Annotated in this window: 93 protein-coding genes, 1 tRNA gene and 4 pseudogenes; 49 read left to right on the top strand and 49 right to left on the bottom strand. The window is 67.4% G+C overall.

Going from position 1 to position 104,499, the window contains the following annotated elements; translation table 11 throughout:
- Positions 1-208: 208 nt before the first annotated feature.
- The 6 genes from M1M07_RS11390 to M1M07_RS11365 all read right to left on the bottom strand — a co-directional run bounded on the left by M1M07_RS11390 (position 209) and on the right by M1M07_RS11365 (position 6,297).
- Positions 209-670 carry an Rrf2 family transcriptional regulator gene (locus tag M1M07_RS11390; protein WP_248674234.1) on the bottom strand — a complete coding sequence of 154 codons (462 nt, stop codon included), beginning with the start codon at positions 668-670 and terminating at the stop codon, positions 209-211.
- A 440-nt stretch (positions 671-1,110) separates the two neighbouring features.
- Positions 1,111-2,490: an MFS transporter gene (locus M1M07_RS11385; protein ID WP_248674233.1), complete on the bottom strand. Its 1,380-nt coding sequence runs from the start codon at positions 2,488-2,490 to the stop codon at positions 1,111-1,113.
- A gap of 54 nt (positions 2,491-2,544) precedes the next feature.
- The gene (locus M1M07_RS11380) at positions 2,545-3,555 is read right to left on the bottom strand and encodes a 2Fe-2S iron-sulfur cluster-binding protein (protein WP_248674232.1); all 1,011 of its coding nucleotides are present in this window, start codon (positions 3,553-3,555) and stop codon (positions 2,545-2,547) included.
- Positions 3,552-4,568: a PdxA family protein gene (locus M1M07_RS11375; protein WP_248674231.1), complete on the bottom strand. Its 1,017-nt coding sequence runs from the start codon at positions 4,566-4,568 to the stop codon at positions 3,552-3,554. Before M1M07_RS11375 ends, M1M07_RS11380 begins: the two co-directional genes overlap by 4 nt.
- Positions 4,565-5,035 carry an aromatic-ring-hydroxylating dioxygenase subunit beta gene (locus tag M1M07_RS11370; protein ID WP_197251146.1) on the bottom strand — a complete coding sequence of 157 codons (471 nt, stop codon included), beginning with the start codon at positions 5,033-5,035 and terminating at the stop codon, positions 4,565-4,567. The genes M1M07_RS11375 and M1M07_RS11370 overlap by 4 nt, the downstream gene beginning before the upstream one ends.
- The gene (locus M1M07_RS11365) at positions 5,032-6,297 is read right to left on the bottom strand and encodes an aromatic ring-hydroxylating dioxygenase subunit alpha (protein ID WP_197251147.1); all 1,266 of its coding nucleotides are present in this window, start codon (positions 6,295-6,297) and stop codon (positions 5,032-5,034) included. The genes M1M07_RS11370 and M1M07_RS11365 overlap by 4 nt, the downstream gene beginning before the upstream one ends.
- Before the next feature lie 92 nt (positions 6,298-6,389).
- On the opposite strand from M1M07_RS11365, the gene M1M07_RS11360 reads away from it, so the two are divergent.
- Positions 6,390-7,196 carry an IclR family transcriptional regulator C-terminal domain-containing protein gene (locus M1M07_RS11360; protein WP_197251148.1) on the top strand — a complete coding sequence of 269 codons (807 nt, stop codon included), beginning with the start codon at positions 6,390-6,392 and terminating at the stop codon, positions 7,194-7,196.
- A 325-nt stretch (positions 7,197-7,521) separates the two neighbouring features.
- On the opposite strand, the gene M1M07_RS11355 is transcribed toward M1M07_RS11360, so the two are convergent.
- The 4 genes from M1M07_RS11355 to M1M07_RS11340 form a co-directional block, all read right to left on the bottom strand.
- The gene (locus M1M07_RS11355; RefSeq protein WP_197251149.1) at positions 7,522-8,499 is read right to left on the bottom strand and encodes a PDR/VanB family oxidoreductase; all 978 of its coding nucleotides are present in this window, start codon (positions 8,497-8,499) and stop codon (positions 7,522-7,524) included.
- 2 nt (positions 8,500-8,501) lie between these two features.
- Complete coding sequence (locus M1M07_RS11350) at positions 8,502-9,008, bottom strand: hypothetical protein (RefSeq protein WP_248674230.1); 507 nt, start codon at positions 9,006-9,008, stop codon at positions 8,502-8,504.
- On the bottom strand, positions 9,005-10,192 hold the full coding sequence (locus M1M07_RS11345) for a zinc-binding dehydrogenase (RefSeq protein WP_248674229.1): 1,188 nt from the start codon (positions 10,190-10,192) through the stop codon (positions 9,005-9,007). The genes M1M07_RS11350 and M1M07_RS11345 overlap by 4 nt, the downstream gene beginning before the upstream one ends.
- A 62-nt stretch (positions 10,193-10,254) precedes the next feature.
- Positions 10,255-11,538 (bottom strand): aromatic ring-hydroxylating dioxygenase subunit alpha, encoded by a 1,284-nt coding sequence (locus M1M07_RS11340; protein WP_248674228.1) that lies wholly within the window; start codon positions 11,536-11,538, stop codon positions 10,255-10,257.
- 330 nt (positions 11,539-11,868) lie between these two features.
- On the opposite strand from M1M07_RS11340, the gene M1M07_RS11335 reads away from it, so the two are divergent.
- From M1M07_RS11335 to M1M07_RS33015, 4 genes are all read left to right on the top strand, one after another.
- On the top strand, positions 11,869-12,699 hold the full coding sequence (locus tag M1M07_RS11335) for an IclR family transcriptional regulator C-terminal domain-containing protein (protein ID WP_197251152.1): 831 nt from the start codon (positions 11,869-11,871) through the stop codon (positions 12,697-12,699).
- Between the two features lie 265 nt (positions 12,700-12,964).
- The gene (locus M1M07_RS11330) at positions 12,965-14,209 is read left to right on the top strand and encodes a nitrate/nitrite transporter (protein WP_248674227.1); all 1,245 of its coding nucleotides are present in this window, start codon (positions 12,965-12,967) and stop codon (positions 14,207-14,209) included.
- Positions 14,206-15,000, top strand: a complete 795-nt coding sequence (locus M1M07_RS11325) for an IclR family transcriptional regulator C-terminal domain-containing protein (RefSeq protein ID WP_197256356.1) — start codon at positions 14,206-14,208, stop codon at positions 14,998-15,000. Before M1M07_RS11330 ends, M1M07_RS11325 begins: the two co-directional genes overlap by 4 nt.
- 456 nt (positions 15,001-15,456) lie before the next feature.
- On the top strand, positions 15,457-16,641 hold the full coding sequence (locus tag M1M07_RS33015) for a nitrate/nitrite transporter (RefSeq protein ID WP_248674226.1): 1,185 nt from the start codon (positions 15,457-15,459) through the stop codon (positions 16,639-16,641).
- Between the two features lie 530 nt (positions 16,642-17,171).
- On the opposite strand, the pseudogene M1M07_RS11315 reads toward M1M07_RS33015, so the two are convergent.
- From M1M07_RS11315 to M1M07_RS11260, 12 genes and pseudogenes are all read right to left on the bottom strand, one after another.
- Positions 17,172-17,351, bottom strand: a pseudogene (locus M1M07_RS11315) (group II intron reverse transcriptase/maturase); the annotation flags it as partial.
- A 76-nt stretch (positions 17,352-17,427) separates the two neighbouring features.
- Positions 17,428-18,501 (bottom strand): annotated as a pseudogene (gene ltrA / locus M1M07_RS11310) (group II intron reverse transcriptase/maturase); the annotation flags it as partial.
- A gap of 637 nt (positions 18,502-19,138) precedes the next feature.
- Positions 19,139-20,395, bottom strand: coding sequence for a benzoate/H(+) symporter BenE family transporter (locus M1M07_RS11305; protein ID WP_248674225.1), 1,257 nt, complete (start codon positions 20,393-20,395; stop codon positions 19,139-19,141).
- 10 nt (positions 20,396-20,405) lie between these two features.
- Entirely contained in the window at positions 20,406-23,090 is a 2,685-nt protein-coding gene (locus tag M1M07_RS11300) for a helix-turn-helix transcriptional regulator (protein ID WP_248674238.1), read from the bottom strand.
- A gap of 11 nt (positions 23,091-23,101) precedes the next feature.
- On the bottom strand, positions 23,102-24,433 hold the full coding sequence (locus M1M07_RS11295) for an aromatic acid/H+ symport family MFS transporter (RefSeq protein ID WP_197251855.1): 1,332 nt from the start codon (positions 24,431-24,433) through the stop codon (positions 23,102-23,104).
- Positions 24,434-24,538: 105 nt separating this feature from the next.
- On the bottom strand, positions 24,539-25,333 hold the full coding sequence (locus M1M07_RS11290) for a 1,6-dihydroxycyclohexa-2,4-diene-1-carboxylate dehydrogenase (protein ID WP_248674224.1): 795 nt from the start codon (positions 25,331-25,333) through the stop codon (positions 24,539-24,541).
- Positions 25,330-26,946, bottom strand: coding sequence for a benzoate 1,2-dioxygenase electron transfer component BenC (gene benC, locus M1M07_RS11285; protein ID WP_248674223.1), 1,617 nt, complete (start codon positions 26,944-26,946; stop codon positions 25,330-25,332). The genes M1M07_RS11290 and benC overlap by 4 nt, the downstream gene beginning before the upstream one ends.
- A 31-nt stretch (positions 26,947-26,977) precedes the next feature.
- Positions 26,978-27,481, bottom strand: coding sequence for a benzoate 1,2-dioxygenase small subunit (gene benB, locus M1M07_RS11280; RefSeq protein WP_197251856.1), 504 nt, complete (start codon positions 27,479-27,481; stop codon positions 26,978-26,980).
- A 13-nt stretch (positions 27,482-27,494) separates the two neighbouring features.
- Positions 27,495-28,868, bottom strand: coding sequence for a benzoate 1,2-dioxygenase large subunit (benA, locus tag M1M07_RS11275; RefSeq protein ID WP_248674222.1), 1,374 nt, complete (start codon positions 28,866-28,868; stop codon positions 27,495-27,497).
- Between the two features lie 283 nt (positions 28,869-29,151).
- Complete coding sequence (locus tag M1M07_RS11270; protein ID WP_248674221.1) at positions 29,152-29,643, bottom strand: hypothetical protein; 492 nt, start codon at positions 29,641-29,643, stop codon at positions 29,152-29,154.
- Between the two features lie 81 nt (positions 29,644-29,724).
- A complete protein-coding gene (locus tag M1M07_RS11265) occupies positions 29,725-31,341 on the bottom strand; it encodes a 4-hydroxyphenylacetate 3-hydroxylase family protein (RefSeq protein ID WP_248674220.1) in 1,617 nt (538 codons plus the stop codon).
- Between the two features lie 45 nt (positions 31,342-31,386).
- Complete coding sequence (locus tag M1M07_RS11260; RefSeq protein ID WP_248674219.1) at positions 31,387-31,953, bottom strand: flavin reductase family protein; 567 nt, start codon at positions 31,951-31,953, stop codon at positions 31,387-31,389.
- 192 nt (positions 31,954-32,145) lie between these two features.
- Between M1M07_RS11260 and M1M07_RS11255 the strand changes: the two genes are divergently transcribed.
- The 6 genes from M1M07_RS11255 (at position 32,146) to M1M07_RS11230 (ending at position 38,234) form a co-directional block, all read left to right on the top strand.
- The gene (locus M1M07_RS11255; protein ID WP_248674218.1) at positions 32,146-33,081 is read left to right on the top strand and encodes an AraC family transcriptional regulator; all 936 of its coding nucleotides are present in this window, start codon (positions 32,146-32,148) and stop codon (positions 33,079-33,081) included.
- 488 nt (positions 33,082-33,569) lie between these two features.
- Entirely contained in the window at positions 33,570-34,421 is an 852-nt protein-coding gene (catA, locus tag M1M07_RS11250) for a catechol 1,2-dioxygenase (protein WP_248674217.1), read from the top strand.
- Between the two features lie 100 nt (positions 34,422-34,521).
- Complete coding sequence (locus M1M07_RS11245) at positions 34,522-35,649, top strand: muconate/chloromuconate family cycloisomerase (RefSeq protein WP_248674216.1); 1,128 nt, start codon at positions 34,522-34,524, stop codon at positions 35,647-35,649.
- Between the two features lie 50 nt (positions 35,650-35,699).
- Entirely contained in the window at positions 35,700-35,984 is a 285-nt protein-coding gene (gene catC, locus M1M07_RS11240; protein ID WP_197251925.1) for a muconolactone Delta-isomerase, read from the top strand.
- Positions 35,985-36,012: 28 nt separating this feature from the next.
- Positions 36,013-37,167, top strand: coding sequence for an alkaline phosphatase family protein (locus M1M07_RS11235; protein ID WP_248674215.1), 1,155 nt, complete (start codon positions 36,013-36,015; stop codon positions 37,165-37,167).
- 80 nt (positions 37,168-37,247) lie between these two features.
- Positions 37,248-38,234 (top strand): alpha/beta hydrolase, encoded by a 987-nt coding sequence (locus tag M1M07_RS11230; protein WP_248674214.1) that lies wholly within the window; start codon positions 37,248-37,250, stop codon positions 38,232-38,234.
- A gap of 63 nt (positions 38,235-38,297) precedes the next feature.
- Here the strand turns inward: M1M07_RS11230 and M1M07_RS11225 are convergent, their stop codons facing one another.
- On the bottom strand, positions 38,298-39,137 hold the full coding sequence (locus M1M07_RS11225; RefSeq protein WP_248674213.1) for an alpha/beta hydrolase: 840 nt from the start codon (positions 39,135-39,137) through the stop codon (positions 38,298-38,300).
- Positions 39,138-39,318: 181 nt separating this feature from the next.
- Here M1M07_RS11225 and M1M07_RS11220 point away from each other — a divergent pair, with 181 nt between their 5' ends.
- Positions 39,319-40,602 (top strand): MFS transporter, encoded by a 1,284-nt coding sequence (locus M1M07_RS11220; RefSeq protein ID WP_248674237.1) that lies wholly within the window; start codon positions 39,319-39,321, stop codon positions 40,600-40,602.
- Here M1M07_RS11220 and M1M07_RS11215 read toward each other — a convergent pair.
- Entirely contained in the window at positions 40,599-41,483 is an 885-nt protein-coding gene (locus M1M07_RS11215; protein WP_248674212.1) for a LysR family transcriptional regulator, read from the bottom strand. The genes M1M07_RS11220 and M1M07_RS11215 overlap by 4 nt on opposite strands.
- A gap of 135 nt (positions 41,484-41,618) precedes the next feature.
- On the opposite strand from M1M07_RS11215, the gene M1M07_RS11210 reads away from it, so the two are divergent.
- From M1M07_RS11210 to M1M07_RS11175, 8 genes are all read left to right on the top strand, one after another.
- A complete protein-coding gene (locus M1M07_RS11210; protein WP_248674211.1) occupies positions 41,619-42,995 on the top strand; it encodes an NAD(P)/FAD-dependent oxidoreductase in 1,377 nt (458 codons plus the stop codon).
- Between the two features lie 271 nt (positions 42,996-43,266).
- The gene (locus M1M07_RS11205; protein WP_248674210.1) at positions 43,267-43,674 is read left to right on the top strand and encodes a holo-ACP synthase; all 408 of its coding nucleotides are present in this window, start codon (positions 43,267-43,269) and stop codon (positions 43,672-43,674) included.
- Positions 43,675-43,692: 18 nt separating this feature from the next.
- On the top strand, positions 43,693-43,932 hold the full coding sequence (locus M1M07_RS11200) for an acyl carrier protein (protein ID WP_248674209.1): 240 nt from the start codon (positions 43,693-43,695) through the stop codon (positions 43,930-43,932).
- Positions 43,932-45,116 carry an acyl-CoA dehydrogenase family protein gene (locus M1M07_RS11195; protein WP_248674208.1) on the top strand — a complete coding sequence of 395 codons (1,185 nt, stop codon included), beginning with the start codon at positions 43,932-43,934 and terminating at the stop codon, positions 45,114-45,116. The genes M1M07_RS11200 and M1M07_RS11195 overlap by 1 nt, the downstream gene beginning before the upstream one ends.
- A complete protein-coding gene (locus M1M07_RS11190) occupies positions 45,113-46,054 on the top strand; it encodes an amino acid--[acyl-carrier-protein] ligase (RefSeq protein ID WP_248674207.1) in 942 nt (313 codons plus the stop codon). Before M1M07_RS11195 ends, M1M07_RS11190 begins: the two co-directional genes overlap by 4 nt.
- Positions 46,051-47,043, top strand: a complete 993-nt coding sequence (locus tag M1M07_RS11185) for a DUF1839 family protein (RefSeq protein ID WP_248674206.1) — start codon at positions 46,051-46,053, stop codon at positions 47,041-47,043. The genes M1M07_RS11190 and M1M07_RS11185 overlap by 4 nt, the downstream gene beginning before the upstream one ends.
- A complete protein-coding gene (locus M1M07_RS11180) occupies positions 47,043-49,496 on the top strand; it encodes a glycosyl hydrolase (RefSeq protein ID WP_248674205.1) in 2,454 nt (817 codons plus the stop codon). Before M1M07_RS11185 ends, M1M07_RS11180 begins: the two co-directional genes overlap by 1 nt.
- A gap of 47 nt (positions 49,497-49,543) precedes the next feature.
- Positions 49,544-50,581, top strand: coding sequence for an NADP-dependent oxidoreductase (locus tag M1M07_RS11175; RefSeq protein ID WP_248674204.1), 1,038 nt, complete (start codon positions 49,544-49,546; stop codon positions 50,579-50,581).
- Positions 50,582-50,652: 71 nt separating this feature from the next.
- Here the strand turns inward: M1M07_RS11175 and M1M07_RS11170 are convergent, their stop codons facing one another.
- The 3 genes and pseudogenes from M1M07_RS11170 to pcaD form a co-directional block, all read right to left on the bottom strand.
- Entirely contained in the window at positions 50,653-51,864 is a 1,212-nt protein-coding gene (locus tag M1M07_RS11170) for an acetyl-CoA C-acetyltransferase (protein ID WP_248674203.1), read from the bottom strand.
- Between the two features lie 25 nt (positions 51,865-51,889).
- Entirely contained in the window at positions 51,890-52,720 is an 831-nt protein-coding gene (locus M1M07_RS11165; protein ID WP_248674202.1) for an IclR family transcriptional regulator, read from the bottom strand.
- Between the two features lie 81 nt (positions 52,721-52,801).
- Positions 52,802-53,560, bottom strand: a pseudogene (gene pcaD, locus M1M07_RS11160) (3-oxoadipate enol-lactonase); the annotation flags it as partial.
- A 74-nt stretch (positions 53,561-53,634) separates the two neighbouring features.
- Here pcaD and M1M07_RS11155 point away from each other — a divergent pair.
- The 3 genes from M1M07_RS11155 to M1M07_RS11145 all read left to right on the top strand — a co-directional run bounded on the left by M1M07_RS11155 (position 53,635) and on the right by M1M07_RS11145 (position 56,732).
- Positions 53,635-54,381: a CoA transferase subunit A gene (locus M1M07_RS11155; protein ID WP_197251941.1), complete on the top strand. Its 747-nt coding sequence runs from the start codon at positions 53,635-53,637 to the stop codon at positions 54,379-54,381.
- Positions 54,378-55,025 carry a CoA transferase subunit B gene (locus M1M07_RS11150; protein WP_248674201.1) on the top strand — a complete coding sequence of 216 codons (648 nt, stop codon included), beginning with the start codon at positions 54,378-54,380 and terminating at the stop codon, positions 55,023-55,025. The genes M1M07_RS11155 and M1M07_RS11150 overlap by 4 nt, the downstream gene beginning before the upstream one ends.
- Positions 55,026-55,196: 171 nt before the next feature.
- A complete protein-coding gene (locus M1M07_RS11145) occupies positions 55,197-56,732 on the top strand; it encodes an FAD-binding protein (protein ID WP_248674200.1) in 1,536 nt (511 codons plus the stop codon).
- Positions 56,733-56,803: 71 nt separating this feature from the next.
- Here the strand turns inward: M1M07_RS11145 and M1M07_RS11140 are convergent, their stop codons facing one another.
- From M1M07_RS11140 to M1M07_RS11130, 3 genes are all read right to left on the bottom strand, one after another.
- Entirely contained in the window at positions 56,804-57,931 is a 1,128-nt protein-coding gene (locus M1M07_RS11140; protein ID WP_248674199.1) for an AI-2E family transporter, read from the bottom strand.
- A gap of 202 nt (positions 57,932-58,133) precedes the next feature.
- Positions 58,134-58,210, bottom strand: a tRNA-Met gene (locus M1M07_RS11135).
- A gap of 14 nt (positions 58,211-58,224) precedes the next feature.
- Complete coding sequence (locus M1M07_RS11130) at positions 58,225-58,959, bottom strand: FadR/GntR family transcriptional regulator (protein ID WP_248674198.1); 735 nt, start codon at positions 58,957-58,959, stop codon at positions 58,225-58,227.
- A gap of 93 nt (positions 58,960-59,052) precedes the next feature.
- On the opposite strand from M1M07_RS11130, the gene M1M07_RS11125 reads away from it, so the two are divergent.
- From M1M07_RS11125 to M1M07_RS11100, 6 genes are all read left to right on the top strand, one after another.
- Positions 59,053-59,805 carry a (Fe-S)-binding protein gene (locus M1M07_RS11125; RefSeq protein WP_248674197.1) on the top strand — a complete coding sequence of 251 codons (753 nt, stop codon included), beginning with the start codon at positions 59,053-59,055 and terminating at the stop codon, positions 59,803-59,805.
- Positions 59,802-61,313: a LutB/LldF family L-lactate oxidation iron-sulfur protein gene (locus M1M07_RS11120; RefSeq protein ID WP_248674196.1), complete on the top strand. Its 1,512-nt coding sequence runs from the start codon at positions 59,802-59,804 to the stop codon at positions 61,311-61,313. Before M1M07_RS11125 ends, M1M07_RS11120 begins: the two co-directional genes overlap by 4 nt.
- On the top strand, positions 61,310-61,933 hold the full coding sequence (locus M1M07_RS11115) for an LUD domain-containing protein (RefSeq protein WP_248674195.1): 624 nt from the start codon (positions 61,310-61,312) through the stop codon (positions 61,931-61,933). Before M1M07_RS11120 ends, M1M07_RS11115 begins: the two co-directional genes overlap by 4 nt.
- A 117-nt stretch (positions 61,934-62,050) precedes the next feature.
- Positions 62,051-62,968, top strand: a complete 918-nt coding sequence (locus M1M07_RS11110; RefSeq protein WP_248674194.1) for a polyphosphate polymerase domain-containing protein — start codon at positions 62,051-62,053, stop codon at positions 62,966-62,968.
- Between the two features lie 54 nt (positions 62,969-63,022).
- On the top strand, positions 63,023-63,700 hold the full coding sequence (locus tag M1M07_RS11105) for a DUF4956 domain-containing protein (protein WP_248674193.1): 678 nt from the start codon (positions 63,023-63,025) through the stop codon (positions 63,698-63,700).
- Positions 63,700-65,409, top strand: a complete 1,710-nt coding sequence (locus tag M1M07_RS11100) for a CotH kinase family protein (protein WP_248674192.1) — start codon at positions 63,700-63,702, stop codon at positions 65,407-65,409. Before M1M07_RS11105 ends, M1M07_RS11100 begins: the two co-directional genes overlap by 1 nt.
- A gap of 78 nt (positions 65,410-65,487) precedes the next feature.
- Here M1M07_RS11100 and M1M07_RS11095 read toward each other — a convergent pair whose 3' ends face one another.
- The 3 genes from M1M07_RS11095 to M1M07_RS11085 all read right to left on the bottom strand — a co-directional run bounded on the left by M1M07_RS11095 (position 65,488) and on the right by M1M07_RS11085 (position 67,308).
- Entirely contained in the window at positions 65,488-66,108 is a 621-nt protein-coding gene (locus M1M07_RS11095) for an LON peptidase substrate-binding domain-containing protein (protein WP_248674191.1), read from the bottom strand.
- A gap of 7 nt (positions 66,109-66,115) precedes the next feature.
- Positions 66,116-66,589: a DUF309 domain-containing protein gene (locus tag M1M07_RS11090; protein ID WP_248674190.1), complete on the bottom strand. Its 474-nt coding sequence runs from the start codon at positions 66,587-66,589 to the stop codon at positions 66,116-66,118.
- 116 nt (positions 66,590-66,705) lie between these two features.
- Positions 66,706-67,308 carry a TetR/AcrR family transcriptional regulator gene (locus tag M1M07_RS11085; RefSeq protein WP_248674189.1) on the bottom strand — a complete coding sequence of 201 codons (603 nt, stop codon included), beginning with the start codon at positions 67,306-67,308 and terminating at the stop codon, positions 66,706-66,708.
- 101 nt (positions 67,309-67,409) lie between these two features.
- On the opposite strand from M1M07_RS11085, the gene M1M07_RS11080 reads away from it, so the two are divergent.
- The 4 genes from M1M07_RS11080 to fabG all read left to right on the top strand — a co-directional run bounded on the left by M1M07_RS11080 (position 67,410) and on the right by fabG (position 71,505).
- On the top strand, positions 67,410-68,555 hold the full coding sequence (locus tag M1M07_RS11080) for an acyl-CoA dehydrogenase family protein (protein WP_197252933.1): 1,146 nt from the start codon (positions 67,410-67,412) through the stop codon (positions 68,553-68,555).
- 35 nt (positions 68,556-68,590) lie between these two features.
- Positions 68,591-69,808 carry an acetyl-CoA C-acetyltransferase gene (locus M1M07_RS11075; RefSeq protein ID WP_197252934.1) on the top strand — a complete coding sequence of 406 codons (1,218 nt, stop codon included), beginning with the start codon at positions 68,591-68,593 and terminating at the stop codon, positions 69,806-69,808.
- A 147-nt stretch (positions 69,809-69,955) separates the two neighbouring features.
- Positions 69,956-70,717: a 3-oxoacyl-ACP reductase family protein gene (locus M1M07_RS11070; RefSeq protein ID WP_197252935.1), complete on the top strand. Its 762-nt coding sequence runs from the start codon at positions 69,956-69,958 to the stop codon at positions 70,715-70,717.
- A gap of 29 nt (positions 70,718-70,746) precedes the next feature.
- Positions 70,747-71,505, top strand: a complete 759-nt coding sequence (gene fabG, locus M1M07_RS11065) for a 3-oxoacyl-ACP reductase FabG (protein ID WP_197252936.1) — start codon at positions 70,747-70,749, stop codon at positions 71,503-71,505.
- Between the two features lie 63 nt (positions 71,506-71,568).
- Here fabG and M1M07_RS11060 read toward each other — a convergent pair whose 3' ends face one another.
- The 3 genes and pseudogenes from M1M07_RS11060 to M1M07_RS11050 all read right to left on the bottom strand — a co-directional run bounded on the left by M1M07_RS11060 (position 71,569) and on the right by M1M07_RS11050 (position 73,817).
- Complete coding sequence (locus tag M1M07_RS11060; protein WP_197252937.1) at positions 71,569-72,606, bottom strand: beta-ketoacyl-ACP synthase III; 1,038 nt, start codon at positions 72,604-72,606, stop codon at positions 71,569-71,571.
- Positions 72,607-72,725: 119 nt separating this feature from the next.
- Positions 72,726-73,070 (bottom strand): annotated as a pseudogene (locus M1M07_RS11055) (ATP-binding cassette domain-containing protein); the annotation flags it as partial.
- Between the two features lie 66 nt (positions 73,071-73,136).
- On the bottom strand, positions 73,137-73,817 hold the full coding sequence (locus M1M07_RS11050) for a TetR/AcrR family transcriptional regulator (RefSeq protein WP_248674188.1): 681 nt from the start codon (positions 73,815-73,817) through the stop codon (positions 73,137-73,139).
- A gap of 264 nt (positions 73,818-74,081) precedes the next feature.
- Here M1M07_RS11050 and M1M07_RS11045 point away from each other — a divergent pair, with 264 nt between their 5' ends.
- Positions 74,082-74,342, top strand: a complete 261-nt coding sequence (locus M1M07_RS11045; RefSeq protein ID WP_368862562.1) for a hypothetical protein — start codon at positions 74,082-74,084, stop codon at positions 74,340-74,342.
- Between the two features lie 504 nt (positions 74,343-74,846).
- Positions 74,847-75,653, top strand: coding sequence for a hypothetical protein (locus tag M1M07_RS11040; protein ID WP_248674187.1), 807 nt, complete (start codon positions 74,847-74,849; stop codon positions 75,651-75,653).
- A gap of 63 nt (positions 75,654-75,716) precedes the next feature.
- On the opposite strand, the gene rph is transcribed toward M1M07_RS11040, so the two are convergent.
- Positions 75,717-78,341 (bottom strand): rifamycin-inactivating phosphotransferase, encoded by a 2,625-nt coding sequence (gene rph / locus M1M07_RS11035; protein WP_248674186.1) that lies wholly within the window; start codon positions 78,339-78,341, stop codon positions 75,717-75,719.
- A gap of 320 nt (positions 78,342-78,661) precedes the next feature.
- Here rph and M1M07_RS11030 point away from each other — a divergent pair, with 320 nt between their 5' ends.
- The 3 genes from M1M07_RS11030 (at position 78,662) to M1M07_RS11020 (ending at position 82,275) form a co-directional block, all read left to right on the top strand.
- On the top strand, positions 78,662-79,705 hold the full coding sequence (locus M1M07_RS11030) for an LLM class F420-dependent oxidoreductase (protein ID WP_248674185.1): 1,044 nt from the start codon (positions 78,662-78,664) through the stop codon (positions 79,703-79,705).
- A gap of 97 nt (positions 79,706-79,802) precedes the next feature.
- A complete protein-coding gene (locus M1M07_RS11025) occupies positions 79,803-80,519 on the top strand; it encodes a PASTA domain-containing protein (RefSeq protein WP_248674184.1) in 717 nt (238 codons plus the stop codon).
- A gap of 883 nt (positions 80,520-81,402) precedes the next feature.
- Positions 81,403-82,275 carry an SGNH/GDSL hydrolase family protein gene (locus M1M07_RS11020; protein ID WP_248674183.1) on the top strand — a complete coding sequence of 291 codons (873 nt, stop codon included), beginning with the start codon at positions 81,403-81,405 and terminating at the stop codon, positions 82,273-82,275.
- A gap of 12 nt (positions 82,276-82,287) precedes the next feature.
- On the opposite strand, the gene M1M07_RS11015 is transcribed toward M1M07_RS11020, so the two are convergent.
- From M1M07_RS11015 to M1M07_RS11005, 3 genes are all read right to left on the bottom strand, one after another.
- On the bottom strand, positions 82,288-82,794 hold the full coding sequence (locus M1M07_RS11015; RefSeq protein ID WP_248674182.1) for a hypothetical protein: 507 nt from the start codon (positions 82,792-82,794) through the stop codon (positions 82,288-82,290).
- Complete coding sequence (locus M1M07_RS11010) at positions 82,778-83,842, bottom strand: MerR family transcriptional regulator (RefSeq protein WP_248674181.1); 1,065 nt, start codon at positions 83,840-83,842, stop codon at positions 82,778-82,780. Before M1M07_RS11010 ends, M1M07_RS11015 begins: the two co-directional genes overlap by 17 nt.
- Positions 83,843-83,903: 61 nt before the next feature.
- Entirely contained in the window at positions 83,904-84,917 is a 1,014-nt protein-coding gene (locus M1M07_RS11005; protein ID WP_248674180.1) for a hypothetical protein, read from the bottom strand.
- A 96-nt stretch (positions 84,918-85,013) separates the two neighbouring features.
- Between M1M07_RS11005 and M1M07_RS11000 the strand changes: the two genes are divergently transcribed.
- The gene (locus M1M07_RS11000) at positions 85,014-85,595 is read left to right on the top strand and encodes a TetR/AcrR family transcriptional regulator (RefSeq protein WP_248674179.1); all 582 of its coding nucleotides are present in this window, start codon (positions 85,014-85,016) and stop codon (positions 85,593-85,595) included.
- 15 nt (positions 85,596-85,610) lie between these two features.
- Positions 85,611-86,027: a CD225/dispanin family protein gene (locus tag M1M07_RS10995; RefSeq protein ID WP_197251561.1), complete on the top strand. Its 417-nt coding sequence runs from the start codon at positions 85,611-85,613 to the stop codon at positions 86,025-86,027.
- A 172-nt stretch (positions 86,028-86,199) separates the two neighbouring features.
- Here M1M07_RS10995 and M1M07_RS10990 read toward each other — a convergent pair whose 3' ends face one another.
- Both M1M07_RS10990 and M1M07_RS10985 read right to left on the bottom strand, forming a co-directional pair.
- Positions 86,200-86,814, bottom strand: a complete 615-nt coding sequence (locus M1M07_RS10990; RefSeq protein ID WP_248674178.1) for a dihydrofolate reductase family protein — start codon at positions 86,812-86,814, stop codon at positions 86,200-86,202.
- Between the two features lie 102 nt (positions 86,815-86,916).
- Positions 86,917-87,357 carry an SRPBCC family protein gene (locus tag M1M07_RS10985; RefSeq protein WP_197251538.1) on the bottom strand — a complete coding sequence of 147 codons (441 nt, stop codon included), beginning with the start codon at positions 87,355-87,357 and terminating at the stop codon, positions 86,917-86,919.
- Positions 87,358-87,507: 150 nt separating this feature from the next.
- Here M1M07_RS10985 and M1M07_RS10980 point away from each other — a divergent pair, with 150 nt between their 5' ends.
- From M1M07_RS10980 to M1M07_RS10960, 5 genes are all read left to right on the top strand, one after another.
- Positions 87,508-88,635, top strand: coding sequence for an NDMA-dependent alcohol dehydrogenase (locus M1M07_RS10980; RefSeq protein WP_248674177.1), 1,128 nt, complete (start codon positions 87,508-87,510; stop codon positions 88,633-88,635).
- A 51-nt stretch (positions 88,636-88,686) separates the two neighbouring features.
- Entirely contained in the window at positions 88,687-89,313 is a 627-nt protein-coding gene (locus tag M1M07_RS10975; RefSeq protein ID WP_197251539.1) for a TetR/AcrR family transcriptional regulator, read from the top strand.
- A gap of 89 nt (positions 89,314-89,402) precedes the next feature.
- A complete protein-coding gene (locus M1M07_RS10970) occupies positions 89,403-90,620 on the top strand; it encodes an acyl-CoA dehydrogenase family protein (RefSeq protein ID WP_197251540.1) in 1,218 nt (405 codons plus the stop codon).
- Complete coding sequence (locus M1M07_RS10965) at positions 90,617-91,648, top strand: phosphotransferase family protein (RefSeq protein ID WP_197251541.1); 1,032 nt, start codon at positions 90,617-90,619, stop codon at positions 91,646-91,648. Before M1M07_RS10970 ends, M1M07_RS10965 begins: the two co-directional genes overlap by 4 nt.
- 14 nt (positions 91,649-91,662) lie before the next feature.
- A complete protein-coding gene (locus M1M07_RS10960; RefSeq protein WP_248674235.1) occupies positions 91,663-92,400 on the top strand; it encodes an SDR family oxidoreductase in 738 nt (245 codons plus the stop codon).
- A 48-nt stretch (positions 92,401-92,448) separates the two neighbouring features.
- Here M1M07_RS10960 and M1M07_RS10955 read toward each other — a convergent pair whose 3' ends face one another.
- From M1M07_RS10955 to M1M07_RS10940, 4 genes are all read right to left on the bottom strand, one after another.
- On the bottom strand, positions 92,449-93,081 hold the full coding sequence (locus tag M1M07_RS10955) for a ribulose 1,5-bisphosphate carboxylase large subunit (protein WP_197251542.1): 633 nt from the start codon (positions 93,079-93,081) through the stop codon (positions 92,449-92,451).
- A gap of 82 nt (positions 93,082-93,163) precedes the next feature.
- A complete protein-coding gene (locus M1M07_RS10950; RefSeq protein ID WP_197251543.1) occupies positions 93,164-94,579 on the bottom strand; it encodes a pyridoxal-phosphate dependent enzyme in 1,416 nt (471 codons plus the stop codon).
- A gap of 183 nt (positions 94,580-94,762) precedes the next feature.
- Positions 94,763-95,377 (bottom strand): maleylpyruvate isomerase N-terminal domain-containing protein, encoded by a 615-nt coding sequence (locus tag M1M07_RS10945; RefSeq protein WP_248674176.1) that lies wholly within the window; start codon positions 95,375-95,377, stop codon positions 94,763-94,765.
- A gap of 55 nt (positions 95,378-95,432) precedes the next feature.
- On the bottom strand, positions 95,433-96,176 hold the full coding sequence (locus M1M07_RS10940; protein WP_248674175.1) for a GNAT family N-acetyltransferase: 744 nt from the start codon (positions 96,174-96,176) through the stop codon (positions 95,433-95,435).
- Positions 96,177-96,358: 182 nt separating this feature from the next.
- Here M1M07_RS10940 and M1M07_RS10935 point away from each other — a divergent pair, with 182 nt between their 5' ends.
- Genes M1M07_RS10935 through M1M07_RS10920 form a run of 4 tightly spaced genes read left to right on the top strand, consistent with a single transcriptional unit; the run spans position 96,359 to position 98,814 of the window.
- Entirely contained in the window at positions 96,359-96,856 is a 498-nt protein-coding gene (locus tag M1M07_RS10935; RefSeq protein ID WP_248674174.1) for a methylated-DNA--[protein]-cysteine S-methyltransferase, read from the top strand.
- The gene (locus M1M07_RS10930; RefSeq protein WP_248674173.1) at positions 96,843-97,343 is read left to right on the top strand and encodes an RNA polymerase sigma factor; all 501 of its coding nucleotides are present in this window, start codon (positions 96,843-96,845) and stop codon (positions 97,341-97,343) included. Before M1M07_RS10935 ends, M1M07_RS10930 begins: the two co-directional genes overlap by 14 nt.
- Positions 97,340-97,927, top strand: a complete 588-nt coding sequence (locus tag M1M07_RS10925) for a methylated-DNA--[protein]-cysteine S-methyltransferase (protein WP_248674172.1) — start codon at positions 97,340-97,342, stop codon at positions 97,925-97,927. The genes M1M07_RS10930 and M1M07_RS10925 overlap by 4 nt, the downstream gene beginning before the upstream one ends.
- A complete protein-coding gene (locus tag M1M07_RS10920; protein ID WP_248674171.1) occupies positions 97,924-98,814 on the top strand; it encodes an AlkA N-terminal domain-containing protein in 891 nt (296 codons plus the stop codon). Before M1M07_RS10925 ends, M1M07_RS10920 begins: the two co-directional genes overlap by 4 nt.
- Here the strand turns inward: M1M07_RS10920 and M1M07_RS10915 are convergent.
- The 3 genes from M1M07_RS10915 to M1M07_RS10905 all read right to left on the bottom strand — a co-directional run bounded on the left by M1M07_RS10915 (position 98,763) and on the right by M1M07_RS10905 (position 104,145).
- A complete protein-coding gene (locus tag M1M07_RS10915; protein WP_248674170.1) occupies positions 98,763-100,352 on the bottom strand; it encodes a bifunctional 3'-5' exonuclease/DNA polymerase in 1,590 nt (529 codons plus the stop codon). The genes M1M07_RS10920 and M1M07_RS10915 overlap by 52 nt on opposite strands.
- A 44-nt stretch (positions 100,353-100,396) precedes the next feature.
- Positions 100,397-101,803, bottom strand: coding sequence for a selenium-binding family protein (locus tag M1M07_RS10910; protein ID WP_248674169.1), 1,407 nt, complete (start codon positions 101,801-101,803; stop codon positions 100,397-100,399).
- A 110-nt stretch (positions 101,804-101,913) separates the two neighbouring features.
- Complete coding sequence (locus M1M07_RS10905) at positions 101,914-104,145, bottom strand: MMPL family transporter (RefSeq protein ID WP_248674168.1); 2,232 nt, start codon at positions 104,143-104,145, stop codon at positions 101,914-101,916.
- Positions 104,146-104,499 lie beyond the last annotated feature (354 nt).

Raw genomic sequence — 104,499 nt, 5'->3', positions numbered from 1 at the left:
GACAAACACCACTCGCCGAGCCTAGAACCAGCGCCGTTAGTGCGTGAAATCAGACCGATCCCGACGAGAACCAGCAGGTCACAGACGTGAGCCGTCAATCATCCCGAAAACGTGAGCCAACTCGGGTCTTGCTCATGCTGGGCGATGGTCAGGCAGCCGATCTGAAATTGCCGGAGGACAGTTTGGCCTGGCTCGACCTCCAGGTAGGTCAGATCGTGCTCGTGAAGCCCTTGGCCACAGCAGTCACCTGATCAGGAATCTCGCCTCGCACGACATCGGCGAGGGATACCGCGCCGAGAACTGCTTGTATGTTCGCCTCGAGTGCGATCCACACGGTGCTCAAAGCCTGTGCAGCCCCCAGATAGGTGGAATCGGCCGGATTGGTGCCGTGAATATCGGCGAGCGGGCCGTCGATGGCTTCGAGAACATCCGCGATCGTGATCTCCTCGGGCGCGCGCGCGAGGAGGTGACCGCCCTCCGAGCCGCGCACACTCATGATCAGCCCTGCCTGCCTCAACTCGGAGAGGATCTTGATGAGAAACGGCCTGGGGATGTCCTGCCGAGTGGCGATCGCCTCCGAGCTGACCGGCCGGTCGCCGGCATCCGCCAATTCGACAACCGCCCTGATCGCATAGTCGGCCCGAGCAGAGATGCGCACGTCCAGGGACACTATCGCATAGGACGCCCGAGGTCGGATCGGCACTGATCCGGATCCACACCCGCCCTCACCGCAACGAGGCGCAGTGCCCGAAATGCGACACATCGTGCTCACCCCGGCGCCGGAGCGCGATCCCTGCAGATGCTCGTCCGCCGACACCGTCTTCGTGTATCCGTTCGTATGCCTGCAAACTCCACGCAGTGGCATGCGATCGGCAGCGCAGCCACGACGCCTGCTGCCACCCGACGAATTCGCGAGTTCCTGCCATTCGCGATCTCCAACGAGAACCACGGGCAAGGGCCGCCCTTCGAGTTCGTCGACCTGGCGGTGGACGAATCGGAGGCGGCCCTTGCCGGGGCGGGTTGTACCCGCACTCTCACGTGAGGGTGTACGCGGACATCCGATGGCGGAGCAGCCCTGGTTCCGACTCCTCGGCGTGTCGCCGACTCGTACTACTTGTGGGCCAGCGAGTGACTTTCGGCCGACGTGCGGTCGGGGTGTTTGTCGTTGCGGACCCATCGGCCGAGGAGCAGTACCGCGCCGCCGGCTACGAGCATGGGAACCGACATCGCGTAGAAGACTGCGCTGGCGGACCATCCCATCCCGAGGGCCGCTCCGACCGCGATCGGCCCGACGATTCCGCCGATGCGGCCCACACCCAGTGCCCATCCGACTCCGGTGGAACGCATCGATGTCGGATAGAAGACCGCGGACAGCGCGATGAGGCTCTTCTGCCCACCGCTGATGCACACACCCGCAAAGAAGTTGGCTGTCAGAAGGACCCACAGCGGTGCACTCAAGGCGAGACCGGTCAGGGCGACGAATGCGAATCCGACGATGTAGACCGTTCCGAGGGTGAGATACGCACCGAGTCGGTCCATGCAGGGTCCGGTGACAAATGCGGCAGCGATGCCGCCGACAGTCGTGAGGGTGGTCGCGGTGACCACCGTACCCATGTCGTACTCCAGGCTCGTCATGATCGACGGTAGCCAGCTCTGCAGCGCGTAGAACTCCCCGAGATTGATGACGAAGACCAACCACAGCAGCAGGGTTCCCAGGACCCGGTCACGGGTGAACAGGTTCCTCAGTGCAGTGCGCTGTTCGTCGGCCTGCTTCTCGGCCTCGTAGGTGATGTCGGGGGCGGCGGCGAGGCCGGGATCCATCCTGCGGAGGATCGCCTTGATCCTGTTGGGCTCGGCACCTTGTTGGATCATCGAGGTGAGCGAGTCCGGCAGGAAGCGCAGCAACGCCGGGAGCAGCAGGAGCGGTGCTACTGCGCCGACGACGAGCACCGACCGCCAGCCGAAGATCGGGATCAGCCAACCGGAGACCAGCCCTGCGGCGACGAATCCGAGGGAGAAACCGCAGTAGATCGCCAGGACGAAGGTCGCTCGAAGGCGCTTGGGGCTGTATTCGCCCGTCAGTGCGATGGCGCTCGGCGCGGCAGCACCGAGCCCCATTCCGGTGATGAAGCGCAACGCCATCAGTTCGGTGACGTTCTGCGACCAGGCCGCAGCCAACGTGCCGAGCGCGAAAATGACTGTGCTCGTGAGGATCATCCGGCGGTGGCCGAACCGCTCGGACAACGGCGAGAGCGCCAGATAGCCGACCATGAGACCGGCGAGGGCCGCGGAGAAGATGGGCCCGAGCACCTGTTTCGACAGGCCCCACTCCTCGGCGATGTGGGGCGCCATGTAGCTGATGCTCTGGGTATCGAAGCCGTCGATGAACATGACCAACCCACACAGGGCGATCACGATGTACTGGTATCGACTCACCGGCCGCGAATCGATGAAATCCGGCAGTGTCACGCGCGATGGTGCGATGGACATGAGTGCCTCACAGTGTCTGATACCGGGGTTTCCGGATGTGGTCGTGGTAGCGGATCACGCGGTGACAACGGGCTCGCCCGACGGTACGAAGGCGTCGCAATAGAAGTTGTCCGGCGCCAGACCGGCCTCGTGGACAAAATCCTCGCGTGCCGCCGAGGTCATTGCGGGACTTCCGCATGCGTAGACCTCGTGGCTGCTGAGGTTGGCGTAGTCCTCGAGCACGGCTCGATGAACAAGCCCGGTGCGTCCGGTCCAGTCCTCGGCGGGATCGGACAGGACGGGAGTGAAGGAGACCCGATCCGAAGCCGAGGCCCATTTCTCGGGCAACTCGGGAAGGTAGATGTCCGCCTGTCGGCGTGCGCCCCAATAGAGATGCAGCGACCGTTCTCCCCCACGTTTGAGGTGGTCCTCGATGATCGACTTCACCGGGGCGAAGCCGGTGCCGCTGGCGACGAAGATGACGGGCCTGTACGAGTCGGGGTTCAGCGAGAACTCGCCGTAGGGCAGCTCGATCGTCAGCCTGGCTCCCTTCTCGAGCGTGCCGAGCACCTCCTCGGAGAATCGTCCGCCCTGCACCTGACGAATGTGCAGTTGCACTCCGTCGTTCTCGTGCGGCGGATTCGCCATCGAATAGTTCCGGCTGTCCCCGTCGTCGAGAAAAACCTTGAGGTACTGCCCGGCGGCGAATTTCGCACGCACCCCGGTGGGGAGACGCAGCTGCACGACAGCGACATCGGGCGTCGGACGGGTGATTCGATGAACCTTCGCGGTGAATTGCTTACGTACCACCCTGTCTCGTTCGGTGATCCGCTTGGGTGTGATGACGACGTCCGTGATGGGCTGCGCCTGACAGAACAGCACTCCGCTCCGGGGGCCTTGAGCCGTCCCACAGCCGTGCACCTCGAGACTGCCGGCATCGAGCGCACCTTCACAACTCGAACACACGCCTTTACGGCACGAGTACGGGATCGCGTATCCCGCGCGTTCCGCCGCATCGAGCACACTTTCGTCGGGTTCACACGGAAAGGTGATGTCCGATCCCGTGACGGTTACCTGGTAGGTCATGACGTGACTCCTGCGGTTACGTGTGATTGGAGGCGGGTGGCGGTGGCGCCGACCAGCCGCACGGCCGCGACAACGGCGTCCGCATCGGCTGTTCCCATGCCGGCGATGTCGAATCCGGCCCCGTGCCCAACGCTGGAGAACCGCACTCCGGCGCCGATCGTCATCGCGGCCGCACTGCGTCCCGCAAGGAGTTTGACGGGAATATGACCCTGATCGTGGTACATGGCGACGAACGCGTCGAAGCCGGTATCTCCGAGCATGAGGTCGGCCCCGACCGGTCCCGAGGCATCGATCCCTGCGGCGCGCAGCCGCTCCACCGCAGGCGCTGTCACCCGCAGATCCTCGTCGCCGAACAGACCCCCTTCTCCGGCATGCGGATTGATACCGAACACTCCGATACGCGGGGACGGGATGCCCTGTTCCTGAAGGGCCCGCACCAGAGCGTGTGCCGCCCTGTGCACGAGCTCCGGTGTGAGGCGCCCGAGCGCATCCTTCAACGATTCGTGCAATGTTGCGTGCACGATGCGCAGACCGGCGCCGACGAGCATCAGGAACACTTCGTCGGATCGTGCGCCGACGAGTTCGGCCAGCAGACGCGGATATCCGGCGAAGGAGATACCGGCGGCATTGATCGCGGTTTCCGAGTGCGGGCACGCGACGATGCCACGGGCTCCGCCGCCCTGCAGGCAGCGCACCGCCCGTTCGAGGTACGCCACGGTTGCTTGCCCGGCTTCTGCGCTCACCCGGCCCGGGGCGAAAGCGCCGGCCGGCAGCGAGTCGACGGGGAGCACGTCGACCACATCGGCGATGGGTGCGCGGTGGCCGTCGACTGTCTCGCGGACCGTCATGCCGGCCTGGCGGGCGAGCGGTTCGACGACATGCCGATCGCCCACCAGAACCGGATTGAATGCGGGATGTTCCTGTGCTGCCACGACGGCTTTCACCGCGAGTTCGGGGCCGATTCCGTTCGGATCGCCGATCGTGAGCAGGACCCGCGGCGGGGACCCACTCATAGTGGCAGCGCCAGCAGGGTATCGATGTTGGTGCTGTCGCACACCACGACTCGTTCGGCAATCTTCAACTGGCCGTCCACCTCCACGTACCGGTCGACATACCGTCCGCTGGTGAAGATGTCGGATTCGCCGTCACGCATCACCCGCACCACCAGGAAGCTGGTTTCGGCATGGATACCGTCACCGTTCTCGTCCAGGACCAAGGGCTGGCCCAAGATATGACGGTATGTGTGTCGTTCGTAGATGTTGGCCTCGCGCAGTGCCGACACGCGGTCCACGAGCATCCGGCGAGTGTTGGCCCACACCAGTCCTGCAGGCAGGCCTTCGCTGTAGTTCTGTGCGGTGGTAATCCGGTACATGCAGTTCTCGACGAAGAAGTCCGGCCACCGCTCGAGCGGCCCCTCGTCGATGCAGCGGGAATAGTCGGCCTGTACGCGGCCGATTCGCTGGAAGTCGTTCATGCTCATGCCTCTTCCTGTCGGTTCATCGCGGTCCGGTATGCCTTCCAGAAGCCGCGTACCGATGCCTCGGTGACACGGCTCTCGCTGGATTCGGCCAGACTTCCTCCCATTTCGAGCACCGCCGACTGGCTCGCCGCACCTGCGATTCCGCGCTGCACAAAGCCTCCTACGCAGCCGTCCTCCATCGAGATGTAGCCTGCGGGGCCCACGAGGTTGGACTGCTTGAGGCGGATCTCCCGCTGCTCGGGCGTGTCTTCTTCGAAGCCGAGGTACGTCCAGTTCAGTCGGGTTCGCTCGACCCCGGTCGGCAGGATCTGGCGCACAGCCACGGAGTTCTGGATCTGTTGCAACACGAAACCCGGGAAGACGGAGAGGATCTGCAGCGTCGTATCGTCGCCGACCTCGCTGAACCCCTCGAGCAACGTCGGATCGGCCAGTTTGTAGGCACTTTCGGACCGGATGTTCTGATCCGCGTACGCGACGTCCTTCTCGGCGTCTCGGTCGATCGCCGAGTAACTGACGTGGTGGCCGCCGCTCTCGTCGACGATGATCCCGCCGCGCTGCGACAGGCGGTTGAGTTCGAAGGTCGTGAAGAACAGGTGCAGGATGCTGGCGTGGTAGGAGTCCTTGACGTTCTCCACGTACAGCTTCCAGTTGTTGGGAAGGACCTGGGTGAAGCGTCCGATGATCTCGGGCGTGCGCCCACCGAGGACCCGGGCGATCCGACTCGTGATCTCGTCGCCGAGATAATCCTCGATGTCCGGCACGTCGTCGGAGAAACTCCCGAAGACCAGACCGTGGAGGACGGCGATGCGCATCTTGCGCGGTCCGTGTTCCTCCATGCAGAACGAATCAGGCATTCCCCCTTTGCCTTTGATCCCATCCTTGAACGCGACACCGGTCAGATCGCCCTGAAGGTTGTAGCTCCACGCGTGGTAGACGCATGTGAAGTCCTTCGTGTTTCCGCGGTTTTCCAGGGCCAGCAGGGCACCGCGATGGGCACAGCGGTTCTCGAAACCGTAGAGCTCACCGTCGCGGTCACGTGCCACGATGACCGGTGTCTCACCGACGAAGGTCGAGCAGTAGTCTCCCGGGCCGGCCACCTCCGCCTCCAGGCACAGGTAGCTCCAATACGGGCCCTGAAACAACTTGGTCTGCTCGGCGGCGTAGACGTCCTGGTCCTGGAACACCCGATACGGCACCCGGGTGAGGTCGTCGGTCCACTCCACCGGGGTATCGCGGCCTGCGTCGACAACGCTGCTTTCCATAATTTCTCCTCAGTCTGGACAACCAGTCGGGACATCAGAGAATTCGCTCGCCGGGGCTTGACAAGCCCCGTCCTTGTTCGTATAACGAACCAATGAGCAATTCTCGAACAATTAAGCCGGACAACGAAGGAAGTGTCAAGGGTGCTACCCGCGCCCCCGAAGGAATGGCCGGACTGGCGAAGGGACTGGCAGTCATCGAAGCCTTCGACATCCGCCACCCCCAACTGACCGTCACCGAGGCCGCTCAGCGGACGAATACCTCCCGCGCCGCGGCGCGGCGCTGCCTGCTCACCCTCGTCGAGCTCGGTTACCTGACCCACGACAACGGGAACTTCCGGCCCACACCCAGAATGCTTCGGCTCAGCGGCGCCTATCTGGACACCGCGCCCCTGCCGCAACTTGCCCAGCCGCAATTGACCGAGGCCCGCGATGCGTTGGACGAGTCGGTATCGCTCGCAGTTCTCGAAGACGGATGGTCCCTGTTCGTCGCCCGCGCCGAGGCCACACGGATCGTCTCGACCGGAGTCCGTGTCGGCGCCAAACTACCCGCCCACAACTCGGCAACCGGTCGAGTACTACTGGCAGGACTTGCCGACACCCAACTGGACGACTACCTCCGAAAGTGCGACCCCCGGCCGCGCACACCCCGGACGCTGACCGATATCGAGGCCATCAGGGAACGAATCCTGACGGCGAGGGAGAGCGGCGCGGCCTACACCGACGAAGAAATCGAACTCGGCATGCTGTCGATAGCCGTACCTGTCCGGACTGCCCGGGGCGAGACCGTGGCGGCAATGAGTGTCAGTGCGTCCACCGCCAGAACCACCCTCCACGACCTCCAAGACACAGCCGTGCCCGTACTGAACGAATACGCCGAAAGGCTCGGCCGGCTCCTGTGAGATCCACCCTCGCAGCGCACCCGGGCAGCACTGCGCGCGCTCCGCGAGCGCGAACCCCGATCACCGTAGTGCACGCACCCCAACGAATTGGGTCCTGTTGACGGCGTTCGAACGGTGGATGATTTCGGCGCTCGAAACATGAACGGTCGGAGGCAGTTCGATCTCCGACGTTTCCGGTGGTGGTGCGGCTGCCGATCACACTGTCGACACTTCTGCCCGCCGCAGATTCCATTCCACCCGCTGAAATGCGAGTGCGGGTGTCCCGTCCCCTGATTCGAAACCACGGGAACAGCGGACACCCGGCTCCTCGCAACATCGTGGAACGTCAGGCGTCGAGTACCAGTGTGGGCGTGCGGGAGCGTCCGACGCAGATCATCATCGTCTCGCCTTTCTCCCGGTCTGCTGGAGAGAGGATCGAATCGTGGTGTTCGGGAATTCCGTCGAGCACGCGCGTTTCGCAGGATCCGCAGAAGCCGTCCTCACAGGAGTACAGGATGTCCGGGTTCGCTTCGAGGACGACTTCGAGGAGGGTGCGGTCGGCGGGCACCTTCAACGTGCAACCGGTACGGCGCAGTTCGACCTCGAATTCGTCGGACGACTGTCCTTCCGATGCTTCGGAATCCGCAGCACGGTCGGTCCCCGCGGCGGGAGCACCGAACCGCTCGAAATGAATCGCTTCGTCACCGAGTACCGGACCGCACACCGACTTCACCGCCTGCAGTAGCCCTTCGGGACCGCAGCAATACACGGCGGTGCCGGCCGGAACGTGGGCCAGGGCGGCTGCCAGGTCGAGGTTACCGAATTCGTCTGCAGGACAGACGTTCACCTCGCCGAGACTCCAAATCTCCTCCACGAATGCCATAGTGGCGCGGCTACGGCCACCGTAGAGTGCGGACCAGTTGGCGTTCTCCCGCGCCAATTGTCGCGCCATCGCGAGAATGGGAGTGATCCCGATTCCCCCGGCGATCAGGAGGTAGTGAGAGGCGGGCTCGAGGGCGAAGTGGTTGCGGGGGCCACGCACCGCGAGGAGGTCCCCCACGCGGACACTGTCGTGGATCTCCTTCGACCCACCGCGTCCCTCGTCTTCTCTCAGGACGGCGATCCGGTAGGCAGTCTTGTCCTCGGGGTCACCACACAGGCTGTACTGCCGGACGGTCCCGGAAGGCAGCACGATGTCGATGTGTGCTCCGGGCTCCCATTCGGCGAGGGCGGCCCCGTCCGGGTGCTCGAGGGTCAGTGACAACACGCCGTCGGATTCGAGTCGTTGTTGCCGGACCAACAGGCGGCTGGTCTCTTGTGTCATTTTCAGATCCTTGGGGTCGAGAGAGCTGGCGCGTATGCACCCGGGGTGCGGTATCCCCCTTTGAGAACGTCGACGAAGGCGGTGGCGAGGGAGACCTGCGTGATGGACACCAGCATGTCGAGTTCCATCCGCAGTACCGCCATCGCTTCGGCGCCTTGTGGACTGTCCCAGTCCTGTTGGTCGATCAGGACACCGGCGAGCAGGTTGCCCGACTCGCGGGCCGCTTCGGCCATCGTGGTGGCGAAGCCTATGGGGACCTGGGGTAGTACCGAGCCGATGAGAATGACCATGTCCGATTCGGTGACCAACTCGTCGATACGACGTACCGTCGTGGTCTCGGCGTTGATGTCGCGCACGGCTGCCTCGGTGGGCGAGTGCGCGGTGACGACGTCGACATCGGTCAACCCGGCCCGAGCCATCTGCTCGACCATGTCGTCACCGGACTTTCCCAAGGGCACCAGCAGTATTCGTGCTACGTAGGACAGCCGGCGGGGTGTCGTCTCGCTCATGACAGCGTTCCTCGTTTCTGATTGTTCGGGCGGCGCAACTGTGGTCGGATCACCACGTGGGGACTCACCGGCCCCTGTCCGGTGGCCATCCGCCCCAACATGTCGTCGACCTCGTCGAGGCCGACGTCGACGGAGGGCACGATCTCCAAGCCGGATCGCCCGCCGGCGAGAAGTTCGATGCTGCGCGTGACTGCCTCGGGAGAACGGCCACGGACACCGACGATGGTGTTGGCGCCGCGCACCAGGGATTTGAGATCGAGTTCGCAGACCGGCGTCGAGCCCAGTCCGCCGATGACCAACCGGCCCCGCTTGCGCAGCACGCGGGCGGCGGCCGCAACGGCCTCTCCGCCGAGTCCGACGGTGTCGAGGAGTACATCGGCTCCGTCGCCGCCGGTTGCCCGCATGATCAGCTCGGGAAGGCTGTCATTGTCGTTGATCACCGGCACCGCACCGAGCGATTCGGCGATCTCCAGGCGGCCGGCCGACTCCGGCACCCCGATCACGACGATGCGGGCGGCGCCGACGGCCCGGGCCGCGGCTACCGCGGAGATGCCGTGGTAGCCGGGGCCGATGATGACGACGGTGGAGCCCTCCCGGGCGCCGCCCGCGTCGACCGTCCAGTCCAGCGCGTTGGCGAAGGGCTGCGTCCACGCCGCGAGATCCGCGTCGAGATGCGCCGGTAGGCGGTACACGAGACTGTTCGCGCTGAGCTGCATGTATTCGGCGTTGCCGCCGTGCAGGCCGGACCCGTCGTCCGCCGGGACCAGACCCACTCTCCGCTTGCCCACGAACAGATCGGTGTGAGGGCACAGGCGGTAGTCCCCGATGCGGCACGCCGGGCAGTCCTCCTGCATGCACGGCAGGTATTCCTCCAACGCGACCCGGTCGCCGGGCCGCACGTCCCACGCGGCCGACCGGGTCTCGTCCACCGAGACGACGGTCCCGACGACGTGATGGCCGAGCACTGTGGGTGAGTCCAGTCCGGCCCGGTAGAGACCGACATCGGTGCCGCACACCGCGGAGGATTCGACTTCGAGCCAGCCCACCGCACCGACCGCTGCATCGGTGTCGAGGTAGCGGACGGTCGTCGTCGTGTCGGGCATCGACACCGCGGCGCGGACCATCTTCGGCGGGCCGGCTACCGAGCGCGTCGGGGTGATGTCGATGTCGGCGCTGTTGGTCACGACGGACTCCTTGTATCTCGTTGTATCTCGTTGAATCTCGTTGAATCTCGTTGCCGGAGTGGTCAGATGGAGACGAAGTCTTCGCCCTCGACCATGCGAAGCGCATCCTCGGCACCCTCCTGGAAGGGCGTTGCTTTCGGCAGCAGGACCGAGGTCGACCGCACACGCTGATGTTCGGGATTCAGGCCGGGCAGGGTCTCCGCTTCGAGCTCCTCGAGGGCGGCGAGCAGTCGGCGCCGGGCCAAGATGATGCCGGCGTCGGAGGTTCCGAGCCGTTCCTTGGTGCGATCGCAGATCGCGCCCATCGATTCCTGCAGGGAAAAGTCCTGGGCGGCAATGCCCTCGATGCCGGAGAACGTCTTCTTCTGCTTCTGGGCCTCGCGGTCCATCAGATAGTCGTTGTCCTTGTTCGCCAGCGTCCGGTAGGTCCCGGGGATGTACTTGGCGTGGATTCCGTCTCCGTTGCGCATCGACGCGACTTCGTCCTCGCGCAGTTCCCGGGTGGGGTGGTAGTTGATGCTCCACGCCCAGCACGTCTCGTCGTCGATGGGCACCCAGGCATGCCCGCCGAGCGGATTGTGGGTGCCGAACGGCGGAATGATGGTGTACCAGGGCATGATCCACTGGGTGATCCGCCAGTAGTACTCCTCTTCACTGGCGTTGCGGCGAGCACCGATGACCAGACCGCCGTTGCTCTCGGCGACCTCGAACTTGGGGCGGGTGTCGGCCTTGAGGTACTTGTTGCCCTCGGTTCCCGAGTGCATCGGGTCGTCGTCGAGGTTGAAGCGGTGGGCGAACGAGACGTGACTCGAGTCGATCCCGCCCTCCATTGCCTGCAGGTAGTTCGTCTCCTGCAGTCGCTTCGAGACGAATCGGTGGCCGTCGCCGAGCATGGCCCATTCGAGTTCGGGGAGTTCGGGTTTCAGCTCGGGCGGACCCATGTAGGTCCAGATCACGCCGCCGCGCTCGACACACGGGTACGCCTTCTGCTTGATTCGGGACTTGAACTTCGAGTCCTCCGGTTCGGACGGCATGTCGACGCAGTTGCCCTCGACGTCGTACTTCCAGCCGTGGTATGCGCAGCGCAGCCCGCAGTCCTCGTTGCGGCCGAAGTACAGCGAGGCGGTGCGGTGACTGCAGAACTCGTCGAGCAGCCCGAGCCTGCCCTGGGTGTCGCGGAATGCGATCAGTTGCTCGCCGAGCAACTTGACCCGGACCGGGGCGCAGTCCGGTTCCGGCAGCTCCTCCGCCAGCAACGCCGGGATCCAGTATCGGCGAAAGAGCCGGCCCATCGGCGTATCGGGGCCCGTCTGCACCAGCAGGGTGTTTTGGTCTTGCGTCAGCATGGCAGTCCTTTCGACTTTCAACGGCTGATTGCGTCCGAATAGCGCGCACTTGCGCGGAAATTGATCGGTGGAAGCACTGTGGCACACGTCGCTTCGCAGCGTCAACCATGGGCGGCCTTATCTCTCGCCCAAAGCCCCTGGTCCTCGGTGTTCGGCCTCCGAGCCGCGCCGGGGCCCGCCACCCCCGAAAGCGCGCACTCCAGCTCGAAGCGTCCAGGAAGAACGCGCATATGCGCGCAGATCGGACTCCACTACACTCGCGGTCGTGGGATCCAATGTCGTGGGATCCAATGAGGCACTCGGTGAGTGCAGCCACCGGAGAGGGAGCAGATGACGCGAGCCAAGAGCGCGGTGGATGCCGTACCGTCGTCGACGCCCGTGCGGCCGGCACGCCCGAAGGACGCGGTCCAATCACTCGAACGCGCCATCGCGGTACTCACCACCTTCGACCGCGACCATCGCCACCTCACGCTGACCGAGGTAGCAGAACGGTGCCGACTTCCCCGCTCGGCGGCGCGGCGATTCCTGCACACCCTCGTCGAACTCGGATACATCGAGGTTTCCGCCCGCAAGTTCACCCTGACACCGCAGGTACTCGAACTGGGCTACGCCAATCTGTCGAGGTTCACCCTTGCCGACGTGTGCCAGCCGCACCTCGAAGCACTTACGCGAAACCTGGGACTCTCCGCATCCGTCACGGTGCTCGACGGCCCGGACATCCGGTACGTCAACAGGGTGGACATCGCGTCCGGCATGTCGGTGTCCTTGAAGTCGGGTAGCCGACTGCCCGCCCATCGGACCGCGGCCGGGCGGGTGCTGCTGGCCGCACTTCCCGAAGCCGAACTGGACCGGCATCTCGATCTCACCGGTACCCAGGATCCCCACTCGGCGCCCGCTCACGACGAGCGCAGCCGACTCGAGCGCGAGTTGGACATCATCCGCCGTCAGGGCTGGGCCTTCGCCGATCAGCTTCTCGACGTCGGAGTGCAAGCGTTGTCGGTGCCGCTGCGCTCCCGAACCGGCCGTGTCGTCGGCGCACTCACCGTGTCGATGTACCAAACACACGAACCTGCGCGCACCCTGGTTCCGCGCTACCTCCCCCCGCTCCTCGAAACCGCCGGTCGGATCTCCCTGGAACTGCGCGCAGGAATCGATATCTGATCGCACGCCCCACTGCGGGGCACGAACGGCTGCCCGGCGGTCGAAGCACCCCTGATCTGCCCAGCGGCGGCCCTGTACCCGTTGCCACGCTCCGATGACCCACGATGCGCCGGAGTGCGGCACAGGTAGGCGCCGCCTTCAGGTGTGCGACACTTGCGTCCGAAGATTGGCTGCTTGAACGCTATGCGGACGCCACGGTTCGAGACCGTGTTCCTCGTCGCGCAGCAAGGCGCGCAGCAATAGGACTGTCGATGGAGTGCCTGTAGTGAACAACCATGATTCCCGAGGACTGCTGCCGCTCCTGACTGCGGCCATGGCGATCGGCCCACTGCTGACCTACGGGCTGAGCGCGACGAGTGCGCTGGTCATCGACTCGCTCGGCATCACCGCGGTGCAGTTCGGGATGCTTGCCACGCTCAGCTTCCTGATGGCGGCTGCCCTGTCCCTGACCTTGGGGCGATTCAGTGATCGCTTCCCTGCTCGCGCCCTGCTCGTCACGATATTCGCGGGCGCCGGACTCTCGTTCGTCGTCGCGGCGCTGTCGACGAACTACCTGTGGTTACTCGCAGCCATGGCCTTGTCCGGGGCTGCACAGGCGCTGTCGAACCCGGTCACCAACCGCATGATCAGTGACCACGCCCCGTCGGCCAAACGATCACCCTGGATCGGAGTGAAGCAGTCGGGGGTGCAAGCCAGTCAACTCGCCGCCGGAGTCGGATGCCCCACCCTGGCACTTGCCTGGGGGTGGCGAGGCCCACTGTGGGTCGGCGCGGCCGTCGCGGGCATCTCGGCTGTCGCGGCCTGGCATTTCGCACCGTCTCGTGGCCGTTCTCAGCGGCCGGCGAGCGCCCCGGAATTCGCCGAACCTTCCTCCGGCCGTGCCGAGCACCGAGCACTGCCCCCGGCCGTCTGGCTGTTCGCCGCCTACGCCCTGTTCTCCGGCGCCGCCCTTCAGGCCACCAACGTCTACCTTCCGCTGTTCGCGCACGACGAGATGGGACTGAACCTGACCGTGGCCGGGCTGACCGCCGCGATTGCCGGCCTGATCGGTGTCACCGCGCGGATCGGCTGGGGACGCGCGCTTGCCGGGAACGCAGGCCCGTTCATCCTGCTGTCGATCCTCGCGGCAGGCTCTACGCTCGGCGCACTCGCACTGCTCGGCGCCGATCTTGTGGGATGGCTTCCCCTCCTGTGGCTCGGCGTCGGTGTTCACGGCGCGACCGCGCTCGCGGCCAACGTGGTCTTGATGGCCGGCGCGCTCCGCGTGGTTCGGACCAGCACCGTGGGGCGCGCTTCGAGCGCCATCGCGGTCGGGATGTACCTCGGCTTCGCCGGCGGGCCCGCGCTCATGGGGTTGATGACCGACTACACCGGCGGATTCACGACCGGTTGGACGGCGGCGGTGGCGCTGTACGCAGTATGTGTCGCTCTCGGCCTGTGGGGGATCCGCAGATCCCATGTACCCACTCGGTCGGCAGCATCGGAGGAAGTAGATAGGTTGAGCCTGTGAGCGAGAACGAAGCGACCACGACACCCCCGGAACAGAACCGCGACCATGTTCAAGCTCTCGGCCGGGGGCTCGAGGTGCTCAAACTGTTCGGGCGAGAACGCCGCCCCTTGTCGGTCACCGAAGTCGCGGGCCTTGCCGGCATAACCCGCACCGCGGCTCGCCGCTTCGTGCTGACGCTCGAGTACATGGGGTATCTGTCCTACGACGGCACCGCCTACGCCGCCCGCCCGGCGATACTCGAGATCGGTGACGCCTACGTCCTGAGCAGCGGACTTCCCGATATCGTCCGGCCCCACCTCGAACGCCTGGCCGCACAGACTCAGGAGACGGCCTCGCTCACCGTCCTGCACCACGACAAGATCTTCTACGTCGACCGGGTCCAGGCCAATCGGGTCCTCACGGTCGAGATAGTGGTCGGGACGAGCCTGCCGGCCTATGCCGTCGCCACCGGTCGCGTGCTCCTGGCCGACCGTACCGACGCCGAACTCGACGCCTATCTGGCGAGCGTGAACACCCACAGTTACACCGAGGCCACCACGATCGACACCGCCGAATTGCGCGAGAAGATCATCGCTGCGCGCAACGAGGGATGGTCGCTGGCAGACCAGGAACTCAGCGAGGGAGTTCGTTCGATCGCCGTGCCCGTTCGCGACGCGGACGGCCGCGCAGTCGCGGCCCTCAACGTCTCCGCCCAGTCCTCGCGGGTGTCGCTCGACCATATGAGGGGATCGATTCTCACCGTCCTTCGGAATGCGGCCGAGCAGATCCGTGAGGAGCTGGCGGCAATATGAGGCGGTGTAGGCAGTCGCAGTAGTTCTCTGGACGGCGCACTGCACGGCGCGCGACCGAAGTGTGGGGTGGCGGTCCCCGAGTCGGTCCGCGCCACGTTCCGTAGCTGCCCCATACGGCGATTGCGTCCGCATAGCGTGCAATAGATCCACAAACGGACGCACCCATTGTGTGAACGCGATCACCTTGATAGAACAGGTGTAGCGCTCGACCGGTCGAAGGGTGATTCGCCCCGAGCTTTTCTGCGGTGTGCCCACTCGTGAAGTTCACAGTCCCCTTCCACACCTCGACTGCGCCAACGCCTATTCAACTGACGGCAGCGATCCACTCCGACGAACCCCGGTTACATCAACACAACCCGACACCGGGCCATCGCGCCGAGACCAGACAGGAACCACCTCGTGCAGACGATTTCCACATCACCCGATCAACAGGCACGTAACCGATATCGGTGGGTAGTGCTCGTGCTCTGCTGGCTCGCCTTCACCATGACCTCCGTCGATCGCTCCACCTGGGGTCCGGCATCGGTCTTCGTCGGTGAGGATCTCGGCGTGCCACTGGCCAGCCTCGGCGTGTTCGCCACCGCCTACTACATCGGCTACGTCTGCTCCAACGCCCTCACCGGGGTGCTGTCCGACCGGTTCGGTGGCCGCGAGGTGGTAACCGTCTCACTCGCCGGCGCAGGCCTGTTCATGATGGTCTTCGGATCGACCACCTCCGCGATGATCGGCATCGGCGTGCAAGCGGTCGTCGGTTTCTTCGCCGGCGCGGATTACGCCGCAGGCATCAAACTCCTGGCAAGCTGGTTCCAGCCCAAGGAACTCGGCAAAGTCATGGGCCTGTTCACCTCCGCGACCTCGCTCGGCACCGTCATCGCCAACACCGTCGTCCCGTGGATGATCAACCACTACAGCTGGCATGCCTCCTACCACCTTTTCGGTGCCATCTCGATCGTCACGGCGATCGCCTGTTACGTGATCATCCGACCGGGACCGGTCACCAACAGCATCGCCACCGCAGGAAACGGCAAGCGCCCCTCCGCCTGGAAGACCCTGACCACCAACCGTGACCTCATGCTGCTCTCCCTCGCAGGGTTCGGCGGGTTCTGGGGCACATACGGATTCGTCACCTGGTCCAACGCCCTGCTCATCAAGGGACATGGCGTCTCCGGCACCACCGCCGGGCTCATCGTGGCGATCTTCGCGGGCGTGGCGGTCGTCAGTAAACCCCTTACCGGAATGCTCGGCGATCGGATAGGCAGCGCCCGAAAGCCCGCGATCGTCATTCTCGCGCTGTTCGCCGTCATCCTGATCTTCTTCGGCACGCTCGACAACGTCCCTGCACTCCTCATCGCGGCCCCCCTCCTCGGTCTGGTCGGCTACGGATACCTGCCCCTGATCGTTGCGATGATTCCCCGCCTGGTTTCGAGCGAGGTCACCGGTACCGCTGCCGGCGCATCCAACGCCTTCTGGCAGATCGCCAGCACCCTTGTCCCTCTCGCGATCGGCGCGGTCTTCTCGGCCACCGGCTCGTTCCTGGCCGCCTTCGCGGCCCTGGCCGTCGGACCGATGATCGGCGCAGTCATCCTGTACTTCGTCGACGAGAACGGCGGAAAGAGCAGCGTCGCCGCCCCGGAACGGTAACTCCCGACACCACCACACCCTGATACCCCAACCGACGACACGACGGTCTCCTGAGGGAGACCGTCGTGTCGTCGGCCGTACAGGTTGCTCCGGCGCGGTGATCGTCTGCTCATCAGATCTCCTGAGCCAGGACGTTCTCGAACTTCCTGCCTGAACGTTCCGTCCGCGCGGATTACCGCACGTTCTCGTGACACAGCGCGAATGCGAACCGAGCGCACCCGAACAACAGACCCGGACCTTTCGGTCCCGCCCGGACCGAAGCGACATCCCGAGCATCGACGGCCTACGCCACCGTTCACCCGCACGTTCGCGGGCTTCGCCGAGATCATGGTCGAGCGGCGCGGTACGGGCGAGCCAATCTCGACCTGCTCCGAAATCGTGTCATCCACCTCGAACAGTGAAGCGTGGCAGTAGCTTCGCTGAGTAGGCCCGGGGCGCGGTGACGGGATTGCTCCCGCCCCGTTTCCCGGACCTCTCGCCGAACCCGCCGTGCGCCTCTCGACGCAACGGGCTCTCCACGGTCTCTGCCGTCAAGCTGTCTGCAGGGCCGTCCACCGGTTCGGGATCGTGTGTCCGCGCCATCGGTAACGAGAGACCGTCACACTGGCCATGTCGAACAACACGGTCCCGTCCGCCGCCGAGATAGGCAACCACCGCCCGGTGCGGGTGGTGTATCGGCGGCGAATGTCGTTCCACCCCCAGCGATGCCGGGTTTGCAGCATCTTCGATCACCCGCTGCCACACATAGTGTTGCAGCGCGGTGAACCGGTCTTTCGCCACGGCATGCTTGAAGTAGTTGGACCAGCCGCGCAGAATCTGGTTGAGCCGCACGATCACGTACTCCAGACTCAGCTGCGACTGCCGATGGGTCAGGGCACGGACTTTCGTCTTCAGCGACCGGATGGGCCGGTCGCCGATGAAGGTGTAGACGTACCACTTGTCCGAGCCTCGCTTGCGACGCCACCGGATGTGGAATCCCAAGAAGTCGACCCCGTCGCTGAGGTGTCGCACGCGGGTTTTCTCCGGCGAGAGCCGCAGACCCATCGGTGCGAGAACCTCTCCTACCTGTTCACGCATCGCCTCGGTGTCGTCCTCGGTCCCATGGACGAGGACGACGAAGTCATCGGCGTAGCGGACCAGCCGCCACGTCGGTGACCCTGTGCGGCGACGGTATGCCCGCTTGCCCTCGGTGGCCATCGTGCCGCCCGGCTTCCACGGCGCCATCACGTGCTCGTCGAGCACACTCAACGCGATGTTGGCCAACAGCGGCGAGAGGATGCCACCCTGGGGCGTGCCGGTCGTGGTGTCCCGTTGGTCGCCGAGTTCGGTGAGAACCCCGGCCTTGAGGAACGCCTTGACCAGTGCCAGGACCCGCTTATCCTTGATCCGCAACCGGACACGATCCATCAATGCGACGTGCTCGATCCGATCGAAGCACGCCTCGATGTCCGCATCCAGCACCCAGCGGTAGCCGCGGGTGCCGTAGTAGTGGATCTCGGCTATCGCGTCCTGCGCCCGCCGGTTGGGCCGGAACCCGAACGAGACCGGCTCGAAGTCCGCCTCGAAGATCGGTTCCAGCACCAACTTGAGCGCGGCCTGAACCACCCGGTCGGCCACCGTCGGAATCCCGAGACGGCGCACCTTCCCCGACCCGCCCGGCTTGGGAATGATCCTCTCCCGCACCGGCAACGGCCGAAACGAACCATCCTTCAGGCTGGCACGTAGGTCGTTCAGGAAACCCGGAACTCCGACGTATTCCTCGACATCGGCGACGGTCCTGCCGTCGACGCCGGGAGTCTTCGCTCCGCGGTTGCCCGCGACCCGGTCGAATGCCGCGATCAGCGTCGCCGGGTCGTGCACCAGGTTGAACAGGTCGTCGAACCGGCGGCCCGGATCGGCCGCCGGGGGGGCGGTGAAGCTTGGCCTGCATCTGAAGATACCCGCCGAGATGATCCCATCGGGACCGACTCGGACGCGGCGTCACCATTCGGTGGCGCATCTTTCGGCATTACAGTCTCCGCCCTTCTCGAAACCGCTGCCGCCCTTCGCCATGTGAGCCCAACTGTGTCCCTGCGGCATCGCCACGAGTACGCCGTAGACTTTCCTCGTGGCCTCCCGGCCGGCTTCCATAAACCGACCCAGGAGTTCCCCACCGACCTCGGTGGGTGCGCACCGCGTCCTGCCCAGATCCGCCAGGTTCGAGCAGGTGGCGCATTGAGGGACGTAAGAACGCTGGTTCCTCGCGTACTCCTCTTCGTCTCGCTTGCCGGACCCGCACCATCTGGCAGTACTGGCCACGTCCCGGCGTTGTCAGGGCTGCTCCCACCCTCTCCGGCATCACCCGGATCGGGCTGCCCTCAGCTCCACCGACCTGCTACGACAGCCCGGCGGTGAAGGTCTCTCACCTCCACTCGAATCACAGCGCCTCACGGCGCAAACGGAAAGTGCGACAGATCCGCCGACCGCCCCGAAGCCGGACAGCCGATCGCGACGAGGATTACCGAGCCCAGTCGCCGCGCTCGAGCAGCCACGACACCGCGATGCCCGCGACCAGACCCCAGAACGCGGCGCCGATGTTCCAGAACGCGACATTCGAAGCGGTGACCACGAACGCGACCAGCGCGCCCATCGTGTGGGTGCGACCGAACCCGGCGACGAACGCGCCCTGCAGTGCCCGCAGCATCGCCAGCCCACCGAGCGTGGCGACGAATGCGACGGGCGCCGCGGTCATCCACCGTACGAACAGCGGTGCGAACGAGCCGAACACGATCGCCAGTACGCCGCACGTCACGGCGGCCGTGTACTGGCGGCTGCGTTCGCCGGAGGACACCAGCAACGCGTTCGTCGGGCCGGTCAGGCACGTGGACACGGCGCCGACCGCCGCTGCCGCGAAGGACCACACCCCGCACGCGACCGTCGCCACGTTGATCGGCGGGTGATGTCCGGCGCTGCGCAGCACCGCGACACCCTGCCCGTTCTGCACGACAAGCACCGTGATGGCGAGCGGAACAACGAGTTCCAGGATCGCCGTCCAGGTGAACACCGGCGCGGTGAACACGGGTGACGCGAACACCCCGGCATCGTCGCCGACCGGATCGAACCGGCCGGACACCGCGACCGCGACCACTCCCGTGAGCAGCGCCCCCAGGATCGGCGGCATCCACTTGCCGAGAGGCGGAACTGCGCTGAGCGCCAGGAACACCAGGACCATCGGCACCGCGATCGCGACGTCGGCGTCGAGTGCCCGCACGAGATCCACCCCGAACTTCAGGAACACCCCGGCCACCATGGCCATCACGATCGGCATGGGCAGCGCCGACATCACGCGCCGCACGAGACCCGAAAGTCCCAGCAGCAGAATCAGTGCGGATGTGACGACGTACGCGCCGATCACTTCGGGCCAGCTCAGGTGCGTGAGCGATTCGCCGACCACCACCGTGCCGGGGATGGTCCAGAAGAACCCGAGCGGCTGACGGTACGCGAGGCTCATCGCGATGGTGAGGATTCCGTTGAGTACGAACACCCCGAAGATCCACGACGCGAGCTGCGGTGCGCTCAGTCCTCCGGCGGCGCCGGCGGCGAGTATCACCGCGACCGGTCCGGTGCACGAGAAGATCAGCCCGACAAGGCCGTTGGCTGCATATCCGGGCCCGAGGTCGCGACCGAGCCGACGCAGAGTGGTGCGTGGTCGCGCGGGACGTTCGAACAGGACGGTATCGGCGCCGGTCCGGGCGTCTTCGTCGACTGCGGTCATTCTGAAACAACTACTCCTGTTCTCGGAACCGGGCCGCGAGTTCGCTCCGGGAACGGATGCCGAACTTCGCGTACACCCGGGTCAGGTGATACTGCACGGTCTTGACGGACAGGAACAGTTCGCCGGCCACTTCCTTGTTCGTGTGGCCGGCTGCGACGAGTGCCGCCACCGCCTGTTCCTGCGGGGTGAGGGCGACGGCGTCGACCGAACGGTCCGCGGTCTCCTCGCCGGCCTTCAGGCCGCCCGCCTTGAGTTCACGATCGCAACGTTGGACGTAACTGGTCGCGCCGAGCGTCGAATACAGTTCCCGGGCCGAGCGCATCACCGCGTCGGCCTCGCGGCGTCGACCCGCCCGGCGCATCGTCTGCCCGTAGGCGTAGCTCACCCGGGCGCGGTCGTACGGCAACGGCAGCGGCGCCAGTTGCGCGAGAGCAGACTCGAAAGTGTCACGTGCCGCGTCGATGTCGCCGCGTGAGCCCTGGATTCGACCGCGCACGTATCCGACGCGCGCCATCGCGGACCGGTGTCCGCGTGCCGCGGCGCGTTCCTCGAAGGGGCGGAGGAATACGTCGGCCTCGTCCACCCGTCCGGTCATGACGAGTGCGTTGGCGTACAGGTCCGGCCACGGCCAGAAGCCCGGTTCGTCGAGTCCCTGCCGGTGCTGCACGACGGCAAGCGGTTCGAGATGCCGCAGCACGTCGCCGTATTCCGCTGCGATCTCGGAGACCTGCGCTGCCGAGATCGCCGACGGCGCCAGCATCATCGCGTAGTCGTGGGTGCCCGCGCGGCCTCGCAGCAGGTGTTCGCGCGCCCTGGCGCGGTCCCCGCGCAGCGCATGGATCTGAGCGCCGGTCCAGTGCACCAGGGGGCGAAGGAGATCCAGTCCGGTGCGGTCGAGCTGGGCGGCCGCACGATCGACCGTGCGGATCGCATCGTCCCACTCACCGAGCGCGAACTGGGTGCGGGCCAGCCATGCCTGCGCCCACAGCGAGATGCGTAGCGAGCCTCCCCGGAACGCGGTCGGTTCGGCCGATTCGAGTTCCGCCCGCGCCCGGCCGGGGTCGTCGAGCGCCAGCGCCAGCCAGCCTTCGGCCATGCGGAAACGTTGGCTCTGGGCGCCCGATCCGACGTGGTCGGAGAGGGTCGCGTACGACGCCACTCCCTCGTCGACACGACCGGTCATGGCGAGACCGAGACCGCGGACGGCCGCGGATTCGACGGCGGCCGGCGTGGCCCGGGGTACCAGTGCGGCGGCACGGTCGGCCCACTCGACGAGTTCGTCACCGCGCAGCCCGGCCAGCGAGTGCAGCACCATGCGCTGGCAGATCAACGCAGCGAGCTGTGGATCCGCGTCGGTGTCGTCGATCGATGTCCAGGCGCGGGTGAGCAGTTCGTGTGCTTCGGCGGCGCGCCCGCGTTGGATGGCCAGGTACCCGAGCACGGCGTCACGCATGGGACCACCAGGGGCGCTTTCGATTTCGGGGACGAACGTCAGCGCCTGCGGGAGGTCGGCGGCACCGGTGAGTGCGTCGACTCCGCGGATCAGGCGTTCGGTCCGCAACTCCCGGTCCGGGGTGATCCGGCTCGAGATGATGAGGGCCTCGGCCGCATCCGACCACGCTCCGTCCGACGCGCGCGCCTGCGCGTACCGATCGAGGCGGTCGGCGAGGCCGGCATCGGACCGGTGAGTGGCGGACACCAGATGGAGCAGGGAGGCGCCCTCGTCGTCGACGATCTCCGCTGCCCGGGCGTGCAGTTCCTGCCGTCGCGCCGGGCCGAGCCCGTCGACCACGGCTGCTCGGGTCATCGGGTCCGGAAACGACAGCGTGACGACACCGCGTTGTTCCCGCATCGTGAGCAACCCGGCCGTGTGGGCGTCGTCGAGGGCGGTCGTCGGGTCGTCCAGTTCGGCGAGTGACGCGGCATGCGCGAGGGAGCTGTCGGTACCGAGGATCGCCGCCGATTCGACGAGCAGGCGAGTTTCTTCCGAACAGCCGGCGAGCCTCCGGCGCACCGTCGCGGCATGTTGCTTCGGCGCCGGGAACCGGTCCTGCCAGTGCTGCCACTGTGATCGGGGCATCTCGTCGATGACCTGCAGGGTCGGCAGGGGACTTCCGAGGGTGTGTTCGTACAGGCGTCGCGCCGTCCATGCGGACAGATCGACACCGGCACGTGTGAGAGCCAGTTGGGCGATGTCCGAGGGCGAGAGCGGGCCGACGTGGACTGTGACGCTGCGATGCATGTCGAGGATGCGGGCGACCTCCTCATCGACGGTCTCGGGCAGGACGTCGGGGACCAGCCACATCATGCACAGCGGGTCCCCGTGGGCGCGGCGGATCAACGACGACAGCGCCTGCAGCGACGCGGGATCGGACCGATGCGCGTCGTCGACGACGATCACCGTGGGGCCGGTCAGGCCGGCGAGGATCCCGTGAGCGACGTCGACGGGCTCCGTCGCCGTCACCGGCGCCTGCAGCAGCTGTTCGGCGACGGACCACTCCCGGTGTGACTCCCACTCTGCGCAGGTCGCACCGAGAACCGTCCAGCCGGACAGCGATTCGGCGAAAGTTCTTACCAGGGTGGTCTTTCCGATACCGGGCGGACCCTCGACGAGGGCGAGCCCGGGGGTACCGGTTCGCGCCTCGTCGAGGATCCGTTCGAGCTCTGCGAGCTCGCGGGTACGTCCGACCAGCATGGAAGATCCCGTCACACATCCACGGTAGCCGCGACCGCAGGCTCCGGTTCGGTGTTCGGGGCGGTCGGACGGGGCGGCACGAAGAAGGTGACGACCGCACCGGCGAGTGCGATTCCGGCGAAGATGTAGAAGTTGACGTTGTTGCTCAGACCTGCACCGATGAGCACGCCGCCGATGATCGGTCCGACGATCCCACCGAGGCGGCCGAACCCGGCGCACCATGCGACGCCCGCGGCCCGGGCCCGGGTCTCGTAGTAGTTGGACACGAAACCGTAGACGAGGACCTGGGTGCCGATCGTGCCGACACCGGCGATCGCGACCGCGGCGAGGAGCACCGGCAGCGGGAACCCGAAGGTGAGCAGCACCAGGGCGAGGGCGGCGAGACCGAAAGTGGTGACGACGACGGGCTGGGGTCCGCGCCCGTCGGCGATCCGGGAGGCGAGCACGCCGCCGATGATCGCGCCGCCGTTGAGGACGAGCAGGAACGCGAGCGAGCCCTTCGCGTTGTACCCGGCGTCCGCCATGATCTTCGGAAGCCAGGTGTTCAGCCCGTAGGTGAGCAGCAGTCCGGAGAAGCTCATCAGTCCGAGAAGTGTTGTTCCCCAGGCATACCGACGGGTGGCGAGCGCAGCGAAACCGGCCTTCTCGGCGGTCGGCGCCGAGGGTGCGGGCACCGGGATGTCGAACTTGTACCAGACCGCGGCGGCGTCGTCGGTGCGACCGCGCGAGATCAGCCACTGCGGCGACTCGGGGAGTTTCGCCAAGGCGAGGGGCAGCAGGATCACCAGCGGCAGCGCGCCGATCAGGAACAGGCCACGCCAGCCGATCGCGTCGCGCAACACGATCGCCAGCAGGGACGCGAGGACACCGCCGGCGGGGACGCCGCTGTACACGATCGCGTTGTAGAGATTGCGTTTGCCTGCCGGTGCGAACTCGGCGACGACGGCACCGGCGGTGGCCACGAGCCCTCCGACGCCGATGCCGGTGAAGAACCGCAGCGCGCCGAACATCGCGAGGTTCGTCGACAGTGCCGCGGCGGCCATGCCGACGGAGAACCAGACGATGTGCAGGAGCATCATCTTCCGCCGCCCGACGCGGTCACCGAAAGCGCCGGTGACCAGCGCGCCGACCATGACGCCGACCAGTGCGTACGAGCCGAGCGCACCGCCCTGCTCGGCGGAGATGTGCCCGAGCTGGCCCGGGTCGGCCATCAGTGTGGGCAGGATGGTGCCGTAGACGACCAGGTCGTAGCCGTCGAAGACGATCGCGAGCGTCGCCAGCGCGACGATCCAGAGGACGGAACGGCGGTGCCGCGCACTCGCCCATTCTGTGGGCTGGGTCATGATCACTCCAGTTGGTGAGGGCTGTCACAAAACAATCGGGAGAGAAAAACGGGCCTCACCGTCGGGGCCGGAGATGGCCCTGTCGGTGAGGCCCGGGGCGGCGGGCTAGCCCAGATCGCCGCCGGCGACGGGCAGAACCGTGCCGGTGATGTACGAGGCTTCCTCCGATGCCATGAACGTGATGGCGGCGGCCTGCTCGTCGAGCGTGCCGTACCGTTTGAGCAGCGACGAGTCGACGGTCTGGTCGACGATCTGCTGGTACCAGGTCTTCTCCTGGTCGGTCTGCGCTGCCGGTCCGCGCGCGACCCGGCGGGCCGGGGCGTCGGTGCCACCCGGTGCGGTCGCGACCACCCGGATCCCGTACTGCGCGACCTCGAGTGCCAGCGCCGCGGTGATCGCGTTGACCCCGCCCTTGGCCGCCGCGTACGGGACACGGTTGACGCCGCGGGTCGCGACCGACGAGACGTTGACGATCGTGCCGGAGTTCTGCGTGATCAGGTGCGGCAGGACCGCCCGGCACGTCCACAGCGTGGGGAACAACGAGCGCTGCACCTCGGCCTGGATCTGCTCGGGCGTGTAGTGCTCGTACGGCTTGGCCCAGATGGTGCCGCCGACGTTGTTGATCAGCACGTCGATGCGCCCGTACTGCTGTCGCGCCTCGTCGATCGCGGCCTGTGCGCCCTCGAACGTTTCGAGGTCGGCGGTCACGGAATGCGCGCGGGCGCCGTTCTCCCGCAGTTCCTTCGCGACGTCGTGGACGAGTTCGGCGCGGTCGATCAGGACGACGTCGCCGCCCTCGGCCGCGATCCGCGTCGCGACCGCGCATCCGATGCCCTGTGCGGCACCGGTCACGACGACCGCGCGGTCGTCGAACCGTCCGGGAAAGACGCGGGGGCTCATGCGATTTCCGCCTTCTCGTGGTCCTCGATGGCGCGACGCATGGTCTCCTTCGCGTGCTGGGCGTGGGAGACGATGAGATCGCGTGCCGCGGCACGGTTTCCGCGTTCGAACGCCTTGACGATCTTCAGGTGGTCGTGGGGGACCTGCTCGTCCACCCACTGCGCGGTGCGCAGCACGCGGCGCATCAGCTGGGTGACCTCGAGCCGGTTGTACGCCTCGAGCAGCACCGGGTTGCCGCAGCAGCGGAACAGGAATTCGTGGAACGCCGCGTTGGTGTCGGTGAACGCGGCGGCGTCCGTGAACCGGTCGCGTTCGATCGATGCGGTCGATGCCTCGGCCAGGAAGCGGAACTCGGCGAGCTGGGCGTCGGTGAGCCGGCCGATCGTCAGTTCGAGCGCGCCGAGTTCGAGTGCCATGCGGGCGTCGAACTGGGCATCGGACTCCGCGACGGGCGGGTGCTCCTCGCCGATCTCGTAGTTGTCCGCCACGGTGGGGTTCGCGGCTCCGAGCGAGACGGGCAGACCGGTTTCGGCGGAGGCCTTCTCGGCCGCGGCACGCTCGGCGTCGGTGGGCTCGGTGACCTGCACGGCACCTTGGTCGGAACCGGCCGCGGAATTGTTGAACTTCTCGAAGTAGAAGTTGGCGGGGGTGACGCCCTCGTTCCCGAAGTGGGTGCGCACCGCCTCGACCATCGGCGGCGGGCCGCACAGGTACACGTCGACGTCGCCGTCGTTGAGATGCTTCGGCTCGAACAACGAGGTGACGTACCCCTTGTTCGGTGCTGCCGAGTCGGGATCCGCGACGCAGTAGTCGAAGCTGAAGTTCGGCAGCGACTTCGTGTACCCCTCGAGGGTGTCGAGTTCGACGATGTCGCGGTCGAAGGTGCCACCGTAGATCAGGTGCACGGGCAGGTCGCTGCCCTGTTCCTGCATCGTCGCCAAGATCGCGAGGATCGGGGCCAGACCGGTGCCGCCGGCGAGCAGCAGCGCGGGGCGCTTGCGTTCGCGCAGGAAGAAGCTGCCGAGCGGTCCGGTGAACTCGAGGGTGTCGCCGACCTGCGCGCGATCGCGCAGGTATTCCGACATCAGTCCGCCTTCGGTGATCTTGACCAGGAACGACAGGTGCTCGTCGTTCGGGCCGGTGCTGAACGAGTACGAGCGGCTCTGGTCGGTGCCGGGCACCGTGATGTTCACGTACTGGCCGGGCAGGAACACCAAATCGTCGCGGTTCGGGATCTCGACACTGAAACCGATCGTGCTGTCCGAGAACCGGCGGATGTCGGTGATCGTCGCCGAGTACGTCGTGGCGGCGGTCTTCGCGACGTCGGAGGTCGTCGCGATCTGCAGCACCAGGTCGGATTCCGGTGTCATCTGGCAGGGCAGGCAGTAGCCCTGCTCGGCCTCGTCGTCGGTCAGCGCTTCCTCGATGTAGTCGCCGCCGTCGTAGCTACCGGACTCGCACAGCGCCTTGCAGGTGCCGCACGCGCCGTCCCGGCAGTCGAGGGGAATGTTGATGCGCGCCTTGTACGACGCGTCCGCGACCGTCTCGTTCGGGCCGCACTTGACGAAGCGGGTGACCCCGTCCTCGAAGCTCAGTGCCACTTGAAAGCTCATGGCATGTGCCTTCTTTCGTGAATCGGGGTGATCAGACGACGTAGACGTCCACGATGTGGTGGATGTAGTCGTTCTTCAGGACGATCTTCTTCTTCCGGATCACCGGCTCGGGTCCGGACACGTCGAGGGTGACGAAGCTCGTGCCGAAGTACGTGTCGGTCGTGTTGTAGCGGTAGTACAGCGAGAACCAGTTGTGGCGCAGGTCGATCTCGGTGCCGCGGCGCTCGAGGATCTCGACGTTGGTGATGTTGTGGCCCGTGCGGGGCTCGGGCAGCGACGTCGCCGACGAGCGGTCGGTGCGGATGCGGAACACCCGGTCCTCGAGCCCGCCGCGGTTCGGGTAGTACACGAGCGAGATCTCGCGCTGCGGGTCCTCGGTGAGTTCACCGTTGTCGTCCCACGCGGGCATCCAGTACTCGGCCTGCGGGTGGTAGCACTCGAGCCACTTCTCGAACTCGCGGTCGTCGAGCAACCGTGCTTCCTTGTAGAGGAACTGCTCGATCGCGGTCTGCGTCAATTCTGTTGCAATGGTCATTGTTTCGTTTCCCTCAGCGCTCGTTCGCGGCGGTGGACCGGGCTTCGGCCTCGGCGGCCTTGCGCATCGTCTCGAGCCAGTACCTGTGCTGGATCGGGTAGAGGCCCTCGTCCTCGGTCTTCACGCCGCTCGACAGCACGTTGGTCATGCCCAGGTCCTTCGCGACCTGATCCGGGCCGTTGAGCACGTGCGTGGCGCCGCGGCTCATGTCGTTCCACGGTGCTGCGGTCGCGAGGTAGGTCTTCTGGCAGGACCGGAACTCCTCGAGATCGTCCGGGGTCGCCATGCCCGTCGCGTTGAAGAAGTCCTCGTACTGGCGGATCCGGTTGGCGCGGGACTCGGCGGACTCACCCTTGGGGGCGATGCAGTAGATCGTCACCTCGGTCTTGTCCACCGCGATCGGCCGGAAGTGGCGGATCTGCGACGAGAACTGGTCCATCAGATACACGTTCGGGTACAGGCACAGGTTGCGTGACGCGCCGACCATGAATTCGGCCTTCTTCTCCCCGAACTCGGCGGCGAGCTCGTCCTTGCGCGGGTAGAGGGGGCGGTCCTGCGGGTTGCCCCACCACATCCACAGCAGCAGGTGGCCGTTCTCGAACGAGTGGTAGCCGCCGCCCTGCTTACCCCACGTGCCGGCGTCCATCGCCCGGGTCTCGTTGGCCGATTCCCCGGCCGTGCGACGGGCGGTGGTGGCCGCGTAGTTCCAGTGCGTCGCGGACACGTGGTAGCCGTCGGCGCCGTTCTCCGCCTGCAGTTTCCAGTTGCCGTCGTAGGTGTAGGTGGACGCGCCGCGCAGCACCTCGAGTCCCTCGGGGGACTGGTCCACGACCATGTCGATGATCTTGGTGGTGTCGCCGAGGTGGTCCTCGAGGGAGTCGACGTCGGGGTTGAGGCTGCCGAACAGGAATCCGCGGTAGTTGCCGAAGCGGGCGACACGGGTCAGGTCGTGGCTGCCGTCGGTGTTGAACTGTTCCGGGTAGCCGGCGTCGCGGGGATCCTTGACCTTGAGCAGCTTGCCGTTGTTGCGGAACGTCCAGCCGTGGAACGGGCACGTGAACGTGGTCCGGTTGTCGGTCTTGCGCCGGCACAGCATCGCGCCGCGGTGGCTGCACGCATTGATGAGGCAGTGCAGTTCGCCGTCCTTGTCGCGGGTGATGACGACGGGCTGGCGGCCGATGTAGGTGGTGAAGTAGTCCCCGGCGTTGGGCACCTGACTCTCGTGCGCGAGGTACACCCAGTTGCCCTCGAAGATGTGCTTCATCTCCATCTCGAAGATCTCTTCGTCGGTGAAGATGTCGCGCCGCACCTGGTAGCGGCCGTTCGCAGCGTCCTCGACGAGGGCGTCGTCGAGGTGGGAACGCACGTGGTCGATGGTGTCGGTCATGGGGAACTCCAATGTGGCGTCGTACCGGGGGAATGGCGATGCGGGGATCGGTCCGGGGGTTCCGGCTCGGATCCTCGGTGGGCTGGATCTGCGCCGTGATGCCTCTACGATGCCACCCTGTGTCTCCGGTCACACCGGGGAAATGCCTAGGGGTGCCTAGGACCCCCGGCGGTGATGCCGAAAGGCCCTGGACACGGCCACGCCGGCGGGTGTCTGCGCACACAAAGACAGCCGCACACGTTCAGGACGTGTGCGGCTGTCTTGCGGGGAGGTGGGTGCGGTGCTATCCGACCCACATGGGCGGGACGGGACGGTCGAAGGACAGTTCGGGATAGTCGTCGTCGGCGATCGGGGTGTGCAGGCGTCGCTCGACGTAGTCGTGGCCGTGCGTCCGCATGTGACCGATGCACCGGACCGTGTATCCGACGCTGTCGGTGCGGGTCGTGTGGACCGGACGGAACAGGTTGGGGAATCCGTACGCGGTGAGGTCGGATGCCTCGAATGCGTTGCCGTCGCGGCCTTTCAGTGGCACGTGCCCGTCGCCGTCGACGACGAACTTGGCGTGGGCGACGACCTCGCGGTCGCACCGGATGTCCCACCGGTTGTCGATCTCGTCGTACGAAGCCGATGTGGCGGTGTCGATTTCGAGGACCGAGAGGTGGAGCTCGTTGCGCAGGCGGATCGCTGCGCGAAGGGAGGCGAAGGAGCGCCCGACGACGGCTACATCGAATTCCGGGATGCAGGGGGGTCGGGAATCCGGCTGTGCCAGGAACATCGGGCGCTCCTTCGCGAGGTGGTGGTTCGATACCGCGCGCGGGCAGGTAGGGGCACTGCTGCCCGCGCGCGGCAGTCTGGGTTACTTCTTGTAGAAGGCGCTGACGTCGGCGTTTCCGATGAGGTCCGGAACCGTCCAGCCGTCGAGGTCGTACTCGCTCATGAACTGCTCGGCGAAGCCCTTCATGGAGGCGACGTCACCGCGTCCCTCGGCGGCGAACAGCAGCTCGGCCTTGACGTTCTCGTGGTTGCCGGCGTAGTTCCGCTCGTACAGTTCGTGGCGGCCACCGAACTCGGATCCGATCGAATCCCACAGTGCCTTCATGACCTTGACCCGGTCGACGGCCGTGATGCCGTCCGAGCCGCGGACGTACTTGTCCAGGTAGGGCCGGACGTCCGGGTTCTGGAAGTCGGCGGCCGAGGACGGCAGGTAGATCAGGCCGGACGCGACGTCCTGCTCGATGATCTCCTTGATCCGCGGGTAGCCCTGCATCGCGAACATCCGGTAGGTCAGACCGTATTCGAGCTTCGGGGTGACGGTGTCACCGATCCACGGCTCGGGGTTGTTGACCATCGCATCGCTCAGCGACCAGAACAGGTTTCGCCAGCCAATGACCTCACCGACGCGGGTCTGCACGCCGCGGAATCCGCCGGCGCCGGTGGCGTCGAGGGCCTTCATGAGCAGACCGGCGATGAAGTCGAGCTTGACCGCGAGGCGGGTGCAGCCCTGCAGGGTGAAGCGCTGGAGGAAGCCGGACCCGCCGAGGAAGTTGTTGATCTTCTCGACGTCCCCGTACATGAAGACGTTCTCCCAGGGCACGAGCACCTTGTCGAAGATGAAGATGGCGTCGTTCTCGTCCATGCGCGAGGAGAGCGGGTAGTCGAACGGCGAGCCGACGACGTTGGCGTTCTGCGAGTACGACGCACGGGAGATGAGCTTGATGCCGGGGGCGTCCATCGGCACCGTGCAGATCAGCGCGAATTCCTTCTTCTTGATCGGCAGGCCGTAGTGGGCGATGAAGTTGTAGTTCGTGATCGCCGAGCCGGTCGCGACGACCTTGGCGCCCGAGACGATGAGACCGGCGTCGGTCTCCTTCTCGACCTTCATGAACACGTCGCCGACCTCGTCCGGCGGCAGCGACCGGTCCACCGGCGGGTTGATGATCGCGTGGTTCCAGTACAGGACCTTCTCCTGCGATTCCCGGTACCAGCGCTTCGCGTTGTCCTGGAACGGTGAATAGAACTCGTCGTTGGCGCCGAGGGTGCCGAGGAATGAGGCCTTGTAGTCGGGGCTGCGGCCCATCCAGCCGTAGGTCAGGCGGGCCCAGGTGGCGATGGCGTCGCGGTCGGCGCGCAGGTCGTCCGCGGACTTGGGGGTACGGAAGAACGGCATGGTGACGCCGCCGTTGCCGGTGTCGGTGGGGGTGGTGAGCTTGTCCACGTGCTCGCCGGTGTGCAGCGCGTCGTACAGGCGGGCCGTCATGCGGATCGAATTGCGGAAGGCCGGATGCTCGGTGTAGTTCTTCACCCGCTCTCCGTGCAGGTAGATCTCGCGACCGTCCTTGATCGACTCGATGTACTCGTCCCCCGTCATCGGGCGGCTCGTGAAGTTCTGCTGCTGGTTGGCCGCGCAGTCGGCGGCGACGTTGACCTTGGATCGGTCGACCGTCTCGGTGGGGCGGGGCTCGGTCGTGGTCATGTCATTTCTCCTGGTGACGGGGAAGGTGATGAAGAAGTACGGGGGTCACGCCGTGGGGACGGCGATGCGCATGGGCGTGAAGCGGGTGGATGCGTCGAACCATCCGCTGTGCGGGTCGTCGAGCGATCCGTTCCATGCGGCGGACGCGCTGGGTCTGCCGAGGTCGTGGAATGTGCTGCGGTAGAAGAGAAGCGGTTGTGCGTCGGCGCGGGCGGTGGCGTCGACGATCTCGCCGATGTAGATGATGTGGTCGCCGCCGTCGTATTCGCGCCACGGCACGCACGACAAGGTGGCTGCGGTGCCGGCGAGGATCGGGGCAGTCGGGCCCTGCTCCCACACGGGTTCGGGGGACTGGGGACGTCCCGCGAAGTGCATGGCGGTGTCGATCTGGTCGTCGGCGAGGATGTTCACCGCGAACGGCGCACCGGACAGGAAGCGGCACGCCTTCGAAGTGCGCGTCAGGGTCACTTGGCACAGTCGCGGTTCGAGCGAAACCGCGGTGAATGCGGTGACGGTGGCCCCGTGCGGGGTGCCCTCGTGGTTGTTGCAGGTGATGACGGTGACGCCACTTGCAAACTGCCCGAAGATGTTTCGAAGCTCTCGCTGGTCCATCTCGGAGGCCCTTCCGGTCGATCCGTCGTGGTGTGATCCAGACCATATTCCGAGCGGAAGGGGGTGCGCGATCCGCTGAGCGCGGCGACTATCCACCTTGCGCGGCGAAGTGACCGGCGACCTTGTTTGCAGGAGGTAGTGTTGCCGGTCACACTGGGACCAAAGCCCCGAAACGTGAGCCGAGGAGGGTGAATGCGCACCGATGACGTGCAGATTCCCGACAATTGGGATGAAGCGGAAGTAGTGGTGTCCGACGCCTACTTCCCGCATTCGCTGCGTCCGTCCGATGCCGTCACCGCCCCGCAGGTGACGTTGCGGAAGGTCGATCTCGGTCCGTTACGGCTCGCCCGCGTCGGCTGGGGCGCCGAGGTGTCGCTCGAGTCCGATCACCCCGGTGCCTACGCCGTAAACATCCCTCTAGCTGGGCAGATAGAGTCGGTGAGCGAGGGGCGGGAGGTCGTCTCCCCGCACGGTTACGCCACGGTTTTCCGTCCTGACACCGCGGCGGCGATCACGCGGTGGACGGCGGACTGCGAGATCGTCGGGGTCAAGCTCGAACGGGACTACCTGCACCGGGAGATGGCCCGGGTTTTCGGGCGGCCGGGACTGCAGCTGCCTCCGCAGGCGGACCTGACGACCGAGGCCGGGAAGAACTGGTTGTCGATGCTCGGGGCGATGGTCGGAAACCTCGAATCGGGCGCCTCACCCTGGAACAATCCGCTGGTCGCCGACCAGTTGTCCGGGGCGATCATCTCGGCGTTCGTCCTCGCTGTCATGCAGGAGACCGACCCCGGCGCGGTCGCGCGGCCGCGCATCATCAAGCGGGTTCTGGACCGGTTGCACGAGGATCCGTCACTGGCCTGGACCAGCGCCGACATGGCAGAGGTCGCCGGGGTCAGCGTCCGCCGGCTGCAGGAGGGCTTCCGCGAGTACGTCGGGGTCTGCCCCCGCGAATACCTGCTCGACCTGCGCCTCGAGCGCATCCACGCGGAGCTTTCCGAAGCCGATCGGGGCGATGTCTGCGTCACCGACGTCGCACTCAAGTGGGGTATCACCCATACGGGCCGGTTCGCCGCCGCCTACCGGCGCAAGTACGGCGTCGCGCCGTCCGAGACGCTGCGTTCCTGAGCGAGTCGTTGCAGGCCGGGGCCGGCCCCGGGTCGGATTCGGTTGTGCGAACCGAGGGTTCGATCAGGTGCGGAGCAACGGTCTCGACCGGGACTTCCGACACTGCGTGAGGTCGGTACCCGCCGGACACCGGTGTCGTTGACATGGACCGGCTTTCGCAGGGTCGACCGGATCCCGGGGCGGCAGGGTGGGGACAGCACTGTGGCACTGGCGAGTTCGGCGCCGGTGGGAGTGGGGGCCGACGGTACCTCGGGCATCTACCTGGTTTCAGCTAGGCATCGACTCCACTCACCTGCGGATTTGCGGGATGTGTCTCGACATGTGGTTGACAACCGATGTGACAGCGCGCACAGTATCCAACGTACGCAGTGCGCGCCGTTGTACGCAGAGCGTATTTCGCCTCGGGCCACAGGCCAGCCCCCTGCAAAGCCCCCCAACAACTTTCGCGACTGTCGCGTCAGACCAGTTCGACCTCACGAGGAGTGTCCATGACCACCACGGAGAACCCCACCGCCTTCGGCTCGGGCAATGCCGCCACCGACAAGTTCAAGGGCGAGCGCGTCACGTCCGACACCTCGGTCGAGCGCGCCGGCGCGATCATCCAGGATGTGCTGAAGGCCCTCACCGACGTCGTTCACAAGCACCAGGTGACCTACGACGAGTACCGCGTCCTCAAGCAGTGGCTCATCGACGTCGGCGAGTACGGCGAATGGCCGCTGTGGCTCGACGTGTACCTCGAGCACGAGGTCGAGGCCGTGCACTACGAGCGCAACAACTACGCGGGCACCAAGGGCAGCATCGAAGGCCCGTACTACGTCGAGAACTCGCCGAAGCTCCCGTCCAAGTGCACGATGCCGATGCGTGAGAAGGATGCTGCGGCACCGTCTCTGATCTTCAAGGGGCAGGTCACCGACCTCGACGGCAAGGGTCTGCCCGGCGCCACGGTGGAACTGTGGCACGCCGACGAGGACGGCTTCTACTCCCAGTTCGCTCCCGGCATTCCCGAGTGGAACCTGCGCGGCACGATCGTCTGCGACGACGAGGGCTACTTCGAGATCACCACGCTCAAGCCCGCGCCGTACCAGATCCCGGCCGACGGACCGACCGGTTGGTTCATCAACTCCTACGGCGGCCACCCGTGGCGCCCGGCGCACCTCCACCTGATGGTCAAGGGTGCCGGACACCGCTCGATCACCACCCAGCTCTACTTCAAGGGTGGCGACTGGGTCGACAGCGACGTCGCCTCCGCGACGAAGCCGGAGCTCATCCTGGACCCGAAGCCGAATGCCGACGGTGTCGCCGAGGTGACCTACAACTTCGCGCTCGACCCCGAGGCCTGACCGGCCCCCGCCCCTCGTGCGTGGTTTCGGTAGCACCCCCTACCGAAACCACGCACGAGCGCGAGTCCACCGGCAACCGACCCGAATGCGAGTTCCCTCGATGTCCGACACGGACCTGAAGATCGTCTCCGTCGAGACCACGATTCTCGACGTCCCGCTGATCCGCCCCCACAAGTTCGCGACCACGACCGCCGAGGCGCAGCCGATCCTGCTCGTCGCCGTCACCACCGCCGGCGGCGTCACCGGCTACGGCGAAGGCGTCGTGCCCGGCGGACCGTGGTGGGGAGGCGAATCGGTCGAGACGATGAAGGCCATCGTCGACCGCTACATCGGCCCGTACATCACCGGCCGCGGCGTCGACGACATCACCGGCATCATGGTCGATCTCGAACGCATCGTCGCCAACGCGCGATTCGCGAAGGCCGCTGTCGACGTCGCGTTGCACGACGCGTGGGCGCGCAGTCTCGGCGTCCCGGTGCACACGCTGCTCGGCGGTGCGTTCCGCACCGGCGTCGACGTGCGGTGGGCTCTCGGTGCCGCTCCCCTCGAGGAGATCGTCGAGGAGGTCACCCACAAGATGGAGCAGCGCCTGAACTTCTCCTTCAAGCTCAAGATGGGTGCGCTCGATCCGGCGGTCGACACCGAACGCGTGGTCAAGGTCGTCGAGGCGTTCGACGGCAAGGTCGGATTCAGCATCGACGTCAATGCCCGATGGGACCGCTTCACCGCATTGCGTCACGTGCCGGAACTGGTCGACGGTGGGGTCGAGCTCATCGAACAGCCCACCCCCGCAGAGCAACTCGACGTTCTCGCCGAGATCAACCGGAGGGTTGCAGCGCCGGTCATGGCCGACGAATCCGTGCAGACCCCGCACGACGCATACGAAGTGGCCAAGCGCGGCGCCGCCGACGTCATCGCACTCAAGACGACGAAATGTGGTGGGCTGCAACGCAGCAAGCAGGTCGTCGCGGTTGCGAAGGCCGCCGGGCTCCGCTGCCACGGCGCCACCTCGATCGAAGGTCCGATCGGCACCGCCGCGTCCGTCCACTTCGCGTGCGCCGAACCCGGCATCGACTACGGGTCCGAACTGTTCGGTCCGCAGTTGTTCGCCGTCGAGTTGCTGCAGACGCCGCTCGACTACTCCGACGGCCAGGTGCACCTCCCGCAGGGCCCCGGCCTCGGCGTCGAACTCGACATGGACGTCGTCAAGCACCTCGCCCGCGACTGACCAGACCGACCAGACCAAGATCAGACAAGCCCGGATCAGGAGAATCGACCATGGCGCTGTTCCACGTTCGCATGGACGTCGACATCCCCCGCGACCTCGACCCCGAGGTCCGCGCCGACACCATCGCGAAGGAGAAGGCGTACAGCCAGGAACTGCAGCGCAAGGGCAAGTGGCCGCACATCTGGCGCATCGTCGGCCAGTACAGCAACATCAGCATCTTCGACGTGGACTCGGCGGACGAACTGCACGAGATCCTGTGGAACCTTCCGCTGTTCCCCTTCATGAAGATCGAAATCATGCCGTTGACCAGGCACGGATCGGACATCAAGGAGTAAACACGCGTCGACGGTCCATACTCGGGGTATGAGTCTGCCGCTCCGAGACGTCTACGAACAGCCGACCCTCGCGGATCTGCTGCCGTCGGTGCTCGCATCCGCGGGCGTGGCCGGGGAACGCAACCGGCTCGAACTGACCGAGTGCGCCCGGACCGTCGTGCTGCTCGTCGACGGAATGGGCTGGAATCTGCTGCAACGCAACAGCAGTGCCGCACCGTTCCTGACCGGGATGACGGGGGAGCCGATCCGCGCGGGATTCCCGACGACCACCGCGGTGAGCCTCGCGTCGCTGGGAACCGGTCTGCCGTCGGGGCGGCACGGCGTCACCGGATACCAGGCGTACCTGCGCGAGATCCGCAGCCCGTTCAACTGGTTGCGCTGGACACTCGCCGGCACCGCGATCGACCAGCGCACCCAGCTCGTCCCCGAACTCGTGCAGGCGCACCCGACCGTGTTCGAACGCGCGGAGCGGGGCGGTATCGCCGTCACCACCGTGGTCCCGCGGACATTCGAAGGCAGCGGACTGACACGGGCCGTGCTGCGCGGCGGCAGGTTCGTCGGTGTCTCCGCCTACGGCGATCTGCTCGCCCGGATCGTCACCGCCGTCGGTTCCGCCGAACGCACCCTCGTCTACGGCTATCTCGGTGAGGTCGACACCCTCGGCCATCTCTACGGTCCGGAGTCCCCGGCGTGGCTCGCGCAGCTCACCGTCGTCGACAGGTTCGTCGAACAACTCGCCGACGCGCTACCGGACGGAACACGACTCGTCGTCACCGCCGACCACGGAATGGTCGACACCACCCGGGGCCGGCGCTTCGACTACGACCACTGCGATGGTCTGTCCGAGGACGTCACCTACATCGCCGGGGAACCCCGCTGCCGCCACGTCCATACCGAACGGCCCGACGCGGTCCTCGAACGCTGGCGCAACGAACTGGGCGACGAGATGTGGGTCGGCACCCGCGACGACGTGCTCGCCGCCGGACTCTTCGGGCCGGAACCGTCCCCGGACGCGGCGAGCCGCGTCGGCGACATCGTCGCGATCGGGCGCGGCGAATCGTCGGTGATCCGCACCGACGGGGAGCTCGTCATGGCGCGGATGCCCGGCCAGCACGGTGCACTCACCGACGACGAACTGCTGATTCCGTTGCTGTCGCCGGATCCGATCCGCCTGCACAGCTGATGATCCGGGCGACGCCGGGGGTGGCTCTGTGAGCGACAGTACGTCGCCGGAGCTGTCGTACCCGACTTATCGTGGCGTACATGCGCACCCACGGAGCGACGGTCTGGCACTGGTCGATCAGCGTGAAGGCCTGGCTGATCTTCTGGTTCGCCCGGATCTTCATCAAGCCGATCATGACCTGGTGGCCCGCCACCGACCGCGGTATCTCCGTATTGAGCAGGCTCGACCGGCAGGTCGACAAGCTGCTGCCCCGGCCGCGTGGCGTCGACATCGACCCGGTGACGCTCGGCGGAGTGCCCAGCGAACGGATCGAGCCGCCGCGTCCCGCCACCGACTCCCTCGCCGGCGCGACGATCCTGTACTTTCACGGCGGTGCATTCGTGTTCTGCGGACTCGCGACGCACCGCACGGTGTGTTCGCTGCTCGCCGCCAAGGCGGGCGTGCCCGTCTACTCCGCCGCCTACCGGCAGCTGCCGGACGGATCGATCGGCACGTCCGTGATGGATGCGATGGCCGCGTACACCGCGGTTCTTTCGGTCGCCGAGGACCCGAACCGCGTCATCGTCGCCGGTGACTCCGCCGGCGGTTACCTGGCGATGAAGGTCGCGGAGATCGCGGCGCTGCGCGGCATGACACGACCGGCCGCCGTCATCGGATTCTCGCCGCTGCTCAACCTGAACCTCGAATCCCACGACCCCGACTACATGAAGCGCGACGCGTACCTGCCGATGCGCCAGCTCGAGAAGCTGCGCGACAAGTGGCTCGACGGTCCGGACCACATCGAGGGCGCCCAGTCACCGGTCGACGCCGATCCCACCCTGTTCCCGCCGGTGTTCTTCTCCGTCGCCGAATACGAGATCACCCGGCCCGACGCCGAGATCGTCACCGAGGCGATCGAACGGACCGGGCGTCCGATCGAAACCCACATCTGGGCAGGTCAGGTCCACGCGTTCCCGGTGATCGGTCAGACGTTGCCGGAGGCCCGCGCGCTGCTCGACCTCAGCATCGACTTCGCGCGCCGGTCCGTCGCCACCGATGCCACCGAGGGAAGCAGCCGCACCGCGTAGGTGCGGCTGCGCCGCCCGTGTGTCTTTGTGGCGGCTCCCACCGCCAGAAAGGCACACCGGCGGCTACGCCGCCAGGCGCGGTTTCAGCCATTCGGTGAGGTCGTCGAGGACCTTCTCCTTCTCGTACTCGTTGAAGACCTCGTGGTACAGGCCGTCGTACATCTTCAGCGTGACGTCGTCCGAGCCGGCCAGGTCCGCGACCAACCGGCTGCCCGACGGATCGGTGAGCTTGTCCTCGGTGCCGTGCTGCAGCAGCACCGGCACGGTCAGCGACGGCAGGCGCTTCGGATACGACTGCTCGCTGAGTACGAGGGCACGGACGACGCCCGCGGGCACCAGGCCGTGGTGCACGAGCGGATCCGCCTCGTACGCGGCGACGACCGCCGGGTCGCGGGACACGTGCTTGCTGTCGAGTTTCTGTACCGGCAGGTCCGGCAGGAACCGGCCGATCAGTTTGCCGGCCTCGACGACCACCCCGGGCGTGCCCGCGGTGACGACGACTGCGGGACCGGACAGCGCCAGCGCCGCCAGTTCCCCCGGATGGTCGAGCGCATAGCTCAGGGCGATCGCACCGCCCATCGAGTGCCCGAGCAGGAACCGGGGCAGCCCGGGATGTGCCTCGTCGGCGATGGCGAACAGCCGGGCGATGTCGTCGGTGTACTCGGACATGTCCCGCAGGTGCAGACGCTTGCCGCCGGACCGTCCGTGACCGCGATGGTCCGGGGCATAGACGACGAGCCCGATCTCGGTGAGCCGCTCGGCGACATGGTCGTACCGCCGGGCATGCTCGCCGAGGCCGTGGCACAACACCAGGACGCCGCGGGGATCGCCGTCGGGCGACCAGATGTCGTAGACGATCCGCGTCGCGGACCCGCCGGTGAACGAGGACTCGGAGTGCTGCATGGCGTCTCCCTGCCGTGGACTCGACGTGCGTGACGAACCGCATCCTTGCACGAGACGCCGCGGCGTGTGTCCCGTACCGGTGACCGGGCCGAGGGGAGGAGGGGCCGGGCGGAAAATGCGTGGCTCGGGACCCGTCCTCGGTGGGAGCCTGGTATTCGTGACTTCCCTCGAATCGACGACCGTGGACGCACGGCGCCTGCGTGCGTTCGCCCCGCTGCGCCGCCGCGACTACCGGCTGTTGATCGCGGCGGTCGCGTTGTCGTTGTTCGGCAGCGGCATGTGGACCGTGGTGATGGTCTTTCAGGTTCTGGCGCTTGCGGATTCACCGACCGCGCTGTCCGCGGTCGCGGCGTGCTTCAGCGGCGGCCTGATCGCGTTCGCGCTCGTCGGTGGTGTCGCAGCGGACCGCCTTTCCAAACGCGCGATCCTGGTGACGGTCCAGGGCGCGAGCCTGGTCGCGGTCGCGGTGGTCGCCGCGCTCGGAACGACCGGCGTGCTCGACCTGTGGCACATGGCCGTCGCGTCCGTCGTGCTCGGCGCCGGCGGCGCCTTCTTCTTCCCGGCGTACAGCGCCTATCTGCCCAGCGTGCTGCCCGCGGAGGAGTTGCTCGCCGCGAACGGGCTCGAAGGCGCGTTGCGGCCGACGCTGCAGCAGGCGCTGGGCCCCGCCGTGGCGGGCATGGTGGTCGGTGCGTTCGTGCCGCCCACGGGCGCCTTCGTCGTGTGCGCCTCCTTCGCCGCGTCGATGGTCCTGCTGCTGTTCGTGCGGCCCCTGCCGGTGTCCCCGCCGGAGTCGTCGACACCGGAGGCCCACTCGAACGTGTTCGCTGATCTTCGCGAAGGTTTCGCGTTCACCGTGCGAACCCCGTGGCTGCTGTGGACGTTGCTGTTCGCGTGCCTGATGGTGCTCGTGGTCATGGGTCCGATCGAGGTGTTGTTGCCGTTCCTGGTCCGCGACAACTTCGCCGACGGGGAACGGGCCTTCGGCCTGCTCCTGACCGCGTTCGGTGTCGGGGGAGCGATCGGCTCGCTTGCGGTGTCGGCGGGACGCATGCCGCGCAGGTACCTGACCGTGATGGTGCTGTGCTGGGGTCTAGGGTCGGTGCCGTTCGCGGTGCTCGGATACACCTCGTCGTTCTGGGTGATGGCGACCGCGCTGTTCGTCGTCGGACTCACCGACGGCGCCGGAATGGTCATCTGGGGCACGTTGCTGCAGCGCCGCGTGCCCGGGGAACTGCTCGGTCGCGTGTCGAGCCTCGACTTCTTCGTGTCGCTCGCGCTGATGCCGGTGTCGGTCGCGCTGGCCGGACCGCTCGCGACGGTGGTGCCGGTTCCGGTGATCTTCGTCGTCGTGGGCACGGTTCCGCTGGTCCTCGCGCTGGTTGCGTTGACCGTGGGGCGCATGCCGGCCGACGAGATCGACCACCCGCTCGACGTCGTCGAACGGGTCGACACACGCCCCTAATCCGAGGGCACGATCGACCCGGCCAGGGCCTGCATGAGGTGGTCGAACTCGCGGCTGCGGGTCGCGCCGGCGCGCACGACCGCGCACACGGGCACGCGCAACCGCTGCCGGGCTTCGCTCATGATCCGCAGTCCGGTGCGGGGCGTCGCATCGACGGTGCCCGCGTACAGCACCGTCCACGCCCGCGGATTGGTGAGGACCTCGAGCGTCGCGGTGTGGTCGCTCGCGATGGCGGGACCGAGCCGGACGCGGCGCCCGACCTCGAGGAACGCGTTCTCGACGACCCGGTGGATGAGGATCTGGCTGTGCCGCGGGGGCAGCAGCAGCGGATAGTGCGCGAGGTCGCGCAGATCGACAGTCGAGAACGCGGACAGCGGATGCTGGCTGGAAGTGACGATGACGAGGTCCTCGACGCCCAGTTCGATCGCCTCGAGTTCCGGCCGGTCGATGTCGCCGCGGATGAGGGCGAGGTCGGCGTCGCCGGCCGCCACCGCGTCCACGCGGTCCGCGAAGTCCCGGATGACGAACTCGATGTCGAGGTTGGGGTGCTGCTCGCGGACCCGGGAGATCGCGTCGAGGCTCTGCGCGGCGAAGCTCATGTTCGCGCTGATCCGGATGCGGTCGCGGGGCGGCTTGCCCACCTCGAGGGCGCGTGCCTCGAGGGCGAGGACCTCGGCGGCGATCGGCATGAGACGGCGGCCCGCGTCGGTGAGCCGGACGACGCGGGTGGATCGCTCGAACAGGCTCGTTCCCAGCTCGTTCTCGAGTTTCGCGATCTGGTGGCTGATCGCCGACTGCGAGATGAAGCAGCGCTGCGCGGCCCGCGAGAAGCTCGACTCCTCTCCGACGGCCACGAAGTACCGCAGTTGCCGGAAGTCCATCGCCCTCCTATTTATGAGCAAACCAGATAACAGTATTTCGAATATCCCAGGTTAGTGGACCGCGCCCGGGGAGATACATACGGTTGAACTCATACATCGACATCAGAAGACTTCAGCGTGGAGGTTTGGCAGGTTATGGCCGATGCAGAGTTCGACCGGACGGACGTAGTCATCGTGGGTTCGGGCTTCGGTGCCCTCGCGGCCGCGAAGAAGCTCGGCAAGGCGGGTACCCCGTTCGTGCTGATCTCCGAGACCACCGAACACCTCTTCCAGCCGCTGCTGTACCAGGTCGCCACGGGCGTCATCTCGCCCGGTGAGATCGCCCCCTCGGTCCGCGCCATCCTCGCCAAGTATCCCAACGCCGACGTCCGGCTCGGTCGCGTCGTCGACGTCGACCCCGACGCGAACACCGTCGTCTACGAGGCCGCCGGCAAGCGGCACACCCTCGGCTACAAGCACCTCGTCGCCGCGACCGGCGCCCGTCAGGCCTACTTCGGCCGCGACGAGTTCGCCGAGCTGACGTACGCCCTCAAGACCGTCGACGACGCCGAGAAGCTGCGCCGTCAGATCATCCGGTGCTTCGAGGAAGCGCACATCACCACCGACCCCGAGCTCCGCAAGAACCTGCTCAGCTTCATCGTCGTCGGCGCAGGCCCGACCGGCGTCGAGCTGGCCGGCCAGATCAAGGAGCTCGCGCAGCGCTACTTCGCGGAATCGATCGGCAACATCAATGCCGACGACGTCACCGTCACCCTCGTCGAGGGCGCGGACAAGGTGCTCCCGCCGTTCGGGGGCAAGCTCAGCGACTACTCGAAGGAATCGCTCGAGAAGGCCGGTGTCGACGTCGTGCTCAACACGATGGTCACCGACATCGACGAGCACGGAGCGACCCTGACGACGCCGTCGACCGAGGAAACACGCCGGCTCACCGCCGAGACGATCATCTGGTCGGCCGGTATCCAGGCAAACGACTTCGCCGGCGTGCTCGCCGAGCGCACCGGCTGCGACACCGTCCGCGGTGGCCGTCTGCTCGTCGACAACGACTTCACCGTCGGCCGCGCGGACAACATCTACGCGATCGGCGACATGGTCACGCTCGACAATCTGCCCGCGCAGTCGCCGTTCGCGATGCAGGGTGGCCGCCACGTCGCGAAGATGATCCTCGGCAAGATCCCCGCCGGCACCCCGTTCCAGTACCGGGACAAGGGCAGCATGGCGATCATCAACCGCTTCCGCGCGATCACTCGCATCGGCAAGATCGAGCTCACCGGCTTCATCGCGTGGGTTCTGTGGCTTGCGGTCCACCTCGTCTACCTGGTGGGCTTCCGCAACCGCTACATCGCGGTGATGTCGTGGTGCGGTTCGTTCCTCGGCCGCCGGCGTCCGCACTTCTACTACGCGCAGACCGCCGAGCCGGTCCCGGCCGCGATCGAACCGGCCGCGGAAGTGGAGGAACCGGTGGCCACGGATACGCCGGACGACGAACGCGAACCCGCACCGGCCATCGCCTGACCGAGACCGACCGCCTGACCCGATACCGACCAGCTGCGCCCCGGACGATCACCGTCCGGGGCGCAGCTCGTTGTGGGGCCGGCGCCGCGTAGACCCTGTGTGGGTGAAACATGGGGTGAAAATCCAGAATTCGTTGGCGGACAGTCCGATCGGGCTTCACAGCGCCCCGCGACCTGCGGTTACAGTGTTCGGCACACTCGGTGCGTTTCCGGCGGTGTCCTGTACGGCAGACGCCGGTGCCGCATCGGGCCCGGAAAACCGCAGGAGGCCCGTGACCGTCGACGACCGCCGTCCCACGTGGACCCCACGGATCGGGTGCGACCTGGTGACCGTGCAGGACGTGGCGGACAGCATCGAAATCTTCGGAGATCGTTACCTGACCCGCACTTTCACGCCTCACGAACTCGAGACGTGCACGGGCGCACACCGGTCCCAACGCCTCGCCGCGCGGTTCGCGGCCAAGGAAGCGGTGCTGAAAGTGCTGCGCCCGGGCGACACCGCGGTGCCGTGGCGTTCCATCGAGATCCGGCGCGCCGAGTGGGGCGGGTGCACCGTCGAACTCAGCGGTAACGCTGCGGCACTCGCCCGAGATCAACAGGTGATCGATATCCAGGTCTCGATCTCGCACGAACCCCGGTATGCCCTCGCGACCGTGACGGCGGTCGTCGCAGGAACGTAGAACAGGAAGTGACCCAGCATGACTGAGCAGGCCATCCGCAAGATCCTCGGCGAGCACGGGCGGCTGTCGGTCGATTCGACCACCGTCGAACGGTCCGCGGATCTCTACGAACTGGGTCTCACCTCGCATGCGAGCGTCAACGTGATGCTCGCGCTCGAGGACGCGTTCGACGTCGAATTCCCCGACGAATTGCTGCGCAAGAGCACGTTCGCGAGCGTCGATGCCATCCACGTGGCCCTCACCGAACTGGGTGTGTGATGAGCCTCCTCGACGAGCGCAACGCCGAAACCGATGGGCCCCCGCCACTTCGCGAGCGTGCCGAGAGCGTCGGTCGTGACATCGCGGCACAGTGGGCCGACGAGGTGGATCGCGACGCCAGGTTCCCTCACGAAGCCCTCGCGGCACTGGGCGCCCACAAGCTGCTGTCGTGCGGTGTGCCGCCGGAGCACGGCGGCGCCGGCGCCTCCCTCGGCGAACTGTGCGAGATCACCCGGATCCTGGGCCGCTACTGCGCGTCCACCGCCATGGTCTTCGCGATGCACCAGACCCAGATCGTCTCGCTCGTCCACCACGCCGACAGCGCCGCGTTGGTCGACTTCGTCCGCGACGTGGCCGCCCGCGAGCTTCTCCTCGCGTCGGCGACCACCGAACTCGGAACCGGCGGCGACGTCCGCAGCAGCCTGTGTGCGGCCCGGGTCGACGGGGACACTCTGACCCTGCGCAAGAACACCCCCGTCGTCTCGTACGGGGAGTACGCCGACGCGATCCTCGTGACCGCACGGCGGACCGAGGACAGCCCCGCGAGTGATCAGGTGCTCGTGGTGTGCCGCCGCGACGATGTGACGCTCGAGCGCACCGGGGACTGGAACACCCTGGGAATGCGCGGCACGTGCAGCCCCGGCTTCGTGCTCGAGGCCCGCAGCAGCGCCGACATGATCGTCCCCGCGTCCTACGCCGACATCTCGTCCCGCACGATGCTGCCCGTGTCCCACTGCGTGTGGTCCGCGGTGTGGCTCGGCATCGCCGACGCCGCAATGGACAAGGCCCGCAGCTTCGTTCGGGCCGCGGGACGCAAGCAACCCGGTGTGACGCCACCCGGCGCCCTGCGCCTGGCCGAGGCCGCCGGCGTGCACCAGCAGTTCTCCGATCTCGTCTTCGCGTCCGCGGCCCGGTTCGACGCCGCGATCGTCGAGCCCGAGAACCCGAGCGGCCTGGGATTCTCGCTGGCCATGAACAACCTGAAGGTGACCGCGTCGACACTCGTCGTCGAACTCGTCACCAAGGCCCTGCTCATTTGCGGCATCGACGGATACCGCGAGGACGGCCGCTATTCCCTGGGACGTCACATGCGCGACGCTCTCGGCGCCGCGGTGATGGTGAACAACGATCGCATCATGGCCAATTCGGCCCAGATGTCACTTGCCTACCGAGGAACGATATGAGCACCGCATCGATCGACGACCGCACCGAACTGGATCGGGCGCGCCGGGAATTCCAGCAGCAACTGATCGCCGCCGGCCTGCTCGTCGAAACCGGGGTTCCCGGGTTGTACGGGCGCTCCGGCGTTTTCGAGGACATCGTCGACGGCATCGATCGGGTCGTCGTCGCGGCGGGACCCGGCCGGGCCGCGACCCGGTTGCGTTTCCCACCGGTGTTCCCGCGCACCAGCTTCGAACGCACCGACTACATCGCGTCGTTCCCACACCTGACCGGGGCGATCAACACCTTCGCCGGGAGCAACGCCGAGCATGCCGAACTGCTCGCGGCGCGGGCGCGCGGCGAGACGTGGGATCCGTGGCTCGAACCGGCCGAGACCGTCCTCGTCTCCGCGGCCTGCCATCCCGCCTATGCGCGGTACAGCGGAACCCTGCGGGACGGTGGTGAACTCCTCGACGTGTACGGCTACTGCTTCCGCCACGAACCGGCCGTCGACCCGGCACGCATGCAGGCGTTCCGGATGCACGAGTTCGTGCGCATCGGCACCGCGGACGATGCTGCCCGGCACCGCGATTCGTGGATCGAACGGGGACTCGAGGTGCTCGCGGACCTGGGTCTCGACGCGACGGCGGAGGTCGCGAACGACCCGTTCTTCGGGCGTGCCGGGCGGATGCTCGCTGCGAACCAGCGGCACGAGAACCTCAAGACCGAACTGACGGTGCGGCTCTACGGCGACCTCGGGGACGGTACGGCCGTCGTGTCCTGCAACTGCCACCAGGACCACTTCGGCGACACCTTCGGTATCACCACGGCCGACGGGGACGTCGCGCACAGTGCGTGTGTGGGATTCGGGATGGAACGCATCGCGCTAGCGCTGCTGCGTACCCACGGTTTCGACCCGGAGCGCTGGCCGGTCGCGGTGAAGGACAGGATGTTTCCGTGACGGTCCGGCTGCTCGGGGTCTCGGCCGACGACTACGTCCCGCACCCGATCCACGGGGGCAACCGTATCTGGACCGAGACGAACTGCTACGCCGACCTGTGGATCGAGATCCTGCATTCGCTGGGTCTCGACCCGGTGCCGGTGGCGGTGTGCGCGTTCGGCGCCCGATTCGACGGGGCGCAGTGGACATTCCTCAAGTTCAAGCCCGAGGACCTGTTCGCGTTGTACGGCATCGAGGTCGACGAGATGAACGTGTGGCGGCGACCGATCGAGCACATCGAGGACAACGCGACCGCGGGCATCCTCTCCACCGTCGAGGTCGACTCGTTCTGGCTGCCCGACACGGCCGGCACCGGATACCGTGAAGCGCACGGCAAGACGACGATCGTGCCGGTGCTCGTCGACCGCGACCGCGAAGAACTGCAGTACTTCCACAACAGCGGCTGCCATCGCCTCACCGGTGCCGACTTCCGCGGTGTCTTCGGCCTCGACGAGCCGGAGCCACCGGCGTGGCCTCCGTATGTCGAACAGATCCGGTTCCGTCCGGGTGCGACACTGAACGTCGACGCCTTCGATACCGCACTGCGCCGACATCTGCGTGCCCGGCCTCGGGGGAACCCGGTGCGCGACCTCGCGGCCCGTGTCCTCGCGGACGTCGAATGGCTCGGTGCCGCAGGCGTGGACGGATTCCACCGGTGGTCGTTCGGGGTGCTGCGTCAGTGCGGTGCGACCGCCGAACTCGCCGCCGACGTGTGCGCCTACATGCAGAACGCCGGATATCCGGACGCGGGCCGTGCGATCGACGATTTCCGTGCGGTCGCCGAGGGCGCCAAGGCCGTGCAGTTCCGGATGGCCCGCGCGGCGCGGGGACGTGCCGTCGACCCCACCGAACAACTCGACGCGATGGCCGACGCGTGGCAGCGTGCGATGACCGTCGTCGCGGCGGCCGCGGGACAGGCCGTTCCGAGCCGGGTGTCCGGGCCGGCCTGATGGATCTGTTCGACGGAGCCGTCTGGCATTGTGTCGCAACGCCTCCGGGGGCGGTGCTCTCTCCGGATCAGTTGCCGGACGAGGTCGGCCTCCGGCTGGTGGCCGAGGTGCCCGGTACCGCGGCCGGAGCGATCCGCACCGCGCACGGCGCGACGGCCGCCCGCGAGGCACACACGGACGCCTCCGACTGGTGGTTCGTCACGCAGGTACAGCGATCCGGCACCGGGCCGTGGCGACTGGAACTGGACGGTCTCGCCACCCTGGCCGAGGTGTGGGTCGGAGACGAGCGGGTCGCCGTGTCGGAGTCGATGTTCGTTCCGTTGGTGGTCGAACTGGACTCGATTCCCGAGAACTTCTGTTTTGCACTGCGATTCGCGTCCCTTGATGCGGCGCTCGCGAAGAGGCGCCCGCGCGGACGGTGGCGGTCGTCGATGATCCGGGCACAGGGATTGCGGTGGATCCGCACCACGATGCTCGGTCGCGCCCCGGTGTTCTCCGGGGTGCCGGCTCCCGTCGGGCCGTGGCGTCGCGTCGCGCTGGTGGATGCGAGTGCGCCGCGCCTCGTCGACCGCCGGATCCGCGTGACGGTCGACGGCGACAGCGGTGTCGTGGATCTGGACGTGACGTTGTCCGGTGTTGCGGTGGGTGATTCGGTGACGGCACGGGTCGGCTCCGCGGTGGCGTCGGCGACGATCGAGGACGGCAGGGTCCGCGCCCGCGTCGAGGTGCCCGACGTGCGGCGCTGGTGGCCGCACACCCACGGTGAACCGGCGCTGTACCCGGTCTCACTGGAGGTGGGCGGCGACCGCGTGGATGTCGGTGAGGTCGGGTTCCGCGACCTCACCGTGGACCGGTCCGACGGCGGATTCTGGTTGCGCATCAACGGTATCGGCGTATTCTGCCGCGGTCTCGTGTGGACGCCCGCGGACCCCGTCGCACTGACCTCCCCGGAGGAAACCCGGCGCATGCTCGAGCGGTGCATCGACGCGGGTGTCAACCTGATCCGCATTCCGGGCACGATGGTCTACGAGGACGACGCCTTCTGGTCGGGGTGCGCCGAATCGGGAATCCTGGTGTGGCAGGAGGTGATGCTCGCGACGACCGACCCGCCCGAAACCGACGAGTTCCGAGCACTTCTCGTCGACGAGGTACGAGGTGTGCTGCGGTCCGTATCCGGCAACCCGGCGCTCGCCGTCGTGTGTGGGGGCAGCGAGACCGAACAGCAGCCCACGATGCTCGGTCTCGGGCGTCCGCCCATGGCCGCGCTCGACGAGTGGCTGCCCGCGGTCGTCGCGGCGGAGGCTCCGGCGGCGGTGTGGGTGTCGTCGTCGCCGTCGGCCCCGCCCGGGTCGCAGGCCCTGCCCACCCACGTCGGGTCGGGGATCGCGCACTACTTCGGTGTCGGCGGGTATCGGCGTCCGCTGACCGACGTGCGCTCTGCGGGTGTGCGATTCGCCGCCGAATGCCTCGCGTTCTCGATCCCGCCGGGCAACGACGCGATCGAGGCGGATTTCGGGACGGTCGCGGTCGCGGGGCACCACCCGCGGTGGAAGGCGGCCGTGCCGCGCGACCACGGCGCGTCCTGGGACTTCGAGGACGTGCGAGATCATTACGTGTGCACGGTCTTCGAGCAGGATCCGGCGACTGTGCGATGGTCGGACCCGGAGCGGTATCTGGATCTCGGGCGGGCCGCGGTGTGCGAGGCGTTCGCCGCGACCCTGGCATTCTGGCGTCGCCCCGATTCGCGATGCCACGGCGCGCTGATCCTCGCGGCGCGCGATCTCGAGCCGGGCGCCGGCTGGGGCGTGCTCGAGCATTCCGGTGTGCCGAAGGCCCCGTGGTTCGTGCTGCGCCGCATCTGGGCGCCGGTCGCGGTGCTCCTCGGCGACGACGGGATCGACGGTCTGCGCATCGACGCGTTCAACGACACCGCGGTTGCGGTGGAGGCGCGCCTGGAGTTGCTGGTGCACACCCGCAGCGGCGTCGTCGCGCACGAGGAGACGCTGTCGGTGGAACTCGCCGCGCACAGCGCGTCTACGTGGTCGTTCGACGAACTGCTCGGTCGCTTCACCGACGTCACCCACACGTACAGGTTCGGACCGCAGACCTACGAATCCGCCACGGCGCGGCTCGTCGCGGCCGACGGCAGCGTGCTGTCCGAGGACGTGTACCTGGTCGGGGAAGCGGTGCGCCCGTACGAACGCAGCATCGGATTATCCGCCACCGCAATCGAATCGGAGTCCGGTGAGTGGTCGCTGGAGGTCGCGACCGACGGTGCCGCCCAGTACGTGTCGCTCGAACTGCGCGGATTCGAACCCGCCGACTCGTGGTTCCACCTGCCGCCCGGCGGCCGCCGCACCGTCGCACTGCAGCGGACAGGTGAGGCCCGAACGGTCTCGGGTCGCGTGCGCGCGCTCAATTCGGCCGCGACCGCCGCCGTGTCCACCGGGTGAAGGGAACCGGCGCATACGTACCGCTTCGGGCGGGCACACTGAGGGGCATGAGCGACTCCACGAACGTCCAGAGCACCCGGATCGTCCTTGCCTCCCGCCCGGTCGGTGCACCCACCCCGGAGAACTTCCGCACCGAGACCGTCGACGTTCCCGAACCCGGGGACGGTCAGATCCTGGTGCGGGTGGTGTACCTGTCGCTGGACCCCTACATGCGGGGCCGGATGAGCGACGCGAAGTCCTACGCGCCGCCCGTGGAACTCGGTGACGTGATGGTCGGGGCGACGGTCGCGCAGGTCGTCACGTCGCGTCACCCGGACTTCGCCGAGGGTGATTACGTGCTGGCGGGAACTGGTTGGCAGACGCACGCGGTCGTCGACGGGCGGGCCGTACGGAAGCTCGATCCAGAGGCGGCGCCGCTGTCGACGGCGCTCGGTGTGCTCGGTATGCCGGGTTTCACCGCCTATTCGGGCCTGTTGAAGATCGGGCAACCGAAGGAGGGCGAGACCGTCGTGGTCGCGGCGGCGAGCGGTCCCGTCGGGTCCGCGGTCGGGCAGATCGCGAAGATCAAGGGCGCACGCGCGGTCGGGATCGCCGGCGGCCCCGAGAAGTGCCGGCATCTGCTCGACGACCTCGGGTTCGACGCGGCCGTCGACCACCGTGCCCCCGATTTCGCGGAGCAGTTGCGTGAGGCCGTGCCGGACGGCATCGACGTCTACTTCGAGAACGTCGGCGGAGCGGTCCAGGCAGCGGTGATCCCGCTGCTGAACCTGTATGCGCGGATGCCGGTGTGCGGTCTGGTGGCGCAGTACAACACCCTCCCGACCGAGGGGCCGGACCGATTGCCGGCGTTCTTCTCGACGGTGCTGGTCAAGAGCCTGACCGTCCGCGGGTTCATCCAGTCCGAGTTCGTCCGCGAGATGCACGACGACTTCCTGCGCGACGCCTCCGAATGGGTCCGCAGCGGCAGGCTGCGGTACCGGGAGGACATCGTCGACGGTCTCGACGCCGCACCGGAGGCGTTCATCGGGCTGCTCGAGGGGAAGAACTTCGGCAAGCTCGTCGTGAAGGTCGCTCCGGAGTCCTGACCGGGTGCCGGGAACCATCATCCGGTCAGGACCGATGGTTCCCGCCACCGGGTTCAGTAGATCCGGTGGGTTCAGGCGAGGCGCTCGAACACCGCGGCGAGACCCTGGCCGCCGCCGATGCACATGGTTTCGAGACCGTAGCGACCCTCGCGACGGTCGAGTTCGCGCAGCAGGGTGGCGAGGATGCGGCCACCGGTCGCCCCGACCGGGTGCCCCAGCGAGATGCCCGAGCCGTTGGGATTCAGCCGCGGATCGTCCGGTTCGAGACCCCAGGTGCGGGTGACGGCGAGCGTCTGGGCGGCGAACGCCTCGTTGAGTTCGATGACGTCGAGGTCGGACAGGGTCAGGCCGAGGCGCTTCAGGACCTGTTCGGTCGCCGGGACCGGGCCGATGCCCATGGTGCGCGGCGGCACTCCCGCGACCGCCCAGCCGGCGAGGCGGGCCAGCGGTCGCAGACCGAGCTGTGCGGCCTTTTCCGGGGTGGTGACGATGGCGAGAGCGGCGCCGTCGTTCTGGCCGCTGGCGTTGCCGGCGGTGACGGTGGAGTCGGGGTCGATCTTGCCGCGGATGGGACGGAGTTTCGCGAGCGATTCCATGCTGGTGTCGGCGCGCGGGTGCTCGTCCGTGTCGATCACCACCGCATCGCCCTTGCGCTGCGGTACCGCGACCGGGACGATCTCCTGCGCGAATACGCCGCTGCTCTGGGCGGCGACGGCACGCTGGTGGGACTGCACCGCGAGCGCGTCCTGATCCTCGCGGGAGATGGAGAATTCGGCGCGCAGGTTCTCGGCGGTCTCGATCATGCCGCCGGGGACGGGGAAGTCGCGGCCGCCGGCGGTGACGCGGGCGCGGGCGAGCCGGTCGTTCAGCGCGACCGCTTCACCCTTGACGCCCCAGCGCATTCCGGTCGCGTAGAACTCGGCCTGGCTCATCGATTCGGTGCCGCCGGCGAGAACGAGGTCGCTGCCGCCGGTCTGAACCTGCATGGCGGCCTGGATGATCGCTTGGAGGCCGGAGCCGCATCGACGGTCGACCTGGAGACCCGGAACGTCGACGCCGAGCCCCGCGTTGAGTGCCGCGACGCGGCCGATCGCGGGGGCCTCGCCACCCGGGGACGCCTGACCGAGGATCACGTCGTCGACGTCCGAGCCGGAAATTCCGGTGCGCGTGATGATTTCGCGGATGACGGTGGCTGCGAGGTCCTCCGGGGCGATGTCCTTCAGCGCGCCGCCGAAGCGGCCGACCGGGGTGCGGAGTGGTTCGCAGATCACTGCGTCGAGCATGTTATTCCTCGGTTTTCGTTGATTTCTAATGGGTTTGGGTACGTGCGAGGTCCGTGGAGATCGCAGCGGCGGTCGCGACGACCGCGGGGACCAGTTCGCCGCGAACTGTGTCGAGCGTGTAGCGGGCGGCGTGGGTGGAGATGTTCACGGCGGCGATCACCGTGCCGGAGGCGTCCCGGATCGGTGCGGCCAGCGACCGCAGCCCTTCCTCGAGTTCCTGGTCGACGATGCAGAAGCCGTCGCGGCGGATGGTGTCGAGCTCGGCGCGCAGCTGGTCCGGGGTCACCACGGTTCGTCCGGTCAGCGGCCGCAGGTCGGCGCGGTCGAGATAGGCGTCGAGGTCCTCGGGGGACAGACCCGCGAGCAACACGCGACCCATCGACGTCGCGTGCGCCGGAAAGCGGGTGCCGAGCGTGATGGACACGGTCATGATCCGGCTGACCGGCACCCGCGCGACGTACACGATGTCGTCGCCGTCGAGCACCGACACCGACGTCGATTCGTGCACCGAAGCGGCGAGCGCTTCGAGGTGCGGCCGCGCGACGTCGGGCAGCGTCAGGCTGGACAGGTAGCTGTAGCCGAGCTCGAGCACCCGCGGGGTCAGCCAGAACAGCGACCCGTCCGTCCGGACGTAGCCGAGTTCGGCGAGGGTCAGCAGGAACCGGCGGGCGGTCGCGCGGGTCAGGCCGGTGGCCTTGGCGACGTCGCTGAGGGTGCGCCGCGGGTGCGTCGCGTCGAACGCCTTGACGACGGCCAGCCCGCGGGCCAGCGACTGCACGAAGTCGGGTGAGGCCGCGGGAGTGTCGTCGGCTGACGGGTTCTGCTGCGGCGCGGTGGCGGCGTCGATTTCGCTCATGGTCCGGAAATCCCCTCGGTGTCGGTGTGCCCGAATACTTCCACGTGTCCGCGGGTGTGTTCAGCGACCGTCCGGGGTGCGGGCGATGTGGGAGAGCACCAGTTCCGTGATCCGTTCGGCCTGTTCGACGTTCGCGAGGTGCGCGCCCGGGTCGACGACGTGGAAGGTGGCGTCCGCGATGCCGTCGGCGAGTGCCCGCATGGTGGCGGGCGGTGTCGCGGGGTCCTGCTCGCCGGCGACGACCAGGGTGGGTGCGGTGATGTGCGCGAGGTCGGCGCGGCCGTCCCAGCCCGCGAGTGCTTCGCAGCACGCGGCGTAGCCCTCGTCGGTCGTCGACTTCACCATGTCGACGTGCCGGGCGACGAGTGCCGGGTCGCGGTCGCGCAGGCCGGGGGTGAACCAGCGGTCGACGATCGATTCGGCGATGGAGGCCAGACCCGCGGTGCGCACGGTCGCGGCCCGCTCGTGCCACGGTCCGGGCGGGGCGAACGCGGCGGAGGTGCACAGCAGGGTGAGCGTGCGCACGCGCTCGGGGTGGTGCGCGGCGAGCCACTGTCCGACGGCCCCGCCCAGGGACAGCCCGACGAAGTGCACGGAGTCCAGGCCGAGGTCGTCGAGCAGCGCCAGGATGTCGCCGCCGAGGTCGTCGAGGGTGTAAGGGCCTTGGGGTGCAGGGGATTTCCCGTGTCCGCGGTGGTCGACGGCGACGACGTGCGCGACGGCCGACAGGGCCTCGATCTGGGGTGCCCACATCGACAGGTCGGATCCGAGCGAGCCGAGGAGCACCACGGGTGCGGCGGCCGGGTCGCCGTGCCGTTCGTGATTGAGCGTGACGGTCATGTCCCCCAGCATAGCCGTTGTTCGCGATACGTACGAGGGTTCACATTGCGTACGGAACGCGCTACTCTAGGGTCATGGACAAAGTCGTTGCCACCGCCGCCGAGGCCGTAGCCGACATCCCGGACGGCGCCACGATCGCTGTCGGCGGATTCGGCCTGGTCGGCGTCCCTGAAATCCTCATCGATGCCCTGCTCGAGCAGGGCGCCACCAACCTCGAGACGGTCAGCAACAACTGCGGAACCGACGGTTTCGGTCTCGGGGTGCTCCTGGAGAAGGGCCGCATCCGCCGCACCATCTCCTCGTACGTCGGTTCCAACAAGGAATTCGCGCGCCAGTACCTCGCCGGTGAACTCGAGGTCGAACTGACCCCGCAGGGCACTCTCGCCGAGCGCATGCGCGCCGGCGGCGCGGGCATCCCGGCGTTCTTCACCCCTGCCGGTGTCGGCACCCAGGTCGAAGAGGGCGGACTGCCCCTGCGTTACGACGGCAACGGCGGCATCGCGGTCGCGTCCCCGCCGAAGGAGACCCGCGAGTTCGACGGCGTCACCTACGTGATGGAACGCGGCATCGTCGCCGACTTCGCCCTCGTCCACGCGTGGAAGGGCGACCGCCACGGCAACCTCGTCTACCGGCAGAGCGCCCGCAACTTCAACCCTCCGGCCGCGACCTCGGGCCGCATCACCATCGCCCAGGTCGAATACCTCGTCGAACCCGGCGAGCTGGATCCCAACGAGATCCACACCCCCGGCATCCACGTGCAGCGCGTCGTGCCGGTCGGGCCGGTCACCGTCGGCATCGAGAACAGGACGGTCCGTTCATGACCCAGGCAGCCACCCGGAAACTGACCCGCGAGGAAATGGCCGCGCGCGTCGCACAGGAACTGTCCGACGGCCAGTACGTCAACCTCGGCATCGGTATGCCCACGCTGGTCCCGAACTACCTGGACCCGGGCATCGAGGTCGTTCTGCACTCGGAGAACGGTGTGCTCGGTGTCGGCCCGTACCCGTACGAGGACGAGATCGACCCCGAACTCATCAACGCCGGCAAGGAACTCATCACCGTCGTGCCCGGCGCATCGTTCTTCGACTCGTCGCAGTCCTTCGGGATGATCCGCGGTGGCCAGATCGACGTGGCTGTCCTCGGTGCGATGCAGGTCAGCGCGAAGGGTGACATCGCGAACTGGATGATCCCGGGCGCCATGGTCAGGGGCATGGGCGGCGCGATGGACCTCGTGCACGGCGCGCGGCGCGTGATCGTGATGATGGAACACGTCACGAAGAAGGGTGAGCCGAAGATCTTCGAGGAATGCACGCTGCCGCTCACCGGCAAGCGCTGCGTCCAGCGGATCATCACCGACATGGCCGTCATCGACGTCACCGACGAGGGTCTGAAGCTCGTCGAGACGGCCCCCGGAGTGAGTGTCGAGGAGGTCGTCGCCGCAACTGCCGCGACGCTGACCGTCTAGCGCTCGACCGCGTCGTCCGCCGACCTGCAGGGGGGTCGGCGGGCGGCGCTGTGTTTTCCGCGGCGGGCACCCGCCCGGGTAACTTCCCGCCCAGTAGGACATTCCGTCCCGCGAGCCGTCGGCTGCGCCTACCGTGATCAACCATTCAGGGAACGGTCTTCGGGAGGCAGCGTGGTGGATTGGGCGGAAGAATGCGACGTGCTCGTCGTCGGGTCGGGAGCAGGTGGATGCTGCGGCGCCTACACCGCCGCCCGTGAGGGCCTGTCGGTGATCCTCGTCGAAGCATCGGAGCAGTTCGGCGGCACCACTGCCTACTCCGGTGGCGGCGGCATGTGGTTCCCGACGAACGCGGTGCTGCGCCGCGCCGGCGACGAGGACACGATCGAGGACGCCCTCACCTACTTCCACGCGGTGGTCGGCGACCGCACCCCCCGCGAACTGCAGGATGCGTTCGTCACCGGGGGTGCCTCGCTCGTCGACTATCTCGAAATCGACGCGGACCTGGAATTCCAGGTCCTGCCGTGGCCCGACTACTTCGGCAAGGCGCCCAAGGCCAGCGCGACCGGCCGTCACATCATTCCGTCGCCGTTGTCCGCGAAGGGGATCGAGGACCTCAACGAGTCCATCCGCGGCCCCCTCGGCCGCGAACGCAACGGCGAACCCCTCCCCGGTCACCTCATCGGCGGCCGCGCACTGGTCGGCCGATTCCTGGTGGCGCTGAAGAAGTTCCCCGGTGTCAGCACCCATCTGAACACGCCGCTGGTCGATCTCGTCGTCGAGGACGGCGCGGTCGTCGGAGGCATCGTCGAACACGACGGTGAGCGTCGCGCGATCCGTGCCCGTCGCGGTGTCGTGCTCGCGGCCGGTGGGTTCGAGCAGAACGACGCCATGCGCGCCGAGTACGGCGTGCCCGGCGAGGCGCGGGATTCGATGGGGCCGTGGTCGAATCTCGGTAAAGCACACCAGGCGGGCATCGCCGCCGGCGCCGACGTCGATCTCATGGGCGAGGCCTGGTGGTCGCCCGGTATGACCCACCCGGACGGGCGCTCCGCGTTCGCGCTGTGGTTCACGGGCGGCATCTTCGTCAACCAGGGCGGCAAGCGTTTCGTCAACGAGTCGGCGCCCTACGACCGACTCGGCCGCGATGTCATCGCGCAGATGGACGCCGGTTCGCTGACCCTGCCGTTCTGGATGATCTACGACGACAAGGACGGCGGTGTTCCGCCCGTCCAGGCGACGAACGTGCCGATGGTCGAACCCGAGAAGTACATCGCGGCCGGCCTGTGGAAGACGGGGGAGACCCTCGAGGAACTCGCCGAACAGATCGGGGTCCCCGCCGACGCACTGGTCGCGACCGTCGCCCGCTACAACGAGATGGCCGCCGAGGGCGTCGACGAGGACTTCGGCCGCGGCGACGAACCGTACGACCGCGCGTTTTCCGGCGGGCAGTCCCCGATGGTCCCGATCGAGAAGGGCCCGTTCCACGCGGCGGCGTTCGGGATCTCCGATCTGGGCACCAAGGGCGGGTTGCGCACCGATACGTCGGCGCGGGTCCTGACCCCCGCGGGTGAACCGATTCCCGGCCTGTACGCGGCGGGCAACACGATGGCCGCGGTCAGCGGCACGGTGTACCCGGGCGGCGGCAACCCCATCGGCGCGAGCATGCTGTTCGCGCACGTGGCGGTACGGGACATGGCGAAGCGCTAGGCGGCTTCGCCGCCCGTGTGCCTTTGTGGCGGTGGGAGCCGCCACAAAGGCACACGGGCGCCGCAGGCGCACTACTCGGCTTCGGCGCTGTCGGTGTCGGTGTCGCCTGGTTGGTCGATGTCACCCGGCTCGACGACCAGTTCGTAACGGTGACCGTATGTTTCGACGAGAGCCTGCAGCACCGCCACAACCGGGACGGACACCAGCGCACCCATCGCGCCGAACAACGACGCTCCGACGATCACCGAACCGAACGCGACCGCCGGGTGGATCGAGACGGTCTTCGACGTGATGCGCGGGTGCAGCACGTAGTTCTCGACCTGTTGATAGCCGGTTCCGAACAGCACCACCCACAGCCCGTCGATGGGCTGGTTGGCGGCGGCGATGATCGCGGGCAGGGCGATCGCCAGATACGTGCCCAGGGTCGGGACGAACTGCGACACGATGCCCGTCCACAGCGCGAGCGGCAGCCAGTAGGGCACACCGATGATCATCAGGAAGATGCCGGTACCGATGGCACTGATGGCTCCGAGGATCAGCCGGGAGACGACGTATCCGCCGGCCTTCTCGACGGACGTTTCCCACACCGTCGCGATGATCTTCTGCTGCCGGGCGGGGAACCAGCTCGAGATGGTGCGCCGCAGGGCGGGACCCTCCGCCGACATGTAGAACACGAACAGCAGCATCGTCAGGGCCTGGAACACCACGCTCACCACCGAGGACACCACGCCGAGCACTCCGGGCGTGAACCGCTGCACGAGATCCCTGATGGTCTCCGGCGTCAGCTTGATCAGTTCGTCGCCGGTCGAGAAGTTCGTGTCGAACGTGCGGTTGGACCACTCGGTGACCGTGGTGATGGCATCGGGCAGTGCTTTGAGCAACTGACCGAGCTGTTCGACGAGCAGCGTCCCGAACAGCGCGACGAACCCGATCAGAAACGCCAGCAGGCCGAACAGCACCAGACCGGTCGCGGCGCCGCGGCGCATCCCGAACCGCTCCAGCCAGTCGACGACCGGCTCGAGGGTGATGCTGAGCAACCACGCCAGAAACAGCAGTCCGAGGAAGTCGCGGAGGTTGAAGAACAGCCAGCCCGAGAGTTGGTAGGCGGCGACGGCGAGCAGGACGTAGAAGACGGCGGGCCGCAGCCAGCGGGGTGTGGTGCGCTGCCGGGGCGGGTCGCTCGGATGGTCCTCGCTCATCGCACCCTCCCGGTTGTCTGCCTGACGGGTCTAGGCGGAATCTACCCCGGGAACAACAACTGGTCCTCGTATCCGCGTGGTCGCCGGTCATCCGCCGACGCAATCGCCACAGCGGATAACTGGCGGCCGAGCGGATTCGTCGCGACGCCTTCGCGCGGGCGAAACGAAACCGGCCCGGACTCGTGAGAGTCCGGGCCGGTGGTGGTAGCGGGGACAGGATTTGAACCTGCGACCTCTGGGTTATGAGCCCAGCGAGCTACCGAGCTGCTCCACCCCGCGTTGCACGAACAACACTACACCACCGGCGGGGGTGCTCCGTTCAGGGGGTTCGACAGGCTCTCGGCGTAGTAACCGCGGATGTGGTCGCCGATGCGCTGGCGGGCCGCCTCCACGTCCCCGGCCCGCACCGCCGCGACGAGGCCGTGATGTTCGTGGCGCAGGCGGCTGCAGGTCTCCGGCCAGGTGGCGAGGGGTGCTCCGGCAAGCACATAGCTTTCGATCGATTCGCGCAGCGCGGCCATCATCGAGGCGATGACCAGGTTTCCGGCGGCGTCGGCCAGGGCGATGTGGAACCGGGAGTCGAGGACCAGGAACTCGTGCGCGGACAGCTCGGGAGAGTCCATCGCGATGAGCAACTCCTCGGCGTGGGACAGGTCCGGGACCGGGCGTGTACCGGCGAGCGTCTGCACGACCTCGGTCTCGAGGACCAGCCGGGTCTGCACGACGTCGCGGACCGGAAAGTTCTGGGCCGCGACCTGCATGCGCATGAGCATCGACATTCCGCCCACCGGCCGGGAGACGATCATCGCCCCGGCGTTGGGACCCGACCCGGTGTGCGCGGTGAGGAGGCCGAGCGCCTCCATCACCCGCAGCGCCTCACGCACCGACGACCGGCCCACGCCGAGTTCGGCCGCGAGGATGCGCTCACCCGGGAGCCGCTGCCCCGGCGCGAGTTCACCGGAGATCAGCTTCTCCTCGAGGCGGGCGAGTACCTGCTCCCAGGCGCGGGGTGCGGACGGCGACGACATGTCAGCAGAGCCTAGGCCGCCTCTTTCTCGTGCGTGGCTCCCGAACGTGGGTTAGTGTGGTCAGACCACACAGATTCGATGCGGAGATCCACCATGCGAGTCGCGTTGTTCGCCACCTGCCTCGGCGACACCCTGTTCCCCGGCGCGGTCAAGGCCACCGCCCTGCTCCTGGCGAGGCTCGGCCACGACGTCGTGTTCCCGCCCGGCCAGACCTGCTGCGGGCAGATGCACGTCAACACCGGATACCAACCCGACGCACTGCCCCTCGTCCGCAACTACGCCGACACCTTCGGCGACCCCTCCATCGACGCGGTCGTCGTCCCGTCCGGATCGTGCGCCGGATCCGTCCGGCACCAGCACGAGATCGTCGCCGGCCGCTACGGCGACGCCGCGCTGCGCGGGAAGGTCGACACGGTCAAGGCCAAGACGTACGAACTGTCCGAGTTCCTCGTCGACGTCCTCGGCGTCACCGACGTCGGCGCCCGCTACCCGCATCGCGTCACCTACCACCCGACCTGCCATTCCCTGCGCATGCTGCGGGTCGGCGACAAACCGCTGCAGTTGCTGCGCAACGTCCGCGACATCGACCTCGTCGAACTCCCCGAAGCGGATTCGTGCTGCGGCTTCGGCGGCACGTTCGCCATCAAGAACGCCGAAACGTCCACCGCGATGCTGTCCGACAAGCTCCGCAACATCGCCGCCACCGGCGCCGAATACTGCACGGCCGGCGACTCGTCCTGCCTGATGCACATCGGGGGCGGCATGTCGCGCCTGAAAACCGGCGGCCGCACCGTGCACCTCGCCGAGATCCTCGCCTCCGTCGACGCCCCGGTGGTGACCGCATGAGCATCACCGCGCTCGGCACGCCCACCGTCCCACCGCGCGGCTCGGGAAATCTGCGCGGCGTCGAAAAGTTCCCGGACGCAGCGCATCACGAACTCGCCGACAGTCAGCTGCGCCGCAACATCGGCAAGGCCACCCACACCATCCGCGCCAAGCGGCTCCGCGTGACCGGGGAGGTCCCCGACTGGGAGGCGCTGCGCGACGCCGGTGCCGCCGTCAAGAAGGACGTGCTCGCGCGCCTGCCCGAACTGCTCGAACAGCTCGAAGCCGCCGTCACCGAACGGGGTGGCATCGTGCACTGGGCCGCCGACGCCGACGAGGCCAACGCCCTCGTCGCACAACTGGTGCGCGACACCGGATCCGACGAGATCGTCAAGGTCAAATCCATGGCCACTCAGGAGATCGGCCTCAACGAGTATCTCGAAGCCCAGGGCATCGTTGCGCACGAGACGGACCTGGCCGAACTCATCGTCCAGCTCGGCCACGACCGGCCGTCGCACATCCTCGTCCCGGCCATCCACCGCAACCGTTCCGAGATCCGTGAGATCTTCCTGCGCGAAATGCCGGGCGTGGACCCGGATCTCGACGACAATCCTGCGCACCTCGCGGAGGCGGCGCGAAAGTTCCTGCGCCACAAGTTCATGACCGTCCCGGTCGCGGTATCGGGCGCGAACTTCGGGATCGCCGAGACCGGCACCCTCGCGGTCGTCGAATCCGAGGGCAACGGCCGGATGTGCCTGACGCTGCCGCAGACCCTCATCACCGTCATGGGCATCGAGAAGCTGCTCCCCACCTACCGCGACCTGGAGGTGTTCCTCCAACTGCTACCGCGGTCGTCGACGGGGGAGCGGATGAATCCGTACACGTCGATGTGGACGGGTGTCACCCCGGGTGACGGACCGCAGGCGTTCCACCTGATCCTGCTCGACAACGGCCGCACCGCCGCGCTCGCAGATTCGGTGGGACGCGAAGCGCTGCACTGCATCCGGTGCTCCGCGTGCCTCAACGTGTGCCCGGTCTACGAACGCACCGGCGGCCACGCCTACGGCTCGACCTATCCGGGTCCGATCGGGGCCGTGCTCACCCCGCAACTCGCGGGCATGAACGAACCCGGCGACCCGAACGCGACGCTGCCGTTCGCGTCGAGCCTGTGCGGCGCGTGCTTCGACGCCTGCCCCGTCAAGATCGACATCCCGTCGCTGCTCGTCGAACTGCGGCACCAGAAGGTCGAACAGGCGGGACTCACCGTCGAAGCCGCGGCGATGAAGGCGGCGTCGCTGGCGATGTCGTCCTCGCGGCGGTGGACCGCGGCGCAGAAGGCCGGCGGTATCGGCGGCCGGATCGTCGCGGGGAAGAAGGGCGCGATCTCGGCGCTGCCCGGCCCGCTCGGCGGCTGGACCGCGGCCCGCGACATCCCGGCACCGCCGAAGCAGACGTTCCGGCAGTGGTGGGATTCCGACGAAGGTCGCGCGGCGATGGCCGCAGCGCGGAAGGAAGGGGGCGAACGATGAGCGCCCGCGAGACGGTGCTCGGCCGCATCCGCGACGCCCTGGCGCTCGCGCCGTCCGCGCCCACGGAGATCCCCCGCGCCTACCGCACCGGCCGAACCCTGCCGGACGACGAACGCTACGAACTGTTCGCCGACCGGTTGCTCGATTACAAGGCCCACGTGCACCGCTGCACCGCAGCCGAACTACCGACGGTCCTCGCGCGGGTGCTCGCCGACCGGAAGGTCGCGCGGGTGGGTGTGCCCACCGGTCTCGACGACTCGTGGCTCGCCGCGTTCGACGGGGAGATCGTCGTGGACTCGGCCGACGTGCCGGCGCCGGAGCTCGAAGCGCTCGACGGGGTCGTCACCGCGTCGGCGGTGTCGTGCGCCGAGACGGGCACCATCTTCCTCGACGGCAGCGCCGACCAGGGTCGCCGGGCCCTGACACTCGTGCCGGATCTGCACGTGTGCGTCGTGCCGCTCGGCACCGTCGAGGTCGGGGTGCCCGAAGCTCTGGCCCGGCTCGTGCCGGAGCGGCCCACCACCCTGATCAGCGGGCCGTCCGCGACCTCGGACATCGAACTCGAACGCGTCGAGGGGGTGCACGGTCCGCGCAATCTCGAGGTCGTGATCGTCGGCTGAGCGGCAAGATCGACTCACAGGCGATTGCCAGCTTCCTTCCAGCTTCCCGGAAACGTCGTCGGGTGTACTCGGAGCGTTCACCCGTTCGCCACCGATCAGCCGGGAGCTGCCGCCGCCATGAGCCTCATCGATCGATTCCTGAAGCGATCCTCGTCGGATGATCCAACCGAATCGGTCGAGGACGTTCCGGCCGGTCCCGTCGGCTATCAGCGGACGGCGAGCAAGCTGCACGCCTTCAACCGGTACGAGATCAAGTACCTCGTCGACGAGATGAAGGTCCCGGAGCTGCGGGCCGAGCTCGCCGCCCGCATGGACGCCGATCCGTTCTCGCCGCACGGTGGATATCCGGTGACGTCGCTGTACTACGACACCGCGGATCTGCGCTTCTACTGGGAGAAGATCGAGGGCCTGAAGTTCCGGCGGAAGCTCCGGATGCGGCTGTACGGCAATCCGGCGGACTGCACCGACGACACCTCGGTGCAGATCGAGATCAAGCAGCGCGTCAACCGCGTGACCCAGAAGCGGCGGATCGCGCTGCCCTACGGGCAGGCGCGGCGGTGGCTGGACGGCCGCGAGGAGATCGAGTGCGATCCGTCGCAGCGACCGTTCGTGAACGAGGTGACCACCCTGATCGGCAATCTCGATCTGCGGCCGGTCGTCACTACCGGCTACCTGCGGGAGGCGTTCGTCGGCCGCGAAGCCGATCTGGGCCTGCGGGTGACGATCGATCACAAGGTGCACGGCCGCGACCGCGACTTCCATTTCGCATCCGGCGCCGAGAACCGCTTCATCATCCCGCCGAAGCTGGCGATCGTGGAACTCAAGGCGAACGAACGGGTTCCGTACTGGGCGACGGATCTGACCGCGCGACTGAACATGTCGGTCATCCGGATCTCGAAGTACTGCCAGTCGGTGCAGGCGTTCGGGTTGGCACCGCGCTCGATCACCGGCGCACCCGAACCGATCCTGCCCGACGGGTTCGACGAGCCCGTCCCGCCGGATCTCTTCGGCGAACCCGCTCCGGTCGTGGGTTGACCACGCACGCAGCATTTTTCATAGATTTCCAACCATTCGGACACCAGGACAACCATGAATTTCGATCTTCAGGACCTCAGCGGGACGTTTTCGACATTCGACATCATCGTGTCGCTGTCGTTGTCGTTCGTGCTGTCCGCCGTCATCGGCTGGGTCTACCGATACACGCACAAGAACGTCTCCTACAGCCAGTCCTACGTGCAGACCCTCGTGATGGTCGGCATGATCATCTCGCTGATCATGCTCGTGGTCGGCTCCAACATCGCCCGGGCGTTCGCGCTCGTCGGCGCGCTGTCGGTCGTGCGATTCCGCAACGCCATCAAAGAAACTCGTGACGTCGGGTTCATCTTCCTCGTGATGGCGATCGGCATGACCACCGGCACCCGCTTCTACATCCTCGCGGTGGCCGCGACCGTCGCGATCTGCCTCGTGCTGCTGATCATGAACAAGTTCAACTGGTTCAAGCTCGACGTGCAGCGTCAGGTCGTGAAGGTGCAGGTGCCGCCGGAGCCGGGGTTCGAAGCGCTCGTCGAAGACGTCCTCATCGAGTTCTGCGCGGAATTCGAGCTGGTCTCCACCGAATCCGTCCGTGCGGGAGCACTCAACGAGCTGTACTACACGGCGCAGTTGCGCAAGGGTAAGAAGGCATCCGAGCTGATCGCGGCATTGAGCGCGGTCAACACCGGCCAGCGCGTCACCGTCCTGACCGGATACGACCAGACGGACATCTGATGAGCGGGACGAACACCGCCGGCGAGCCCCGACCGCGGCGTCGGCTCAGACATCGGATCCCGACATCGCTGCGTCAGCACTGGAAGCTGCTGGTGGTGTTCGTCGCGTTCGTCACGATCATGGCGACCGTGTTCGGCAGTGCCCGGATCCGTCCCTACATCGTCGGGGACACAACGGTTATCGCCTCGGAGATCACCGAGAACATCGCCGGAACCGTCGACCTGTTCGACAGTTCTGTGCAGCACGAGGTATCGCTGGAAATCACCGATGCCGAATATCGGGACATGATCACCACGTTCCAGAAGACCGGCGACAAGAAGTGGGTCACCGCAGACCTCACCATCGACGGCACGTTCGTCAACGACGTGTCCGTCCGGCTCAAGGGCAACTCGACTCTGATGGGCGTGCGCGGCGACGACGCCAGGCCCGGTGGTTCGGGCTTCCGGCCCCCGGAAGGTATGGAACTACCGGAAGGATTCGAATTCCCCGAGGGTTTCGATCCCGGACGGATGGGCCCCATGATGTCGTCGGCGTCGGAGGACGATCCGACGTCGCTGCCCCTGCTCATCAGCTTCGACGAGAACGCCTCGGGCCGTGCCTATCAGGGCATGACCGAGTTGTCGGTGCGGCCGGGCACGCCGGTGCTGAACGAGGCGATGGCGTTGTCGCTCACCGCGGAGACCGGCCAGCCGACGCAGCGGTACGCGTACACGGTGTACTCGATCAACGACAGTGCCACCACGACACGACTGTTGCTCGAGCATCCCGACGACGGCTACGCCAACTCGCTGTTCGACGGCGACGGCTATCTGTACAAGGCCGATGCCAGTTCACGTTTCGAGTACGTCGACGACGACCAGTCGTCCTACGCCGATCAGTTCAAGCAGATCAACGCGGTCGGCAGCGGCAACCTGCAGCCGATCGTGAACTTCCTGAAGTGGATGAACACGGCGAGCGACGAGGAGTTCGACGCGCACCTCGGAGACTGGGTCGACGTCGAATCCTTCGCCCGCTACGTCGCGACGCAGAACCTCCTCGTCAACGGCGACGACATGGCCGGCCCGGGCCAGAACTACTACCTCTGGTACGACCTGGGCACCGAGAAGCTCGCCGTCGTCTCGTGGGATCTGAACCTGGCGATGCAGGGCGGTACGAGTGCCGGACCGCACGACTCGGTCGGCATGATGGGACCGGGTGGGCCGGGTGGTGGCATGCCGCCGGGCATGAACGGCACGGGCGCAGCACCCGGTGAGGGCACGCCGCAGGCCGGGGGCACGGCGCCGGAGGGCATGACGCCTCCGGAGGGGATGACACCACCCGAGGGCATGACACCACCCGAGGGCATGACACCTCCCGCAGGGGTGACCCCGCCGCAGGGTGGCGGTGGGATGCCTCAGGGAATGCCGAACGGAGTGCCTGCCTTCCCCGGCGGGCCGGAAGGCGGACCTCCGGGCATGTCGATGGGCAATCCGCTGAAGACCCGCTTCCTCGAGTCGGACGCGTTCACCGCCGTGTACGAGAGCGCGTACTGGGATCTGTTCGAGCAGATCTACGGCAGCGGACGCGCGACTGCATTGCTGGACGTGATCGCCGAGACCGTCCCGGTCACCGACGGTCTCACGCAGGAAGCCCTGCAGGTGAGCATCGATTCGATGCGCACGTGGATCGACCAGCGAACCGAGGCTCTGGCAGCCCTGCGCGATCGGTGAGCGATCCGGGAAGCGACGGTGCGGCGGCGCGGTGTTCACACACCGTGCCGCCGCTTCCGTATCACCCCTTCTTCGGAATCACTGGTCCTTCAACTGCCATTCGGCGAGGTCGATGGCCGTGGCGATCGCCTCGGTGAGCACGGCCAGTCGTTCGTCGGGTCCCGGCGCGGCGAGCAGGGCGTGTCTGTCGGCCTCGCCCATCGGCACCCACCGCGACAGCGCGTAGAGCCGGGCACCCGGGTCGTCGGGCAGGTCGTCGGCGCGCGGTGGGTTCACGCCGTTCTCGACGAGCCGGTCGAGTAGTCCGTACAGCTTCCCGAACAGTCCGGTCAGACCGGACAGGTCCGTGCCGTCGGACGGGGCGTCGGGCCACGGCTCGACCTCGGCGCGCGGATACGGATCGTCCGGCAGCCACTGCAGGATCCGGATACGTTCCTCGGCGATGCATTCGAGCCGGTGGTGGCCGCCGCCGAGTTCGGTGTCGACGACGATCCGCGCGACCGTCCCGACGTCGTGCCGCACGTCGCCGCCGCCGACCTCGTGTCCGCGCGCGATGAGCACGACACCGAAGCGCGGTCCGTCGGGTGCGGCCATGCAGTCGTGGACCAGCTGCTGGTAGCGGGGTTCGAACACCCGCAACGGCAGGTGATCGCCCGGCAGCAGCGCTGTTCCCAGCGGGAACATCGGCAGGATCGGCATCACCGCATCATGGCATCCGCAGGCGCGGTACGGGCGGTTCGGGGATCGGATCGCCGCGCTCGATCTCGGCGAGCAGGTGGTCCGCCCACACGGACAGGCCGTCGATGTCGAGGCCGTGCGGCGGTGCGTCCTCGTAGTGCCGCACCCGGGCCTGCCCCTGCCGGAGCAGTGACGCGGCACCGGACGGATTGCCGCGCAGCAGGTGGGTGAGCCCGACCGCGAGCTGCGCGAGTCCCTGCCACAGGGTGCGTTCCTCGACCGGCGCCGATTTCCACGATCCTTCGAACACCTCGTGTGCGTGGAAGGGGTATCCGTGGTCGAACAGTCGCTGGGCCTCGGTGATGGCCTCGTTGGGGGACAGGTCGAGGTCCTCGGGGATGGGTTCGACGCCCTCCTCGCCGTAGGGGAGCGGGCGGCCCAGCGCGTCGCGGGGCCGGGCGTTCTTCGGTTTGCCGTCGGAGTCCCGATCACGCTCGGTCATGTCGTCGAGCCTACTCCCGGACAACCGCACTCCGTTGCAACATCCGCGCGCGGGTGGCGACATCCGCGCGCCGGAGGATATCGGCGGTTGTCCAGTGGCCGTGCGGATTTCGCTACTCAGTGCACGGCACCGACGAGTCGCAGCGCGAGATCGGCGTAGAGCGCGCCGATGGTTTCGGGGTCCTGGTAGCGGCCCGACGGATACCAGCGGCAGATGTCGACGCACAGCGACATCAGGGCGAGGGTCACGCCCTCGGCGTCGGGCACGGTGAACTCGCCGGAGGCCAGGCCGGCGTCGACGACGTCGCGGACCACCTGCGTCGTCCGTCGTCGCAGTCCGGTGATGACGCGGTAGTGCTCCGGCGTGAGGGCGGTGAGTTCGTACTGGACGACGCGGGCACGGCTGTGGTTCTCGGCCTGCCATTCCGCGAAGCGCCGGATGATCGTGGTGAGACGTTCGGTGGCGTCGGCGTCGGGAATGTCGGCGTCCTGCACGACCCGCAACGCCAGGTCGTGTCCCTCGTAGCCGATCGCGTAGAGCAGTTCTTCCTTGGACTTGTAGTGCGGATACATCGCGGCCGGGCTCATGTCGAGGCGCGCGGCGATCTGGCGGGTGGTGGTGCCGCCGTACCCGTTCTCGGCGAATACCTCGATGGCGGCTTCCCGCAGGCGGGCCGCCGCCTTGGATCCGCTGATCACGTCGTCTCTCGATGTGGCCACTGTCTTCTCCCTGTGTTCCGGCAGTTGACAACTTGCCGCATCGGGGCCACTATAAGCAAACGCTTAGATTATAAGCGCGTGCTTAGATTAGGAGCGGTTGAATGCGACGCACCCTGTACGGTCCCGATCACGAGGCGTTCCGCGAGTCGGCTCGCGAGTTCGTGAACCGGTTCGTGCTGCCCCGTGCCGAGGAACTCATCGAACGTCACGAGATCCCCCGCGACATCTGGATCGAAGCGGGCAAGGCGGGCTTCCTGGGGCTCGAGATCCCCGAGCGGTTCGGTGGCATGGAAGCGAACGACTACCGCTTCAACGCGATCGTCGCCGAGGAGTTCGCCCGGGCGAACATGGCGCTGTCGTCGTCGATCGGCATCCACTCCGACATCACCGTGCCGTACATCGTCCACCTCGGTAACGAGGAGCAGCGCGAGCGCTGGCTGCCGCGTTGCGCCACCGGTGAGCTCATCTGCGCGATCGGCATGACCGAGCCGTCCGGTGGTTCGGACCTCGCCAACCTCAAGACCACCGCGGTCCGCGACGGCGACGACTGGATCCTCAACGGCGCGAAGACCTTCATCACCAACGGCTACAACTGCGACCTGGTTGTCGTCGCGGCCCGCACCGATCCGTCGAAGGGCGCCAAGGGCATTTCGCTGCTCGTCGTCGAGCGCGGCATGGAGGGCTTCGAGAACGGCCGCAAGCTCGACAAGGTCGGCCAGCCCGAGGCCGACACCGCCGAACTGTTCTTCAAGGACGTCCGCGTCCCGGGCAAGAATCTCCTCGGTGAAGAGGGCATGGGCTTCATCTCGATGATGAAGCTGCTCCCGCAGGAGCGCCTCGGCTCCGCCATCAACAACGTGCACCACGCCAAGCACATCCTGCTCGAGACCATCGAGTACGCCAAGGAGCGCAAGGCGTTCGGCCAGGCCATCGGCACGATGCAGTACAACAAGTTCCTGCTCGCCGAGCTCGTCACCAAGATCGAGGTCGCCGAGGCCTACGTCGACCAGGCCGTCGAGGCCCACGCCGACGGTGAGCTCAGCGCGGTCGACGCCGCCAAGGCCAAGTGGTGGACGGCGCAGACGCAGTCCGAGGTTCTCGACGCCTGCGTGCAGATTCACGGCGGCTACGGCTTCATGAACGAGTACCGTGTGGCCCGTGCCTGGAAGGATGCCCGCGTCACCAAGATCTGGGCCGGCACCAACGAGATCATGAAGGAACTCATCGGCCGCGACCTCGGCCTGTAGTCCCCGATACTCCACTCTTTTCGAAGGAGCTTCCGATGCCCGAAGCAGTGATCGTCTCCGCAGTACGTTCGCCCATCGGCCGCGCGATGAAGGGCTCGCTCAAGTCGTTGCGCCCCGACGACATGGCCGCCCAGATGGTCGCCGCCGCACTCGCGAAGGTGCCCGAACTCGACCCCACCGAGATCGACGACCTTCTCCTCGGTTGCGGCCAGCCCGCCGGCCAGTCGGGTTTCAACATCGCGCGGACCGTCGCGGTGCAGCTCGGCTACGACTTCCTGCCGGGTGTGACCGTCAACCGGTACTGCTCGTCGTCGCTGCAGACGACCCGCATGGCGATGCACGCGATCAAGGCCGGCGAGGGCGACGTGTTCATCTCCGCCGGTGTCGAGTCGGTGTCGAGCTACATCACCGGCAACGCCGACGGGCTGCCGAACACGAAGAACCCGCTCTACGCGGACGCCGAGGCCCGCACCGCGAAGCTCGCCGAGGGCGGCACCGCGTGGACCGATCCGCGCCGGGACGGCCTGCTCCCCGACGTCTACATCGCGATGGGCCAGACCGCCGAGAACGTCGCCTCGTACACCGGGATCTCCCGTGAGGACCAGGACCGGTGGGGCGTGCGGTCGCAGAACCGCGCGGAGGATGCCATCAAGTCCGGGTTCTTCGAGAAGGAGATCACCCCGCTGACCCTGCCCGACGGCACCGTCGTCTCCACCGACGACGGCCCGCGCGCGGGCACCACCTACGAGGCAGTCAGCCAGCTCAAGCCGGTGTTCCGCCCGGACGGCACGGTCACCGCCGGCAACGCGTGCCCGCTCAACGACGGTGCCGCGGCGCTGGTGATCATGTCGGACACCAAGGCGAAGGAGCTGGGTCTGACCCCGCTCGCCCGGATCGTCTCGACCGGCGTGTCGGGTCTGTCGCCCGAGATCATGGGCCTCGGCCCGATCGAGGCCGTGAAGAAGGCGCTGGCGCTGGCCGGTAAGTCGATCTCCGACATCGACCTGTTCGAGATCAACGAGGCGTTCGCCGTGCAGGTGCTCGGTTCGGCCCGCGAGCTGGGTATCGACGAGGACAAGCTCAACGTCTCCGGCGGTGCGATCGCACTCGGCCACCCGTTCGGTATGACCGGTGCGCGCATCACGAACACGCTGATCAACAACCTGCAGGCCCAGGACAAGCAGTTCGGCGTCGAGACCATGTGTGTCGGCGGCGGCCAGGGCATGGCGATGGTCCTCGAGCGCCTGAGCTGACGCCCGCATAGGCAAGGGCAAACACACCATTAGGCCGTATGTCTGAAAAGGCATGCGGCCTAATGTTTTTCGGGCGTGTCCATTTGAATTCCACCACCTCTCCGGGCTATACACATCGGTAGCCCCGTACTTTCCGAGGAGACAACTGTGTCCGCTCTCGACAGGTTCCGCCTCGACGATCGCGTCGCGATCGTCACCGGCGCATCGTCCGGTCTCGGTGTCGCGTTCGCGCAGGCGCTGGCAGAAGCCGGCGCCGATGTGGTGCTCGCGGCTCGCCGCGCCGACCGGCTCGCGGAGACCGCCGAACTCGTCCGCGCCGCCGGCCGTCGCGCCGTCACCGTCGAAACCGACATCGCCGATCCGGACCAGGCGCAGCGCATGGTCGACACCGCCGTCGAGCAACTCGGCAAGGTCGACATCCTCGTCAACAACGCCGGCATCGGCACCGCGGTCCCCGCCACGAAGGAGACCCCGGACCAGTTCCGCCGCGTCATCGACATCAACCTCAACGGCTCCTACTGGGCCGCGCAGGCCGCCGGTCGCGTCATGCAGCCGGGCAGCTCGATCGTCAACATCTCCTCGATCCTCGGCATCACCACCGCGGGCCTGCCGCAGGCCGCGTACGCCGCGAGCAAGGCCGGAGTCATCGGGCTGACCCGCGACCTCGCGCAGCAGTGGGGTCTGCGCAAGGGCATCCGCGTCAACTCGATCGCCCCGGGCTTCTTCGCGACCGAGATGACCGACGAGTACCCGGACGGCTACATCGACAGCATGAAGTCGCGGATCGTCCTGGGCCGCACCGGTGACCCGGCCGAACTCGCCGCAACCCTCGTGTGGCTCGTGTCCGACGCGGCCGGGTATGTGACGGGGCAGACCCTCGCGGTCGACGGCGGCCTTACCATCAACTGACCGTTCCACCATCTACTGGAGGTTTCGTAGTGAGCTCGACAGTCCGCACCGCCATCGTCACCGGAGCCGCCCGCGGCATCGGTGCCGCCGTCGCCAAGCGTCTCGCCGAGGACGGCCTCCAGGTCGCCGTGCTCGATCTCGACGCCGACGCCTGCGCCGACACCGTCGCCGCCATCGAGTCCGTCGGCGGCAAGGCCCTCGCGGTCGGCGCGAACGTCGCCGACGAGCAGTCGGTCGCCGCTGCGGTGGAGAAGGTCGCCACCGAACTCGGCGAGCCGACGGTCCTGATCAACAACGCCGGCATCACCCGCGACAACCTGCTGTTCAAGATGACCGTCGAAGACTGGGACGCGGTCATGGCCGTGCACCTGCGCGGCGCGTTCCTGATGACGCGTGCCTGCCAGAAGTACATGGTGGACAACAAGTTCGGCCGCATTGTCAACCTGTCGAGCACGTCCGCGCAGGGCAACCGCGGTCAGGTGAACTACTCCGCTGCCAAGGCCGGCATGCAGGGCTTCACCAAGACCCTCGCGATCGAGCTCGGCAAGTTCGGTGTCACCGCCAACGCGATCGCCCCGGGCTTCATCGAGACCGAGATGACCGCCGCGACCGCCGAGCGTGTCGGCGTCCCGTTCGAGGACTACAAGAAGGCCGCCGCGGCGCAGATCCCGGTCGCGCGCGTCGGCAAGCCGGAGGACATCGCCCACACCGCGTCGTTCCTCGCGTCCGAGGGTTCCGGTTTCGTGTCCGGCCAGGTCATCTACGTTGCCGGTGGTCCGAAGGACTGAATCGAGCCGAACGCGGCGCTGCGGTCCCCGGTGGGGGCCGCAGCGCCGCTGTCGTTCAGGCGTCTAACCGAGCGGGGGAAGCTTCACGACCTGCCCCGCGTACGCGAGCCCGGCGCCGAACCCCACCAGCAGTGCGGTGTCGCCGGGTTTCGCCTTGCCGGACCGGAGGAGTTCTTCCATCGCGAGCGGAATCGACGCGGCGCTCGTGTTGCCGGTCTCGGCGATGTCCCCCGCGACCGCGACCGAATCGGGCAGGGCCAGCGCGCGAACCAGCGCGTCGGTGATGCGGCTGTTGGCCTGGTGTGGCACGAAAGCGTCCAGGTCGTCGACGGTGACCCCGGCCTTGCCGAGAGCGTCGCGGCACGCCTTCTCCAGGAACGTGACGGCCCACCGGAACACCGCGGCACCGTTCATGCGGATGTAGGGCCGTTCGGGCACGGTCCCGCTGCCGCCCGCCGCCTCGACTTCGGCGAAGTAGCGCGCGAAGTCCTTGTCCTGCTTGATGGCGTCGGTCTGGGAGCCGTCGGAGCCCCACGCGACCGGTCCGATGCCCTCGGTGTCGGAGGGTCCGACCACGGCGGCGCCGGCCCCGTCGGCGAAGATGAACGCGCACGTGCGGTCGGTGGGGTCGAGCAGATCCGACAGTCGTTCGACGCCGATCACGAGAACGTGACGGGCCTGTCCTGCCCGGACCAGGGCCGCCGCGTTCCCCAGTGCGTAGCAGAAGCCCGCGCAGCCCGCGGAGATGTCGAACGCCGCGGTGTCGTGCATACCGAGTTCGGTGGCCACGACCGCCCCGGCGGAGGGGCCGAGCACCATCTGCGACGACGTGGCCAGCACGACCGCGTCGATCTGGTCCACGTCCAGCCCGGCTGCGGACAGCGCCTCGCGGGAGGCGGCGACGCTCATCGACACGATCGTCTCGTCGGGTTCGGCCCAGCGGCGGGTGGCGATGCCCGAGCGGGTCCGGATCCACTCGTCGGAGGAATCGATGCGGTCGACGATCTCGGCGTTGGGTACCACCCGGCGGGGGCGGTATGCCCCGATTCCGAGCAGTGCGGCGTGCGTGACCGCGGGTGCGGTGTTGATAGCGGTGGGCATGGTGTCCTCTCCGGCCGGTATCGATGGATTCCGGCCGGATCCATCATGGAACCGGACGGCGGGTTTCGGCACGGACTTCCCGTATTGCGCACCCTACGAGCTTTCCGGGGCTCCCGGCACTACCCCTTGGGTGAGGTTTCCAGCCGCCATGCGGACGCGGCGTCGCGCTGTCGCCAGAACTCCGCGAAGCGACCCCCTGCGGCGAGCAGCTCGTCGACGCCGCCGTCCTCGACGCCGCGGCCGCGCTCGAGGAACACGACCCGGTCGGCGGTGCGGATGCCGGCCAGCCGGTGCGTGACGATCACCCGGGTGCGCGGCGTCGGGTCGGCGGTCAAGGCCTGCACGACCGCGGTTTCGTTCTCCGTGTCCAACGCGCTGGTGGCCTCGTCGACGAGCAGCACCGGTGCCGGTTTCAGCAGCGCCCGCGCGATCGAAACACGTTGCCGCTCAACTCCGGACAGGGCACCACGGCGTCGTGGTCGCGGGCACCGAACCCACGCATCATCGCCCCTGAAAACCTCGTTCGGTCATCAGATCCCCATTCCCATCGCCGCCAGCTCGGCCATGACCTGATCGAGCGGCCGCCCGGGAGGCGCGACCGACACGACTCCCCGGACCATCGCTGCCAGAACGAGTCTCACGAACTGTGTGTGTTCGACCGACGGAAGGTTGCGGTGTGCCTCCGCCAGGTCTTCGTCCGTCTTCAGCTGGGCGGTAACCTCCTGGCGCTGCGCATCGAGTTCGTCGGCGTGCTCGCGCTGGGAGTCCTCGGCCACCGCATAGTTGATGGAGACACCGGCGATCACGCTGGACAGCGCGATCGCGACGTCGGGGCTGTATCCGCGTTTGCTCAACGCTTCGATCTGGTGCGCCATCAGGAGGCGACCGGCCTCGCCGCGGGGAAACAGGATCTGCATGTACACACCGAGGCCGGGGTGCCGGACGATGAAATGCCACATCTGCAGGCCGAAGGACAGCAGGTGCTGCTCGATGTCGTGATCCGGATCGTCGTGGAGCTTCAGGTCGCCGAGCAGGCTTTCGCCGACGAGCCGTTCGAGCCCCCACCGTCCGTCGACCGCCCGGTACAGGGCGGTCGAGGACACACCGAGCTCCGCCGCGACGGCGTTCATGCTCAGCCTGCGCATCCCGAGTTCCCGGCCGACGCGAATGATGTCGTCGACCTCGAACATGCGCGGACGTCTGCCGATCACGTGCCTGTACCCCTGCTTCTCGTTAAGTTATGCCCTATAACTTAGGTCAGTCTAAGTTCCGCCCCACTGCGGTGCAACACCGTCGTCCCAGATGGGGATCGTGCTTGTGGGGTTTCAGCGCGGCCCTCGCGCCGCCGGTGACGGTCGGTCGGGGGTGACGGTATCGGCGCGTCGCAGTCGGCGTACACGGTCAGCAAGCACGTCGTCCGGGTCCTCGCACAGTCGCTGGCGGCGGACCTCGAGTCCGTCGACGCGAACATCGGTGTGTCCGTACTCCTGCCCGGCCCCGTGCGCACCCGCATCTTCGACGACGCAGGCACCGCCGGAACGGAAGGGGCCGAAGGTTATCGGCAGCAGATGGCTGCATACCTGGCCGGTGGCGGACTCACACCCGCGGAGGTCGCCAAGTTGGTCTTCGAACAGATCATCGCGGGCGCTCGGTGGATCCATCCTCACCCGGAGATGTGGTCGGCCAACCTGAACCAGCACGTGGCGGAGTTGGTCGCGGGGCTGCCGGAAGCCTGAACCTCGCTGTCGGTGACGGGAATCTTCACTCGAATGGACCGAATGATGGTTCCGTCACCGGGTACCGACAACAGGGCACATCTGCCCTATGCGCGATCGTCTCGATTCTCTCCAGTAGATTTTGCTGCGAGTTCGGCAAGGGTCGCCGACACCAGGGAAAGGGGCCGACAACGCTATGTTCTACAAACCGGCCCCGCTGGCACACGACGCGGAGATGCGGGTCGAGGAAGCACTACAGCAATGACGGATTTGGCGAGTCTCGGGCTCGAAGATCGAAGTGTCAGATTGATTGCAGGGCAACGGGTGTGGGACGAACTCGCCCCACTCCTCGAGCCACGCTCGTGCGCCATTTTGGCGGCGGTCGCGTACGTCGGCTCGCATGGTGGTGATCTGACCAAGCTCTAGCGGGGCTCTTCGATCATCGTCGATGCGAGCGCGTCAGCGGTGCGAGCCGGATCGACCGACCCCCTTGTACTTGCAAGGTGGATCGAGGCGGGCGTACGTGTGTATTCGCTGGAGGGCGTGCACGCCAAGATGATCCTTGCCGAGTCTACCGGCGAATCGCACCCGCCCTTCTTGCTTGTCGGGTCCGCGAACCTCTCGGGATCCTCGGCGACGACGCTCACCGAGAGCGTCGTGCTGACCGACAGTCGCGACTGCGTCGACGAAGCCCGAAGCAAATTGCTCGCGTGGAAAACACGCGCGGAACCACTCACGCTCGATCACGTACGTGCGCTCATCGAGCAATGCGGTGTGGATCGGTCACCGGACCACATGGAATCCGAGCCGACCGAGACTCTCGACGAGTCGTCGTCGAGCGCGGGCGAGACGATCCCTGACGAGACGGGTGCTGCGTCGAGACCGCGCCCGACGCAGCTTCTGCTCGTTCGGATGGCGGAAGAGTTGGATCCTCCGGCCGAAGTCTTGCACCTCCGAGAGCGCCTTTCGGCCGAGTTGGGCTGTGACGATCCGGATTCGGATTCAGTTCTGTTCGTGTTCCGCGAGATCGAGGAACCCGAGTACCGCTTACCGCTCTCCGTGGGGGCTTGCGTGATCGCCGTAGATGCGAGTGCGAAGGGGAAGGTGACAAAGGGGAGCCAGGTAGTGCCGCCGGGGCCCGTCGTCTACCTGTACGACGATGACAACGGGGACAGATACTGCTACTTGCACCTCACGGAGTCATCGCGTGACGTGTCGTGGGCAGACGTCATCGGGGTGTTCGAGGCGCTGGGAGAGAAGCCTGAGTTCGAGCGCAACTACTTCCGCAAGTCTGCAGTGGACGCGCTCCTCAGCCTCTGGCCTGAGTACTGAGAGACGATGAGTGTGGGTACGCCGCTGGATTCCGGGGCGAACCCACACCGTCGGTACGGCCAATCACTCGGGGGAATGCGGTGGATCATCACTGAGGATCTCGACGTACCCGTCCGTCCCGTTCACCCGTATCCGTTGCCTGTCCCGAATGAGCCGTGTTGCATTCTCGACGCCCACGATCGCCGGCAGCCCGTACTCTCGCGCGATCACCGCACCGTGGGTCATCAGACCGCCCACTTCCGTCACCAGGCCCTTGATGGCGACGAACAGGGGTGTCCAACTCGGATCGGTGTAGGCGGTGACCAGGATGTCGTCGGCCGCGAGATCGGCGTGCGCGATGTCCAGGACGACGCGGGCACGGCCCTCGACGGTCCCGCTCGACACCGCCATGCCGGCGAGCGCACCTTCCGGAAGGTCCTCGCGACGGTAGGCCCCGGTGAGGGCTTCACCGTCCGAGGTGAGCACCCGGGGCGCCGTCAGCGCCTTATACGTGCGGAACTCGTCCCGTCGCTCGTCGATCAGGTCGTTGCGCTCACGCTGTGTCGCAACGAGATCGGCGAGTTCGTCGAACCTCAGGAAGAAGATGTCCTCCCGATCGCTGACTACACCGTTCCGGACGAGGCGGTCGGCCTCGCGCAGCAACGCCTGCTTGTACACGAAGTAGCGGCACACCATCCCGTACTTCGGATACTCCCGGTACCCCGCGAAGTCCCGGACACGGTCGATCATCCGCTTCGTCTCTTCGGCCTTGGTGTCCCCATCGGGTAAGGCGCGCAAGCGTTCCAGAACCTCGCGTTCCTTCTCGTCGGAGTTGCGTCGACCCTGCTCGAAGCGCTGATTGGCGGCACCTGGACCGAAACCCTTGATATTTCCCAGGATCGGCGGGACGAGGGTCGTCGGAGCTTCGCTCCAGCGGGGCCGGGTGATGTCGATTTCGCCGACGCATCGCATGCCGTACTTGTCGAGGTAGTCCTCGACGGCGGCGCGGGCTTCGCTGCCCCCGTCGAACTTTTCGAGCTCGTCGAGGAAGGCGTCGTCGTCGAAACCCGAGTCCTCGACCTGCTGCAGGAAGGCCACCACCTGCGGATGCGGGCGGATGGCGTCGGCCACGTCCAGCAGCGCCAGCCCCATTTCCGAGGTCGCATTGTGCGGAACCGATTGGGTGAGCGTGTCGGCTGCATTCCGTTCGCCCAGCCGCTCGTCGAGCCGGTCGTTCAGCCAGTCGGCAGCACCCATCCCGGCCATGATCGCTTGGAGACCGCGCGGATCGAACAGGACCCGCCTGAGTTCCTCGATATCGTCCCGAATGAAGTCGATCAGCTCCGTCCCGGTCTTGGTTGCGATGTCACGCTTCAAGACCTCGAGGGAAGCCTCGCTCTGCGCGATGAGTTCGGTGACGATCGCCGGATCCGGCGCGATCGGGTCAGGGGCGCCCACCGCTGCAGGGATGGAACCGTCGTCCGGACCTTGCGGGACGAAGCCGCGGTCCAGAATCGTCTGCAGCGCATCGCCGATGAGCGGATCGGACTTTCCGAGCGCGGCAACGATCGCGGGCCCGGCCGTCGCCGACGCAAGCCGCTCGGTGACGTCGACGAACAGCCGGCCCCCGGCGTCACGCATTGGTGCCCGACTTGTCATCTGCCAGAAGGAAAGTCCGAGTGGCTTCATGGCATCGGTCATCATCTGCTGATGTCCGACCGAGACGTACACGCGATTCTCGTCGTCGTCGGATTCCGGGATCGGGAACAGCGTGGTGATGGGCCGGCTCTGAACGACCCGGAAATCGCCGTCGCGCAGGCACCATTCGATGTCCTGCGGGCAGCCGAAGTGCGTTTCGATCCGGCGGCCCAACCGCGCGAGCTGGAGGATCTGTGTGTCCGTCAGCACCGGTTGGGTCTGCCGCTCCGGCGGATTCTCCCGCATCTGTGTCCCACCATCCGGTGTGGCGTACAGAGCGCGTGGCTTGGTCGCGATCGTCCTGCCGACCACGGCACCGTCGCGCACCGTATAGACATCCGGGTTCACCTGGCCGGACACCAACGCCTCCCCGAGACCGAATCCGGCATCGATGGAGGTGACCGTCCGGTTGGAGGTGACGGGGTCGGCCGTGAACATGATCCCGGACGCCTCCGGGACCACCATCCGCTGCACGACCACGGCCATGTGCACCTTGCGGTGGTCGATCCCGTTGCGCATCCGGTAGGTGACGGCACGTTCGGTGAACAGCGATGCCCAGCACCTGACGACATGCCGGAGGACTTCGTCGGACCCCACGACGTTCAGGTACGTGTCCTGCTGACCAGCGAACGACGCGGACGGCAGATCCTCCGCGGTCGCGCTGGACCGCACGGCACAGGCTGTGTCGTCACCCAAGCGCGACAGTGCTTGCCTGATCGCCGCTGCCACCTCCTCCGGGACGACGCAGTCCTCGATCGTGCGACGAACCTGCGCGCTCACCGCGCCGATCTGCTCCCGATCGTCCGGAGTGAGGGGTGTGAGCTGCTCGAACAGGGCGTCGAGCGCCGGCGTTCCTGTCGTGACTCGGCGATAGGCGTCGGTTGTCACGCAGAAACCGTCGGGGACGAGGACGCCGTCGATGCGCGACAACTCTCCGAGGTTCGCGCCCTTGCCGCCGACCAGCGCGATCTGCGTCCGGTCGATCTCCTCGAAGCCCAATACGTAGTGCATGCTGCCGCCCTTCCCTGCTGGTCCCGCATTCTGCGGGCGATTATGAGCCGAAAATCGGGGCCTCATGAGGCTCGCCATTCGTGTATAGATTGGAAGTGGGAGCAAGCCGCACGGAGCGCAATTCCCGCTCTCTCACTCTCCTCTTCGAACAGTGGCCGAACCGTCGAGGTCGTGGACCATAGGCGTCGGCAATGAGTTCGATCGGCGATGCGTCCTTGCGCCGCTTCCCGGCAGGTGTTGAACTGCACATACCGCTGTCTTCTCGGGGAATCGACCTCGGATCCGTCAGCAGCACCGCACAATTCGACGGGAGTGCCTCGATGCGCATCGGAACCATGATCACCTACAGCGGCGGGTTCGCCGAGACCGTCGCCGAGGTCGCCGATCTGGAACGCGCCGGTCTGGACGTCGTCTTCATGGCGGAGGCCTACTCGTTCGACGCTGTCAGCCAGCTCGGATATCTCGCCGCGAAGACGTCGCGGGTGCAGCTCGCATCCGGGATCTTCCAGATCTACACACGCACCCCCTCACTGATGGCGATGACCGCCGCCGGCCTCGACTACGTGTCCGACGGACGGTTCGTACTCGGCATCGGTGCGTCGGGGCCGCAGGTGATCGAAGGATTCCACGGCGTGCCCTACACGGCGCCGCTCGGACGCACCCGCGAGCTCGTCGACATCTGCCGGCAGGTGTGGCGCCGGGAACCGGTGCGCTACGACGGCAAGTACTACCAGATTCCGCTGCCTCCGGAGAAGGGCACGGGCCTCGGGAAGCCGCTGAAGATCATCAATCATCCGGTGCGTGAGCGCATCCCGATCGTCATCGCCGCACTGGGACCGAAGAATGTCGCCCTCACCGCGGAAATCGCTGAGGGCTGGCAGCCGATCTTCTACAACCCGGAGCGCGCGAACGACGTGTGGGGTGAGGCGCTCGCGAAGGGTAAGGCCAAGCGCGATCCCTCCCTCGGCGACCTGGAGGTCTACGCAGGCCCCGCGCTCGCGATCGGTGACGACGTCGATCACCTGCTCGACCTGGTCAAGCCCCACCTCGCGCTGTACATCGGGGGTATGGGTGCCCGCGGCAAGAACTTCTACAACGACCTCGCCTGCCGATACGGGTACGAGGCCGACGCCAAGATCATCCAGGATCTGTATCTGGACGGAAAGAAGGACGAAGCTGCCGCGGCGGTGCCGGACGAGCTGGTCCGGGCGATTTCGCTGATCGGCCCCGAGGGCTACGTGCGCGAGCGGGTCGCGGCATTCGCGGAGGCGGGTGCGACGACCTTGAACGTGAAGTTCCTCAGCCCCGACCCGGCAGGACGCGTCGAGCAGCTCGAGAAGCTGCGCGCCATCGTCGACGCGTGACGTCGGCCGGGTGCCGGTAACGGCAGGATCGCTACGCTCGATCTGAGCAGCGAGGTCACGGCACGACACGTGCCCCCGGATCGGTGAAGGAGTGCACGTGAAGCCCTACCTGAGGGTGCTCGCGGGGATGTTCGCGGGCATCACGTTGTGGTTGGCATTCGTGGAGCTGATCCACGGCAAGTTCTCGGCCTCTTTCACCCAGCTCGTGTTCACCGCAATCCTTGCGTACCTCGCTGTCGGCAAACCCATTCGGGACTACCGGGCGCGGAAGCAGGCCGAGTATGCGGGCCTGGCTGCCCGCGCGGAGGCCGGGCACCTCGCATACCTGGCCGGGGATCCGGCGGCCTTCGCGCCGCCACCCCCGGCACCGCAGTCGCCGAAGGTCCGCCGAGGCGTCGTCATTGCGGCGCTCGTCGCCGCCGCGTTCGTGATCTTCGGGATCATCTCCGACATCTCCGACGGGCTCGAATCCCCGTCGGACGACGATGCCATGACCACGCCCACCGCACCGCCCAACACTTCGGGCGCTGCGCCCGTGACGGCAGCCGCGGCGGCCACGGCACACACACCCAGCCCATCGGCGACGGCGATCATGCCGGATGTTGTATGCATGAATCTTCAAGAGGCGCAGGACACGATCCAGACCGCTGGCGTCTTCTATTCGAAGAGCGTCGATGCGACGGGCGCGGGCCGCGCTCAGTTGTTGGATCGGAACTGGGTGGTTGTCGAGCAGACTCCGAAGGCCGGTGTCGTCATCGGCGAAGGGGATGCGGTCCTGTCGGTTGTGAAAGAGGATGAGCCTCATAGCTGTTGATGCAGGCTGACAGTTCTGTGGACGGGCAACGCGTAGGAAACGGACGCCCTGCGGGCGGCTGCTTTGAACCGATCGGAGACCCTACGGGTCGCTGAGTCTGCTCGGCCCCTTCCCCAACGCTGCCCGGTCGCCATACCCCGATAGACCGTCTCGGCCAGCACTTCTGGCCCCACGTCGGGTGGTGACGTGTGGCTTCGGCTGGACCCGGTCGTTCGTGTCGACCCGTGCGATCGGGTGCTCCGCCACCAGCTGCGGAGGCTGAAGGTACTGGTGCCCTGTCGGTTTCGGGTTCGGCTCCGTGGCCGGAGACCCGCAGCGGCGATGCGCTGACGTCGGACTACGGGAGGGTAGCGACGGGCACGGTCATGCCTCGGTTACCGGAACGGCCCTCGTGCACAACCGTGTAAGTGGAACGCCTGTGGCCCCTCGACCGGCGGGGTCGAAGGGCGGAAGTGTTAGGACGTCGACAGGGGATCGAGCGGAGTCGCTCGCCGATGCGCGCCTCGATCGGGCGCGTGGATAGAATCCAGCCTACGGTGCATGACAGCTTCCTTCTGTCGTGTGCCCAGACCCCGGATCGGTGTTGGCGCACCGGCCGGGGTCGACCTGTTTTCAGGTGATCTTGAGATGGTGCCACGCGCGGTGAGGGTGGTCAACTCGAACGGGTGTTCTATCTTCATCGGCGTGTCGCTGTCGCGAGAGCCGCGTCCGAGCGAATGTACCGCTCGTCTTCTCAGATCGACTGAATGTGCCGCTCGCTCGGAAAACGGGTGCGCCACCTGCGGAAAAACGGGTGCGCCGCCTGCGCTCGTTGTTTCCGGACACAGAAACGCGACGCCCAATCTCCCCGTCGTCACGGTGCTCGTCACAGATACTGCTGATCATGAAGCCCGTTGGAATCCGCGCCGCCGTCACCGCCGCCGTCGTCGCGACCACCGCCGCTGTCTCGTTCGCGCTTCCGGCCACGGCATCTGCCGTCCCTGCGAACGGTGGTGTGCGGTACGTCGCGCTCGGAGACTCCAGGGCCGCCGGCCCGTCCCTGGACCCGGCTACGCAGACCAATGCGTGCGAACGCTCCGACCTCGGCTATCCGACGCTCGTCGCGCAGGGAGTGGGCGCGGCGTCGTTCCTCAACCTGTCATGCACCGGAGCGCACACCGAGCACGTGACAAACACTCCGCAGCACACGTCGAAGGGGCCGGTGCCGCCGCAGATCGAGCAGATGCCGTCGGACACCACACTCGTGACACTGAGCATCGGGGGTAACGACATCAGTTGGCCCACACTGGTTTCCCCGTGTTACGCCACTGCGCCGGGTGGTGATGCCGGATGCCGAAACAATCCGGCGGTCACCGGCCGGGCGCTGTCCGCACTCGCCGGACTCGGTCCGAAGGTGTGGTCGACGCTCACCGCGATCAGGTTGAAGGCCCCGGCTGCGCGCGTCGTGCTGGTCGGGCACGGTGGAATCTTCGGTGATCGCGGATGCTGGCCCAACCTGCCGATCAGCGACGCCGACGCGGTATGGGCGAAAGGCTTCTTCGCGATGATGAACGGCGTCCTCGCCACGGCGGCCGCGACCGCCGGTGCCGAGTTCGTCGACGTCACCGCAGGGGCGGAAGGGCACGACGCGTGCGCCGCTCCCGGGCAACGGTGGTTCGAGGGGCGCCAGGCCGGCCCGTCGTCGAGCGCGCTGCACCCGAACGCCGCAGGCATGGCGCACATGGCGCGTCGGGTGCTCGGCACGGTGCGTCGTTGAACCTCCGCGTCGTTATACGGAAGTTCCGGGCGCGGAGGCGCGTTGCGTACGGTCCTTCCTGACGATGGCGTCGCCGACCTCGTCGATGGCGGCCCGAATGGTATCGCCGTACGGCCCGTCCGGCAGGTTCGGCGCGTGCTTGCGGGCTGCGGTGACGTGATCGGTGGCGGCATCGAAGGAGCCGAGTCGACGGAAGTTGTCGGCCAGGTTCAGGTGCAGTGACGGATAGAAGCCGGCGATGTGCAGATCGGCGTGGTGTTCTTGCACTCGTTGCTCGGTCACGGCAGCGGCGGCGTCGAGGGCGCGAATGTCCCAGGCCAGGGCTTGGGCGGGATCGGCGTAGAGGTCTGCCAAGTAGTGCGCGAGCGTGCAGCGGTGCAGTGGATCACCGAGGACGCCGATCTCGGACCACAAGGCCAGCAACTGTTTCCGAGCGTCTTCAGGGTCACCGGATCGTCCTTCGGTGACGGCTTGTGCGATGGCATCCATGGTCGGGTCGGGATCACCGGAGACGGTCATCGGGATGCTCCTCGGGGTCGATGGGCATGGCGAGGGTCGTGAGGTCGCCGCGGTCGGCGGACCGCACCGTGACGGGCAGGTCCTGTCCCCGTAGGTCCAGCATCACGTCGGGGCCGATCGCGGTACTGATTGCCGGGTAGAACGTCGTGAGCTGGAACGAGATTCGGATGTCGGATCCCGTCGCCCCGGCGTCCAGTGATCCGAGGGATTGTTCGTCATCGGTGAGGAATTCGGGAACGCCGTCGGTCACGCTCAGCGCGACTTGCTCGCCGGCGTCGTCCTCCAGGGCCCGCAGGAGCAGGTTCTTGGCGACGGTCACACGAGTGCTGGGTTCCGGTAGGTTCGCGAGCATCGCCCGATAGTCGGGGAAGGGCTCGGCGACGAGTCTGCAGTGCAGATCGTCGCGCTCCGCGACTCTCAACCGGATTCCGTGCGTCGACGCTTCCACGTGGACCGTTGCGCAGCGGCGCATCTCGTTTGCCGCGGCACGCAGGTCTCCTGCATCGACCGTCGCGGACCAGGTGGCAGCCGTCGGTTCGTCGGGCACCAGGGTGCGCGTCGAGAGCCGGTACCGATCGGTTGCGGTCAGGGTGATCGCGTGCGGACCGGCCTCGATGTGGATGCCGTCGAGCACCGGCATCGATGGCTCCCGCGCTGTCGCGCTCGAGACCTGTTCGACCGCGTCGGCCAGCACCGGTCCTTTCAACGTGGCGATCGGAATGCCGGGTGCATCGGTCAGCGCCGCGGTAAGGCGAGCGGCTTGCCGTCGGGCTGCGGCGGCATCCTCGAGCACCTTCGCGACGTGTTGGTCGATCATCCGGGCCGCCTCGGCCGGTCCCGCGTCCAAGGCTGCTCTGACCGCCGCCAGCGGCATGCCGATCTCGCGGAGCTGCCGGAGCATGTCCGCGCGGGGCAGCTGGTCGGGACGGTAGAAGCGGTAACCCGATACGGGATCGACCTCGGCCGGCACCAACAGCTCCGAGTCGGCGTAGAATCGCAGCGCGCTCGGGGTCAGGCCGGAACGCCCGGCGAAGACCCCGATCGACATGAGATCAGAAGGTTGCACCACGCCATCATCGGGTTTCAACCAACGTGAAACTCAACTCCGATCAGCCGACGGTTGCGAGTTCCTCGGTCTCGTCGACGACCTTCGATTCCCGCGCGGCGGCGATGCATGTCAACAGCACGCCGGCTGCCGCCCACACGGCCAGGACCGTCCACGGGAACGCGGTGTTCGCGTCGGGGAAGTACGACAGTTCCCGCAGCAGGGTCGCGCCCGCGCCCGGCGGGAACCACTGGCCGATCGCACCCCACGGGGCGAGGATGAACTCGACCGGAATCGCGGCGGCGGAGATCGGATTCGCGATCAGCATCATCAGCACCGCGCCGACCCCGATGCCGGGCATGCCGAGGAGGCTGCGCAATCCCACGATCGGTGCCGAGATCGCCACGATCGTCAACCCGATCGCGGTGGCGTTGACCCAGAAACTGCCGTGAAGTCCCCCGAACCAGGCGTGGAGAATACCGGCAAGCAGCAGCCCACCGGCGACCGCGTACGCCACGAGTGCCACGACGCGGGGGAGGGCCGTGCCGATCGCGACCGAGATGATCACGGCGCCCGCCATGCCGCCGAGGACCAGCGGGAACGCGGCCGCCGAGATCTTCGCGCCGCGCGGATCGGCGTCGTCGAAAGGCACCACGTCGGTCACGGTGACGGCCGCACCGATCCGTTGACCCAGCTGCGCTGCTATCGCTTGAAGCATCTGGGCGACTTGAGGATTCGCGGCTGTTGCAATCAGGACCTCGGGTGCCTCGCCGGGCGCTGAACCGAGCACGATCGCGCCGTAGACCTCTCGCTGCTCGATGGCCTCGACCGCAGCCGCGCGGTCGCTCACGGGCGTGGGTGCGAGCGCCTCGCCGGCCTGCGCCGCGACGACACCGGTGACCTGTGCGACCGCGGCTTCCGGTCCCGCGACCGCGACGGGGAGGTCGCGGGGTTCCGACGTGACGGCAGGCCACGTGAAGGCCAGCAGAACGATTCCGACGATCGCGGCGGCACCGACCGCCAGTGCGATCGCGCGCGCAACGGGGGTGCTGCCCGATGCTGCCGGGGTGTGGCTCATGGGGACCCTCCCATTGAAAACGAATATTCGTTCTCTATGGAAGACCTCGGATAAGGTGCTTGTCAACAGCTCGAGAGGATGGAAGGAAAACCGGTCGTGCCCAGAGTCAGTCAGGCGCATCGTGTCGCGCGGCGCGCGGAGATCATCGATGCCGCCCTGCGCTGCTTCGCGCGCTCGGGATACCAGCGCACGACGATGGCCGACATCATCGCCGAATCCGGTTTGTCGGCCGGCGCGATCTACGGCTACTTCGGCGGCAAGCAGGAGCTCCTCGTCGCCGTCGCCGACCACGTACTCGGCGATCGGGGCAGTGCACTCACGGACGACAGCGGATTCGCGGTCGAAGGGCCCGGCGACATCATCGCCGCACTCCTGCACAAGCTCGACGAAGGCGGACTCGGCAGCGCCGTCCTCCAGCTGTGGGCGGAGGGCACCATCGACCCCGAAATCGGTGAACTCGTCCGCGCGGTGTTCGGCCGACTGCGCGCCTTCGTGACGGACCTGCTCGCCGCGTGGGCCGAGGAGAATCCGTCCGCGATCGGAACCGCCCCGCGTACATGGGCCGCCGAACGCGCGCCGATCGTTCTGGGTCTCGCCCAGGGATTCATCGTCCAGAAATCGTTGATCGAGGATTTCGACGCCGACGCGTACATCGCCGGAGCGCGCGCGGCGCTGTAACGGCGGTGTGCCTTTCTGGCGGCCCTGACCGCCAGAAAGGCACACCGGGGCCGAAGGCCCACAAAGTCGTGGGAACATCAACAGGTTCAGAACATTCGGCCCGGCGGATTCCAGTACAACGCTCCCGTCGAGCAGATCCGCCCGGCGCTGCCGCCGCAGAACACGGGCTGGGCGGTCGCGGCACTGATCTTCTTCTGGCCGCTCGCATTCTCGGCGCTCTCGCACGCGGCGAAGGTGTACCCGCTGTGGGCGATGGGCGACTACGCGGGTGCGCAGGCGTCGTCGGACAGCGCGAAGCGACTCGGCAGGATCGCGTTGCTCGTGTGGGCGATCTTCGTCGTCGCGCTGATCGTGTTCTACGTGGTCATCTTCGCCGCTGCCATGTCGGCGATGAACGATCTCCCGTCGTACTCGGACTACTCGTACCGCTGACCGTCGGCGGGTCGGCGTCGACGTCGAAACATCCGTATCGACAGCGTCCGGCCGGCCGGCTGATCCGGTCGGGAACGTCAGAGGTTCTGTAGCCCAGCAGGATTCGTGCTCGAGGAGGGGTGAGCACGAACCGGGTGTCACTGGGCTCACCGAGTTCCCGACCGGATCGAACTCACTCGACTTCCATCGTTCCGAATTCGGCACGCCCTTCCCGCCGGTACACCGCGATGATCACGCCCGTGCTCGTGCTGCGCGACTCGACGAGCGACATCCGGGTATCGAGACCGCGTTCGGCGAACAGCCGGCGACCCTGACCGACGACGACCGGGAACGTCAGCAGGTTGTACTCGTCCACGAGATCGTGTTCGTGGAGCGTGCGCACGAGCTCGAGACTGCCGTGAACCTGTAGTTCACGACCGGGACGGGTCTTCAGCTCGGCCACGGCAGACACGATGTCGTCGTCGAGTACGGTGGTCGGTCCCCACTTCGGGTCGGTCAGCGTGGTGGAGGCGACGAACTTGGGCAGGGTGTTGAGCCGGTTGGCGACGATGTCGTCGGGGTCGGTGGCGTTCGGCCACGACGCGGCGAAGATGTCGTAGGTCTTCCTGCCGAGCAGGAACGCATCGACCCGGCCGAACACTTCCTCGATGAAGGCGCCGGTGTCGTCGTCGAACAGCGGCACCACCCAACCACCGCGCTCGAAGCCACCGCTGAGATCCTCCTCGGGTCCGCCCGGACCCTGTGCGACTCCGTCGATCGAGACGAACGTGGTCACCGTGAGTTTCATCCGCTTCTCCCTTCGGGGGTTCCACAGGGATCAGACCGCCGGGCGGAGCGGAATTCATCGGGGCGGCGATAGGCGAAAGCAGCCGCCCGCGGCAACTTCTGATCAGACCAACTGGCCGAGGCGCGTGCGCAGCGCCTGCTCGGTCTGGCGGACCGCGGTGCCGACGACCGGTTCGATGAGCATCCCCAGCGCGCGCCCGGCGAGGCCGCCGGGCAGCTCGTACCCGAAGTCGACGTCGAGCCGGGAGGAGTCGCCGAGGTCGGTGAAGGTCCAACTCGACGACGTGCGGAAACCCGCGACCGAGTTGAGCACGATGATGCGGTCGCGTTCCCATTCGACGACCTCGAGGCGGGTGTCGAGGCTCTTCGGGCCGATCTGCATCGCGGCGTCGAAGACCGCGCCGAGCCCGCTGACCTGGGCCCCGACCGGCTCGAACCGGCTGACCCCGAACATCCACTCGGGGACCGTGCGGTGATCGTCCACGTATGCGAACGCGATATCCAGAGGAACTGCGGCGACGGCGCTGTGCCGGACGTGGAACATCGTCGAACCCTTCGTGACGCAAATTACTGTTACCGACTGTAGCGGGAAGTTGGACGGAGGAAAACGGTTCGGCGATTTTGCTGCCGAACCTCTGTCCGCCTGTTTCACTCGCGGTGACGCGTGTCACACAAGCAACCGATGGAGGGGTTCGTGAAGATCAAGGCCGCAGTGTTGAAGGGAATCGGTCAGCCCTGGGAAATCGACGAGATCGACCTGGGTGACCCGGTCGCCGGTGAGGTGCAGGTCCGCCTGGCCGCGTCCGGTCTGTGCCATTCCGACGAACACCTCCGCAGCGGAGCGACGCCGCTGCCCTTCTACCCGATCCTCGGTGGCCACGAGGGCGCCGGCGTCGTCACCAAGGTCGGGCCCGGCGTGACGAACCTCGAGGAGGGCGACCACGTTGTCCTCGCGTTCATTCCCGCGTGCGGCCGTTGCCGGTCGTGTGCGAAGGGCCTGCAGAACATCTGCGACCTGGGTGCGGGTCTGCTCACCGGTCAGGCCATCTCGGACGGCTCATATCGGGTGAGCCTGCGCGGCGAACCGGTCATCCAGATGTGCCTGCTGGGCACGTTCGCGCCGTACGTCACCGTCAACGAAGCCTCCGTCATCAAGATCGAGAAAGATATCCCGCTCGAGAAGGCGGCGCTGCTCGGCTGCGGTGTCGCCACCGGGTGGGGATCGGCCACTGCGATCGGTGGCACCCAGGTCGGCGACACCGTCGTCGTGATCGGCGTCGGCGGTGTCGGTATCAACTCGGTACAGGGCGCGGCCCACGCGGGCGCGCGGCACGTCGTGGCGATCGACCCGGTGCAGTTCAAGCGCGACAAGGCCGTCGAATTCGGCGCCACCCACACGTTCGCGTCGATCGAGGAGGCAGCCCCGGTCATCAGCGAGATCACCTGGGGCGCAATGGCAGAGGTCACGATCATCACCGTCGGCGAGATCCACGGTGACATGATCGCGCCGGCTCTGGGGCTGACCGCCAAGGGCGGCCAGGTCGTCGTGACCGGTATGGGTGCGGCGACCGACACCCAGGTCACGTTGAGCCTGTTCGAGCTCACCCTCCTGCAGAAGCGCCTGCAGGGTGCCATCTTCGGTGGCGTCGGACCACGATCGCAGATCCCGAAGCTGCTCGACCTGTACCGCAGCGGGCAACTCGAACTCGACGGCCTGGTCACCACGACGTACAAGCTCGAGGACATCAACCAGGGCTACGCGGACATGCACGACGGGAAGAACCTGCGCGGGGTCGTCCTGTACGGCGACAACGACTACTGATTCCTGCGCGGACGGTCGAACGGGGCTGCCGGCGTCGCCTACGGTGTCTCCATGGACACCCGAGAGGAAACCGACGCCGGCAGTCCCGGCTCGTGGCGGACGTACGAACCGGCGGTGCTGCCGAAACCGCTGGTAGCTGCGCTCGAGGCGTTCGCCGAACGTGGCTACGACGGCACCTCGATCCGTGAGATCGCCTCGCGTGCAGGACTCTCGGTTCCCGGGCTCTATCACCACTATCCGTCGAAGCAAGCGCTGCTGATGTCGCTGACCACGACGGTGATGAACGACCTGCTCGACCGCAGTCGCCGGGCTCTCGCCGAGGCGGGCCCGACACCGTCGGAGCGGTTCGATGCGGTCGTCGAGTCGCTGCTGCGATTCCACATGTTCCGGCGCAACGAGGCATTCATCGCATCCACCGAGATGCGCAGCATGGAACCCGAGAGCCGGGAGGCATTCGTCGCACTGAGGGACACCCAGCAGCGCATGGTCGACGAGATCGTGCGTGACGGCGTCGCTGCGGGAGAGTTCACGACGCCCTATCCGGAGGACGCGAGCCGGGCCGTGACGACGATGTGCGTGGCGGTGGCCAGTTGGTATCGGGCCGACGGTCCGTTGCCGCCGGACGAGATCGTCGAGCGGTATCTGGCCATCGCACGCAGCGCCGTCGGCGCTCGCTGACTTCGCCCCAGGGTTGACCCTTCCGGTGTCGATGTGTCACCGTGGATACGACCGAGCGATCGATCGGTCGGTGACGGAAGGAGTGCGCGATGGCTGTCGATTTGTCGTATCCCGATCAGGTGGTCGACCTGGTCGCGAAGACCGAGGACTTCATCCGCGACGTGGTATTGCCCGTCGAGGATGCCCACGGCGGTGACATCGCCGCGGCCGGCGGCGAGGCTGCCCGCATCGAGCTGCAGAAGGCGGCCAAGGAAGCCGGTGTCTTCGCCCCGCACGTGGCGGTCGAGTACGGCGGTCACGGACTCGGCATGGTCGATCGTGCCCCGGTGTTCGAGGCGGCGGGCTACTCCCTGTTCGGGCCGATCGCGCTGAACATCGCCGCGCCCGACGAGGGCAACATGCACATGCTCGCGCACATCGCCACCGACGAGCAGAAGCAGCAGTTCCTGGCACCGCTCGCGGCTGGTGACACCCGCTCCGCGTTCGCCATGACCGAACCCGCTCCCGGCGCGGGTGCCGATCCCAATGCGCTGCGCACCCGGGCCGAGAAGGTCGCTGGTGGATGGAAGATCAACGGCCACAAGCACTTCATCACCGGAGCCGACGGAGCCGGATTCTTCATCATCATGGCCCGCACGTCCGGCGAGCCCGGCCAGCGCGGCGGCGCGACGATGTTCCTCGCCCCCGCCGACACCCCCGGACTGAAGGTCGGCCGCCACATCAACACCCTCGACAAGTCGATGATCGGCGGCCACTGCGAGGTCTTCTTCGAGGACGTCTTCGTTCCGGATTCCGCGGTGCTCGGTGAGGTCGACCAGGGCTTCGCCTACGCACAGGTCCGCCTCGGACCCGCCCGCATGACGCACGTGATGCGCTGGCTCGGCGCCGCCCGCCGCGGCCACGACGTCGCCGTCGGCTACGTCGCCGAACGCGAGGGTTTCGGTTCTCGTCTCGGCGACCTCGGCATGATCCAGAAGATGATCGCCGACAACGAGATCGACATCGCCGCCACTCGCGCTCTGCTCGTGCAGGCGTGCTGGGCGCTCGACGGCGGATCGCACGCGGGGAACGAGACCTCCATCGCCAAGACCTTCGCGGCCGAGGCCATCTTCCGCATCGTGGACCGTTCGGTGCAGATGTGCGGCGGGCTGGGCGTGTCCGAGGACCTGCCGCTCGCGCGCCTGTCCCGCGAGGTCCGCCCGTTCCGCGTGTACGACGGGCCGTCCGAGGTGCACCGCTGGGCCATCGCCAAGCGCACCGTCGGCGCCGCCCGCAAGGCCGCTGCCGCGAAGGCGGCGCAGTCGTGACGGCCGTGAAGCACGAGGGACTGGATCTTCCTGCCCTGCAACGCTTCCTCGAATCCTCCGGAGTTCCCGTCGGCGGCGAATTGCGCGCCGAACTGATCTCCGGCGGCAAATCGAACCTCACCTACGGCATCTCGGACGGCGTGTCCGACTGGGTGCTGCGTCGTCCCCCCACCGCGGGGCTCACCCCGTCGGCGCACGACGTCGCCCGTGAATACCGCGTCGCGGATGCGCTGCAGAACTCCGCCGTCCCGGTCGCGCGCACGGTCGCGCTGTGCGAGGACGACGCGGTGATGGGTGCTCCGTTCACCGTCGTCGAGCGTGTCGACGGCCAGGTGATTCGCAGCAAGGACGATCTCGACGCCCTCAGCGATGCCGAAATCGAGTCGTGCACCGACGAACTCGTGCGCGTACTCGTCGCACTGCACAATGTCGACTACCGCGCCGCCGGGCTGGGTGAGTTCGGTCGCCCGGACGGCTACGTGACCCGGCAGGTGAAGCTGTGGGCCGGGCAGTGGGAGCGGGTCAAGTCCCGCGACCTGCCCGACATCGACCGGCTGCACGCGGCGTTGGCCGACTCGATCCCCGAATCGCCCGCGCCGTCCATCGTCCACGGCGACTACCGCATCGACAACACCATCCTCGCCGGCGACGACGTGGGAAAGGTTGTGGCCGTGGTCGACTGGGAGCTGGCGACGCTCGGAGACCCGTTCACCGACCTCGCGCTGATGTGCGTGTACCGCAATCCCGCGCTCGACCTGGTGCTCGGCATGCCCGCCGCGTGGACCAGTCCGCGGCTGCCGTCCACCGACGACCTCGCCCAGAAGTACGCGGTCGCGACCGGACGCGACATCCCGCACTGGAATTTCTATCTCGCCCTTGCAAACTTCAAGCTCGCAGTGATCGCCCAGGGCATCGACCACCGTTGGCGCGCCGGCGCGACCATCGGTGACGGATTCGACAAGGCCGGGGACTCCGTCCCCGCGTTCGTGGCCGCCGGCCTCGCTGCGCTGAAAGGACAGACGTCGTGAGCTCCGATAGCAAGCTGAACCGCAGCGCGCTGATCACCGGCGCTTCCCGCGGAATCGGACTCGGGGTCGCCATCCGCCTCGCCGAGCAGGGCTACGGGCTGACCATCAGCGCCCGTGACCCGGAGCGCCTCGACAAGGTCGCCGCGCAACTGCTCGAAGCGGGTGCACCTGAGGTGCGGTCCGTCGCCGTCGATCTCACCGACCCGGCCGCCGCCGTGCAGGTCGTCGGTGCCCACGAGGAAACCTTCGGGACCATGCGGGCTCTCGTGCTCAACGCGGGTGTGGGCACCGCCGGCAACATCGCCGAGTTCCCGATGCGCCGCTTCGACAAGACCCTCGCGGTGAATCTGGCCGCACCGTTCGCGCTGCTGCAGGCATCGCTGCCGCTGCTGCGTTCCGCCGCCGCTGCCCAGCCGGATCGTGGTGCGAAAGTGATTGCGCTGTCGTCGATCACCGGCGTGTATTCGGAACCGGGGCTGTCCGTCTACGGTGCGACGAAGGCCGCGCTCATCTCCCTCGTCGAAACTCTCAACGCCGAGGAATCGGCCAACGGGATCAGCGCGTCGGCGATCGCCCCGGCCTACGTCGACACCGACATGTCGGATTGGATCAAGGAGAAGATCCCCGCGAACGAGATGCTCGAGGTGAACGACGTCGTCGAAATCGTCGACGCGTTGCTCAAGCTGTCCTCGCGAGCGGTCCTGTCGCGGCTCGTGCTCAGCCGGGCCGGGACGGACGGCTACCGGGCATAGATCCCCGAACCGACGGTGAACTTCAACGACGCCTGACCGCGCACACGGTCAGGCGTCGTCGCCGTTCTCCTTCTCCTCGCCGCGTCGGCGCAGGAAGCTGAATCCCGGCACGCCGACGATCGCCTGCCGCACGTCCTTCGCGACCCCGAGCAGTTCGTGGATCTCCGGGGCGACGGTCTCGAGGGTGCCGAGGATCGGCATCAGTGCCGTCATCCGATCCGCGAGCTCGGGCAGCTGATCGAGCAGCACGACCGCCGCGTGCACTTCCTCGGCGCTGAGCTCCTCGATGAACTGGGTGGCGAGCGGAGCCGCCTGCCGGGCCACCGGCGCGTAGGTGTCGAGCAGCTCGCTCGCCGTTTCGGACGTACGGGCAACGGAGGCCACCACCTCCTGCGCACTGTCCGCGACGGCGGTCACCTCCACGACCACCGCGGAGCTGCGGTCGACGACCGCGTCGACCCGACCGACGGTCGCGCGGGCGTCGGTGACCACATCGTCGATCCGCGCGACGATCTCGCGCGCATCGGTGACCACGTTGTCGATACGTGCCACCAGGGCCTCGGTCGTTTCGAGCAGATTCACGACGCGGCCCGGGACGGACACCGCGAACTCGGCGACCTCCACGGTCCTGTCCAGAACGCCGCGGGCGGCACCGAGGGGAACGGCGAAAAGCGACAACATGCGCTCATCCTGCCGGACGGCTGTCACGCCCCTTGCGGAGGAGTCGGGAAGGACGCCGAGCAACCGGTGCGGGCCGGGCCTCTCAGTGTCCCGGCACCGGATCGCGGAGGATGCTCGCGTCCACGAGCCGGGTTGCGCGTCCGTCACGGGCGACGACGACCGCGCCGTCGTGGTCACCGATCCTGTGCAACGCGGCGATCGCGGACTCGGTGACACCCACCACGGGAAGCGGCGGTTCGAGGTGGTCGCCGATCGGATCGTCCACAGGAGCAGCGGCCAGCGTTGCCGCGGAGACGGAACCGAAGACCTCCGCGACGACCGTGCCGCCTGCGGCCGGGCGAGCCAGCACGACCGGCAGTGCCGGGGCATCGGCAAGCACGTCCCGCGCCTGCGCAACCGTCGCGTCGGACGGCACGGTACGAACAGGGGTGCCGAACCGTCCGAGGATTTCTTTCACGGTGGGTTCCGACACGCCGTGGAACAGGGTGAATCCGAGTCGGCCGAGCCATTCGTCGTCGAAGTACTTGGACAGGTACGACCGCCCGGAATCGGGCACGATCACGACCACCACGTCGTCGGGTCCGAGCGTCCTCGCGACACGGAGGGCCGCTGCGACCGCGGTGCCGGCGGAGCCCCCGACGAGCAAGCCTTCCTCCCGGGCCAGCCGGTGCACCACCGACAACGCCTCGGCGTCCGGGATCCGCTCGATCCGATCGACGACGTCCGGCCGGTACGAGTCCGGCCACTCGTCTACCACCGTCTGCGGATGCAGGAAGTGACCGACCGCTTCGACGTACCAGGCGCGTCCGTCGCCGCCGCCGTAAACGGAGGTCTCGGGGTCGGCGCCGACAACCGTGACCGCGCCCTCGGATACCGCAGACAGATATTCACCTGCGCCCGTGATGGTTCCGCCCGTTCCGATACCGGCGACGAAATGGGTGATGCGGCCACGGGTCTGGCGCCAGATCTCCGGGCCGGTCGTCGCGCGATGCGCGCCCGGGTTGGCGGGATTGGCGTACTGCCCGGCGAGCCAGGCTCCGGGGATTTCGGAGGCCAACCGGGCCGCCACATTGCGCACGAAGTCCGGATGGTGACTGGGTCGGCCACCGGGTGTCACGTGCACAGTTGCACCGTGCGCACGGAGGAGGGCGATCTTCTCCGCGCTGGTCTTGTCCGGTACCACGACGACCGAGCGGTAGCCCCGCGCGGCAGCGATCAGGCTCAGTCCGACACCGGTGTTGCCGGATGTCCCCTCCACTATCGTGCCGCCCGGTCCGAGTTCACCCGATTCCTCCGCGGCTCGGATCATCGCCAGCGCTGCCCGATCCTTCACGCTCCCACCGGGATTGAGGAACTCCAGTTTCGCGAACACGGCGGCCTCGATGCCCTCGGTGACCGCATTCAGCCGAACGAGGGGCGTGTTGCCGACGGCATCGGCGATCGAATCGAAGACACCGAGCGTGGAAGGATCCTCCACCTGCCCCTCGAGGATTGTCATCGTCGTCCACCCTTCGGATCGACCACAGCGGTCGGTGTGCTGTTTCCGTCGACGAGGAGCGTGTCAGCTTCCCTTCACGGGCGACAGGGTTCGCCTCACCGTGGTCGGATTCCGCTCTGGGTGCCCGACCGGCCGTTGCCCGACCGGCCGTTGCCCGACCGGCGTGCGCACCCGGTTGCGCAGCTATACGACGGAATAGCCTCCGGGCAGGGAGATCCGACCGGTCAGCGCCCTCAGTACGGTCGCCCCGTCACCGAGCGCTACGGCGATTCTCGCCGCCAGCAGCGTGGACTCGACCAGGACATCGTCGGGAGGCGTGTAGGGGACACCCGCGGCGGCGGCGATATCGAGGCCGTGGACGGCGAGCTCGAAGGTTCGCGTGGGGAGATAGGAATGCAGCCGGATCCCCAACCCTCCGATCACCCGGATCCGCCGATCCTCACCGGCACCGAGCCGCTCGAGCACCGCCTTCGCAAGAGCATCGACGGACGCCACCGGGTCGTCACCGAGGTCGGCACCTGCCTGCCGGCCGCGTTCGAGTATCTCGTCCGCGCCGAGAACCGAGGACAGCTCCTTCACGCGTTCGTAGTACTGCTCCGGGCTCGCGATGTCCTCGGCGTCGGCAGAGTTGTCGATGTACGTCATGACCGTCGTCAGTGAGCGCGAGGCGTGACCGATCAGGGAGCGAAGGTCCCACTCGCCGAGCCCCGGTCCGCTCCAGCGGTTCTCCGGAACGGTGCGGATCAACTCCGAGATACTGCGTACCGCAGACACATACGTCGCTACCGGTGATTCCATGTCTTCTCCGTCGAACAGATCGAACCCGACGGAAGAATGAAACCACGCATGTCCTCTACCGGCAGACCATCGGCCGCTCGGCTGGTGTGCGCACCCGCGTCAACACGGATCGCTTGCGCAGGGTGAACCCCAGGTTCTCGTAGAGCCGGATCGCGGTCGTGTTCGCCGCCGACGCGTGGAGGAACGGGATCTCGCCGCGTGCGCGGATCCCGGCACCGACGGCCCTCACGAGGCGCGCGCCGAACCCGCGCCCACGGAACTCGGCATCCGTGCACACGGCGCTGATCTCGGTCCATCCCGGCGGATGCAGACGCTCCCCGGCCATCGCGACCAGGCGCCCGTCCACCCTGATGCCCAGGTAGGTGCCCATCTCGACGGTCCGCGGAAGGTACGGTCCCGGCCGGGTGCGGGCCACGAGATCGAGGATCTCCGGGACGTCGGCGGTGCCGAGGACCGCGAGGTCGGGGTCCGGTTCGACGACCAGATCCGTGCCGTCCATCTGGACGAGACCGAACGAGCCGAGCGTCTCCCAGCCCTGCGGCGGCTCGTGTCCCGGTCCGCGAACCGCCACCTCGGTGCTCGGTCCGACGAGCGCGGCGAGATCCGCCCAATCCTCGTCCCGCATCACCGCCGGGTGCCCGATGTGTCCCGCGACGTCCGGTTGGTAACCGCCGATCCGACCCGACCACCGCGCGAAATGCGCGTGAACTCCGCGCAGCGACTGCCGGATGGGATCGTCGAGTGGGTGGACGTCCTCGTCCACCGTCGTGTCGATCGTGGTCGAAGAAGCTGTGGTCACCTCGGGCACGCTCGATACTCGATCACGGGAACTTTCGCCTGTCACCGGTTCTGTTCAGGCTGCGCGCAACGGGCCTGCGGCCGAAGGACGGCTCGGGGCGAGCGGGAAATCGAGCCGGTAATCTCACGTTTGCATCCGTCGATGCGTCTACCCGGTATACGACGGATGGAAGGATCGAACCCGTGAACGCGACGCGAACCCACACGTTCATCGACTCACCGATCGGACCGCTGACATTGGTGCAGACGGACGGAGCACTCAGCGGCCTGTACCTCGCCGAGCATCGGCATCGTCCCGATCCGGCGACCTTCGGTTCGCAGACCGAACGCGGCTTCGAGCAGGTCCGCGAGCAACTCGACGAGTATTTCGCCGGGGACCGCACCGAGTTCACGATGCCGCTCACGCTCGTGGGAACGGAGTTCCAGCGCAGCGTCTGGGCCGCGCTGCGCGCGATCGAGTACGGCTCCACGTGCACGTATGCGGAATTGGCAGCGGCGATCGGTCGCCCCACGGCGATCCGCGCGGTCGCCGCGGCCAACGGCCGGAACCCGGTGAGCATCGTGGTGCCGTGCCACCGTGTCATCGGCAGCGACGGCACCCTCACCGGTTACGCGGGTGGGCTCGATCGCAAACGGTTCCTCCTCGACCGCGAGTTCCGGACCGTTCATGCCCCGGCCTGACCGGCTACCGCCGTTCGAACGGGTGGTCGCGACGCACGGCGCGACCGTGCTGCGGGTGTGCCGGGCACTGCTCGGGCCGGTCGACGCGGACGACGCCTGGTCCGAAACGTTCCTCGCGGCATTGCGGGCCTACCCGGACCTCGAGCCCGGCCGCAATGTCGAGGCGTGGCTCGTGACCATCGCGCATCGCAAGGCGATCGACGTGCACCGCGTCCGCGCCCGCATCCCGGTGCCCACCGAGACCCTGCCGGAGCGGCCGGCTTCCACCGGTATCCCAGGCTCCGGCGACGACGAACTGTGGCAGGCGGTCGCGGCGCTGCCGTTCACACAGCGCGCCGCCGTCGTCTACCACCACGTCGCGGGTCTGCCGTACGCGGAGATCGCCGAGATCCTCGGGAACAGCACCGACGCGGCCCGCCGTGCCGCAGCCGACGGACGGGCCGCGCTGCGCCGTCACTACCAGCTCGAGACAGGAGCCCGGCGATGAACCTTCCCCGCCCCGAGGTGTCCACGACGGATCTCGCGTGGCTGCACACCCGCCTCGTCGTCGACGCCGAAGCCGCCGGTCTGCTCGACCTCGCCTATCGTGTCGTCGATTCGCCCGTCGGACCGCTGCTCGTCGCCGCGACCGGCGCCGGAATCGTGCGGGTCGCGTTCGCATCCGATGGATACGACGACATCCTCGACGACCTCGCCGCCCGGATCAGTCCGCGCATCCTCGAAGCACCCGCGCGGCTCGACTCCGCGGCACGACAGCTCGACGAGTACTTCCACGGCCGTCGCCACACCTTCGACCTTCCGCTGGATCTGCGGCTCGCCACCGGTTTCCGACGCGATGTCATCGTGCACCTACCGACCATCGCCTACGGGCACACCGCGAGCTATGCGGAGATCGCCGCAGCCTCGGGCAGCCCCCGCGCGGTCCGGGCCGTGGGCACCGCATGCGCGAAAAATCCTCTGCCGGTGATCGTTCCGTGTCACCGGGTGGTGCGCAGCGATGGCGGAATCGGACAGTACGTCGGCGGTGTCGACGCCAAACGCGCACTGCTGCAGTTGGAGTCGTCGGCGTGAGCGCCGTCGTCGACCTTCCGGTGACCGGGCCGTTCGCGACGGCGCCGCTGCTCGCGGCGCTGCGCGGTCACACCGTGCCCGGTCTCGAACGACACGACGCGGCCCTCGGCACCCACACGCGGGCGGTGCGCGGCGAACTCGGCCCGGCCGTCGTCACCGTCACGCTGGGCGACACCGCTACCGTGCGGGCGGAGATCGATGCGACCCACCGCGGCGACGTCCCGGCACTCGAGCAGGCTGTGCGCCGCTGGCTCGATCTCGACGCCGACCCGGTCGCTGTCGACGCCGCGCTGAGCGTCGACCCGCTGCTCGCGCCGTTGGTGGTGGCCCGCCCCGGTTTGCGGGTGCTCGGCTCCACCCACTGGTTCGACACGGCGGTGCAGACGGTGATCGGCCAGCAGGTCAGCGTCGCGGCCGGGTGCACCTTCACCGCGCGGCTCGTCGCGGCCTACGGCGACCCCGCGCCGCAGGGATACACGTGCTTCCCGCTGCCGCACCGGCTCGCCGATGCCGACCCCGACGAACTGCGCGCCGCGGTGGGCCTGACCCGGTCTCGCGCACGGACCGTACAGGTCCTGGCCCGCGCGGTCGCCGACGGACTGCACCCGTCGTTGCCGGAATTCCGGACCGCGCTGCTGGCGCTGCCGGGAATCGGGCCGTGGACCGTCGACTACCTGTCGGTGCGTGCCCTCGGCGACCGTGACGCCTACCCGTCCGGCGACCTGGTGCTGCGGCGCGCGCTCGGAGTCGCAACGGCCCGTGAAGCCGAAGCCCGCGCCGAATCGTGGAGCCCGTGGCGTGCTTACGCCGCGACACACCTGTGGACCGAAGCCGTCTATTCGGCGTCCTCCGAGTCGTCCGGTGCCGGTTCGTCGCCCTCGGCGTAGGAGGTCCGTACCGACATCTTCATCGGGAATCGGACGGCGGTGTCGCCGAACAACAATCGCGTTGCGACCGCGACCGACGCCTGGAGGTGCGCGGCCGCAGCATCCGGGTTGCGGGTGTGTACCACCAGCTCGTCGTGCTGGAAGAACACCAGTTCGCCGACGGTACGATCCGGATCCGTCATGAGCCGCCGGCGCAGTTCCGCGAGCACGCACAGTGCCCACTCTGCCGCGGTGGCCTGCACGACGAAATTGCGAGTGAAGCGACCACGCGCCCGGGCATCACCGTGCTCGTGGAAACCGTCCTCCGGCGGTGGGCACGCCCGTCCCAGCCAGGAATGCACCACCTCGCCACGTTCACCGGCGCGGGCAGCCCGCTCCACATAGTCGACGGCGATCGGAAAACGACTGCGCAGCAAGGGTAACAGCGGGCGCGCGTCGCCGGAGGTCCCGCCGTACAGGACCGCGAGAATCGCGACCTTCGCCTTGCCGCGGTCGCCGCCGAACACGTCCGCCGCGACCGGTGCATACAGATCGTCGGCGCCGGCCGCGGCGACCATGCGGGGATCACCCGAGATCGCCGCGAGGATCCGTGGTTCGAGCTGCCCGGCGTCGGCGATCACGAATGTGTGCCCCGGGTCGGCAATCACACTGGACCGCAATGATTTCGGAATCTGCAGTGCGCCGCCACCACGGCTGGCCCACCGGCCCGACACCACCGCGCCCGGCACGTACACGGGCCGGAACCGCGACCCGCGTACCCAGGTGTCGAGCCACTGCCACCCGTTGGCGCTGAACAGCTTCGACAGGTCGCGGTGTTGCAGCAGCAACGGCACGGCGGGATGGTCGATTTCCCGCAGCACCCACTTGCGGGTCGACGTCAGCTCGATTCCGGCGCGGCGGAACGCGTCGATCACCTCGGCGGGGGAAGCGGGATTGAGCCGACGGCCGAACGCGTCCCCGATCCGCTCGTTCAACTCCGCGATCCGCACGGGCAGGTCGTATCCGAGCGGCCGTGGCCCGAGCGCGTCCTCGAGTAGCCGCCGGTGTGCGTCGGCGGAGAACGGCAGTCCGTCGAATCCCATCTCGGCGGCCGCGAGGGTGCCCGCCGATTCCGCCGCCACCAGCAGTTCGAGCCGGGCGTTGCCGGCCAGCGCCGCCCGTTGCTCGGCGAATTCTGTGATCACCGCATTCGGGTCGGCGGCGGGTGCCGCGTCGAACAGGCCGGGACGGTCGTCGATCGGCTCGTCGCCCAGGGGAACCGGCACACCCGCGCGCATGCCCAGGATCGCGCGGGTGGTCGCGAGGTCGTGGCATCGCTGAACCCGCACGCCGGCGCGCAACAGCGCCGGATACACGGCGGCGGTGTTCGACCAGACCCATCGGGGACGATCCGCGGCCTCGATGTCGCGCACGGCCTCGGCGAGATCGCGATGCCGGGTCACCGCGCCCAGCGGACCACCGGCGTCGTCGACGGCGACGATGCTCGCGCCCGGCGTCTCCCCGCCCGCAGCGGCGTCGGGGACCACGACCATTCGCATCGGTCCAGTGTGCCCGCACCCTCCGACATTCCCGCCGGCGGTCGCTACCGGTAGCAGTAGGAATCGGACGAAGCGTCGCCACCCTGGAGGCGAACCTGGTGCGCCCGCAGGCCCCGAAAGTCCTCGCCGTGTGGGAAGAAGCGCTCGTCGATGGCCATCCCGCCGCGAGGGTCGGTGTGCAGCAGTGCCATCCAGGCGCCGACCCCGTCCGGGTAGAACTGGTCGTCCCAGGCGCCGTACAGGGAGTTGGTGACGTAGACCCGCTTACCGTCCCGGCTGATCTCGACCATCTGTGGACCGCCGGACAGCGGCTCGCTCGGTACCGCCGGATGTGCGCCGCGCCCGACGATTCCGCCGAGCCGGACGGATCCGCTCTGCCTCGGGTGGGCGGGGTCGCGCACGTCGAACTGCTTGAGTTCGCCGGTGCCCCAGCACGAGACGTAGAGGAACGCGTCGTCGACGGATAGGTCGATGTCGGTGATCAGCGGAGGCACCGCTCCGAACGGCTTCAGCGCCGGCGGCAGCAGGTCCGGCTCGGCCGGCTCGGCGGCGATGGTGATCACCTTGTCCACTGCCCAGCCGCCATCGTCACGGTGCCAACGCCATACCGACGCGGACAGGTCCTCGGTCGAGACGACTACGCCGACGAAACCCCACGTGGCCTCCGGGTCGTGCGAGGGGCGCAGCTCGAGCGGCATCTGGTGCTGCGCGCCGAGGTCCACTCGCTGCTGGTGCGCGCCCGTGGACAGGTCCCAGAAGTGAATCGCATGGCCGTACTCGTTCGCCAGCAGCAGCTCGGGTACCAACCCGTCCTCGATCATCGACGGTGTGCCCCATTCGCTGCTGATCAGCGTGTTCTGGTTGAGATGCCACCAAGCGTCGTACGCGAAATATTGTGGCCCCCGGTCGGTTTCCCATTGACGGAGCACGTCGAACGTGCCGTGATCGAGCAGGGCGATCCCGCCCGGGCCGTCCGATCCGTCGGCACCGCCCAGGCAGGTCATGAACACGCCGTCCGGCCCGCAATGCAACGTGTGCGGTCGGGAGTAGCCCGCCTTGGCGGCGAGATCGGCGGCGTCCACGACCCTGGTCACGGTGGGTTGACGCGGGTCGGGCTGGGTGTCGAGCACGTACAGGGAAGACGAGCGCAGACCCGGGACGATCAGGTATCGGCGCGCCAACCCCGCCATATCGTGGCCCTCGTGTTTCAACGCGCTGCTGCAGGCGTTCCAGCCGAAATGATGCAGCTCGTTGCCCAGCCCGGGAACCTCGGTCCAGCCCACCACGCGGCCGTAGGTGTCCGAGCCGGGATCCACGTCGATCACGCTCATCGCGTCGGGTTTGTCCGCCGCGCGATCGAACGCGGCCACGTAGGCCAATCGCTCCGGTGGCGCCGCGGCCGCGTCCGCTGCCGTCCGATAGAAGGTCGGGTCCGTGATCGGCTGACTCATTTCAGCCTCCTTCGTCGAGGAGACCCCACTTCACAGAGTACGAGAACCGTCCGAGGGGCGGAACCGTTGTGAGCACCGTCGTCCGGACCGAAGCATTTGTCGGAAAAGCCCTACGGGCGTCCGCGCGCCAACGCCGACGGCCACCAGATGATCCGGCCGAGGTCGTGGGAGAGGGCCGGGACGAGAATGCTGCGCACCACGATGGTGTCGAGCAGCACCCCGAACGCGACCGTGAAACCGATCTCGGCGAGGAACACCAGCGGCAGGATCCCGAGCACCGAGAATGTCGCGGCCAGCACCACACCCGCGGAGGTGATGACGCCACCGGTCACGGCCAGCCCGCGCAGCACCCCGGATCGGGTGCCGTGCCGCACGGTTTCCTCGCGAACCCGCGTCATCAGGAAGATGTTGTAGTCGATGCCCAACGCCACCAGGAACACGAAGGCGAACAGCGGGAACGCGGGATCGGCGCCGGCGAATCCGAAGACGTGCGTGAAGAAGAATCCGCTCACACCGAGGGCCGTCGCGAACGACAGCACCACCGTCGCGATGAGCAGCAGCGGCGCGAGCAGCGACCGGAGCAGCACGGCCAGCACCACGAAGATGACGACGAGAACGATCGGGATGATGAGGTTCCGGTCGCGCACCGAGGACTGCTGCACGTCCAGGGTCGCGGCCGTGTTGCCGCCGACCCGCGCATCGGCACCGGGTACGGCGTGCACGGCGTCGCGCAGTCGCTCGATCGTGGCGAGCGCCGCGGGCGAATCGTAGGAGTCGGCGAGCTCGGCGTTGATCATGGTGCGGCCGTCGATCGGGGCGACCGTCAGAGCCGCGGGTGGGCACCCTTCGACCGGCGCGGTCGCGAGACTCGGATTCGCGGCGAGCAGGGCCCGCGCCTTCGCGTAGTCGATCTGCGGGCACACCGCCCCCGGCCCGGTCGCGATGCCCTCGACCCCGGAGATCGCCGCGATCACGGCATCGGTGGTGTCGGCGTTCGCGGTGACGACTGCGGGTGCGCCGGCGCCGGGCGAGAACTTCTCGGAGTAGAGCTCCTGGCCGGTCACCGCGTCCGGTTTCGTCGTGAAGCTCTCGGTGGTCGTGAGCCCGTCGGTGTGCAGGCTGCCGATGCCCGCGGCGAACAGCACGAGCAGCGCGAGGGTGGTGCCGATCCACGCCGGCCGGTCGTGCCGGCCCACCCACGACGCGATCCGCCCCCACATCCCGTGCGTGGCGAGGTCGACGGCATGATCGGGCATCGGCCGCCGCGGCCAGAACACCCACCGGCCCGCGACCGCCAGCGACACCGGCAAAAACGTCATCATCACCAGGTAGGTGCAAGCGATGCCGATCGCCGCGACCGGCCCGAGACCCTTGTTGGAATTGAGTTCGGAGAACATCAGGCACAGCAGCGCCACGGTCACGGTCGCCGCAGAAGCAGTGATAGCCCCCACCGACTCCCGCCACGCGCGGATCATCGCGTCGAACCGGTTCGGGTAGGTGTGCAGTTCCTCGCGGTAGCGCGACACCAGCAACAGGGCGTAGTCGGTGCCGGCACCGATCACGAGGACGAACAGGATGCCCTGGCTCTGCCCGTTGAGGGTGAGTATGTCGGCCTTCGCGAGGAAGTACACGATCATCGACGCCATGCCGAGGGCGAGCAGCGCCGACAACAGCGGAAACACCCACAGCACGGGGGAGCGGTAGACGACGAGCAGGATCAGCACGACCACCGCGAGCGCCGTCAGCAGCAGCGAGCTGTCGATGCCCTCGAATGCGCCGATGAATGCGGTGAGCAACCCGCCGACCCCGGCCGGATACACCGCGAGCCCGGTGTCGCCGACGGCGGTGCGCGCGGCGTCGAGCACCGCCTCCTCGGTGGCGACGAGCTGATCGCCGGTGACGTCGGTGCCGTCACGGCTGGCGAGAAGCGGCACGGGCACCGCGGCGGTGGTGCCGTCGGCGGAGAATGCGGTCGGGGTCATGCCCTCGACGTCGACACCCTCCACTCCGGCGATCGCGGTGCGCGCGGATTCAACGGCGGCACGGTCCGCGTCGGTCAGGCCGCTGTCGCGGTGGAACACCACGGAACCCGGCAGGGACTGGACGGGCACGAATCGTTCCGTCTCGTCGGCGACGAGCGTCGATTCCGCGGTGCGTGACAGGAACGAGGCGTTGTCGTTCTTCTGGACCTCGGTGAGTTTGGCCTGGAACGACCCGCCGATGCCGCCGACGAGGAACGCCACGATCGCGAGTGCGACGATCGTGAAGATCGGCAGCTTTCGCCGTGGCGGCGGAATCGATCCGTCGTCGCTCCGTGTTTCCGTCGATACCGATTCGGCCATCGGGCCCCCTGAATCGTCCGGTCGGTAGACGCGTGGCACCCAGTACAACACGCCGGAGCCGGGACCGCTCGACCATTGCTTCCGTGAACGGGTGAGAGGGTGGCGTCGGCGGCCATTCGTGTTCAAAAGGCAAGGTCAAGGGCGGTAAATGTCCGTAGCCCGGAGCGGTCGGGCGTTGTCACGTGGGCGCACAATGTGGCGGTGTCGATCGTCGAGACTCCGCTGACGCTGTCCACCGCTATCGGTTCATGGCAGTGGGACATCCCCACACTGGCTGTCACCGCCGCTCTGGCATGGGGATACGGGCGCGCGCATTTCCGGCAGACGCGTGCAGGCACGGGCGTGGGGCGGGGA

The organism is Rhodococcus sp. HM1, assembly GCF_023218075.1.
Taxonomy (GTDB): Bacteria; Actinomycetota; Actinomycetes; order Mycobacteriales; family Mycobacteriaceae; genus Rhodococcus.
The sequence above is the reverse complement of the archived record's forward strand: the minus strand, read 5'-3'. Positions and strand labels throughout refer to the sequence as shown.

Excerpts from the sequence above, each read along its gene's own strand:
- M1M07_RS11385 (WP_248674233.1), bottom strand. The coding sequence starts at position 2,490 with ATGTCCATCGCACCATCGCGCGTGACACTGCCGGATTTCATCGATTCG.
- M1M07_RS11380 (WP_248674232.1), bottom strand. The coding sequence starts at position 3,555 with ATGACCTACCAGGTAACCGTCACGGGATCGGACATCACCTTTCCGTGT.
- M1M07_RS11375 (WP_248674231.1), bottom strand. The coding sequence starts at position 4,568 with ATGAGTGGGTCCCCGCCGCGGGTCCTGCTCACGATCGGCGATCCGAAC.
- M1M07_RS11370 (WP_197251146.1), bottom strand. The coding sequence starts at position 5,035 with ATGAGCATGAACGACTTCCAGCGAATCGGCCGCGTACAGGCCGACTAT.
- M1M07_RS11365 (WP_197251147.1), bottom strand. The coding sequence starts at position 6,297 with ATGGAAAGCAGCGTTGTCGACGCAGGCCGCGATACCCCGGTGGAGTGG.
- M1M07_RS11360 (WP_197251148.1), top strand. The coding sequence starts at position 6,390 with ATGAGCAATTCTCGAACAATTAAGCCGGACAACGAAGGAAGTGTCAAG.
- M1M07_RS11355 (WP_197251149.1), bottom strand. The coding sequence starts at position 8,499 with ATGACACAAGAGACCAGCCGCCTGTTGGTCCGGCAACAACGACTCGAA.
- M1M07_RS11350 (WP_248674230.1), bottom strand. The coding sequence starts at position 9,008 with ATGAGCGAGACGACACCCCGCCGGCTGTCCTACGTAGCACGAATACTG.
- M1M07_RS11340 (WP_248674228.1), bottom strand. The coding sequence starts at position 11,538 with ATGCTGACGCAAGACCAAAACACCCTGCTGGTGCAGACGGGCCCCGAT.
- M1M07_RS11335 (WP_197251152.1), top strand. The coding sequence starts at position 11,869 with ATGACGCGAGCCAAGAGCGCGGTGGATGCCGTACCGTCGTCGACGCCC.
- M1M07_RS11305 (WP_248674225.1), bottom strand. The coding sequence starts at position 20,395 with ATGACCGCAGTCGACGAAGACGCCCGGACCGGCGCCGATACCGTCCTG.
- M1M07_RS11300 (WP_248674238.1), bottom strand. The coding sequence starts at position 23,090 with ATGCTGGTCGGACGTACCCGCGAGCTCGCAGAGCTCGAACGGATCCTC.
- M1M07_RS11295 (WP_197251855.1), bottom strand. The coding sequence starts at position 24,433 with ATGACCCAGCCCACAGAATGGGCGAGTGCGCGGCACCGCCGTTCCGTC.
- M1M07_RS11290 (WP_248674224.1), bottom strand. The coding sequence starts at position 25,333 with ATGAGCCCCCGCGTCTTTCCCGGACGGTTCGACGACCGCGCGGTCGTC.
- benC (WP_248674223.1), bottom strand. The coding sequence starts at position 26,946 with ATGAGCTTTCAAGTGGCACTGAGCTTCGAGGACGGGGTCACCCGCTTC.
- benB (WP_197251856.1), bottom strand. The coding sequence starts at position 27,481 with ATGACCATTGCAACAGAATTGACGCAGACCGCGATCGAGCAGTTCCTC.
- benA (WP_248674222.1), bottom strand. The coding sequence starts at position 28,868 with ATGACCGACACCATCGACCACGTGCGTTCCCACCTCGACGACGCCCTC.
- M1M07_RS11270 (WP_248674221.1), bottom strand. The coding sequence starts at position 29,643 with ATGTTCCTGGCACAGCCGGATTCCCGACCCCCCTGCATCCCGGAATTC.
- M1M07_RS11265 (WP_248674220.1), bottom strand. The coding sequence starts at position 31,341 with ATGACCACGACCGAGCCCCGCCCCACCGAGACGGTCGACCGATCCAAG.
- M1M07_RS11260 (WP_248674219.1), bottom strand. The coding sequence starts at position 31,953 with ATGGACCAGCGAGAGCTTCGAAACATCTTCGGGCAGTTTGCAAGTGGC.
- M1M07_RS11255 (WP_248674218.1), top strand. The coding sequence starts at position 32,146 with ATGCGCACCGATGACGTGCAGATTCCCGACAATTGGGATGAAGCGGAA.
- catA (WP_248674217.1), top strand. The coding sequence starts at position 33,570 with ATGACCACCACGGAGAACCCCACCGCCTTCGGCTCGGGCAATGCCGCC.
- M1M07_RS11245 (WP_248674216.1), top strand. The coding sequence starts at position 34,522 with ATGTCCGACACGGACCTGAAGATCGTCTCCGTCGAGACCACGATTCTC.
- catC (WP_197251925.1), top strand. The coding sequence starts at position 35,700 with ATGGCGCTGTTCCACGTTCGCATGGACGTCGACATCCCCCGCGACCTC.
- M1M07_RS11235 (WP_248674215.1), top strand. The coding sequence starts at position 36,013 with ATGAGTCTGCCGCTCCGAGACGTCTACGAACAGCCGACCCTCGCGGAT.
- M1M07_RS11230 (WP_248674214.1), top strand. The coding sequence starts at position 37,248 with ATGCGCACCCACGGAGCGACGGTCTGGCACTGGTCGATCAGCGTGAAG.
- M1M07_RS11225 (WP_248674213.1), bottom strand. The coding sequence starts at position 39,137 with ATGCAGCACTCCGAGTCCTCGTTCACCGGCGGGTCCGCGACGCGGATC.
- M1M07_RS11215 (WP_248674212.1), bottom strand. The coding sequence starts at position 41,483 with ATGGACTTCCGGCAACTGCGGTACTTCGTGGCCGTCGGAGAGGAGTCG.
- M1M07_RS11210 (WP_248674211.1), top strand. The coding sequence starts at position 41,619 with ATGGCCGATGCAGAGTTCGACCGGACGGACGTAGTCATCGTGGGTTCG.
- M1M07_RS11200 (WP_248674209.1), top strand. The coding sequence starts at position 43,693 with ATGACTGAGCAGGCCATCCGCAAGATCCTCGGCGAGCACGGGCGGCTG.
- M1M07_RS11195 (WP_248674208.1), top strand. The coding sequence starts at position 43,932 with ATGAGCCTCCTCGACGAGCGCAACGCCGAAACCGATGGGCCCCCGCCA.
- M1M07_RS11190 (WP_248674207.1), top strand. The coding sequence starts at position 45,113 with ATGAGCACCGCATCGATCGACGACCGCACCGAACTGGATCGGGCGCGC.
- M1M07_RS11180 (WP_248674205.1), top strand. The coding sequence starts at position 47,043 with ATGGATCTGTTCGACGGAGCCGTCTGGCATTGTGTCGCAACGCCTCCG.
- M1M07_RS11175 (WP_248674204.1), top strand. The coding sequence starts at position 49,544 with ATGAGCGACTCCACGAACGTCCAGAGCACCCGGATCGTCCTTGCCTCC.
- M1M07_RS11170 (WP_248674203.1), bottom strand. The coding sequence starts at position 51,864 with ATGCTCGACGCAGTGATCTGCGAACCACTCCGCACCCCGGTCGGCCGC.
- M1M07_RS11165 (WP_248674202.1), bottom strand. The coding sequence starts at position 52,720 with ATGAGCGAAATCGACGCCGCCACCGCGCCGCAGCAGAACCCGTCAGCC.
- M1M07_RS11155 (WP_197251941.1), top strand. The coding sequence starts at position 53,635 with ATGGACAAAGTCGTTGCCACCGCCGCCGAGGCCGTAGCCGACATCCCG.
- M1M07_RS11150 (WP_248674201.1), top strand. The coding sequence starts at position 54,378 with ATGACCCAGGCAGCCACCCGGAAACTGACCCGCGAGGAAATGGCCGCG.
- M1M07_RS11140 (WP_248674199.1), bottom strand. The coding sequence starts at position 57,931 with ATGAGCGAGGACCATCCGAGCGACCCGCCCCGGCAGCGCACCACACCC.
- M1M07_RS11130 (WP_248674198.1), bottom strand. The coding sequence starts at position 58,959 with ATGTCGTCGCCGTCCGCACCCCGCGCCTGGGAGCAGGTACTCGCCCGC.
- M1M07_RS11125 (WP_248674197.1), top strand. The coding sequence starts at position 59,053 with ATGCGAGTCGCGTTGTTCGCCACCTGCCTCGGCGACACCCTGTTCCCC.
- M1M07_RS11120 (WP_248674196.1), top strand. The coding sequence starts at position 59,802 with ATGAGCATCACCGCGCTCGGCACGCCCACCGTCCCACCGCGCGGCTCG.
- M1M07_RS11115 (WP_248674195.1), top strand. The coding sequence starts at position 61,310 with ATGAGCGCCCGCGAGACGGTGCTCGGCCGCATCCGCGACGCCCTGGCG.
- M1M07_RS11110 (WP_248674194.1), top strand. The coding sequence starts at position 62,051 with ATGAGCCTCATCGATCGATTCCTGAAGCGATCCTCGTCGGATGATCCA.
- M1M07_RS11105 (WP_248674193.1), top strand. The coding sequence starts at position 63,023 with ATGAATTTCGATCTTCAGGACCTCAGCGGGACGTTTTCGACATTCGAC.
- M1M07_RS11100 (WP_248674192.1), top strand. The coding sequence starts at position 63,700 with ATGAGCGGGACGAACACCGCCGGCGAGCCCCGACCGCGGCGTCGGCTC.
- M1M07_RS11095 (WP_248674191.1), bottom strand. The coding sequence starts at position 66,108 with ATGCCGATCCTGCCGATGTTCCCGCTGGGAACAGCGCTGCTGCCGGGC.
- M1M07_RS11090 (WP_248674190.1), bottom strand. The coding sequence starts at position 66,589 with ATGACCGAGCGTGATCGGGACTCCGACGGCAAACCGAAGAACGCCCGG.
- M1M07_RS11080 (WP_197252933.1), top strand. The coding sequence starts at position 67,410 with ATGCGACGCACCCTGTACGGTCCCGATCACGAGGCGTTCCGCGAGTCG.
- M1M07_RS11075 (WP_197252934.1), top strand. The coding sequence starts at position 68,591 with ATGCCCGAAGCAGTGATCGTCTCCGCAGTACGTTCGCCCATCGGCCGC.
- M1M07_RS11060 (WP_197252937.1), bottom strand. The coding sequence starts at position 72,606 with ATGCCCACCGCTATCAACACCGCACCCGCGGTCACGCACGCCGCACTG.
- rph (WP_248674186.1), bottom strand. The coding sequence starts at position 78,341 with ATGCACTACGTATTGGGCTTCGAGGAGATCGACCGGACGCAGATCGCG.
- M1M07_RS11030 (WP_248674185.1), top strand. The coding sequence starts at position 78,662 with ATGCGCATCGGAACCATGATCACCTACAGCGGCGGGTTCGCCGAGACC.
- M1M07_RS11020 (WP_248674183.1), top strand. The coding sequence starts at position 81,403 with ATGAAGCCCGTTGGAATCCGCGCCGCCGTCACCGCCGCCGTCGTCGCG.
- M1M07_RS11015 (WP_248674182.1), bottom strand. The coding sequence starts at position 82,794 with ATGACCGTCTCCGGTGATCCCGACCCGACCATGGATGCCATCGCACAA.
- M1M07_RS11010 (WP_248674181.1), bottom strand. The coding sequence starts at position 83,842 with ATGTCGATCGGGGTCTTCGCCGGGCGTTCCGGCCTGACCCCGAGCGCG.
- M1M07_RS11005 (WP_248674180.1), bottom strand. The coding sequence starts at position 84,917 with ATGAGCCACACCCCGGCAGCATCGGGCAGCACCCCCGTTGCGCGCGCG.
- M1M07_RS10990 (WP_248674178.1), bottom strand. The coding sequence starts at position 86,814 with ATGAAACTCACGGTGACCACGTTCGTCTCGATCGACGGAGTCGCACAG.
- M1M07_RS10985 (WP_197251538.1), bottom strand. The coding sequence starts at position 87,357 with ATGTTCCACGTCCGGCACAGCGCCGTCGCCGCAGTTCCTCTGGATATC.
- M1M07_RS10975 (WP_197251539.1), top strand. The coding sequence starts at position 88,687 with ATGGACACCCGAGAGGAAACCGACGCCGGCAGTCCCGGCTCGTGGCGG.
- M1M07_RS10970 (WP_197251540.1), top strand. The coding sequence starts at position 89,403 with ATGGCTGTCGATTTGTCGTATCCCGATCAGGTGGTCGACCTGGTCGCG.
- M1M07_RS10955 (WP_197251542.1), bottom strand. The coding sequence starts at position 93,081 with ATGTTGTCGCTTTTCGCCGTTCCCCTCGGTGCCGCCCGCGGCGTTCTG.
- M1M07_RS10950 (WP_197251543.1), bottom strand. The coding sequence starts at position 94,579 with ATGACAATCCTCGAGGGGCAGGTGGAGGATCCTTCCACGCTCGGTGTC.
- M1M07_RS10945 (WP_248674176.1), bottom strand. The coding sequence starts at position 95,377 with ATGGAATCACCGGTAGCGACGTATGTGTCTGCGGTACGCAGTATCTCG.
- M1M07_RS10930 (WP_248674173.1), top strand. The coding sequence starts at position 96,843 with ATGCCCCGGCCTGACCGGCTACCGCCGTTCGAACGGGTGGTCGCGACG.
- M1M07_RS10925 (WP_248674172.1), top strand. The coding sequence starts at position 97,340 with ATGAACCTTCCCCGCCCCGAGGTGTCCACGACGGATCTCGCGTGGCTG.
- M1M07_RS10915 (WP_248674170.1), bottom strand. The coding sequence starts at position 100,352 with ATGCGAATGGTCGTGGTCCCCGACGCCGCTGCGGGCGGGGAGACGCCG.
- M1M07_RS10910 (WP_248674169.1), bottom strand. The coding sequence starts at position 101,803 with ATGAGTCAGCCGATCACGGACCCGACCTTCTATCGGACGGCAGCGGAC.
- M1M07_RS10905 (WP_248674168.1), bottom strand. The coding sequence starts at position 104,145 with ATGGCCGAATCGGTATCGACGGAAACACGGAGCGACGACGGATCGATT.